This is a genomic window from Staphylococcus cornubiensis (assembly GCF_900183575.1).
In the GTDB taxonomy this organism is placed as follows: Bacteria; Bacillota; Bacilli; order Staphylococcales; family Staphylococcaceae; genus Staphylococcus; species Staphylococcus cornubiensis.
Genome location: NZ_FXUZ01000003.1, coordinates 57,672 through 173,014 on the forward strand (window position 1 = coordinate 57,672; position 115,343 = coordinate 173,014).

Annotated in this window: 113 protein-coding genes and 2 riboswitches (2 of these 115 cut by a window edge); of the genes, 34 read left to right on the forward strand and 79 right to left on the reverse strand. The window is 37.9% G+C overall.

Going from position 1 to position 115,343, the window contains the following annotated elements; all coding sequences use genetic code 11:
- Nucleotides 1-836 carry the 5' portion of an ABC-F family ATP-binding cassette domain-containing protein gene (locus CCE82_RS04835; RefSeq protein WP_086428291.1) on the reverse strand. The gene continues 1,042 nt to the left of window position 1, outside the view, so the window shows 836 of its 1,878 coding nt (coding positions 1-836); its start codon is at nucleotides 834-836; its stop codon lies off the left edge, out of view.
- A gap of 111 nt (nucleotides 837-947) precedes the next feature.
- Between CCE82_RS04835 and CCE82_RS04840 the strand changes: the two genes are divergently transcribed.
- A complete protein-coding gene (locus tag CCE82_RS04840) occupies nucleotides 948-1,763 on the forward strand; it encodes a ZIP family metal transporter (RefSeq protein ID WP_086428292.1) in 816 nt (271 codons plus the stop codon).
- 230 nt (nucleotides 1,764-1,993) lie between these two features.
- Here the strand turns inward: CCE82_RS04840 and ltaS are convergent, their stop codons facing one another.
- The 7 genes from ltaS to CCE82_RS04875 form a co-directional block, all read right to left on the reverse strand.
- Nucleotides 1,994-3,931, reverse strand: a complete 1,938-nt coding sequence (gene ltaS / locus CCE82_RS04845; RefSeq protein ID WP_086428293.1) for a polyglycerol-phosphate lipoteichoic acid synthase LtaS — start codon at nucleotides 3,929-3,931, stop codon at nucleotides 1,994-1,996.
- 341 nt (nucleotides 3,932-4,272) lie between these two features.
- Nucleotides 4,273-5,277: a 5-oxoprolinase subunit C family protein gene (locus tag CCE82_RS04850; protein ID WP_086428294.1), complete on the reverse strand. Its 1,005-nt coding sequence runs from the start codon at nucleotides 5,275-5,277 to the stop codon at nucleotides 4,273-4,275.
- Nucleotides 5,274-5,957, reverse strand: a complete 684-nt coding sequence (locus CCE82_RS04855; RefSeq protein WP_086428295.1) for a 5-oxoprolinase subunit B family protein — start codon at nucleotides 5,955-5,957, stop codon at nucleotides 5,274-5,276. Before CCE82_RS04855 ends, CCE82_RS04850 begins: the two co-directional genes overlap by 4 nt.
- Nucleotides 5,958-5,967: 10 nt before the next feature.
- Nucleotides 5,968-6,177, reverse strand: coding sequence for a hypothetical protein (locus CCE82_RS04860; protein WP_086428296.1), 210 nt, complete (start codon nucleotides 6,175-6,177; stop codon nucleotides 5,968-5,970).
- Between the two features lie 8 nt (nucleotides 6,178-6,185).
- On the reverse strand, nucleotides 6,186-6,800 hold the full coding sequence (locus CCE82_RS04865) for an aminotransferase class IV (protein ID WP_086428297.1): 615 nt from the start codon (nucleotides 6,798-6,800) through the stop codon (nucleotides 6,186-6,188).
- On the reverse strand, nucleotides 6,797-7,948 hold the full coding sequence (pabB, locus tag CCE82_RS04870; RefSeq protein ID WP_086428298.1) for an aminodeoxychorismate synthase component I: 1,152 nt from the start codon (nucleotides 7,946-7,948) through the stop codon (nucleotides 6,797-6,799). The genes CCE82_RS04865 and pabB overlap by 4 nt, the downstream gene beginning before the upstream one ends.
- Complete coding sequence (locus CCE82_RS04875) at nucleotides 7,932-8,525, reverse strand: anthranilate synthase component II (RefSeq protein WP_086428299.1); 594 nt, start codon at nucleotides 8,523-8,525, stop codon at nucleotides 7,932-7,934. Before CCE82_RS04875 ends, pabB begins: the two co-directional genes overlap by 17 nt.
- A gap of 134 nt (nucleotides 8,526-8,659) precedes the next feature.
- Nucleotides 8,660-8,707: riboswitch (PreQ1 riboswitch) on the forward strand.
- Nucleotides 8,708-8,785: 78 nt separating this feature from the next.
- Between CCE82_RS04875 and queC the strand changes: the two genes are divergently transcribed.
- The 5 genes from queC to CCE82_RS04900 all read left to right on the forward strand — a co-directional run bounded on the left by queC (nucleotide 8,786) and on the right by CCE82_RS04900 (nucleotide 11,693).
- A complete protein-coding gene (gene queC / locus CCE82_RS04880) occupies nucleotides 8,786-9,457 on the forward strand; it encodes a 7-cyano-7-deazaguanine synthase QueC (RefSeq protein WP_086428300.1) in 672 nt (223 codons plus the stop codon).
- Nucleotides 9,454-9,885 (forward strand): 6-carboxytetrahydropterin synthase QueD, encoded by a 432-nt coding sequence (gene queD / locus CCE82_RS04885; RefSeq protein WP_086428301.1) that lies wholly within the window; start codon nucleotides 9,454-9,456, stop codon nucleotides 9,883-9,885. The genes queC and queD overlap by 4 nt, the downstream gene beginning before the upstream one ends.
- Nucleotides 9,878-10,591, forward strand: coding sequence for a 7-carboxy-7-deazaguanine synthase QueE (gene queE / locus CCE82_RS04890; protein ID WP_086428302.1), 714 nt, complete (start codon nucleotides 9,878-9,880; stop codon nucleotides 10,589-10,591). Before queD ends, queE begins: the two co-directional genes overlap by 8 nt.
- A gap of 177 nt (nucleotides 10,592-10,768) precedes the next feature.
- Nucleotides 10,769-11,368: a hypothetical protein gene (locus tag CCE82_RS04895; RefSeq protein WP_086428303.1), complete on the forward strand. Its 600-nt coding sequence runs from the start codon at nucleotides 10,769-10,771 to the stop codon at nucleotides 11,366-11,368.
- A 70-nt stretch (nucleotides 11,369-11,438) separates the two neighbouring features.
- Complete coding sequence (locus CCE82_RS04900) at nucleotides 11,439-11,693, forward strand: GlsB/YeaQ/YmgE family stress response membrane protein (protein ID WP_086428304.1); 255 nt, start codon at nucleotides 11,439-11,441, stop codon at nucleotides 11,691-11,693.
- A gap of 391 nt (nucleotides 11,694-12,084) precedes the next feature.
- Here CCE82_RS04900 and CCE82_RS04910 read toward each other — a convergent pair whose 3' ends face one another.
- The 5 genes from CCE82_RS04910 to CCE82_RS04930 form a co-directional block, all read right to left on the reverse strand.
- The gene (locus tag CCE82_RS04910; RefSeq protein ID WP_086428306.1) at nucleotides 12,085-13,065 is read right to left on the reverse strand and encodes a glycosyltransferase family 2 protein; all 981 of its coding nucleotides are present in this window, start codon (nucleotides 13,063-13,065) and stop codon (nucleotides 12,085-12,087) included.
- Nucleotides 13,066-13,347: 282 nt separating this feature from the next.
- Nucleotides 13,348-14,703: a hemolysin family protein gene (locus CCE82_RS04915; RefSeq protein ID WP_086428307.1), complete on the reverse strand. Its 1,356-nt coding sequence runs from the start codon at nucleotides 14,701-14,703 to the stop codon at nucleotides 13,348-13,350.
- Nucleotides 14,704-15,022: 319 nt separating this feature from the next.
- Entirely contained in the window at nucleotides 15,023-16,921 is a 1,899-nt protein-coding gene (locus CCE82_RS04920) for a PTS fructose transporter subunit IIABC (RefSeq protein WP_086428308.1), read from the reverse strand.
- 1 nt (nucleotide 16,922) lies between these two features.
- On the reverse strand, nucleotides 16,923-17,846 hold the full coding sequence (pfkB, locus tag CCE82_RS04925; protein ID WP_086428309.1) for a 1-phosphofructokinase: 924 nt from the start codon (nucleotides 17,844-17,846) through the stop codon (nucleotides 16,923-16,925).
- Nucleotides 17,846-18,598: a DeoR/GlpR family DNA-binding transcription regulator gene (locus CCE82_RS04930; protein WP_086428310.1), complete on the reverse strand. Its 753-nt coding sequence runs from the start codon at nucleotides 18,596-18,598 to the stop codon at nucleotides 17,846-17,848. Before CCE82_RS04930 ends, pfkB begins: the two co-directional genes overlap by 1 nt.
- A gap of 267 nt (nucleotides 18,599-18,865) precedes the next feature.
- On the opposite strand from CCE82_RS04930, the gene CCE82_RS04935 reads away from it, so the two are divergent.
- Nucleotides 18,866-19,084 (forward strand): DUF6007 family protein, encoded by a 219-nt coding sequence (locus CCE82_RS04935; RefSeq protein ID WP_240507171.1) that lies wholly within the window; start codon nucleotides 18,866-18,868, stop codon nucleotides 19,082-19,084.
- 361 nt (nucleotides 19,085-19,445) lie between these two features.
- On the opposite strand, the gene CCE82_RS04940 is transcribed toward CCE82_RS04935, so the two are convergent.
- The 4 genes from CCE82_RS04940 to norA form a co-directional block, all read right to left on the reverse strand.
- Nucleotides 19,446-19,625 (reverse strand): VraH family peptide resistance protein, encoded by a 180-nt coding sequence (locus tag CCE82_RS04940; protein ID WP_026066852.1) that lies wholly within the window; start codon nucleotides 19,623-19,625, stop codon nucleotides 19,446-19,448.
- A gap of 135 nt (nucleotides 19,626-19,760) precedes the next feature.
- The gene (gene ybaK / locus CCE82_RS04945) at nucleotides 19,761-20,240 is read right to left on the reverse strand and encodes a Cys-tRNA(Pro) deacylase (RefSeq protein WP_086428312.1); all 480 of its coding nucleotides are present in this window, start codon (nucleotides 20,238-20,240) and stop codon (nucleotides 19,761-19,763) included.
- A 22-nt stretch (nucleotides 20,241-20,262) separates the two neighbouring features.
- On the reverse strand, nucleotides 20,263-22,587 hold the full coding sequence (locus CCE82_RS04950; RefSeq protein ID WP_086428313.1) for a CDP-glycerol glycerophosphotransferase family protein: 2,325 nt from the start codon (nucleotides 22,585-22,587) through the stop codon (nucleotides 20,263-20,265).
- A gap of 138 nt (nucleotides 22,588-22,725) precedes the next feature.
- Nucleotides 22,726-23,892, reverse strand: coding sequence for a multidrug efflux MFS transporter NorA (gene norA / locus CCE82_RS04955; protein WP_086428314.1), 1,167 nt, complete (start codon nucleotides 23,890-23,892; stop codon nucleotides 22,726-22,728).
- Nucleotides 23,893-24,195: 303 nt separating this feature from the next.
- Between norA and CCE82_RS04960 the strand changes: the two genes are divergently transcribed.
- Nucleotides 24,196-24,813 (forward strand): DUF1361 domain-containing protein, encoded by a 618-nt coding sequence (locus tag CCE82_RS04960; protein ID WP_086428315.1) that lies wholly within the window; start codon nucleotides 24,196-24,198, stop codon nucleotides 24,811-24,813.
- Nucleotides 24,814-25,122: 309 nt separating this feature from the next.
- Nucleotides 25,123-25,827 carry a CPBP family intramembrane glutamic endopeptidase gene (locus tag CCE82_RS04970; protein ID WP_240507165.1) on the forward strand — a complete coding sequence of 235 codons (705 nt, stop codon included), beginning with the start codon at nucleotides 25,123-25,125 and terminating at the stop codon, nucleotides 25,825-25,827.
- A gap of 122 nt (nucleotides 25,828-25,949) precedes the next feature.
- Here CCE82_RS04970 and mdh read toward each other — a convergent pair whose 3' ends face one another.
- From mdh to CCE82_RS04990, 4 genes are all read right to left on the reverse strand, one after another.
- Nucleotides 25,950-26,888 carry a malate dehydrogenase gene (gene mdh, locus CCE82_RS04975; protein WP_086428318.1) on the reverse strand — a complete coding sequence of 313 codons (939 nt, stop codon included), beginning with the start codon at nucleotides 26,886-26,888 and terminating at the stop codon, nucleotides 25,950-25,952.
- Nucleotides 26,889-27,131: 243 nt separating this feature from the next.
- Entirely contained in the window at nucleotides 27,132-27,413 is a 282-nt protein-coding gene (locus CCE82_RS04980) for a hypothetical protein (RefSeq protein WP_086428319.1), read from the reverse strand.
- A gap of 82 nt (nucleotides 27,414-27,495) precedes the next feature.
- Nucleotides 27,496-28,404 carry an aldo/keto reductase gene (locus tag CCE82_RS04985; RefSeq protein ID WP_086428320.1) on the reverse strand — a complete coding sequence of 303 codons (909 nt, stop codon included), beginning with the start codon at nucleotides 28,402-28,404 and terminating at the stop codon, nucleotides 27,496-27,498.
- A gap of 26 nt (nucleotides 28,405-28,430) precedes the next feature.
- Entirely contained in the window at nucleotides 28,431-29,360 is a 930-nt protein-coding gene (locus CCE82_RS04990) for a CobW family GTP-binding protein (RefSeq protein WP_086428321.1), read from the reverse strand.
- 226 nt (nucleotides 29,361-29,586) lie between these two features.
- Here CCE82_RS04990 and mgrA point away from each other — a divergent pair, with 226 nt between their 5' ends.
- A complete protein-coding gene (gene mgrA / locus CCE82_RS04995; RefSeq protein ID WP_086428322.1) occupies nucleotides 29,587-30,024 on the forward strand; it encodes a global transcriptional regulator MgrA in 438 nt (145 codons plus the stop codon).
- A gap of 390 nt (nucleotides 30,025-30,414) precedes the next feature.
- On the opposite strand, the gene CCE82_RS05000 is transcribed toward mgrA, so the two are convergent.
- Nucleotides 30,415-32,076 (reverse strand): amino acid ABC transporter ATP-binding/permease protein, encoded by a 1,662-nt coding sequence (locus tag CCE82_RS05000; RefSeq protein ID WP_086428323.1) that lies wholly within the window; start codon nucleotides 32,074-32,076, stop codon nucleotides 30,415-30,417.
- Nucleotides 32,077-33,714: an ABC transporter ATP-binding protein/permease gene (locus tag CCE82_RS05005; RefSeq protein WP_086428324.1), complete on the reverse strand. Its 1,638-nt coding sequence runs from the start codon at nucleotides 33,712-33,714 to the stop codon at nucleotides 32,077-32,079.
- A 274-nt stretch (nucleotides 33,715-33,988) separates the two neighbouring features.
- On the opposite strand from CCE82_RS05005, the gene CCE82_RS05010 reads away from it, so the two are divergent.
- The 4 genes from CCE82_RS05010 (at nucleotide 33,989) to CCE82_RS05025 (ending at nucleotide 37,318) form a co-directional block, all read left to right on the forward strand.
- A complete protein-coding gene (locus CCE82_RS05010; RefSeq protein WP_086428325.1) occupies nucleotides 33,989-34,843 on the forward strand; it encodes an undecaprenyl-diphosphate phosphatase in 855 nt (284 codons plus the stop codon).
- A 379-nt stretch (nucleotides 34,844-35,222) separates the two neighbouring features.
- Nucleotides 35,223-36,200 (forward strand): hypothetical protein, encoded by a 978-nt coding sequence (locus CCE82_RS05015; protein WP_086428326.1) that lies wholly within the window; start codon nucleotides 35,223-35,225, stop codon nucleotides 36,198-36,200.
- Nucleotides 36,201-36,647, forward strand: a complete 447-nt coding sequence (locus CCE82_RS05020) for a YaiI/YqxD family protein (RefSeq protein WP_086428327.1) — start codon at nucleotides 36,201-36,203, stop codon at nucleotides 36,645-36,647. It begins immediately after the preceding gene.
- Nucleotides 36,648-36,751: 104 nt separating this feature from the next.
- The gene (locus CCE82_RS05025; protein ID WP_086428515.1) at nucleotides 36,752-37,318 is read left to right on the forward strand and encodes an LOG family protein; all 567 of its coding nucleotides are present in this window, start codon (nucleotides 36,752-36,754) and stop codon (nucleotides 37,316-37,318) included.
- Nucleotides 37,319-37,694: 376 nt separating this feature from the next.
- On the opposite strand, the gene CCE82_RS05030 is transcribed toward CCE82_RS05025, so the two are convergent.
- The 4 genes from CCE82_RS05030 to CCE82_RS05045 form a co-directional block, all read right to left on the reverse strand.
- The gene (locus tag CCE82_RS05030; protein ID WP_086428328.1) at nucleotides 37,695-38,243 is read right to left on the reverse strand and encodes a GNAT family N-acetyltransferase; all 549 of its coding nucleotides are present in this window, start codon (nucleotides 38,241-38,243) and stop codon (nucleotides 37,695-37,697) included.
- Nucleotides 38,244-38,452: 209 nt separating this feature from the next.
- Nucleotides 38,453-38,752 (reverse strand): hypothetical protein, encoded by a 300-nt coding sequence (locus CCE82_RS05035; protein ID WP_086428329.1) that lies wholly within the window; start codon nucleotides 38,750-38,752, stop codon nucleotides 38,453-38,455.
- Nucleotides 38,753-38,885: 133 nt separating this feature from the next.
- Complete coding sequence (locus CCE82_RS05040) at nucleotides 38,886-39,209, reverse strand: SA0632 family lipoprotein (protein WP_086428330.1); 324 nt, start codon at nucleotides 39,207-39,209, stop codon at nucleotides 38,886-38,888.
- A 69-nt stretch (nucleotides 39,210-39,278) separates the two neighbouring features.
- On the reverse strand, nucleotides 39,279-39,734 hold the full coding sequence (locus CCE82_RS05045) for a GNAT family N-acetyltransferase (protein WP_086428331.1): 456 nt from the start codon (nucleotides 39,732-39,734) through the stop codon (nucleotides 39,279-39,281).
- 92 nt (nucleotides 39,735-39,826) lie between these two features.
- Here CCE82_RS05045 and CCE82_RS05050 point away from each other — a divergent pair, with 92 nt between their 5' ends.
- Nucleotides 39,827-40,510, forward strand: a complete 684-nt coding sequence (locus CCE82_RS05050; RefSeq protein WP_086428332.1) for a DUF1129 family protein — start codon at nucleotides 39,827-39,829, stop codon at nucleotides 40,508-40,510.
- 96 nt (nucleotides 40,511-40,606) lie between these two features.
- On the opposite strand, the gene CCE82_RS05055 is transcribed toward CCE82_RS05050, so the two are convergent.
- The 11 genes from CCE82_RS05055 to CCE82_RS05105 form a co-directional block, all read right to left on the reverse strand.
- A complete protein-coding gene (locus tag CCE82_RS05055) occupies nucleotides 40,607-41,104 on the reverse strand; it encodes a DUF456 domain-containing protein (protein WP_240507166.1) in 498 nt (165 codons plus the stop codon).
- Nucleotides 41,105-41,119: 15 nt separating this feature from the next.
- On the reverse strand, nucleotides 41,120-42,325 hold the full coding sequence (locus CCE82_RS05060; protein ID WP_086428333.1) for a sugar efflux transporter: 1,206 nt from the start codon (nucleotides 42,323-42,325) through the stop codon (nucleotides 41,120-41,122).
- An 85-nt stretch (nucleotides 42,326-42,410) separates the two neighbouring features.
- Nucleotides 42,411-43,280 carry a LysR family transcriptional regulator gene (locus CCE82_RS05065; RefSeq protein WP_086428334.1) on the reverse strand — a complete coding sequence of 290 codons (870 nt, stop codon included), beginning with the start codon at nucleotides 43,278-43,280 and terminating at the stop codon, nucleotides 42,411-42,413.
- An 88-nt stretch (nucleotides 43,281-43,368) separates the two neighbouring features.
- The gene (locus CCE82_RS05070; RefSeq protein ID WP_086428335.1) at nucleotides 43,369-43,965 is read right to left on the reverse strand and encodes a ribonuclease FAU-1 family protein; all 597 of its coding nucleotides are present in this window, start codon (nucleotides 43,963-43,965) and stop codon (nucleotides 43,369-43,371) included.
- Nucleotides 43,966-44,523: 558 nt separating this feature from the next.
- Complete coding sequence (locus CCE82_RS05075; protein WP_086428336.1) at nucleotides 44,524-45,006, reverse strand: cupin domain-containing protein; 483 nt, start codon at nucleotides 45,004-45,006, stop codon at nucleotides 44,524-44,526.
- Nucleotides 45,007-45,024: 18 nt separating this feature from the next.
- Entirely contained in the window at nucleotides 45,025-45,741 is a 717-nt protein-coding gene (locus CCE82_RS05080) for a YebC/PmpR family DNA-binding transcriptional regulator (RefSeq protein WP_086428337.1), read from the reverse strand.
- A 75-nt stretch (nucleotides 45,742-45,816) separates the two neighbouring features.
- Nucleotides 45,817-46,821: a ThiF family adenylyltransferase gene (locus CCE82_RS05085; RefSeq protein WP_086428338.1), complete on the reverse strand. Its 1,005-nt coding sequence runs from the start codon at nucleotides 46,819-46,821 to the stop codon at nucleotides 45,817-45,819.
- Nucleotides 46,821-47,588: a thiazole synthase gene (locus tag CCE82_RS05090; RefSeq protein ID WP_086428339.1), complete on the reverse strand. Its 768-nt coding sequence runs from the start codon at nucleotides 47,586-47,588 to the stop codon at nucleotides 46,821-46,823. The genes CCE82_RS05085 and CCE82_RS05090 overlap by 1 nt, the downstream gene beginning before the upstream one ends.
- A 3-nt stretch (nucleotides 47,589-47,591) precedes the next feature.
- Nucleotides 47,592-47,792, reverse strand: coding sequence for a sulfur carrier protein ThiS (thiS, locus tag CCE82_RS05095; RefSeq protein ID WP_086428340.1), 201 nt, complete (start codon nucleotides 47,790-47,792; stop codon nucleotides 47,592-47,594).
- Entirely contained in the window at nucleotides 47,793-48,383 is a 591-nt protein-coding gene (locus CCE82_RS05100) for a thiamine phosphate synthase (protein WP_086428341.1), read from the reverse strand. It abuts the gene before it with no gap.
- 75 nt (nucleotides 48,384-48,458) lie between these two features.
- Nucleotides 48,459-48,567, reverse strand: a riboswitch (TPP riboswitch).
- 18 nt (nucleotides 48,568-48,585) lie between these two features.
- Nucleotides 48,586-49,206: a Bax inhibitor-1/YccA family protein gene (locus CCE82_RS05105; protein ID WP_086428342.1), complete on the reverse strand. Its 621-nt coding sequence runs from the start codon at nucleotides 49,204-49,206 to the stop codon at nucleotides 48,586-48,588.
- A 340-nt stretch (nucleotides 49,207-49,546) separates the two neighbouring features.
- Here CCE82_RS05105 and CCE82_RS05110 point away from each other — a divergent pair, with 340 nt between their 5' ends.
- Complete coding sequence (locus tag CCE82_RS05110) at nucleotides 49,547-50,365, forward strand: LysM peptidoglycan-binding domain-containing protein (RefSeq protein ID WP_086428343.1); 819 nt, start codon at nucleotides 49,547-49,549, stop codon at nucleotides 50,363-50,365.
- 381 nt (nucleotides 50,366-50,746) lie between these two features.
- Here CCE82_RS05110 and CCE82_RS05115 read toward each other — a convergent pair whose 3' ends face one another.
- The 7 genes from CCE82_RS05115 to CCE82_RS05145 all read right to left on the reverse strand — a co-directional run bounded on the left by CCE82_RS05115 (nucleotide 50,747) and on the right by CCE82_RS05145 (nucleotide 58,626).
- Entirely contained in the window at nucleotides 50,747-51,748 is a 1,002-nt protein-coding gene (locus CCE82_RS05115) for an inorganic phosphate transporter (protein ID WP_086428344.1), read from the reverse strand.
- Between the two features lie 14 nt (nucleotides 51,749-51,762).
- On the reverse strand, nucleotides 51,763-52,380 hold the full coding sequence (locus CCE82_RS05120) for a DUF47 domain-containing protein (protein ID WP_014614598.1): 618 nt from the start codon (nucleotides 52,378-52,380) through the stop codon (nucleotides 51,763-51,765).
- Between the two features lie 875 nt (nucleotides 52,381-53,255).
- Nucleotides 53,256-55,154, reverse strand: a complete 1,899-nt coding sequence (locus CCE82_RS05125; RefSeq protein WP_086428345.1) for an FtsX-like permease family protein — start codon at nucleotides 55,152-55,154, stop codon at nucleotides 53,256-53,258.
- Nucleotides 55,144-55,905: an ABC transporter ATP-binding protein gene (locus CCE82_RS05130; RefSeq protein ID WP_086428346.1), complete on the reverse strand. Its 762-nt coding sequence runs from the start codon at nucleotides 55,903-55,905 to the stop codon at nucleotides 55,144-55,146. The genes CCE82_RS05125 and CCE82_RS05130 overlap by 11 nt, the downstream gene beginning before the upstream one ends.
- 105 nt (nucleotides 55,906-56,010) lie before the next feature.
- Complete coding sequence (locus CCE82_RS05135) at nucleotides 56,011-57,033, reverse strand: sensor histidine kinase (protein WP_086428347.1); 1,023 nt, start codon at nucleotides 57,031-57,033, stop codon at nucleotides 56,011-56,013.
- Complete coding sequence (locus CCE82_RS05140) at nucleotides 57,020-57,700, reverse strand: response regulator transcription factor (protein WP_086428517.1); 681 nt, start codon at nucleotides 57,698-57,700, stop codon at nucleotides 57,020-57,022. Before CCE82_RS05140 ends, CCE82_RS05135 begins: the two co-directional genes overlap by 14 nt.
- Before the next feature lie 5 nt (nucleotides 57,701-57,705).
- A complete protein-coding gene (locus CCE82_RS05145) occupies nucleotides 57,706-58,626 on the reverse strand; it encodes an NAD(P)H-binding protein (protein WP_086428348.1) in 921 nt (306 codons plus the stop codon).
- A 160-nt stretch (nucleotides 58,627-58,786) separates the two neighbouring features.
- Here CCE82_RS05145 and CCE82_RS05150 point away from each other — a divergent pair, with 160 nt between their 5' ends.
- Nucleotides 58,787-59,314 carry a GNAT family N-acetyltransferase gene (locus CCE82_RS05150; protein ID WP_086428349.1) on the forward strand — a complete coding sequence of 176 codons (528 nt, stop codon included), beginning with the start codon at nucleotides 58,787-58,789 and terminating at the stop codon, nucleotides 59,312-59,314.
- Between the two features lie 270 nt (nucleotides 59,315-59,584).
- Here the strand turns inward: CCE82_RS05150 and CCE82_RS05155 are convergent, their stop codons facing one another.
- The 9 genes from CCE82_RS05155 to CCE82_RS05195 form a co-directional block, all read right to left on the reverse strand.
- Nucleotides 59,585-60,610, reverse strand: coding sequence for an alpha/beta hydrolase (locus tag CCE82_RS05155; protein WP_086428350.1), 1,026 nt, complete (start codon nucleotides 60,608-60,610; stop codon nucleotides 59,585-59,587).
- Nucleotides 60,611-60,652: 42 nt separating this feature from the next.
- Nucleotides 60,653-61,720 carry a YkvI family membrane protein gene (locus CCE82_RS05160; protein WP_086428351.1) on the reverse strand — a complete coding sequence of 356 codons (1,068 nt, stop codon included), beginning with the start codon at nucleotides 61,718-61,720 and terminating at the stop codon, nucleotides 60,653-60,655.
- Nucleotides 61,721-62,212: 492 nt separating this feature from the next.
- The gene (locus CCE82_RS05165; RefSeq protein ID WP_086428352.1) at nucleotides 62,213-63,655 is read right to left on the reverse strand and encodes an MDR family MFS transporter; all 1,443 of its coding nucleotides are present in this window, start codon (nucleotides 63,653-63,655) and stop codon (nucleotides 62,213-62,215) included.
- A gap of 628 nt (nucleotides 63,656-64,283) precedes the next feature.
- Nucleotides 64,284-64,781 carry a hypothetical protein gene (locus CCE82_RS05170; RefSeq protein WP_086428353.1) on the reverse strand — a complete coding sequence of 166 codons (498 nt, stop codon included), beginning with the start codon at nucleotides 64,779-64,781 and terminating at the stop codon, nucleotides 64,284-64,286.
- Between the two features lie 166 nt (nucleotides 64,782-64,947).
- Complete coding sequence (locus CCE82_RS05175) at nucleotides 64,948-65,964, reverse strand: FecCD family ABC transporter permease (RefSeq protein WP_086428354.1); 1,017 nt, start codon at nucleotides 65,962-65,964, stop codon at nucleotides 64,948-64,950.
- Complete coding sequence (locus CCE82_RS05180) at nucleotides 65,961-66,965, reverse strand: FecCD family ABC transporter permease (protein ID WP_086428355.1); 1,005 nt, start codon at nucleotides 66,963-66,965, stop codon at nucleotides 65,961-65,963. The genes CCE82_RS05175 and CCE82_RS05180 overlap by 4 nt, the downstream gene beginning before the upstream one ends.
- 24 nt (nucleotides 66,966-66,989) lie before the next feature.
- Nucleotides 66,990-67,793, reverse strand: a complete 804-nt coding sequence (locus CCE82_RS05185; protein ID WP_086428356.1) for an ABC transporter ATP-binding protein — start codon at nucleotides 67,791-67,793, stop codon at nucleotides 66,990-66,992.
- A 411-nt stretch (nucleotides 67,794-68,204) separates the two neighbouring features.
- Complete coding sequence (locus tag CCE82_RS05190) at nucleotides 68,205-69,068, reverse strand: YitT family protein (RefSeq protein ID WP_420822106.1); 864 nt, start codon at nucleotides 69,066-69,068, stop codon at nucleotides 68,205-68,207.
- A gap of 445 nt (nucleotides 69,069-69,513) precedes the next feature.
- Nucleotides 69,514-70,740: a NupC/NupG family nucleoside CNT transporter gene (locus CCE82_RS05195; RefSeq protein WP_086428358.1), complete on the reverse strand. Its 1,227-nt coding sequence runs from the start codon at nucleotides 70,738-70,740 to the stop codon at nucleotides 69,514-69,516.
- A gap of 277 nt (nucleotides 70,741-71,017) precedes the next feature.
- Here CCE82_RS05195 and CCE82_RS05200 point away from each other — a divergent pair, with 277 nt between their 5' ends.
- The 3 genes from CCE82_RS05200 to CCE82_RS05210 are packed head-to-tail and all read left to right on the forward strand — an operon-like array spanning nucleotide 71,018 to nucleotide 73,412.
- Entirely contained in the window at nucleotides 71,018-71,254 is a 237-nt protein-coding gene (locus CCE82_RS05200) for a FeoA family protein (protein ID WP_086428359.1), read from the forward strand.
- A complete protein-coding gene (feoB, locus tag CCE82_RS05205) occupies nucleotides 71,247-73,241 on the forward strand; it encodes a ferrous iron transport protein B (RefSeq protein WP_086428360.1) in 1,995 nt (664 codons plus the stop codon). Before CCE82_RS05200 ends, feoB begins: the two co-directional genes overlap by 8 nt.
- A 12-nt stretch (nucleotides 73,242-73,253) precedes the next feature.
- Nucleotides 73,254-73,412 (forward strand): FeoB-associated Cys-rich membrane protein, encoded by a 159-nt coding sequence (locus CCE82_RS05210; RefSeq protein WP_086428361.1) that lies wholly within the window; start codon nucleotides 73,254-73,256, stop codon nucleotides 73,410-73,412.
- Nucleotides 73,413-73,999: 587 nt separating this feature from the next.
- Here CCE82_RS05210 and CCE82_RS05215 read toward each other — a convergent pair.
- A complete protein-coding gene (locus CCE82_RS05215; RefSeq protein WP_086428362.1) occupies nucleotides 74,000-75,757 on the reverse strand; it encodes an ABC transporter ATP-binding protein in 1,758 nt (585 codons plus the stop codon).
- A gap of 275 nt (nucleotides 75,758-76,032) precedes the next feature.
- Here CCE82_RS05215 and pbp4 point away from each other — a divergent pair, with 275 nt between their 5' ends.
- The gene (pbp4, locus tag CCE82_RS05220; RefSeq protein WP_086428363.1) at nucleotides 76,033-77,310 is read left to right on the forward strand and encodes a penicillin-binding protein PBP4; all 1,278 of its coding nucleotides are present in this window, start codon (nucleotides 76,033-76,035) and stop codon (nucleotides 77,308-77,310) included.
- 118 nt (nucleotides 77,311-77,428) lie between these two features.
- On the opposite strand, the gene tagD is transcribed toward pbp4, so the two are convergent.
- From tagD to CCE82_RS05235, 3 genes are all read right to left on the reverse strand, one after another.
- Nucleotides 77,429-77,827: a glycerol-3-phosphate cytidylyltransferase gene (gene tagD, locus CCE82_RS05225; RefSeq protein ID WP_086428364.1), complete on the reverse strand. Its 399-nt coding sequence runs from the start codon at nucleotides 77,825-77,827 to the stop codon at nucleotides 77,429-77,431.
- 93 nt (nucleotides 77,828-77,920) lie between these two features.
- The gene (tarB, locus tag CCE82_RS05230) at nucleotides 77,921-79,012 is read right to left on the reverse strand and encodes a teichoic acid glycerol-phosphate primase TarB (RefSeq protein WP_086428365.1); all 1,092 of its coding nucleotides are present in this window, start codon (nucleotides 79,010-79,012) and stop codon (nucleotides 77,921-77,923) included.
- Between the two features lie 75 nt (nucleotides 79,013-79,087).
- Complete coding sequence (locus CCE82_RS05235; protein WP_086428366.1) at nucleotides 79,088-79,891, reverse strand: ABC transporter permease; 804 nt, start codon at nucleotides 79,889-79,891, stop codon at nucleotides 79,088-79,090.
- 278 nt (nucleotides 79,892-80,169) lie between these two features.
- Between CCE82_RS05235 and tagH the strand changes: the two genes are divergently transcribed.
- Entirely contained in the window at nucleotides 80,170-80,964 is a 795-nt protein-coding gene (gene tagH / locus CCE82_RS05240; protein WP_086428367.1) for a teichoic acids export ABC transporter ATP-binding subunit TagH, read from the forward strand.
- A 295-nt stretch (nucleotides 80,965-81,259) separates the two neighbouring features.
- Here tagH and tarA read toward each other — a convergent pair whose 3' ends face one another.
- Nucleotides 81,260-82,081: an N-acetylglucosaminyldiphosphoundecaprenol N-acetyl-beta-D-mannosaminyltransferase TarA gene (gene tarA / locus CCE82_RS05245; protein ID WP_086428368.1), complete on the reverse strand. Its 822-nt coding sequence runs from the start codon at nucleotides 82,079-82,081 to the stop codon at nucleotides 81,260-81,262.
- A 231-nt stretch (nucleotides 82,082-82,312) separates the two neighbouring features.
- Here tarA and CCE82_RS05250 point away from each other — a divergent pair, with 231 nt between their 5' ends.
- The gene (locus CCE82_RS05250; protein ID WP_240507167.1) at nucleotides 82,313-82,876 is read left to right on the forward strand and encodes a sugar O-acetyltransferase; all 564 of its coding nucleotides are present in this window, start codon (nucleotides 82,313-82,315) and stop codon (nucleotides 82,874-82,876) included.
- 73 nt (nucleotides 82,877-82,949) lie between these two features.
- Nucleotides 82,950-83,693, forward strand: coding sequence for a M50 family metallopeptidase (locus tag CCE82_RS05255; RefSeq protein ID WP_086428369.1), 744 nt, complete (start codon nucleotides 82,950-82,952; stop codon nucleotides 83,691-83,693).
- A 575-nt stretch (nucleotides 83,694-84,268) separates the two neighbouring features.
- Here the strand turns inward: CCE82_RS05255 and sbnI are convergent.
- Genes sbnI through sbnA form a run of 9 tightly spaced genes read right to left on the reverse strand, consistent with a single transcriptional unit; the run spans nucleotide 84,269 to nucleotide 95,451 of the window.
- Nucleotides 84,269-85,033, reverse strand: coding sequence for a bifunctional transcriptional regulator/O-phospho-L-serine synthase SbnI (gene sbnI, locus CCE82_RS05260; RefSeq protein WP_086428370.1), 765 nt, complete (start codon nucleotides 85,031-85,033; stop codon nucleotides 84,269-84,271).
- Nucleotides 85,030-86,232 (reverse strand): type III PLP-dependent enzyme, encoded by a 1,203-nt coding sequence (locus CCE82_RS05265; protein WP_086428371.1) that lies wholly within the window; start codon nucleotides 86,230-86,232, stop codon nucleotides 85,030-85,032. The genes sbnI and CCE82_RS05265 overlap by 4 nt, the downstream gene beginning before the upstream one ends.
- Nucleotides 86,219-87,001, reverse strand: a complete 783-nt coding sequence (locus CCE82_RS05270; RefSeq protein WP_086428372.1) for an HpcH/HpaI aldolase family protein — start codon at nucleotides 86,999-87,001, stop codon at nucleotides 86,219-86,221. The genes CCE82_RS05265 and CCE82_RS05270 overlap by 14 nt, the downstream gene beginning before the upstream one ends.
- The gene (gene sbnF / locus CCE82_RS05275; protein ID WP_086428373.1) at nucleotides 86,998-88,752 is read right to left on the reverse strand and encodes a staphyloferrin B biosynthesis protein SbnF; all 1,755 of its coding nucleotides are present in this window, start codon (nucleotides 88,750-88,752) and stop codon (nucleotides 86,998-87,000) included. Before sbnF ends, CCE82_RS05270 begins: the two co-directional genes overlap by 4 nt.
- Nucleotides 88,736-90,454 carry an IucA/IucC family protein gene (locus tag CCE82_RS05280; RefSeq protein ID WP_086428374.1) on the reverse strand — a complete coding sequence of 573 codons (1,719 nt, stop codon included), beginning with the start codon at nucleotides 90,452-90,454 and terminating at the stop codon, nucleotides 88,736-88,738. Before CCE82_RS05280 ends, sbnF begins: the two co-directional genes overlap by 17 nt.
- Complete coding sequence (locus tag CCE82_RS05285) at nucleotides 90,441-91,703, reverse strand: MFS transporter (RefSeq protein ID WP_086428375.1); 1,263 nt, start codon at nucleotides 91,701-91,703, stop codon at nucleotides 90,441-90,443. Before CCE82_RS05285 ends, CCE82_RS05280 begins: the two co-directional genes overlap by 14 nt.
- The gene (gene sbnC / locus CCE82_RS05290) at nucleotides 91,675-93,450 is read right to left on the reverse strand and encodes a staphyloferrin B biosynthesis protein SbnC (protein WP_086428376.1); all 1,776 of its coding nucleotides are present in this window, start codon (nucleotides 93,448-93,450) and stop codon (nucleotides 91,675-91,677) included. The genes CCE82_RS05285 and sbnC overlap by 29 nt, the downstream gene beginning before the upstream one ends.
- Nucleotides 93,451-93,461: 11 nt before the next feature.
- The gene (gene sbnB / locus CCE82_RS05295) at nucleotides 93,462-94,472 is read right to left on the reverse strand and encodes a 2,3-diaminopropionate biosynthesis protein SbnB (RefSeq protein ID WP_086428377.1); all 1,011 of its coding nucleotides are present in this window, start codon (nucleotides 94,470-94,472) and stop codon (nucleotides 93,462-93,464) included.
- 1 nt (nucleotide 94,473) lies between these two features.
- Nucleotides 94,474-95,451 carry a 2,3-diaminopropionate biosynthesis protein SbnA gene (gene sbnA / locus CCE82_RS05300; RefSeq protein ID WP_086428378.1) on the reverse strand — a complete coding sequence of 326 codons (978 nt, stop codon included), beginning with the start codon at nucleotides 95,449-95,451 and terminating at the stop codon, nucleotides 94,474-94,476.
- Between the two features lie 235 nt (nucleotides 95,452-95,686).
- On the opposite strand from sbnA, the gene CCE82_RS05305 reads away from it, so the two are divergent.
- From CCE82_RS05305 to CCE82_RS05315, 3 genes are read left to right on the forward strand one after another with little or no spacing between them, the layout of a single operon-like run.
- Entirely contained in the window at nucleotides 95,687-96,670 is a 984-nt protein-coding gene (locus tag CCE82_RS05305) for an ABC transporter substrate-binding protein (RefSeq protein WP_086428379.1), read from the forward strand.
- A gap of 16 nt (nucleotides 96,671-96,686) precedes the next feature.
- The gene (locus CCE82_RS05310) at nucleotides 96,687-97,682 is read left to right on the forward strand and encodes a FecCD family ABC transporter permease (RefSeq protein ID WP_086428380.1); all 996 of its coding nucleotides are present in this window, start codon (nucleotides 96,687-96,689) and stop codon (nucleotides 97,680-97,682) included.
- Nucleotides 97,679-98,677 (forward strand): FecCD family ABC transporter permease, encoded by a 999-nt coding sequence (locus CCE82_RS05315; RefSeq protein WP_086428381.1) that lies wholly within the window; start codon nucleotides 97,679-97,681, stop codon nucleotides 98,675-98,677. The genes CCE82_RS05310 and CCE82_RS05315 overlap by 4 nt, the downstream gene beginning before the upstream one ends.
- Nucleotides 98,678-99,268: 591 nt before the next feature.
- On the opposite strand, the gene CCE82_RS05320 is transcribed toward CCE82_RS05315, so the two are convergent.
- On the reverse strand, nucleotides 99,269-99,916 hold the full coding sequence (locus CCE82_RS05320) for a metal-dependent transcriptional regulator (RefSeq protein ID WP_086428382.1): 648 nt from the start codon (nucleotides 99,914-99,916) through the stop codon (nucleotides 99,269-99,271).
- A gap of 121 nt (nucleotides 99,917-100,037) precedes the next feature.
- Between CCE82_RS05320 and CCE82_RS05325 the strand changes: the two genes are divergently transcribed.
- The 3 genes from CCE82_RS05325 to mntC are packed head-to-tail and all read left to right on the forward strand — an operon-like array spanning nucleotide 100,038 to nucleotide 102,545.
- Nucleotides 100,038-100,814, forward strand: a complete 777-nt coding sequence (locus CCE82_RS05325; protein ID WP_086428383.1) for a metal ABC transporter ATP-binding protein — start codon at nucleotides 100,038-100,040, stop codon at nucleotides 100,812-100,814.
- The gene (locus tag CCE82_RS05330; RefSeq protein WP_086428384.1) at nucleotides 100,789-101,628 is read left to right on the forward strand and encodes a metal ABC transporter permease; all 840 of its coding nucleotides are present in this window, start codon (nucleotides 100,789-100,791) and stop codon (nucleotides 101,626-101,628) included. Before CCE82_RS05325 ends, CCE82_RS05330 begins: the two co-directional genes overlap by 26 nt.
- On the forward strand, nucleotides 101,628-102,545 hold the full coding sequence (gene mntC, locus CCE82_RS05335; protein WP_086428519.1) for a manganese ABC transporter substrate-binding lipoprotein MntC: 918 nt from the start codon (nucleotides 101,628-101,630) through the stop codon (nucleotides 102,543-102,545). The genes CCE82_RS05330 and mntC overlap by 1 nt, the downstream gene beginning before the upstream one ends.
- Before the next feature lie 1,674 nt (nucleotides 102,546-104,219).
- Here mntC and CCE82_RS05340 read toward each other — a convergent pair.
- From CCE82_RS05340 to CCE82_RS05375, 8 genes are read right to left on the reverse strand one after another with little or no spacing between them, the layout of a single operon-like run.
- Complete coding sequence (locus CCE82_RS05340; protein ID WP_086428385.1) at nucleotides 104,220-104,666, reverse strand: Na+/H+ antiporter subunit G; 447 nt, start codon at nucleotides 104,664-104,666, stop codon at nucleotides 104,220-104,222.
- Complete coding sequence (locus CCE82_RS05345) at nucleotides 104,650-104,943, reverse strand: monovalent cation/H+ antiporter complex subunit F (RefSeq protein ID WP_086428386.1); 294 nt, start codon at nucleotides 104,941-104,943, stop codon at nucleotides 104,650-104,652. The genes CCE82_RS05340 and CCE82_RS05345 overlap by 17 nt, the downstream gene beginning before the upstream one ends.
- Nucleotides 104,940-105,422 (reverse strand): Na+/H+ antiporter subunit E, encoded by a 483-nt coding sequence (locus CCE82_RS05350; protein WP_086428387.1) that lies wholly within the window; start codon nucleotides 105,420-105,422, stop codon nucleotides 104,940-104,942. Before CCE82_RS05350 ends, CCE82_RS05345 begins: the two co-directional genes overlap by 4 nt.
- The gene (locus CCE82_RS05355; protein WP_086428388.1) at nucleotides 105,423-106,922 is read right to left on the reverse strand and encodes a Na+/H+ antiporter subunit D; all 1,500 of its coding nucleotides are present in this window, start codon (nucleotides 106,920-106,922) and stop codon (nucleotides 105,423-105,425) included.
- Complete coding sequence (gene mnhC2, locus CCE82_RS05360) at nucleotides 106,915-107,259, reverse strand: Na+/H+ antiporter Mnh2 subunit C (protein WP_086428389.1); 345 nt, start codon at nucleotides 107,257-107,259, stop codon at nucleotides 106,915-106,917. Before mnhC2 ends, CCE82_RS05355 begins: the two co-directional genes overlap by 8 nt.
- Complete coding sequence (locus CCE82_RS05365) at nucleotides 107,256-107,681, reverse strand: monovalent cation/H+ antiporter subunit B (protein ID WP_086428390.1); 426 nt, start codon at nucleotides 107,679-107,681, stop codon at nucleotides 107,256-107,258. Before CCE82_RS05365 ends, mnhC2 begins: the two co-directional genes overlap by 4 nt.
- Nucleotides 107,668-110,058: a DUF4040 family protein gene (locus tag CCE82_RS05370; RefSeq protein ID WP_086428391.1), complete on the reverse strand. Its 2,391-nt coding sequence runs from the start codon at nucleotides 110,056-110,058 to the stop codon at nucleotides 107,668-107,670. The genes CCE82_RS05365 and CCE82_RS05370 overlap by 14 nt, the downstream gene beginning before the upstream one ends.
- A gap of 21 nt (nucleotides 110,059-110,079) precedes the next feature.
- Nucleotides 110,080-110,631: a tyrosine-type recombinase/integrase gene (locus CCE82_RS05375; protein ID WP_086428392.1), complete on the reverse strand. Its 552-nt coding sequence runs from the start codon at nucleotides 110,629-110,631 to the stop codon at nucleotides 110,080-110,082.
- Between the two features lie 140 nt (nucleotides 110,632-110,771).
- On the opposite strand from CCE82_RS05375, the gene sroA reads away from it, so the two are divergent.
- Nucleotides 110,772-110,975, forward strand: a complete 204-nt coding sequence (gene sroA, locus CCE82_RS05380) for a sigS mRNA-stabilizing protein SroA (protein WP_086428393.1) — start codon at nucleotides 110,772-110,774, stop codon at nucleotides 110,973-110,975.
- A 15-nt stretch (nucleotides 110,976-110,990) separates the two neighbouring features.
- The gene (locus tag CCE82_RS05385; RefSeq protein ID WP_086428394.1) at nucleotides 110,991-111,206 is read left to right on the forward strand and encodes a DUF2922 domain-containing protein; all 216 of its coding nucleotides are present in this window, start codon (nucleotides 110,991-110,993) and stop codon (nucleotides 111,204-111,206) included.
- A 343-nt stretch (nucleotides 111,207-111,549) separates the two neighbouring features.
- On the opposite strand, the gene CCE82_RS05390 is transcribed toward CCE82_RS05385, so the two are convergent.
- Nucleotides 111,550-111,792 (reverse strand): hypothetical protein, encoded by a 243-nt coding sequence (locus CCE82_RS05390; protein ID WP_167370964.1) that lies wholly within the window; start codon nucleotides 111,790-111,792, stop codon nucleotides 111,550-111,552.
- A 242-nt stretch (nucleotides 111,793-112,034) separates the two neighbouring features.
- On the opposite strand from CCE82_RS05390, the gene CCE82_RS05395 reads away from it, so the two are divergent.
- Nucleotides 112,035-112,964, forward strand: coding sequence for a DMT family transporter (locus CCE82_RS05395; RefSeq protein WP_086428396.1), 930 nt, complete (start codon nucleotides 112,035-112,037; stop codon nucleotides 112,962-112,964).
- Between the two features lie 1,540 nt (nucleotides 112,965-114,504).
- Nucleotides 114,505-114,876, forward strand: coding sequence for a global transcriptional regulator SarA (gene sarA, locus CCE82_RS05400; protein WP_014614657.1), 372 nt, complete (start codon nucleotides 114,505-114,507; stop codon nucleotides 114,874-114,876).
- 167 nt (nucleotides 114,877-115,043) lie between these two features.
- On the opposite strand, the gene CCE82_RS05405 is transcribed toward sarA, so the two are convergent.
- On the reverse strand, nucleotides 115,044-115,343 hold the 3' end of the coding sequence (locus CCE82_RS05405) for an alpha/beta fold hydrolase (protein ID WP_086428397.1). Its footprint extends 510 nt past the window's final position; only the last 300 of its 810 coding nucleotides appear in the window; the start codon falls outside the window, past its right edge; the stop codon is at nucleotides 115,044-115,046.

Genomic DNA, 115,343 nt, shown 5'->3' on the forward strand with positions numbered 1-115,343 from the left:
GTTCGCGCTTTAACACCCGCACGCATCCATGCTAACTCTTGTTTAAAAAGTGCACGCTGCTTCGTTTGTTGGCGCGCTTCTATTTCTTCACGCTCTGCTCGCATTGCAATATAAGCTTCATAGTTGCCTGGATATGTATCTAACTTTCCGTTTCGTAACTCTACAATGCGTGTCGCTACTTCATTTAAAAAGTAACGATCGTGCGTAACAAAGACAACTGTCTTCGGATATGACTTTGCAAATTGAATTAACCAATGAATCGATTCGAAATCTAAATGGTTCGTCGGTTCATCTAATAATAATAAATCTGGTTTTTCAATTAAAGTACGTGCTAAAACTACACGCTTTTGTTGACCACCTGATAATTCACGCATTCGTCGTGTCGTATCATGAATACCTAGTTTAGATAAAATTGTTTTAATCTCAGCACTATAATCCCAAGCACTGTAAGCATCCATATCAGCTTGAGCTGCCATCATTACTTCAAAAGCTTGTTCCGTTTGCTTTTCTGCGTATTGTGCAGTGGCTTCTTCATAACGCTTAATGACTTGTAACTCTTTGGAATCCGCACTATAAACAGCTTCATAAACCGTTAACGCTGGGTCTATGTTATGGTTTTGTGCCGCATAACGAATACGGTATTGTTTCGGATGCGTTTGAACGGCATCAAAATCTTCGTCGATTCCTGCAATGACTTTGAGCAATGAACTTTTACCTGTTCCATTGATTCCTACCAACCCGATTCGCTCTTGATTTGAAATGGATAACTGTAAATCATCAAAAATGACTTTATCCGCATAAGATTTGTTGAGGTGCTCAATTTTATACGCTTCCACAACACATACACCCTTTTTCTTATAGATTTGCTCACATTTATCTGTTAACCTTAAATCAGTTCTATATATTATACACTTTTTTTGGAACAAATGATACAAGGAGCTATATCAATGTTGGATTATATTTCAAACACGCCCCCTTTTTTACAAGCACTATTTGCAGGTATCATCACATGGCTATTAACTGCATTAGGGGCTGCCATCGTATTTGTATTTAAAAGTGTCAACGAAAAAGTGTTAAATTCGATGCAAGGATTTGCTGCCGGTATTATGATTGCAGCAAGCTTTTGGTCATTGCTCCAACCTGCCATTGAAAGCAGTTCGGACAGTGCTGTACCATGGCTTCCAGCAGCAATCGGCTTTTTACTCGGCGGTGTGTTCATTCGCTCTTTGGACTATGTCATTCCACACATGCATCAAAATGCAACAGATGAATCACAGCATCAAGAAGGTGTAGAGACAAGTCTAAACAAAAACACACTTTTGTTACTTGCGATTACTTTGCATAACATTCCTGAAGGGCTCGCAATCGGGGTTGCTTTTGGTGGCATTGCGACAGGAAATGAACATGCAACGTTGTTAGGGGCACTCGGACTTGCGATTGGGATTGGGATTCAAAATATTCCTGAAGGGGCTGCATTATCATTACCGATTCATGCTTCAGGACAGTCAAAATGGAAAGCTTTCAACTATGGGCAAGCATCAGCACTGGTAGAACCTGTTTTTGCTACAGTGGGCGCAGCGGCTGTGCTTGTTGTGACACCGATACTCCCTTATGCACTCGCTTTTGCGGCAGGCGCGATGATATTCGTCGTCGTTGAAGAATTAATCCCCGATTCACAGTCCGGTAAAAATACAGATCTTGCAACACTCAGCTTGATGGTCGGCTTTACCATTATGATGATACTCGATGTTGCTTTAGGGTAATTAAAAAATCCGCTCAATGTGATTCAACACTGAGCGGATTTTTTGTTGCTGTATCACTATCAATCTTCATCATTGCATGTGAGATATTTTCTTTCACACTGTTTACACTTTATGTTTGCTCACTTTGCTTACGCTTCAATTCATACATTGCGTCATTAAGTCATCCCTTGACTGAAATACGAAAAAACAGGAAAATGCACTGATTTGTACACTTTCCTGCCATGATTCATTTATTTTTGATTTGCTTTTGGACCTGTAGGATATTTATAATCTGCTGGGTTCACCTTATCGAAATCAGGATTGTCATAGAATCGGAATAAGTCACCGTTTAAGACTTTATCGCTCATTTCTAAATCGTGTTGAACCTGCTTCTTATTCTTATCAAGGTCTGCTGGCATCTGTTCTAAAGGTTGATTATCTTTGTTACTATAAGCTTTACCGTTCACATATTTATAATTTCTTGTCACGAAATCACCATTACGGAATGGTACGAGTTCTTTATGGTCTTTCGACAACATGTCTGTACCAAACATGAGGTAGTTTTTCGTATCAATACCTAACAAGTGAAGTAACGTTGGCATCACGTCAACTTGTCCTGCGTATGTGTCATCCACTTTAGGTTCGACGCCTGGTGCTTTTAACCAGAAACCAGTCGCATTCAAGTCATTGAATTTCGCTGGTGTAATCTCTTCGCCTAATAGTTGTGACATCGCTTTGTTATGATTTTCTGAAATACCATAGTGGTCACCATAAATCATAATCACTGAGTCATCGTATAAACCACGTTCTTTCAAATCATTAATGAACTGTTCTAACGACTCATCTAAGTAACGCGCTGTTTGAATGTAACCATCAACCGTTGAGTTCCCTGTATCCCCTTTCGCAATTGTTGCGTCTTCATCACTTAAAGTAAATGGATAGTGGTTTGTCAACGTAATTAAATGCGAATAGAAAGGTTGTTTTTCTTTAGATAAGTAATTCGCCGCTTCTTTAAAGAACACCTTATCTTTTAAACCGAGGTTTTCTAAGTTTTCTGGTGACATGTCAAAGTATGTCGCATCGTAGAACTTATCTATACCGAAATGACGGTAAACTTGGTCACGGTTCCAGAACGTTTTGTAGTCACCATGCATGACATTCGTTGTATAACCTTGTTTTTGGTGCATAATTGCTGGTAGCGACTCATACGTATTATCACTTTTTAGTGAAAAGGCCGAACCTTGAGGTAATCCATATAAACTGTTGTCCATTGTGAACTCAGCATCTGAAGTTTTACCTTGTCCTGTTTGGTGATAGAAATGTGGGTAATATCTAAAATCTTCATTACCTGATGACAATTTATTTAAAAATGGCGTCACTTCTTCACCGTGAATCTTTTTATTGATTAGGAATGTTTGGAAACTTTCTAAATGGATTTTAATCACATTTTTGCCTTTAGCTTTCCCATAGTATTCCATATTCGGTTCTGTTCGTTTTTGTTTTGTATAATTCAATACTTCTGTTAAATCATCTTCAGAAGCGAGTGCTTTTTGTTGATTGTTTTGTACAGTTTTGACACCATCATAAACTGTAAAATTGTATGGTCCTAAGTATTTCACAAGATATTTATGGTCAAATGTACGTGTTAATAACTCAGGTCGGTCTGTTTCAGCAAACGCTAAGTTTAAGAAAAATAACGCAACTGCTGTAGCCATCACAACTGGTACAAACTTTTTCTGAAAAACATTGCGACTTAACCATTTACGTTTGAACACGAGTACAAATAAGTAAACGATAAGGTCACTGAAGTAGACAAAGTCATACCATTGGAATGAGGCACCCACTGCACCGCCCATAGAGTCTACATTGCTGACTTGGTTTAATGTACTAAATGTAATGAAATCCGAGAAAAAGCGGAAATACACGACATTGGCATACAGTAAAAAGGTTAACAAAAACCCGCCAATAAACATGAACCAATATGCCTTACGTCCTTTAAAGAACAAGAACACACTTAAAATAAGTGCAACTAAACTGTATGGGTTCATTAATAAAATTAAATTTTGTGTTAAACCTTTCACGCCAAGTGATAAGTCCACATAATAAGCAAAATACGTTTTTAACGCGATTGTTAAAACCATGAGTAGGAAAAACGTAAAAATGCCTATTTTCTTTTTTCCTTTATCCATAATTGTTCCCCCGTATTTAATTCTGATCATCAAAGTTGATTTATTTATCGTATACACTAAGATTGTAAAAGTTCTACTTAGCTTTTTGGCTTTTTGTAATCAATTTGTAATATTCAACAGTAATTTCAATATAACAATATATAGGAGTTAACATAAAATTTCAAGTGAAAACCGTTTGCATAGATGATATTCATCGCAACTTCACATTGCCTTTATAATCGCTTTATATTCCCTTCATCAAAGGATTTTAATTTAAATATCGAATGTACTTATTATAAAGTAATGCGCGCACATTGTACTCGGACTCAAGTAGTATCTGTTTATCTTTCTGTCAAATGTACTTATTTCAACATTTCTTTTTGCATTCTAAATTCGATACCTTGGAACAACTGCTTACGCCATTTATGATATTTCACTAAGTTTTGTTCAGCTTGTAACACATCAATAAACTGAAATTTAATTTTCGAACCTTGACGTTTTTGTGCAATTTTAGATAAATGATATGACGCAATCGTACCAATTTGCGGATAACTGCCTAATGTATAATGATCATTTAACAAAATAACAGGTGCGCCTTCTTTTTTCACCTGAATCGTGCCTCGTTTAACGGACTGGTGTGGCGGCATATCTTCATAATAGGCTTTAATCGGCATCCCTTCTAATACGACACCCATTCGATTCGCTTTACTTGTCACTTGATACTCGCCATTTGTGAATTGACGGAGCACTTCCGCTTCAAAATCTTCTGTTCCTTTATTCGGAATGACATGCACGACGTCTGACAAATAGTTGAACGACAACGCATAACCATCGACACCCCAATCGACTGTTTTACGCTGTGCTAAGTTTTTGAACAACTGACGGTGGCGCGCATTGTAGTCACGTTTAAGTTCAATGGCGTCACCCGCTTGTAAACGACGTCCTTGAAAACCACCCATCCCCGAAATCGTATCTGTTGAAGTGGAGCCGAGCCATTGATCAAGTTCAAAACCACCCGCAACAGCTAAATACAAACGAGAACCACGACGTAAATGATCAAAAGATAACACGTCACCTTTATTCATTAAATACAGTTTATTCATTTGCACGCGCATCTCATCTGTATGGGCTAATCCTTGCGCACCAGACAACGCGATGAGCGTCGGTTCTGTAAAGCGAATTCGAGCCATTTGATTGTTCATTTCGAGTGTCGCTTCATTCCGGTCATTACCTACTAATCGATTGGCAATTTCGTGAGCCAGTACATCTAGCGCACCACTCCGAATGACGCCCATATGTTCATAGCCTTCACGTCCAAAGTCTTGAAAACTTGAGAACAGCCCACTGTCTTCTATTATGATTGTCATGCGTCGTTACCTCCTGCTTGTACTTCAAAAAATTTCACGTGATCCCCCAATGAAATCAAAGCGAAATCCTCTTTTTTAGGATTGAATAATGGCAATGATGTATAGCCAATAACAAGCCAGTCACTATATGTTTCAGTCGTTGTGATTCCACATTTATTGTTTTCTAAAATGACCGATCCAGCTGGAATTAAACGTGGTTCAGTTGCGGTATGATTCACAATAATCTGTGGATCTAAACCTGCTAAATAAGGAAAGCCTGGCGAATATCCCATCATCGAAACGAAATAGTCTGCACCAGTATGTATATCAATAAACGTTTGACGGTCCATATTCAGTTCTTTTAAAATCATGTCTAAATGCGGGCCGTGCGCTCCACCATACACAATCGGCACTTTAACACAATGGATTTCTTTGTCTAACGTCATCTCGTGTGTATCAATATTTTCAATCACTGCTTTCATATGTAAAAATGGCGACGTAATATTCAAATGTTTCATCATCATTCGCGCATCATAAGAAATCAACATATCCGTTTCAGTCGGTACGATTTCAGTAATAAATGGATAGTTTTGTTTTAATAAACAGTGACGTATCAACAGTAACTTTTCAGTAGCGGCTGGCGTCACGTCCCCTTTTAATGATACGACAATCGCCTGATCCCCTTGACTATAAACCTTCATTTTTCCACCTCTAATTTTCATCATAAAATAAACTTAAAATTTCGCGTGTATATTGTGTGAGTTCACCGACAAAACCATAGATCAGCATGCATTGAATGACAAGTATTCCTAGCATCCACAAGTAAACCCATAAGCGATATTGACGGGAAACAAGCCGTTGTGAAACGATTTGACCGATCCACATCACGATAAGAAATCCTAAAATATAGAGCGCAATCATTCAATCACCTACTTTATATGTTCAAGCGTAATGGGCACCCACTCACGCAAACTATTGATCATCCATAGTTGACCGCCTTGTTGTAGTGCTTCTTTTACCATCGCCGTCGTCAAATGTTTTTCCGTTATTTGCTGGTCAGCTAACAAAGCACGGCGCATACACCCTTGTAAAAAGTCTTTTTCGTATACAGGTGTATAATGTGTGCCTTCTATTGTAAGGACGACATTGCCAATATCAAATTCAAGCACTTTATCCGTGCCCTCATCATAGAACAAAGCGAGTTGCGTCGTGTGCGCATGCGCTACATGATTGCGTTCAGATGTTTTATACACGCGTTGCCATTCTGGTATATCTCGCTTCATTGGAACAAATTGCGCCGTCATCGTTGTCGTTTCTTGCAATACACTTATTTCTGTATAGATTGCTCCAATCGGTTCAAGGATGACCTTCACACGATATTGACCGCTTGGGTATGCTTCACATAATTGTTGTATCGTTTGGCGCCATTGTGATAATACAAAGGGCATTCCGAGTTGTGTGCTTGCATGCTGTATTCGTTCAGTATGATATGCAAGTCTTGGTATCTCACCATTGTCCAGTCGCATCGTTTCAAATAAATTCATCGTAATCCCTCTAATATTTTCGTTTTCGCATGAAATTCTGCATATTCTTGCTTTGGATCAGAATCTATCGTAATCCCTGCACCAACGCCGTAATACAATGTGTCATTGATTTGTTCGACTGTCCGTATTGGCACATTAAAAATCGCGCGTCCATTCGGATGTAACAAACCGATAGCCCCACAATAAATATGACGTGGCGTTGTTTCAAGACGATGAATAATGCGCATCGTATTCACTTTTGGTGCACCTGTAATAGAACCACACGGGAAAAGTGCGCCTAGTAACGTTTGATACGTCGTCGTGTCCGAAACACGTCCAGTCACCATCGTCGTCATTTGAAAAACAGTTTGATAACGTTCAATCGCGAATGGATGGTACACTTTCACACTACCTCGTTCGGCCACTCGCGCAATATCATTACGTAATAAATCGACAATCATCACATTTTCAGCACGATCTTTTTGAGATTCTCGTAAGATTTTTGCATGACGTTCATCTTCTTCAACCGTCGCCCCTCGTGGCATCGTCCCTTTCATCGGTTTGCTGACCACTGTTCTACCATTTTCACCAAAGTCACCCACTTGAAAAAAGAGTTCTGGCGAAATCGATGCGACCTTCACTTCTGCTGTGTCGATGAGCACTGTGTAGTCGCCATTCGTTTGTTGTGTCAATCGTTCATACATCGCTGAAATCGACATCTGATCAAAGCTTTTAAGACGTGTCGTATAGTTCACTTGGTACGTCCAGCCTGCTGTAATTTCATCGTGTATCGTACGAATATGTTGCGTAATCGTCTTTTGACTATCCATAAATTGAAAATGGCCGCCAAGTCCTCTTTGTTGTTGCGGTTCAGTTGGTGCATTTTTTTCAGCGTCAACGGGTTGTTCAAAAACATAATACGCTGCGTAAATATGGTTTTCTGGTGTATAAGTTTGAAAATCTTCATGAAAATACGGTGCCGCTTCATATGGCAAATATAGTGCGACGTAATACCCTTGTTGTTGGTACTGTGCCGCCTCATCAACCACTTGGCCCACTTGCTTCAGCTCTCGTGCAACGCCTGTATGAAGCGGTTCTTCAAAATGATATTGATACGTCGTGGTCGTATCCGGATCGTTATAATATTTATAATTAAACTTCACAACCATGATGAACCCCCGATTTTCTCAAAAAGTTTCGTATTTGTTCGTGACCGTATTCAGATAAAATAGACTCAGGATGATATTGGACCCCATATATTGGTCGTGACTTATGACGTACTGCCATCACAATACCTTCTTCATTTTGTGCTGACACAACGAGAGGTGCCCCAATCGTCGTCGAATCTGCCATTAATGAATGGTAACGCATCACCTCAAACTCCTCAGGTAACCCATCAAATAACAACGATTGGTCATGACGGATACGCGTCGTATGACCATGAACAGGTCGCGGCGCATGAATGATTTTCCCACCATAATACGTCACTAATAATTGAAATCCTAAACACACGCCCAAAATCGGTGTCGTCGATTCAAAAGCCTTCACCACTTCAAAAAGAATCGGGTAATCTTCTGGCGCACCAGGTCCAGGAGAAATAATGAGTGCTGTCGGTTGCATCTCTTTTAATGTCGCAATAGAAACAGCCTCGACATCGATTGCCGTGACAGGTTGCTGACTCTCATATTCTACATAGTCAACAATATTATACGTAAAAGAATCTTTATTATCTATCATCACTATCATAGTTTTTGCCTCGTTCTTTCTTTAATACTTCTATTATCACAAATGTCGACCTAATTGACAAAATTGAAGTGATAATCAGCAGAGCACGACTTGATTTATCTTGCTAAATGTATTACAGTATGGAACAGAATTGAATTGCAGAGGTTCCTAGCTACCAACCCTCTATAAAAAACTAGACACACCTCACCGTCTATTTTTTATAGTGACGGCTTTTTTTATGCCTTATTTTAGGAGCTTCTCTACAAAAGGAGCGATCAATCATGTCAGAAGTGCTCAATAACGAAAAGGCACTTGTAGTATTTAGCGGCGGACAAGACAGTACGACATGTCTCTTCTATGCTAAAAAACATTTTAAAGAAGTTGAACTGGTTACATTTGAATACGGTCAGCGTCATGCGAAAGAAATCGAAGTCGCAAAAGAAATCGCACAAGATCAAGGACTCAAACATCACGTACTCGATATGGCATTGCTCTCCCAACTGACACCTAACGCGCTCACATCACATGATATGACCATCGACAACCATAATGATGTCCCTAACACTTTTGTCCCTGCCCGAAACTTACTTTTCTTATCTTTTGCCGGTGCATTAGCGTACCAAATCGGTGCAAAACATCTCATTACAGGTGTATGCGAAACGGATTTTTCCGGTTATCCAGATTGTCGCGACAGTTTCATTAAGTCGATGAACGTGACATTGAATTTAGCAATGGATCGTGATTTTGTCATACATACACCGCTCATGTGGCTCAATAAAAAAGAAACTTGGGCATTAAGTGACGATTTAGGTGTACTCGATTACGTGCGTGACCGTACATTAACGTGTTATAACGGCATTATCGCAGAAGGCTGTGGCGAATGTCCGGCATGCCAATTAAGACAGCGCGGTCTTGACCAATATCTTGCTGAGAAAGAGAGTGAAGTACGATGATGCAACAAATTTATCCACAAGTTGACCATGATTATATGTATGAACTGAATAAAGACTTTAACTTTTCCGCAGCACACTTTATTCCTGACGAACGTGCTGGAAAATGTACACGTGTCCACGGCCATACGTACTTTGTTAATTTAACTATCGGCGGAGATGAGCTGGACAGTATGGGGTTTTTAATTAATTTTAGTGAGTTAAAAAGCTTAATTCACGACCGATTCGATCATTATCTTCTGAACGACTTAGCACCATTTCAAGGGAAAAGTCCATCTACGGAAATTGTGGCACAAACGATTTATGACATTGTCAGTGCACGTTTAGAAGAATTGCCAAACGCACCAAAATGCTTGCAAGTGTTTTTACGTGAGACACCTACTAGTTATGTCGTATATCGCCCTAAAAATAAGGAGCAACGTCATGGCTAAAATACCTGTACTCGAAATTTTTGGTCCAACCATTCAAGGTGAAGGTAAAGTCATCGGTCGTAAAACGATGTTCGTCCGTACTGCAGGTTGTGACTTTCGCTGTAGTTGGTGCGATTCAAAATTCACTTGGGACGGCAGTATGAAAGATGAAATTGAAATGATGGCAGCAGAAGACATTTTAGCCCAACTGAGAAACATTGGTGGCGATCGTTTTAATCACGTGACGATATCTGGAGGGAACCCTGCTTTAATTAAAGGGTTACAATCATTTGTAGATTTGTGTGAAGCAAACGATATCCGTACTGCGCTTGAAACACAAGGATCGCAATTCCAACCTTGGATGCGCCAAATCAATGACTTGACCCTTTCACCTAAACCGCCAAGTTCAGGCATGCAACAAAATCTGTCGCGTTTAGATGCAGTCATTGAACAACTAGATACATCACGCATCAATTTAAAAGTCGTCGTATTTGACGATACAGATTATGACTTTGCGAAAATGATTCACCAACGTTATCCAAACATTCCATTTTATTTACAAGTGGGCAACCCTTATTTAGAGGAGCATGTTGAACAGCATACGGCAAAACTGCTCGAACGTTACGAACAGTTAATCGACCGAGTGACAGCGGATGCGGAAATGAATGAAGTGTTCGTCTTACCACAACTGCACACATTAATATGGAGTAATCAAAAAGGCGTTTAATTTTTGTGCATACGTAGGAAATGCTTATGCCGAGTCATTCATACGTTACTAACCCCAAAAATGGTTTTTCGTTAAAAGTGTTATGTAAAATCAATATTTTAAAAGTGTTATTAAATGCTTATCCACAGTGATATTGATATAATAGTGTAATGAATTGTGAAAAGTTAGGAGAACGCAATGGCCTTATTTGTCATCTTAAATATCGTTATCGTTGTTGGGGTATTTCTCATTGATATGTATCGACATCAGTACCAATACGTACGTTTAAGTGCTTTATTATTTGCAATTACTTTAAATAGTTTACTGAATCCTATTTTGTTGGACCAGCTGAATTTTATTACACTGAGTACCTTTTTAATGTATTTGACTTGGTTCATCTTGCAAATTTATTTAGACCGTACAGTTCGTATCTTTAAAATTCAAAACCAAAAATTTTTCACTGGTATTATCACTATGATCATCAGCATTTTATTTGTTGTTATGGCACAAACGGCAGACCAATCCATTTATATGTCTGTTCCATATTTAGCACCTGCAATCTTTTTATTCGGTGCCATTTTACAGTTTTCGAGCGTGCTACATTCGCCACGCTTTGAATCTTTGTATCGACATTTAAAAATTAAAAACCCATTATTAATCGGTGCTTGTTTCATTATATTATCTATGATGCTCATGATGTTATTGACACCTTTTTGGTACTTATATCTCATCATTTACGCGTGCCTCTTCCTCATCTTTTTGTTAGAAAAAATATTTATTTTAGAAAAAGATGATTAAAAAACAGTTAGGCGTGGTATGTATTAATTGAGCCTTATCATAGTTTAGAATATAAAAGGAGGCATTTACTATGGGTTTTATAGTGATGTTAATTGTCGGCGGTCTCATTGGTTGGGCTGCTGGTGCAATTTTAGGTAAAGATGTTCCAGGAGGTATCCTCGGAAATATTATCGCAGGTTTAATCGGTTCTGCGATTGGTAGTTGGTTATTAGGCCATTGGGGTCCAGAATTCGGTGGCGTATACATTTTACCAGCGTTAATTGGTGCAATTATTTTAATCGCATTAGCTTCATTAATTTTAGGCAAAATGCGTGGTAAAAAATAAGCTAGCATGTTGATTCATATGCGATTGAATGAATCATGTACTGTTATAGATACAGTATAAAGGTGTAGATGACGAAATCTTTGTTATTCAAAGTCTTCAAACATCTACACCTTTTTTGTATTCATTTTTTATAATAACAAAACGACAAGTGGGAGGGGACATAAAAATTTTTGATGTGATTAATGCAATATTTTTGTATGCCATTCACCCTCAATTTCCGACTACTTTAGAGTCATTAACGAATCATAAACCTTTGAATGGATTGAGGCTTAAAATTTTTTATGTCCTAACCCCGAAAACTTTTTTATTTAATTCGAAAACTTCTTCAAAAGTTGCCAAAATACCCAAAATTCCCGAGAAATCAGATGAACCGGAAAACCCAACACGCCCTCTATAATGACATGTCTTGTTTCGCTTCATCATGATGAGTTGGCATTTGAACATTCGATGCCTCCACAATATACTTCGGTCGTTGTTTTACTTCATAATAAATGCGTCCGATATATTCACCAATCACACCTATTGATACGAGCTGGATACCACCGATAAACAACACTGCTGCAATCATCGTAAAGTAACCTGGCACATCAATACCATGAATCAATGTATCAATAAAGAGGTAAATAATGTAAATCATACTCATGCCAAAAATGAGTAATCCTAAATAAATCATTGTACGTAGTGGCTTATAATTAAACGAAATTAAACCATCTATTGCATAATTAAGCAAACTACCAAATGACCATTTTGATTCGCCCGCTTCACGCTCTACATTTTCATAGTGAATGACCTTACTGTTATAGCCGATCCACGAAAAGAGCCCTTTTGAGAAACGATTGTACTCCCCTAAACGTACTAATGAACGCACGGCACGTTGACTTAACATTCTAAAATCACCCACGCCGTCTTCTAACTCAATATCTTCAATGAAATAGTTAATCATTTTATAATACAAACGCGTCATCCATTTGCGCGACGCATGTTCACCGGTACGATTACGTTTGGCAATAATTTGATCGTAGCCTTCGCGATACGCTTTGACCATCTCCGGTATCAGCTCAGGCGGATGTTGTAAATCAGCATCAATCATGACAACTGCATCACAATCTGTACTATGTTCAAACCCCGCAATCATTGCGGCTTCTTTTCCAAAATTTCGACTAAATGAAATGAACTTCACATGTGGCGACTGTGCAGCTGCTTGTTGAAGAAGCATTATCGTATCGTCTTGACTCCCATCATCAACAAACAACATGTCGTAATCATAAGATTGCTCGACGCTATCTCTTTCTAGTATTTCTGATAATTCTTGAATCGTTTGATGTAAGACGTCCGTTTCATTAAAACACGGTACAATCACACGTAATTTCATTTTGTGCACCTACTCCATTAACTTTTTCTATCTACTATCCCTTGTTTCTACCCCTTTGCTTTAAAAACATAACTATCACTTTCAAAATAAAAAAGCGGCATAGAATTCTAACGTTCACATTAGATTTCGTATGTCCGCTCTACATAGAAACAATTTCATACAATGTTGTTCAGTTACTTGTGCACATGTCTCCGATTGCTCTGACACACTTGCAAATACTCATTTGAGGAAATTGAAAACGAAAATTTTGATACTTTTCATTCTTTTTAAAAGCGCCCTCAATTAAGATTCGTCTTTTAAGAACTCATCTTCATCGTCTTCACTTTTCATACGCTCTTGGTTGTATTCGTAACGCAATAACACATGGATAATTTGATGGTTTTCAATTTCAGAAATAACCCATCTATCATGCACCGTATCGACAAAATCATCTTGTTCGAGATCGGTATTTTGCGCTTGAAGCCAACCTCCAATCGTATCAATGTCTTCTGAATCTTCAAAGACAATGCCAAACATTTCTTCTAAGTCACTGAGCAACACACGCCCATTAATTTGGTAAGTCTGTTCATCTAACTTCACAATATCATTGACTTCATCATCGTCAAACTCATCTCGAATTTCACCGACGATTTCCTCTAAAATATCTTCCATCGTTAAAATCCCAGCCGTTCCACCGTATTCGTCAATAATTAAACTGATGTGCACATGTTCACGTTGCATACGTACAAGTGCATCGCTAATACGTGTAGACTCTGAAATCATTGGCAATTCATGAATATAATTACTAATTTTAATCGGTACACCTGACGCATATTCCGTTAAAAATTCTTTTACGTTAATAAAACCTTTAATGTGGTCTTTATCACCGTCTTCCGTAATCGGGTAACGTGTAAATTGATGTTCTTTAATTGTCTCTAGTAACTCATCAACATTAAAAGGTTCGTTCAGCGTAATCATTTGCGTACGTGGCACCATAATATCTTTGGCGTGACGTTCGTCAAATGAAAAAATATTTTGCATATATGCGAGCTCAGTTTGGTTAATTTCGCCACCATGATAACTGTTGTTCATAATGATTTTCAGTTCTTCTTCTGACATGGCTTCATTACCCGCATTCGGATCTGCACCAAAAATTCGGATGATAAAACGTGCAGAACCATTCATCAACCAGATTAACGGTTTCATAATCAATCCAAAATAGTAAAGCGGTCTTGCATAAAGCAATGCGATACGATCTGTGTATTGAATCGCTAAACTTTTTGGCGCCAATTCACCAATCACGACATGAATGTATGTCACGACAGTAAAAGCGACGACTATCGATACTGTCATAACTAAAGCGTCCGGGATGTGTAACAGCTCAATCACTGGATGTAAAATGCGTTCGAATAATGGTTCACCTAACCACCCGAGTCCAAGTGATGTCACTGTAATCCCTAGTTGACATGCTGATAAATAATAGTCTAAATTTGAAATCATTTTTTTCACAACACGTGCATTCCCATTTCCCTCAGCAATGAGTTGTTCAACACGTGAAGCTCTCACCTTAACTAATGCAAACTCAGAACCTACAAAGACTGTAGTTAAAGCAATTAATGCAAAAAATATAAATAAGTATAATATGGTCGTACTATCCAATTAGTTCCCTAATAGATAGGGATTCACCTCCGTTAATTGACATCGCCCAAAAGAAAGCGATGTTGTATTGATTTGGCCATAGCGACAAGTCATCATAACGTTTACTAAATCCTTCCCATTGAGCGACCTCCAGACACAAAAATATTAATTTTATCATAACATAAGTTGATGTGAAATTATACTATGAACCTGTGCGACTTGAGTCCCATTTTATACAATAGACGGACAATTCCTTGTTTTTTTATGATGTATTTGATTCGTATATCAAAAAAGACACACCCATGATTTAAAACCATGCATGTGTCTCTTCAAAAAATGTTTATGCTTTATTGGGTGATTGTTTGATGATACCGTAAATCACTGCACCGACAACCGCACCAATTAAAATGGCAAGCAGTGTGAATAATGCGTGACCTGGGTCTGTACCGAAAATCACGACTAAACCACCATGTGGTGCGTTAATATTTGAACCGAATAATAACGCAAGTCCGCCGGCAACACCTGAACCGATCATCATTGACGGAATGACACGTAATGGGTCTGCCGCCGCGAATGGAATAGCCCCTTCAGTAATAAAACTTGCGCCCATTACAAAGTTAGGAATGATTGAACCACGTTGCTCTTTTGTAAATTTAGAACGGAAAATTATCATCGCTATCGCAAGTGCAATTGGAGGTACCATACCGCCAACCATCGCTGCTGTAATCGGTGCTGCATTGCCTGCTGTTAACGCTGCAGTACTGAACACGTATGCCGCTTTGTTGAATGGACCACCCATGTCAATCGCCATCATTGCACCGAGTACAATACCGAGAATAACCACATTGCTACCTGATAAGTTGTTTAATCCTGAAATTAAAGCATTGTTTAACCATGCCGCTGGTGTATTGAAAACATAGATCATCAATAGACCTGTGACAGTCACCGAAACAATTGGATAAATCAATGTTGGTTTGAGCCCTTCTAACATTTGTGGGAAGTTTTGTGTTGCTTTTTTAATACCTTGCGTTAAATAACCCGCTAAGAAACCAGCGATAATCCCACCTAAAAATCCTGAACCACCAGAAACTGCCAACATACCACCGACAAGACCTGCTGCGAAACCTGGTTTGTCAGCAATACTACGCGCGATATAACCCGCTAAAATTGGGATGATTAGAGCAAATGCACTCTTATTCCCAATATTCCATAATGTTTCGGCAAATGCGTTATAGTGTGAACTATTGGGATCCATTGCATCTGGATGAATCATAAACACAATCGCCATCAAAATACCACCCGCAATGACAAGCGGTAACATATTCGATACACCATTCATCAAGTGTTTATAAATCGCTTTACCGACACTTAATTTTTCAGTATCATCATTTGAACTTTGATGCTGGTCTGCTACGAATGGTTTACGTGTCGTATCTAATGCCTTATTAATCAATGATTCCGGGCGTTTAATCCCATCAGCCACAGGGACTTGAACCACGTTTTTACCATTAAAACGATTCGTTTCTACATGAACGTCTGCCGCAACGATAACCCCTGTCGCACGGTCAATATCTTCTTGTGTTAATCTATTTTTAATTCCACTTGCACCGTTTGTTTCGACTTTAATGTTAATGCCCATTTCTTCAGCTTGTTTTTTCAAAGCATCACGTGCCATATACGTATGTGCAATTCCTGTTGTACAAGCTGTTACTGCGAGGACATAAGGCTCGTCATCATTCATCGGTGCGGGATCTTCTGTGATTTCTGATTCTTCGTCTGTTGCTTCGTCGTCCGCTTTATTAATAATTGCAAGTACTTCCTCAGGTGAGTTCGCTTCTAATAATGCTTGACGCACACTTTCATCCATTAAAACACTCGATAATTTGGCTAAAGCATCCAAATGTGTTTGTGCGCCTGTCGCTGGTGCTGCAATCATAAAGAATAAATGCGCGGGTTGCATGTCTAAGCTGTCATAGTCAACCCCTGCTTTAGATTTACCAAATGCGATAGCTGGTGTTTTTACCGCTTCTACTTTCGCGTGTGGAATGGCAATCCCTTCACCGATACCTGTTGAACTTTGTTGTTCGCGTTTGTGAATTGCTGCGATATAGTCATCCAGGTGATTTAATTTCCCTGCTTGGTTTAATTGTTGTGCAAGTTCGTCAATGGCACCATCTTTCGTAGTCGCTGAAAGATCCATTGCGATTGTTTCTTTTGTGAGTAACTCAGTAATTCTCATGTTACCCCTCCTCATTAAGTGGTTGAATCGTCACATGTGCTTGGAGTTCCTGAATTGTGTCATAGTGTGCTAAATCATCGTTAAATGCTGTCGCAGAACCTGATGCAATCGCCAAAGTTAAAGCATCTGGTAACGTGAAATTTTGAGAAAGCCCTGCAATCATCCCCGCTACTGTACTGTCACCGGCACCAACTGTATTCACGACTTGACCTTGTGGCGCTTGAATTTTGTATGCCACATCTTTGTCCGCATAAAGTGCACCATCGCCACCAAGTGATACGATGACGGATTGTGCCCCTTTATCAACTAGACGGCGTGCGTATGTCAACACATCTTGATCTGTCTCTATTTTCGTGTCAAACATCGCTTCAAGTTCGTGCTGATTCGGTTTAATAAACAAAGGATGATATGGTAAAATCCCTTCAATTAAAGACTTTTCAGCATCAACAACGAGTTTCGCACCTGTTTGTTGTGTGATTTTTGCAATATCGATATAAATCGTGTCCGGCAAACTTGAAGGCACACTTCCGGCTACAACGACAATATCCTCTGAAGTTGTCGCTTGAAGCTGTTCGAATAACGTCGCAACCTGTGCCTCAGTAATATGTGGGCCTGCTGCGTTAATTTCTGTCTCAGCTTGACTCTTTAACTTCACATTGATACGCGTATCTTCATCAACGTGTGTAAATGCGGTATGAATTCCTTCTGCTTTAAGCGTGTTTTCGATAAATTGACCTGGAAAACCACCGATAAATCCTAAAGCCGTTGAAGGAACGTGTAATGTTTGTAAAACGCGAGAAACGTTGATCCCTTTACCACCCGCAAATTTAGCAGTGGCTGTTGTACGATTCAAATCTCCCGCAGCAAAATCATCTACAAACATGACATAATCAATAGATGGATTGAATGTCACTGTATAAATCATCATTTGCCTCCTAATATTTCAAAATGGTTGTCATAAACATTAAAATTATGCATATGTCGTGCTTTTTCCGAAGTAATCAAAATCGGTTGCTCTGTCGTGTGAATCGCCGCTAAATATTGTTGATTGAACTTTGATGCATCCGCCAATATATACGTTTGTTGTGCGTGCTTCATCGCTGTTTCTTTTACAATCGCCTCACGTTCATCCGGTGTGGTAAGCCCCGCTTCACAATCGATACCATTCACACCTAGAAAAACTTTATTAAAGCGATAATGTTGTAGAAACGAGACCGCACGACTTCCGACTACCGCGAGCGTGTTGGCTTTGACATCGCCACCAATAATTTTAGTCGCAATCCCTTTTTTCAATAGCTCTTCAACGTGTGATAAACCATTCGTGATGACCGTAATCTCTTTCGCCGTTAAAAAAGGAATCATTTCTAAAGTTGTAGAACCGGCATCCAAATACAAACAATCTCCATCATTGACAAGTTGTGCTGCTCTTTTCGCAATTTCAACCTTTTCTTCAATGTGTTGGGTTCTTTTCTCATGAAGTTCAGGTTCCTTCTGTTCGCCAATTAACTTTGCACCCCCATGCACGCGCGTCAACTTACCTTCATCTTGTAACTTCGATAAGTCGCGTCGAATCGTTGAGGCACTCGAGCCCGTATATTCAATCAGATGTTGCAATGATAAGAATTGATGTTGTTCCAATGCAGTCAATATGAGTTCATGCCTTTTTTCCGTTAACAACTTTATCACCTCAATTTAATTACATTATAGTGTATCCGTTTTCACAAATCAATCATTTTCGTTCATTAAAATTCAAATTCAGTCATAAAATAGTAAAAAAAGACAAATTTCAGTCACATTCAACCACAAGTATCTCAATACATTTTAATTTTATGCTGGATTTACCAAATTCAACCAACAAGAACCGATTATTAATTAGTGTAAGAACATGCTATGATAAAGGCGCGTCGATACACGTTGTCATACGTGAAATATACAAAAAGGGGCGTGCTCGATTTGAAAAAGGATCACCTTGATGAATCATTAACAGGTATTGGCATTTTAGATTTGATTTTTGTCGTACCTTTCTCTGTACTCTTTTCTTATCTCCCGTTAGAACATTGGTGGCAATGGATAATCAACATCATCATTGTGGTATTCTGTGCACTGGGCGCATCATATCTTTTCATTACGATTAAGGCGCAATTCAAAAGCAAACGTCATTGAAAAATTAAGATGGCGAGCGATGTAAACATGTTCTCGTTATACAATCGAAATAGCTTCAACCTTTTGTTAAAATAATAGTAGATCAATGGTAGGTTGAAGGAGGACGTGGTGATGCTAAAAAGTTAAAAAACACGGCTGACCTCGTTAGTCATTTCTCTAGTGATTTCTATAGGTTTTGTCGTATTGGACATTGTAAATATTATGACGAAAGAGTCCAATATTGCACTCATATTAAGTGTTGTCAGTTTACTCATTTTCTGAACGTTTATTATCATTGACATTTACATCATATACAAACTCAAAAAAGAAGCGTGACCGACCTTTTTCGTCGCATCACGCTTCTTTTTTATATTTTATGATATTAATAACGTTCGTACGCGTAAGAGCCTATGACAGCACCAGCTGGAATACCGATAAATGGCGTAAAAATCATACTTAACAACACCATTGATACAATCATAATCACAAAACTTTTAGAACCGACCTTCATATCTAACAAATTCTCTTTAATACGGTCAAAATAATCTCTGACTCTCATCATAAACAACTCCATATTCGTCATTTTTAACTTCGCTACATTCCTATTCTATCATGTATGCATTGCTGAACACCTGGGTCCAGAGGCTTATATGATTGTAAAACATTGGTTGTATATGACAGATATGCCATATTCAAATTACTGAATAACATCCTTTACTTCTGCACGACTCATCTCAATTAAATCATCTGGTGCTAAGCCCATTTGTACACCACGTTGCCCCGCACTCACAAAGACCCGGTCGAGCAACTCGATCGTACCATTAATAACTGTTGGAAAATGCGTCTTCATCCCGATAGGTGAACAACCACCACGGACGTACCCTGTCACTTTCTTCAAGTCATCAAGTGGCATCAAGTGCAATTTCTTTTCGTTTACTGCTGCCGCTGCTGCTTTCATATCTAAATGCGCTGTCACTGGAATGACAAAGACAAAGTGTTCATGATCTGCATTTTCAAGAACGAGCGTTTTGTACACTTCTGCACTATCCGCATTGATCAGCGCCGCCACTTCATGACCTTCAAGATGACTATCCCCTACTTGAAAGGTACGAATATCATAATCCACTTTCGCTCTATCCAATTGACGCATCGCATTCGTTTTCTTTTGTTTCGCCATGATTACACCTTCTTTCTAACTTTTATCGCGCAAATATCGACTGCACGACGCGTTCATCTGAATTAAGTTCATCATACGTCATTAATTGCGCAATGACCGCTTGATGATTAACTGTTGACGTCGACTCAATGTACTGTTGTATTTTTTCAACATCCGGCGTCACTTTTTGAATACTTGGAAATTCATGCATATCAAAATAAAAACCGACATCTTGTTGATAATCTACCGTATCTTCATCAAGAATTAAAATAGGACGATTGAGATGCGCATAATCAAAAATCGCTGACGAGTAGTCTGAAATGAGGACATCTGAGATTAAATATAACTCTTGAATATCCACCATTTCATTAAAAAAGCAATGGACACGTGGATGCAAGTTTTGATAACGTTCACGTAAATGCCCTTCATTCGGATGCAACTTCACAATCATTTCATAGGATGAAGGAAGTCGTTCCAACAATGCGACAATGTCTAGTTCGGACACAGATTGACGCGCATTTTTACGCCAAGTCGGACAAAATAAAATGTACTTTTTAGACGCATCTCGTTGGAATAAATATTTTTCTTGAATGTCGAGCCATTTCGCTTCATCATTTTGATAGCGTATTAACAAACTATTTCGAGGTGCCCCTTCACGTAAAATCGTCAAATTCGGATGCGTATCAAGTCGGAAAGCTGAGCGAATATATGTTTCGTAGCGTTCCGAAGATGATAACAAGACATCCCACTTTTGCATCCGTGGCGCAAATTGTTGGGCTTGCTTTTGACGTTCGACAGCGTCTACCAAGTCGTTCACCATTCGTTTAAGCGGGAAACCATGCCATGTTTGAATGACTTGTTGCTCAGGATGTTTGACCAGTCTGTCCCACAAATTACCATTAATCACAACGTAACGACATTGTTCGAAAGCGCGGATGTAAGCACGTGTTCCAAATCGCACAGGTATCATGTCATAACTACGGATTTCCATTTCTACTAACGGATCTGCGGCACTCACATAGACGGTTAATTCAGGGTACATACGCTTCATCGCACATGCAATCGCTTTTGGATCTCCTGAAAAGTTTTTACCGTGGAATGATTCAATAAACACAGCTTTGTCAGACACGTGACGACGTTGATTTTGAAACTTTTTCACTTGCGCTTCAACGTTAAAGAGTCCTTTGCGTGTCAATTGATACAATCGTGACCCTTTTCGAAACGGACTTTTCGGTGCTTGTTCTGCAGTTTCTTTCATTTTAACAGCCACACGTTTTGCCGTATTTTGTACATATTGATAACGTGCTTTCATTTTCGGTTTAGCGATTTGTGACACAACAATTGTATGCTGTGCTGCTATCGCTTTAGTTTGACGGATTAACGCCTCTGTATCATGATTTTGCCCAAGTCGGGCATTAAAAGTCGCAACATCCGCTTCACGTTCAGCATCTGTGTACGTGCCATTGATCATTTCTACAATTTTCGCTGCGTCACTTTCTAATGATTTCGTAATCCAAGTCACCGCATGAAATGACGCATAAATATCATGTAAAACCGCATCTTCACCTGCATAAACACAGACACGATTCCCCTGTGCCATCGCTTCTAAAATGGAATAGCCGAATGTTTCATATGGCGACGTCGACACGTAAATATAATCTGTCGGCTCTGTTCCGTTGATATGGACATAATCTTCTAAACGATAAGCCACCACGAGATTTTCGTATAGTTCTAATGATGGGCCATACCCTTGTAAATGGAGATGAATGTTTGTTTCACCTTGTGTATACACGAGATAACGCATCAACTTTAACACATATGAAATGTCTTTGATCTCATCTTCAAAACGGGCTTTCATTAATAAATTGCGTGTTTGATGCATCGGTTGCTGTTGAAATTGCACATGTTGATGATTCACATACATCGGAAAAACATAAGGGTAGTCATATCGCTGTTGAAACGCTTCTGCAATTTTTGGCGTACTTACACGCACCGCATCGATTGCTTCTAATGCGAGATCCATTTGCGGGTTGATATACGCTAAAGGACTGTGAACTTCACCTAAAATAAGCATGTGTGGCGTACGATGTTTCACTTCTCGAGCAAATTTGAAAAAGTCCTCACGCGTTAAAATGAGCAAATCTGCTTGATCTAACGTCTCTGCCCCACGAAATGCGATAAACTGTGCGTCTTCAATTGCCGGCCCTTCTTCAACTTTCAATTGAGCCACTTGACGTTTCTGAAAATGCATGTAGTTAATATATGTCACTTGATGACCTGCACGCAAAAAACTTTGCATTAAATTGAGATTGCTGCGTGTCGTGCCACCTTTTTGGAAAATGTTATAGCCTAATATTTTAATGTGCATCACGTATTCGCTCCTACTTCTTCAGTTCAATTTCCAACATTATAACATGAAAAACAGTAGATTATCGCATGACACCCTTGTCGTGATGACGTGCCAAATGAGATATCTACTGTTTCATTTTACTGATGATTTCATTGTTTAAGATTGCTTCAAATCTTGATGACGGCGTAACTGTTTTTCAATTAAAATGACGATACAGCCGAGTAACATAAATATAATCGACATGTATAACGGATATTCAATGTTCACATCGTATAAACCACCGGCAATGAGTGGACCAATGAAATTCCCCATACTCGTAAATGTTGAGTTCAGGCCACCTGCAAAACCTTGACGATTCCCTGCAATATTGGAGAAATAATTCGTTAAAGCAGGTCGAATTAAGTCAAAACCGATAAACACGATGAAACAGATCAGCATCACGTGCCAATAACTATTCGCAAAAATCAGTAGCACTAAAACAAACGCAGAATAAATTAAAGCGTAAATAATAAATACTAGTTCGCTCATGCGACGTATCATTTTATCAAATAAGAACACTTGGAAAATCGCGCCAAAAATACCGCCACCTGTAATCGCAATCGAAATATCCCCCGGTTGGAAATCCATTTTATCTGTCGTATAAAGTGGAAATAACGTCTCAAATGCAGATAACCCAAACGCTAAAATTAACGTTAAAATGGCCGGTGTAATAAAGGCTTTATAATTAATCTTGCCAAGCTCTGTACTATCAAAGTGCGCAAAGCCTTGTGTCGTCGCTCGTTTCGGTGAGTGGACGAAAATTAAAGTACAAATAAATGCTAAAACACCGAGCACACCCGCAAAAACAAATGGTAAACGATGCGAAATCTCAGCTAAGAAACCACCGAGCCCTGGTCCTAAAATAAAACCAGCTGAAATAATCGCTGACATATAACCAAAATTTCGCGCTTTATCTTTCGCTGGAGATAAATCCGCAATCAAGCCTGTGACCCCTGGCATGACCATCCCGGCACTAAAGCCACCGAGTACACGCGACACGATGAGTAACGAAAAAGTGTGGCTTCCTGCAAATAAAAACTCAGAAATACTAAATAAAACTAAACCTATACAGATAATGAGTTTTTTGCCTAATCGGTCTGCCAAAGTACCGCCAAAAGGTGAAATCAACATTTGAGCTAGCGCAAAAACAGCAACCAAAACACCAAGATCTGAGCCGGATAGCCCTAAGTCTTTTAAATATACGGGTAAGACAGGAATAATTAATCCTATGCCTAAAAAGACTAAGAAAATATTCAAATATAAGATAATAAATTGCTTTTTCAAATGCGCCACTCCCTTCGCTTCATTCAAAAGATTACAACATTATATAACATTTATTTTACAAAAGAAAGTTTTGAAACGCTAAAAATATTGGGTCTCGAAATATTTGATGTGATAAAGAACTTGATTTGATGCGTCCGCTCTCTTTGACAGTGCCTCAATTCACGCGTATATAGATGATTGACAACGTACCTTCCAAATTGCTTTCTACAACTTAAGACCGATTCATAATTAAATGACCGTCAAAAATTTGAAACCAACGTCATTAACGGTTATGCTAAATATCTCACAGAAGGAGGTGCTATCATGAATGCCCGATACATTGCGCGTATCACCTATGTGGTATTAATTCTCATTTCAATTATTATTCCCAATTACTTAAAATTTTTAACACTCAATGTATCTTTAGCTTATATTCCATTAGAACTGGCCTATCTTATCAAATTATTTATACCAAAGCGTGCATTTGAATGGCCGCTTTTTATCATATATTTAATCATATTTATATTAATGTTACCGAACACCTTTTACATGGTCACAGATTTAATCCATCTGAATCAATTTACATTTAACTTTTTAGCCGGACTTGATTTGTCTGAGTGGTTTCATTTCACACTTCTTATCTCATCAGTCATTTTCGCACTTTATTGTTACGTGTTAATTGTATTAGAAATTTACCATCTTATTCAAACGCGACTTGTTCGTATTTTGGTGCTATTCGGTATGATGGGATTGAATGGACTCGGCATTTATGTCGGACGTTTTTTACGTTTTCACAGCGTCCATATTATTAATCATCCCTTTTCCGTTATCGTCAGAACATTAAAATCATTGGATTTAGAAGCACTTATTTTTATTTCATTCATGACACTGATACAAGCTTTAATATTCTTATTTGTGAAAGGAGTTCGTAGCCGTTCATGATTACAACAACCTTACTCATCAGCGCCATAATGGTCTTTCAACTTCTTATCACCATATTTTACTTTCAAATAGGATGGAGAAAATTTTGGCCTCTCGTCATGCTATTACTACCAATGGGCATTGCAGTATTTGGGATTCAAATGTTGTATTATGAACGACATTATCCAAACTGGCAACTTCCCTTTAAGACAAAATTATTGCTAAAATACAGTTATATCCTTACATTTTTTCAATTTGTAAGCTTATATTTATTGCTTTTTGTCATTTAATTGTTGTAGAAGCAAAGGACCTAGGAGGAAAATGATGCGTATGTCTTCAAAGCAAGTAGCCTGGCGTGACTTATGGGCGTTTGTCATTTATTTTTTAGCACAAATTATACTCGGAAATGTGTTCAGTCTATTTTTAATTCCATCAACACATATTCCTGGAGCAATATTACTACTATTCGTCAGTATTATAACATCCATCCTTGTCATCATTTATGTGGCATGGTCGCATCGTCACGGCCTAAAAAGTAAGATTGTAGAAATATTTAAACAGAGTAAAAAGCATATCAAACTCATGGTGAGTGCGTATGTGATATATATGATGGCTAACATGATATTCACTTTTTTATTACAATTTTTACCCGAACAATGGCAATTTAAAGAAACAGGAAACCAAGAAGCACTGATGGCCTTTTTCCAACAATCGGCTTGGTTACCCCTCGTATTTTTAAGCTTAGCTATTTTAACGCCTATTACTGAAGAGTTACTTTTCCGCCATGTCATTATTGGCGAACTCGGTAAAAAATTAGGCGTGATATTTACAGGCCTCATCTCTATCGTTATTTTTGCAAGTTTACATATGGGCGCCGCACATCATCCACTAGAAGCTGTACCTTATATCTTTCTAGCAACGATGTTCGTCATCGCATACATTAAAAGTGGATGTAATATTGCTGTGTCTATCTTCTTGCATATACTGAATAACACCATTGCTTTTATCGGCGTCCTTTTCCAAATCTTTTCATAAATATTAAACCCCCATGTTCCATAACGAGAGACGCGGGGGTTCTTTTTATAAGATTATTTCAATGGCATGTGTATTGAAATGTGCGAATGAGAATGTGCCGCACGGTTTTGCAATCCATTCTCCTACACACTTTTCAATGTAGCCTTCACATTTTCAACCGCTTCAGCTGAACGCTTCAACTGCACTTTTTCTTCATCTGTTAATTCTAATTCAATGATACGTTCCACACCATTGGCACCTAATACAGTTGGCACGCCGATGTAAATATCATTTAATTGATACTCTCCTTGACAATAAGCAATCGTTGGCAGTACACGCTTTTGATCTTCTAAAATCGCAATCAACATTTCATACACTGCAGCTGCTGGCGCATAATAAGCCGAACCCGTGCCTAAAAGTTGTACAATTTCTGCACCACCTTTACGTGTTCTTTCAACAATTTCTTCCATTTTTTCAGGTGGTAACAATTCATTGAGAGGCACCCCGTTCACTTGGCTATGACGGACTAACGGCACCATCGTATCACCGTGTCCACCAAGTACGAGCCCTGTGACATCATTGACCGCAACATTTAAAGCTTCCGCAACAAATGTATTAAATCTCGCAGTATCTAAAACACCTGATTGCCCAATCACGCGTTCACTCGGAAAGCCTGACGTACGGTAAACAGTGTATGTCATTGCATCAACTGGATTAGTTAACACAATAATCGTACAGTTTGGTGAATATTGAACTACTTTCTTCGTCACTTCGACCATGACTTGTTCATTTGTTTGTACTAAATCATCACGACTCATGCCAGGTTGACGTGGGACACCTGCAGTAATCACGACGACATCTGAGTCTTTCGTATCTGCATAATCTACCGTTGAATTCACATGCACATTAAAGCCTAAAATAGACCCACTTTGTTGCATGTCCAACGTTTTCCCTTTCATCACTGATTCGTTTTTTTCACGGTCAACAATCAGTACATCTGCATTACCTCGAGATGCGATAATAAATGCAAGTGTCGCACCTGTATGACCTGACCCAATAATTGAAACTTTTTTACGTCTCATATTCCAAAAACCCCCTTGTCTATCATCACTTTTATTATATCATTGCACTTTTATTAATGTGCAACACAATTCACATTTTTACTTGTAATCTTTGTGACAAAAGCTAAAGAAATAAAAATAAGATGATGACACTTAATTTTTAGAGTAAAGAATTACGATTTGAAATAAAAAATAGTTTCTGAATGACATACAAAAAACACGCCCTACAAAGAAAAATCCCTGTAAATGCGTGCTAATCGTCACCTAATGATATTTAAATAACATGTATAGATAGAGCGCAAATGCACCTGCCATCAATATTGTCATCATCAATAAGTATAATGCGGTGCGCCCATATTTGAACAAAAAGGCAATAAACATCGCGATAACATTATAAACCATAAAGACACCGAAAATCGTTACGAGCCAAACAATATCTGGTGAAAAGACAAACAGTAATGCAACGATAAGCCCAAAGATAATATAAGGTATGGCAACAACGTTACGTTTGAAACGACTGCGCTTAATTTTTTCCTCTTCTGTCATATTTTTACCTCTCAATTCCTAATAATCCTGTTCCATTGTACTAAAGTTTGCTGTGCTGTGACTTCCTAGATATGTGACAAATTTATGGAATGTCGTAGCCTTGTGCAGCAGTATAAATATCAAACCATTCTTGGTCATGCAATTCAAGTTGGAGACCATTAATCACTTCATCAACACGTTCAAGTCGCTCAGTCCCTACAATCGGCATAATGTCAGCGGGATGTTTCTTAAACCATGCAGACACTACGGCAGCAACTGAAGTATCATGTACTGTTGCAATACGTGTTAATACCGGGAGTACGCGAGACGCTACTGGATCGTTTTCATCAAACAATCGACCGCCCGCAAAAGGTCCCCAAGCCATTAACTTTACACCTTCACGGTACATATCATCAATCGTACCATCATGAAACGCTTCTAAATGGTACGGAGAGACTTCGATTTGATTCACTGCTATATGGAATTTATCGTCTTTTAAACAACGATTTAATAGCTCATATTGCGATCGATGAAAATTAGATACGCCGAATGACAACAATTTGCCTTCTTTGACTAAATCTTTTAATGCATCTGTAATTTCACAAGGTTTCATCAGTGGTGATGGGCGATGAATCAGTAAACTATCCAAATAATCAACTTGAAATGATTTTAAAGAGCGTTCTACAGCACGTTTAATATGCTGTTTGCTCAAATCATAGCGATGATCCGTTTGCTCAGGATAAATTTCATTTGGAAGCACGATACCACATTTCGTCACGATTTGGATTTTATCACGCAATTCAGGAGATAACGCTAATGCATCCCCAAACATTTTCTCAACTGTATAATGACCATAAATATCAGCATGATCCATTGTTGTCACACCACGTTCAACAAGTTCATGGATAAAACGGTTCATTTCTTGTGTTGATTTCTGCCATTTGTGTGCTCGAAAAAAACCGTGTATGATTCTAGAATACTTCACATGCTGATTAATAGTGATTTGATCCATTGAAACACCCCTTAAATAATCCATTATTAAGTAAATTGTAACATATCCAATTGATTTCTTAACATAGCCTTATCTAACTGTTCACCGATGATTACGATAGATGTTGGGAGTTTCAAGTTGCCCACACTTTCAATAGACGGCAAGCCTTCTGAATATTGAATCAAGAAAGTTTCATCAGGTTGTTCACGCAAACGAATGTAACCTTTTAGACGTAATACGTTGTCAGGTAGCCTCAAAATAAATTGAACGAGTGCCTCTTCTGCAACGGGGCTGTCAAAATTGTATTGTAAACTCGTATAGTGCGCATGTGTATGACTATGAAACGCTGTAATATCAATATTTTGTGCACTTGCACCGTTTTCAATTATTTTCAATGTTTCACCATATTGTGTAAGTACGATACGACTTTTAGGAGACAATGTTTCAATTTCTTCAATAATTGCTTGAAGTTGAGCTTTATCTTCTATTAAATCTACTTTATTAATAAGTATCGTTTGACTTGCACGGATTTGATCTTCCATTAAAGCTTTAGTTTGTGCAGTATTATCATGTCTTTTCATAAATCTGACACTATCCACTAACCCTATTGTTTCAATTGATGAAAATGCATCCGCTAATAAAGGGTCTTGACAGGCAACTAAAATATCGATTGGATTGGCGACACCCGTAGCTTCTACAATGATGTAATCCACCTCAGCATCACGTGTTAATTGGTACAAATGTGCAATTAAATCTTGTTGAATGTCACAACAAATACACCCTTGTAATGCCGACTGTTGAACGTCATATCGACCCAAAATGTGACTATCTACATCAAAATCACCAAATTCATTTACAATGAGTGCAACTTTCTCATCTTTTTTTAATATTTGCGTCATATAATGATTTAAGAATGTGGTTTTGCCACTTCCTAGAAATCCATGTATCAATATGAGTGATGTTTGTTTTTTAAACATAAATTTAACCCTTTCTCTCAAAAAATCTACAAATCTGTTATAATATATGTATATGTCTGACTTTTAACTTGATAAAGTACGCTTTATCTTCTAAAATTACTGCATGCTATATTTTAAGGATAGCATAGATTTAAGTGAGAACGGCTTAAATCACTCGATTATGGACGGATTCCCATTCGTGATAGAAAAAGAGAAAACGGATAGAATGTCTGGAGGAGAACTAATTATGTCTGACCATTTAAACTTAAAAGAGCAAGTATGTTTTAGTTTATATAACGCACAAAGACAAGTTAACCGCTATTATTCAAACAAGATTTTCAAAAAATATAAGCTCACGTATCCGCAATTTTTAGTTTTAGAAATTTTATGGGACCAGTCCCCTGTTAATGTGAAAAAAGTTGTAACAGACTTAGCCCTTGATACAGGAACCGTATCACCTTTATTAAAGCGTATGGAACAAATCGATTTGATTAAAAGAGAGCGTTCTGAAATCGACCAACGTGAAGTATTTGTTCATTTAACTGAGAAAAGTAAAGAAATGGAACCTGAATTAGCTAATGCATCTCAACAAGTTGCAGAAGCTTCATCTTTAACACCTGACGAAGTAAAAGAACTGACTCGACTATTAGAAAAAGTGATTACAGCTTTTGATGAAAGTAAGTAAGCGACTGAAATGAGTCGTTACTTATTAGTCATGAGTATCGTTTTCGTATTGATATAGATAGACTTGTTTTAGGGGACAAAATCAATTTTCACACGATGAAATTTTTGGGGGATTCGTGATATTGATATTTAAATCATAGCGTTAGTTGTGTCATGACACTTGATTTAGAGCACATCATTTTCTATTTGACTGAGACAACCTTAGTTTATCTATACATACATAATCATAGTTCGGAAGCGCTAGAATGCCCTCTATTGACATTCTGAGCGCTTTTTTATCTTGCTCTTTTAAAATAGAAGGCATACCCGTTAACTTCTTTTTAATTCCGGAAAACAACTTTTATTATTTTACAATAGTTATCTATTCCCTTTTGCCATTACATTGACTCACTTATTTCTGAACTTTATCGGCTAAAAACTGAGCCGGTGTCATATCTCCTACTATCATTCCTTCTTGCATCATAATGACTCGATCAAATTTCGATAAATATTGTATATCATGCGTCGCAACTACGAGTGTTTCAGCCTGTTGATGAATTTGATGCATCACATCTTTAGTATTTTCAATATCTAAAGCTGTCGTTGGTTCATCAAGTAACCAGATCGGACGAGGTCGTAACATTAGCCGTGCAAGTGCTAAACGTTGGAATTCCCCACCTGATAGCGTATTTTGATTTAATGTCAACGGCCGATCTAATGTAACATGTTGAAGACGTAATTGATCAAGTACAGTCCGGCATTGGGACGTTGAAGCACCAGTCAATAAATTTTCATACACTGTGCCATCATAAAAATGAGGCTGTTGTAACAACGTATTTAAGTGATTGTAGTAGTCAGTGATATCTAAATTTTGTAAAGTCGCCTTGCCTATTGAAACTTGACCTTCACTCGGTGTATAAAGCCCCATTAAAAGTTGTAATAGCGTCGATTTTCCCGAACCAGATGCGCCAACTATTGCGACATGCTCACCTCGTCGAATGTGTAAGTTTAGCTGATGCACACTCGGGCGCTGTTGATGTTGATAATACAACGTTACATCTGTTAATGATAACAGTGGCTCACCAGGCAAAACTTGATTGATGTCTACCTTTTGTTCACCTATCGATTTGTCATTATACTGCATGACCTCTGATAAACTTTGCTGTGCTAAATCCGTTTCACTTTTATAATCAGCAACTTGACTCATTGGTACGGCTTGCTCTAATAAAGTCAAAATCATCAAAATAATGCTTGTTACGTAGACAATTTCCACTTGCTGTTGTGCGACCATGACGACAACAAGCACGATACTACCAAGTAATGCCGCCATGCTGATTAAATGCCGCATATAATCATAAACTAAGTGACTGCGTTCTGACAGATGCTCTGCTTCGCTGAATGACATTTCAGAATGCATTAATTGCGCATGATATTGTTCGTCACTATTAAAACGTTTCAACTCATCGTAACCTAACATGTAGTCATAGTACTCATGCATCCAGCGCTGCCCAGTTTGATTCACCTGAAGTCTGATACGCGTAGCTTGTTTCACACGTAAAGCTGGCAATATTAATAATGAAATCACAAGGGTCACCATTAAAATAACGGCATGTACCCATGAAAAATAAATTAAAGTTACGGCTGAAATGATTATCGTTAAACCGATAACAATGGGTGGATAATACACACGTAAATAAATATTTTGCAACGCTTCAACTTGTGTAACCATTCTACCGAGTAAGTCGCTTGATCGAAATTTTCGAAAGACATCGGGCACAATTGGAATGAGTGCGCGATATAACTGAACACGTACATCTCTCAACATTGTAAAGGTCGCACGGTGAGAGCGAAGTCGTTCATAGTATTTCGTTATGGCGCGTATAAAACCAAATAGTTTCACTGTCACAATTAAACCCATTAAAGCATATAGCGGCGCTCCTAATGCACTTTGTGTAATCATATATCCACTTAAAAAGAACATACCTAGTGCCACAAGACTTCCAAATACACCGATGCAAATGGCCATAACGATATCTTTGTCCCATTTAATGTTGATGACTTGTTGGAGTTTCATTTACTGTTCACCTCCATGATACGCATGCGTTAGCGAAAGTTGAATTTTATCATCATCAGACTGAATCCGACCATCTGCTAAATAAATACGTCGTGTCGCATGTTGAATCGTTGACTGGCGATGTGCAATCGTTAAGCGTGTCGTATGTTGAAAATGACGGTCTAACGTTTGTTGAATGACTTGTTCAGTCGCACTGTCCAATCCCGCTACAGGTTCATCTAGAACGACAAAATCTGGATCTAGCAATAACAATCTTGCTAATTCTATTCTTCTCATTTCACCGCCGGACAACATTTCTCCACCTTCGCCAATTAATGTATCAATACCTTGCTGAAATCGCTCGACAACAGGCATTAACTGTACTGCTTCCAATGCGGCGATGATTTTATCAGTAGGCACGTCATTGAATACAGCTACATTTTCTGCAATTGTCGCATTAAAAATATACGGGTTTTGAGATAGGTAGCCTATTTTCAAACCTTGACGTTGGTACGTGACACGTCCTTCTTGAGGTAAATGTTCACCGATTAATAACTGTACTAATGTTGACTTTCCAGCACCACTTGGCCCGACTAAAGCAATGCGATCCCCTTCAAAAATGTCTAGATGAATATCTGTTAACACATTGGACGTCATATTGGGATAACGATAATGAAGGTCCCTCACTTGAATGAGTGGCGTTTGCGTTACATCAACACCGACTTCATGACCTATAACAGGGGGATGCGCTTCTAATGCTGCGTGAATGACGTCACTAGCGCCTTCACTTTCTTTCCCTGTATGAAAAGCTTGCCCCAAATCTTTAATCGCATTATAAAATTCAGGCGCCATAATCATCGCTATCGCAGCTGTACCAAAATGAATCGAATGAAATACAATCAAGCTCAAGCCGACCTCTAAAGCAACTAAACCAATCCCTAACATACTAATAAATTCCAACATTAAGCCAGATAAGAAAGCACTTCTTAAAATGGTCATCGTCTTATCCCGAAATTGCGTGCTTTCCTCACTAATCGTTTCTACAGCTTGTTCGGAACGGTTAAACAGTTTTAAAGTCACCAATCCTTTCGTTAAGCTTAAGAAACGTTGCCCAAATTGATTTAAAAATGTCATTTGTTCTTTCGCATCATCACGTGTTTTAAGACCAAAAACAATATAAAAAATAGGAATAAACGGTGCCGTAACGAGCATAATTAAAGCAGTTGGAAAATGCACAAAACACATCGTTACAATGATAGCAAGAGGGATAAAAGTCGATTTAAATACTTGAGGCAAATAATTGCGATAAAACGGCAACATTTCGGACAATGTTTCTGTCGCCATAGTAAGCCGCTCACCTACAGCTTGTCGTGATACTTGATGTAATAAACGATGTCGTATCGTCTGTCGAACATGATGTGCCAGTCTTTCTCCTAGCCATCCGTTCACATAATCAAAAGTAGCACGTAATATGAAAATCAATGCTAAAAACCCTATCACTTTAAACCATGATGTAGGTTCATGCATGAGTATACGTTCTAATATTTTTCCAATTGTCACGTTTTGTGCAACAACTGAAAGTGCTAGACCAATACAAACGATAGCCATGAATACAGGCAACATGTAAAATTGCTTTGCCCATTGATGTAGTTGTTTCATCTCTTATTGCCGCCTCCATTTGTATGTGTCATTATTCCATTTTACATGCTCGTCCGATCCCTTTCACGTGAAAAAATTCGACTATTTTTTGTCTAAAATTTTAAATCAACATCTCATTTACACAATATCACTTGAACGTTAGACCTTCTTTCTACTGCTTAAGACGTATATTTCAAAAAATTTATGTTTGAAAAAGACATCTTAAATGCGAATATGCTATCATATGCTATGTTATATTTAAAATTACACAAAAATAATTAAAGAGGGTACTTGTATGTTATTTTTCGAATTAATTAAAGCCATTATTCTTGGTATCGTTGAAGGATTGACTGAGTTCGCTCCCGTCTCTTCAACAGGACATATGATTTTAGTCGATGATATGTGGTTGAAATCGACAGAGTTTTTAGGATCACAATCTGCTTTTACCTTTAAAATCGTCATACAACTCGGTTCAATTTTCGCTGCGGCTTGGATTTTTCGTCACAAGTATTTCGAAATGTTACATATCGGTAAATACGCACCAGAACAACAGCCTGGTCGTCGTTCGAAACCACGTCGTTTAAATCTCTTACACATTTTTATAGGGATGATTCCAGCAGGTGTATTAGGTTTATTATTTGATGATTTGATTGAAAAATATTTATTTAGCGTGCCAACTGTACTTATCGGTTTATTCCTCGGGGCGATTTACATGATTATTGCCGATAAATTTAGTCTTAACGTTAAAAATCCGAAGACTTTGAATGAAATTACTTATTTTCAAGCATTTGTCATTGGACTTTCTCAAGCTGTTGCCATGTGGCCAGGATTTTCACGTTCTGGATCTACCATTTCGACAGGGGTTTTAATGAAGTTAGATCACAAATCTGCTTCTGACTTCACGTTTATTATGGCAGTACCTGTCATGTTAGCTGCAAGTGGTTTATCTATTATTAAACATTTAGACTATATCGAATTAGCGCATATTCCTTTTTACATTTTAGGTTTCTTAGCTGCTTTCACATTCGGTTTTATCTCAATCAAACTCTTCTTGAAATTAATTCAAAATGTAAAATTATTGCCATTTGCAATTTACCGTATCGTACTCGTAGTCATCATTGCTGTCGTTTATTTCGGTATCATTAAATAATTTTAAAACATCTCTATAAAACGTTTACGAAGGGGTTGTGACCATTGCGTGTCCGGCCCCACTTTTTTATCTTTCAATATTGATATTATGCCAAGCGATGTATACAAATTAACACTTCAGTCATTTGCATGATGACACATCTCGAAAAAATTTCATCTTTCCACGGTCATCTCAATTTGATGGACCTGTCGCCTTTTTTAAAAATTCCGGAAAATCCGAGTTCACTTTTTAATTATCCATCAAAAAATTGTACAATAATATTAATATACGTATTGAGATAAACTTAATGACTCCCCCTATCCACTCGAAGCGTCACGTTTATTGACACTGCTGAAGGGGTAAAAAGTCATAAGTATACTCATAATTGGAGGCAACGTTCATGAATAAAACAATCAAAATGATTATTAATGTTTTACCTGTATTTTTAGTACCACTCATATTAGAACGCAAAAAGTTTAAAGAACATCCGGATGTCCAAAAAGTAACGCAAACAACAGTGAACACATCTAAAACGGTGGCACATAAAACGGGCCATGTTGCGAGCGCTGTGAAAGATTCTGTTGTTTCAGGCTCAAGTCATTTAAAAAAGACGATTCAAACGAAAAAACGTCGTCATGATTACAATAAAGTAATGAAAAAAGAAGCTGAAATTCAACGTTATAACCGTCCTGAAAATGTGCGTGCACGCGGGAAAGCAATCGCTAAAGAAAACCGCAAAGAAATTGATAAGTTAGCGAAAAACTTAGAAAAACACATTGCAGAACGCCACAAAGAAGAAGATAAAGCATTTGATAAGCGTCAAAAACAAATGATTAAAACGATGAAAAAAATGCAAAAGTATGAGGAAAAAGTTGGGCACACACCCGGGCAACTCGATGCTAAAGTAGAAAAACGTGCTGAAAAAATTGAAAAGCACAATAAAAAAGAAATCGACAAAATGAACAAAAATTTAAAAAAACACCTTGAGCAACGTCATAAAAAAGAAGAAAAAGCGGCAAAAGAACGTGAAAAAGCATTAAAGAAAAATATGAAAGCGATGCAAAAACACGAAGACAAAGCAGGACATACGACTGATGCCACTTCAGTAGCGGAAAGTGAAGCAGTTCAATCAAACAGCCAACAAGAAAAACAACGTATTACGACATTATCAGAACTCCAAACCACTCAAAGTCGAACAGCTGAAGGTAAAACAACACCGAGCGCGCCAGGTCAAGTCGAAACAACTTCAGACAATGCGCCTTTATACGAACAACATTATCAAAATATGGAGCGTCAAGTACATGACAGCGATACATTAAGACAAAACCAACAGTTAAATGACACATCCCAAAACTCAATGAAGAAACAAGGACGATAAATGCGCATTTTAATAGATGGCGATGCTTGTCCAGTCGTCGATTCCATCGTTCGAATCACGGCTGAGACAGGCATTTTTGTATACTTATTTCGCACATATAGTCATTTTACTGTTCAAGATTATCCCTCACATGTAGAAGTCAAATACATTGATGGCGGACGTGACGCTGTTGATTTTATGTTACTTCAACATGCAAAACCTAATGATATTGTTGTCACACAAGACTATGGACTGGCAAGTTTAGTTTTAGAAAAAGTCAAACATGTCCTGCATCATAATGGCCACATCTACACAGCAGCGAATATTGATCGTTTGCTCGCTCAGCGCTACTATCACCAACAAGAGCGACGAAAATCAAAACGTCATCAAAAAGGGCCACGTGCATTTGACCAAAAACAACGTTTAAATTTTGAAGAAACTTTCCGCCGCTGTATCCAATCTCAATAACTGTGCATGTGTCTTAACATTTCTTGTTTTGCTACACATGCATTTCTTTTTGTTTTAAACTATGGGTAACGATTGATTTAAACAAAGGAGCGATACAAAAAATGATTCAACGTATAGCAGTTTATTGTGGTGCAAGTAAAGGTTTTAATGCGTCATACGTAAAAGAAGCCTATGCTTTAGGACAATATTTTGCAGAACAAGATATTGAACTCGTCTTCGGTGCCGGATCTGTTGGTATTATGGGCGCGATACAAGATGGCGTATTAGATCATGGAGGCCATGCAATAGGTGTCATGCCTCGTTTATTAGATGAGCGTGAAATTACAAGTCAAAAAGTATCTGAACTGATTTTAGTCGATTCGATGCATGAACGTAAGCAAAAAATGGCAGATCTCGCGGATGCTTTTGTGATTGCTCCAGGGGGTGCTGGTTCTCTCGAAGAATTCTTTGAAGTTTATAGTTGGGCACAAATTGGATTACATCAAAAGCCGATTGGTATTTTTAATATTAATCAATTTTTTAAACCTTTAGAGGCATTGATTACACATATGATTAATGAGGGCTTTATTGATAAAAAATATGAAAAACTTGCAGGTGTGTATGAAACACCAAAAGCATTGTTAGAAGGCCTTCAACATGCCAAGCCAATTTCGACACGTACATATGATTAAATCATATCGTTTCTAAGTTTCAGTAGCGTTGTTGAAATGGATATCGGACGTGTCGCCATCCGTTTTAACAACGCTATTTTTTCATTCTGTTGATCATTCAAGTCACCCTCTATTTTATTTGTCACCTATATACACGGCGCACACCGAACTTTTACTTCTAAATCTTTGAAATATTTTTAAACAAAAAAGAGGCATCTTAGCCTCACAACATGTTGTATCACATTTATTGACAAAAAATGAGTTTCAAAAACCTCCATTAGCTTCCGATCAGTTATGTCTTTTTCTCGAGATTGCAAGAATCGTACAAGGCGACAAAGAACGCGCTGCACGATTCGGCGGTCAAAACATGATTACAATGTTTCGTTTAAAACCAAACTTATGCTTGTTTCAACTGTTTGACATAACGGACTTGTGGCCTCAGTACATGATGTTCACTCAATCCCGGCTTTTCAAAATCATCGTAATGCGTCATGCCAATCTTTTCCATCACACGAATCGACGCATGGTTGACTTTGGCCGCCATCGCATAAACTTCGCTCACACCGCGTTCAGCCACATAATCCAGCACCGCTTCAGCCCCTTCTGTTGCGATGCCATTATCCCAAACTTCAGGAGATAAGCGCCAACCAATTTCATAAAATGGGAGCTCATCAAAAGGATAGTCTACGGTTTGAGGGATATAATTGACCCCAATAAAACCAATCCACTCTTTCGTTGCCTTTAATTCAACTGCAAATAGCCCCATCCCGTGCGTTTTTAAATAGGATTTCATCGCTTGAAAATCCAGTTCTGTTTTTTGGTAACTTAATAAACTCGGAAAATACTGACGGACTTGGCGATTTGCATTTAATTTTTGAAATGGCTCTAAGTCCTCATCTAACCAGTCTCTCAATTTTAATCGATTTGTCTCTATATACACTGTCATCATGCATCCCCCATTCAACCATGTATCCAAAGAAAGAAGCGGGTCAGAAATCTCAAGTGTTGCATGTGATTTCATCTTCCCGCCTCAGTTATGCATTTGATTTCTGAAAGCTTTACTGGGCGCATCTTCAGTCAACATCTGCTATCTTTTCAAATCTTCTCGGTCAGATGTATCCCGCGCCTTTAGTTATTGATACGATATTCACTTCATTACGCTTTAGAAATATAGCTAATGAGTTGAATCGTCACAGGTACCTCTTTCAACCGTTCTGGATTTTGACCTTTTTGTGTGGTAAATACTGCATCGACAAAATCCTTTTTATGATTCAAACGATATGTAGCTGTATACGTTTCCCAGTCATGATTAAAGTTAGGCTTCAATGCGATAGAACGTTGTAACTCACCTGTCGAATCAACAATGGTATAACCTGTAATGTTTTCAAGTTCACGGCCAAGTTCAACAAGTGACATGTCGCGGCCTTCTAACAATCTAAATTCTTTTTCGTACATACGATAACCCTCTTTTCTCTCCGTAATATATGTGTTTTTAATACCCTATCCCTCTCAACATCAAACGCGCTTCCTTGCGGGTCATGTCAATAGCTTAAGATATCAAAATGACGTTAAACAACGATAGCTTAAATTAGTTTTTTTCTTTAGTATCAGACTTTTCTTTTGATTGTTCTGTCGATTTAGCATCTTTTTTAGATTCCGTTGCTTTCTTTTTGTCTTTGCTGCTCTTTTTCTTATCATCTGATGATTTTGCTTTATCAATAGAATTTTCAAGGTCTTTAATTTGATTATCTAATTTTTCGCTCTGTTCTTTTAACTTTTTATTTTCTTCTTGTAATTCTTTTTGTTCGTTTTCCAACGATTTAATTTCATTTTGCAGTTTTTCCTTTTCACTATTGCCACACCCTGATAACAAAAATACTGTACCAACCAGTGCGATAAGCTGTTTCTTCATTATTATTTCTCTCCAATTAGAATGACTTACACTTTATTTTATCATGGTTTAAATAGATACGCATAATGCTTATGACTCTTCTAATGATTTTGACATAATATATTTTTCAACACGATAGCCTAACGCTTCATTCAGTTGAACCATCGCTTGATTAGATTGTTGTACGGTACCCATTAGTTGGCGTGCACCTTGCATTTTTGCCCATGTCTCAATCTGTTGTTTGAGTTCAGTAGCATAGCCCTGTTGTCGATATTCAGGCGCCACATATAAAGACTCAATTGTCACTTGAGCACTTGCTGGTTCGTAGTGCGCCCATGCATAAGCAATCATACCGTTTTTCACATCTGTGACGACGCCAATCCAATCTCCCGCATGACGTAATCGGTGCGCAATCATTTCTTCATAAAGTGCAATTTCCATTTGCGTCCCTTGTGTTTTTGTTAAAGTATCTGATTGCAACAGTTGAACGTGATGTTCTGCCACGCTATGAATATATTCTCTATCTTCGGGCGTGAGTAAAAACATAACAATCTCCTTTCTTTTAGGATTGATTTATCGAATGAATATCGTCATAATAAGTACAGTTCACTATGATGATATGAGGAGGTGCTTGACCAATGAAAACGACGAACGAACTCATGAAAGAAAATAATGTTAAATCGTTACGTCTCAATAATACGGATCGTCAAATCTTTGAAAGTTATATGACATACGTTCGTGCTGATATGCGGGTCAATGCACACGACTCCGAAAAAGTGCTACAACGTATTTTAGGTCATTTGCTCAAAGCTGAAAATAAAGGTCTTCATGCGATGGAATTTTTTGGTCATAATCCTAAAAAACATGCCATTCAAACAATTAAAGAGATGCCTAACCATACTTTTATGAATATTTGTCATTATATTTTACAACATATTGTCTTTTTATTAGGTGTATTCTGCTTCTTAAAAGGGTTCTTAGGATTTTTCATTAATGATACGCGTGTCTTTTTATATACCTTTCCGCTCACTTTTATTGCAGGTATTTTTGTCACTTTTTTATTCATTTGGTCTTGTTTCAAAATGATTCAACTTCAAGCTTTTGACTATTCACGTCTCGCTTGGTTGCTTGGATATGTCGTACTTATGGCACTCATTGTATTGATTTTTATTATTTTCTTTTTTCCACAAAACTTTTTAGAATTTGGCCCTTATATACATATTAGTAATTGGGCATTTATTATCGCTTCATTTGTCGTTGTGCCTATTGGTATGCTGAAATATAAAAATGATGACAATGCTAAAAGTGCTTCTTGGCGTTAATCCATCAATTTTAATATACAATTAAAAAAGTCGGGTCGATGAAAGTAACTGCTTACCTTTCATTTACCCGACTTATTTTATTTTATCAAGGTCCCTCTAATTGATGAGCAAAGCATCAATGAAAAACCAAATGATCATGACAAACATGAGTACCGCTTGCATGACTGCGCTAGAGAAAAACGCGACAAGCGAACCAAAACTGGCCTTGACTGCTTGTGTGACATTTTTTGACTGCATCATTTCAACAATAATGACAGCGATAAACGGCACAACAATGACACCAAAAGGCGGGAGTACAAAGGCACCTACAAGCACACCAATTAAAGCTGCCCACTCCCCTTTTTTCGTACCGCCGAATCGATTCACAAAATAGCGATTGAGCCATAAATCTGATACAAAAATAAAAATCGTTAGCACAATCATCGCTGTCCAAAAAATCCATGATAACGTCGATCCATTAATGCCGAACTGATAAATTAAAAATCCAACCCATAATACAGGAATAGCTGGAATCACGGGCTTGATTAAACCTATAAATGCCAATACGAATGCTGCTAAAATGAGCAACCATAAAATAACATCTAAAATCACCATTTGCCTTCTCCTTATTTACACAGTTTGTACTTTTTTTCTACTTTTCTTAGTAAATAAAATTAACACAAATCCACATGCCAGTGATAGCGCAGAAATGTAAAATACATTACCTAAACCAACCCAATGACTCATTGCGCCACCTAATAAATTCCCTAATAATTGACCGATAACCATAGCATTAGCGAACAACGTCGACGCATAACCTGGATATTGCGGTAGAACATCTTGGAAATAACTAATCCCTATACCGAGTAATACAGCTAAAAAGGCTGCTAGTAACACCTGTCCGACAAGCATCATGTGGACGCTTTCAAATATTCCGATACTACCAAAAAATAAACTACCACAAACTGCTGCAATAGCTAATAACGTACGTGTCTCTACTTTGCTTGCAACCATGCCTAGAATAATCATAAACGGCACTTCCAAACCAGCACACAAACTCGCAAGATGACCGACATACTTTTCTTCTTCATGCAAATATTGTGTCACAAAAAGCGGCATATTGAGGGTATACATCCACTGACCGATATGTAATAACACAAAAGCAACGAATGGGATAATTAAATAGCGATGTTTCAACATAGAAGGTGCATCTTGTTCAGTTGTCGCACTATCACGTACAGGCTTTTTCGCTTTCACATCTTTAAAAAAGAAAACTTGAAGAAGTAGTGTCGTCAAAATAATTGCGACAGTCCCACCAAACAAACCACTATAGCCCCAAGATTGGTTTAAAATATTCCCCACTAACGGGCCAAATAGGAAACCAAATGAAAACATGGAACGTAATACAGAATTGGCAAATACCGCTCGACTACTTGACGTGGATTGATTAATAGATTCCCTTGCAGAAGCATAAAGTTGAGGCATAGCCGGAGCGAATAACCCTTGAAAAATAGCATACAAAATAATGAATAACACGACCGAATGAACAAAAAAAGGTAACGTAAAACTGATAGCTCCCATAAATAAACCTGCAATAATAATCACTTTTCGATTAATGGCGTGAGTATCCGAAAAACGCGCGACAATACTGTTCATTGTAAATTGACTAATGGCTGCCAATGCCAATAACAACCCAAACTGATTGGTCGTCATCCCTAGCTGATTGGTCGCAAACAAGACAAAAAATGGGACTGTAATCGCAATGCCCATCCCAATCAGCATCATATTCACAATAAATAACTTATAATTTTTAATCGTTAATAATTCACGAAACATGTGTGTTCTCCCTTTTTAAATACTTCAAAATGTTGATATTGAATAGCATGATGCTGCTCTCTCTTTTTCTATACATCACATGTCTTTATTCGATATCTTCAATGTGCAAATAAGTCTTAAACACATTGATAAATGAACTGACTTGAGGTAACTGTACCATACTCATGTCATAACTTAAATATGTAGAACGCACTAAAGATTGTTCTTCTACATCAACTTTTAACATTGCAAATTGAGATGTATCTAAGTCTTTCACCATAATCTCCGGCAAAATCGTCACCCCTACACCGCTCAACAACAGCGCTTTACACGTCGCAACTTGGTCTACTTTAATACGCGCATGATAGTCTTGTGACATATGCTGTTGATACCACGTCTTAATTTGATTAATATAAACGGGATCCGCTTGAAATTCAATAAAGGGCAACTTATGTAATTCAGCTTCTTTATTTTTAGGGTAAATAAAATAATGTTGGTCATCCATCAAATGATCGTTGTGCATATTTAATAATTGATTACCTCTCACAATCATAATATGGTAATCGTTATGATTTGCTTTAATATGTTCACTTGAGCCAACTTGTAATTGAATTTCAACATTCGGAAACTCTGCAGTGTAACGACTGAGCACTTCTGGTAACACGGTTTGGCCGACTAATGATGAACAACCAATCGACAGCGTTCCATTAATCGCGCCAACATGAGCCTTAATTTTGTCTTGGAATAGGCGTTCTTGTTTCAACATCGACTTCGCGTGCGCAATAACCATCGCACCTTCTGTCGTTGTAATCAACTGTTTTTTCGTACGTATAAAAATGTCTACACCAAAATGACGTTCAATCGATTTCAAACGTTGTGTGACAGCAGGTTGTGAAATATAAAGACGTTCAGCCGCTTTTCTCAGTGTGCGTGTTTCATCTAAAGTAATTAATAACCGATAATCATCAATTTTCATCGTACAGCCTCCTCAAAAATAAAAGAAACACTAGACAAGATATTTGTCCAGTGTGCAGAAACCCTTTCACAGCACACGGTGGCGGTTGTTACGGTGTGTGAAAACCATCTCTTTTTGATTCCTCAAACTGTTTGTACTTTTCTCGCTTATGGTATTTGCGATTAATTTTGTGATAACAATACATTGCTTTCTTTTCAATACTTTCAAAATCTTCGTCAATTTGTATCATCAATTGATGTGCAATGACATAAGCTTCATGATATTGCTTTCGCGTAATTTGGTTCGATTTCAATGCACGCTCTAAGTCTTCTTGGTCTACAAGTTCATATTGGCCATCTGGTAAAGCAAGCACATCTAAACATAAATCAATCGTACGTGCCTTGCCTTTTTGCGTAATATTTTTTAAATTTATATCAAAATAGTATTGTAAAGGTTGTCCTTTGTCATTGAACATTACTGTCATGCTGTAACGCTTTTTCTCTGGCAGGATTTGTAGCCATTGATAGCCATCGTCAGCTACTACCATTCGTTGATTTACAACAGTCACCTCTAAAGGATCTCTCACCTTTTTGATTGAAATTAAACCTATTATGCCTTTAAATTTATTATTATTGACTTTAACTTCGATATAATCATGGTCTAAGAGGCGACGCCAGTGACGTTTATCAATATATTTCACTTTCACAGCCACCAACTCCCTTTTTTTCATTATATATAAATCGAAGTAGGATGTCACTTGTTGCATCTATACTATCATATAAAATACTGTTCATTCAGAGACATACATAAGCCAAAACATGATGTCATCGCACTCGAACACTGCTTTTTCACTCAAACCATTCGTTATATTTCAATACATTTATGACTATTGAATGGACATGTCAATCAAGCCAAATTGAGTTGAGGCAAGTCCCCTGGGAACGCGTAGCCCGAATCTCTCTCATTTAATAGACATCATACTTTTTGCTTTCGCATTTTCATGTTTTATGAGTCAGTGGTGTTTTAGAATTGCTTGAACCATCCGAGACTCTTGAGGGATGAGCTGATTCGGAAAATCCACCAACGCTTCTACTATGTTACTTTAAAATCTAGCGTTGGTTAGTTGAAGAATCAGCCCCTAAGAAAGCGAGTGATGGTTCAGCAATCTCTCAATGGCAAAACTTATGACACATCCCCCACTATAAATTGTGAAAACAAAAAAGACCGATAAGATACCAACATCTCATCAGCCTTTCAAATCAACCTATTCATCCACCGAAACCTTCGCATACTTCCGAATAATTGCTTCATGCTCAGGATACCATGACAACAGCTCTTCTTGTGTAAACAACTCAAAATGCTCAAACTGAAACGCAGGTTGCACCATACAACCGACAACCGCGAATGCATTTTCACGTTCGATAGATGATGCAAATATCGTTCCTTTTGGCACAACATATTGCAACACATCGCCATCTGCTACATTAGGGCCTAATTGCACTGCACGATACGTATGATCCGGATAAATCATATGAATTGTCAGCGTCTCACCGGCATGATAATACCAAATCTCATCTGCATCAATACGATGAAAATGTGAAATATTATTATCCTCCAGTAGAAAATAAATGCTAGAATAATGCGGTCTTTCATTCGTCGTATCCGGACTTAAAATGGTTTGGCGATAATAGCCCCCTTCTGGATGAGGGGTTAAATCTAAATGGCGCACCCATTCTTGTGCTTCCATGACATTGACCTCCAATGATTATGCAAGTTCTACATTATGATAAACGTGTTGAACGTCTTCTAATTCTTCTAATACATCGATTAATTTTTCGAACGTTTCTTGATCTTCTGCTGAAAGTTGGACTTCTGTTTGTGGTAACATTTCAAGTTCGGCTACTTCAAATGATGTCACACCTAATTGTGCTAACGCTTTTTGTACAGTCGCAAACTGATCAGGTTCAGCGTACACAATTGTTAAACCGCCCTCTTCTGTCACGTCACGAACGTCAATATCATTTTCCATTAAAGCTTCGAGTACTGTATCAGCATCAAAACCTTCGAATGCAAATGTAGCGGTATGGTCAAACATATAAGCAACTGAGCCAGACACGCCCATATTTCCTCCGTTTTTACCAAAAGCTGCTCTTACGTCAGAAGCTGTACGATTGACGTTGTTCGTTAAGGCATCCACAATCACCATAGAACCACTTGGACCGAAACCTTCGTAACGGAGTGAATCGAAGTCTTCTTCGCCGCCACCTTTCGCTTTTTCAATCGCTCTATCAATAATATGGTTGGGTACAGAATAAGTTTTTGCGCGTTCAAGGACAAATTTTAATTGTTGGTTTGATTCAGGGTCTGGTTCACCCGATTTCGCTGCTACATAAATCTCTTTACCAAATTTAGCGTAAATTCGACTTGTGTTTTTATCTTTTTGCGCTTTCTTTTCTTTAATATTATTCCATTTACGTCCCATGACTTCCATCTCGCTTTCAAATACTTTTTTGAGTACCCTTTATTATACATGTAAAATTTAGGCGATGGCAACATTCTAAATATGAATCAGTTGTTCGAACACTTGTCGAACGATGGATTGTGCAGTTTCAATATCTGACGCGCCATAAACTAATACACGTCCATCTTGATACAGCGTTAATTCATACGTTTGAAACTGAAGTCTTTTAACAAAAGCATTATCGATTAAAACCGTTACCTCTTTACGTATTGACGCTTCGAATTGTTCTCGGGATAACCTGAACTGATACACACCGCCACATAGTAATTGCGTAGACTTGAGCTGTTTATTTTGTAGACGCCTGTATTGTTGCTGAGCACAGACCGGACAATTCTCTTCCTTAAGACTTTGAATCGATAGTTTTTTCACTTTACCTTGATAAATATCCGTTGTCGTCATCTGGTACGAAAAATCGCCGTGCATCAGATAATAAAAAACTTCTGCCACGACAAAACTACTCGCTAGATGCACAGCGGGTGGCAAGACGCCGTTAAGATCACAACTTTCCATCGTTTCTGGTACATCTGGCATGACGCAATGTAAACACGGACCATCATGACTAATCGGAAAGACGCTCAATTGACTACCTACAACAGCACCATAAATGTACGGAATGTTCAATTTACGCGTCGCTTCATTGACTAAATAACGTGTTTCAAAACGATCGAGTCCATCGAGTACCATGTCAGGTTGTAATTCTTCAAGGATGCCTTCAATGTTTCGTGCTGTCACTTCTTCGTACAACGGTTCAATGGTCACTTCATGATTCATCATGGCAAGGCGTTCTTTAAGCGCAAAAACTTTTGGCTTCATCACTTCAGCATCTGCTTCAATATAGCCACTTTGCCGGTGTAAATTGGACAAATGAACGACATCTTTATCAACAATGGTCAATTTGCCGACACCACTTCTCACCAGTTGTTCTGCAATACCACTTCCCAAAGCGCCAACACCTATGATCAATACATGTAATTGCTGTAATTGATGTTGGCCAGATGTCCCAAAATGTTGGAAGCGCATTTGTCTATGATAACGTTCCATTATAAAAAGCCTAGCCCCTCTGATGGACTTGATTGAACTGCATTATAACGAATCGGAATACGCCCTGCTTCATAGCTCAGACGCCCCGCTTCAATGCCTTTTTTCATCGCTTCAGCCATTTTAACTGGGTCTTGTGCACGTGAAACTGCTGAGTTGAGCAATATCGCATCTGCACCAAGTTCCATCGCTTCCGCACAGTCTTTTGCCGAACCAATGCCTGCATCAACAATAACGGGTACCTCACACTTTTCAATTATATAACGGAGGTTCAATGGATTTGTAATGCCACGTCCTGTACCAATAGGAGAAGCAAGTGGCATCACAGCATGCACGCCTAAACTTTCTAGTCGCTTAGCTAACACGACATCATCTGAAATGTATGGGCAAACAATATAACCCTTTTCTAATAAAATTTCACACGCTTTGTACGTTTCAAGTGGGTCTGGAAGTAATGTATCATCATCACCAATCACTTCGACCTTAATCATGTCACATACGCCAGCTTCACGCGCTAATTCAGCAATACGCACAGCTTCTTCTGCTGTTTTTGCTCCTGCTGTATTAGGAAATGTCGTAAACTTTGATAAATCGACATTCGCTAGGGGATTCGGTAAATTTCTGTCATATAAACTCATACGTCGCACCGCAAATGTGAGTACTTCCGTTTCTGATGCTTCAATAGCTTTAGATTGAATGGCTTCGTTTTCAAATTTGCCTGTCCCTAAAAATAATCTCGAATTGAATGTTAAATTCCCAATTTTAAACATCTGTTAACCGCCTCCTACAAATTCTAACAATTCTAATTGATCTGCTTGTCGTACTTCCGTTGTCGACCACTTCGAACGTTTAACAACTTCTGCGTTGCGTTCGACAGCCATCCGTTTCGCTTCAATACCGAAATGGTCTAAAATGTCTTGCACAGTCGTTCCTTCTTCAAATTGTTGTTTTTCTCCATTTACAAAAACTTCCATTCATTTCACCTTCTTTAATGACCAATCATGAACCATCCTTTTAAATGTTTGAAGTTCATGTGTAAATGCACTGCTAATACATGCAATTCCTGTAAAATGAGACGATACGTGTTGCACCGTGTCAGCTGTAATACCTCCCAATGCCACTATCGGAAAATCAATGGCTAACGCTTCAGCAATTTCAGTTTCTGTCCGTGGTGGCAAATCAGGTTTGGAAGGGGTTTGGAAAAGATGACCAAATAGCACAAAATCTAACTGCTCTATTTTTGCATGACGAATCCTTGCTGCTGAATGTGTCGACATACTCACTTGGTAGTGTGGATTTTCTTTCTTCAATATTGCTGCACGTGGATCTCCCTCTTTAAAATGCACATTTGAAATGCCGAGTTTTATTGCTAATGCCAAATCGGTATGTATGATGACTTTTGATTTAGGAAAACCATTGGCCAATAACTTTAATGTCCATCGCTCAAGATGTGGTGTCTGCATAGGTGTCCGTAAAATGACACCCGCTATCTGTCCCTCGATATTACATAGACGCTCGATATGACGGTTGTTCAACTCAACATACGGTGTTATGACTATAATCATCGCCTTCCCCCCTCTCCTTTCACAATAAAAAAACTACTTTCCTCGTAAATTACACCAGAAAAGTAGCCTCATTTGACACAAATACAGCCACTTTCCTACGCCAGTACGAACTGGATCAGGTTCAGGAATTTTGAAATCACTATTTCAATCTCAGCCATTAACAACGGCACTTCCAGTGGATTGTTTCAAATATTCAATTGTTTTATCGTTTCACTATACGAGCTAATTCTAACACATAACGAATAATGTGGAAAAGGTTTAAGAATAAATTAAACCCCATTTCTCGCGGTGAAAAGTGTCCTAACTTCATACGATTAAAGTCATACAATGTATACAATAAGAAAAGCAATAACCCTACAACCGCAATGATTGTGTAAAGGACTGGACTATGAATCCACCAACCAACAAGACTTGCTAAAATCAATGCGATTAATGTCACAAATAAATATTTCCCTAGACTCGACGCATCTTTAATCCAAAAATAGCCGAGAATACCAAAGATAACGAATCCAGAAACAGCTAAAATGACCATAGTGAAAAATAATTGAGCACCTAAATCTTGCAATGTATACATAAATGTCGCATAGGATAACAATCCGACGACAATCGTATAAATATGAGAAATAATCGGACCACTAAAGCGCACTCGTTGAAGTACCATAGACGCTAAGATTAAAATAAGTAGTCCTATAGATAAGGGTTGACGCCAAGCTGTCGGTAAAAACTGTCCGAAATAAGTTGAAATCCCAAAAATCAACCAATAATACGTAAAAAACAACCATACTTTGCTATAAGCAGAACGGGATTGGTATTGTGTTGCCATCTCATTTTGCCTCCTTTCATCCTATTTTACGATAAGTTATCACAGAATCAAACGCAGATGTGATACAAATATTCCATTGATAAACGATACATTTATATTACAAAAACTTTAATTATCTCAAAAGATTTGTAAATCAAAATTTCTATAAATTGGACAGTGACAACATTCAAGAACAACACTATAGCAAAATTATATTTTTCGCAATATTACAGATTCGTAACATCCCCCCTCTCACTCAAAATATTTGTTATCATAATGATTGAATTAATAATCAATTTACACATTTCGTTATTCATTGCTCAACACATCTTATCATTCGTGTAAATAAGGAGGCAATACATTGAAAAAACTCGCATTTGCATGTACGTTGACTTCAGGTGCGGCAGCCGTCGCTATGCTCAATCATCAAGATGCCGACGCGTCAACGCAATATACAGTCCAATCCGGAGATTCACTTTGGTCCATCGCGCAAAAATATGGAACAACAGTTGATGCACTTAAGCAATCGAACCAATTATCAAACAACATGGTTTTTCCAGGTCAAGTCTTAGCTATAGGTGGCGGTAGCGGTGCACAATCTTCTGCTACTGTACCACAACAAACTGGAGGCACATACACTGTTCAAGCTGGCGAATCTTTAAATGTCATTGCTACAAAATACGGTGTGTCTGTTCAAGAATTAATGCGTGCCAATGGATTAACAAGCTATTTAATCCATCCAAATCAACAACTTCAAATTCCTGGCGGTAACGCAGCACCAAAAACAGGTGGCGCCGGCGGAACGGGTAGTATTTCAACAAGTGGCCAATACAATACACCTACTTTTAATCATCAAAACTTATACGACTGGGGTCAATGTACGTATTATGTGTTTGATCGTCGTGCACAAATTGGTCAACCGATTAGTACGTATTGGTGGAATGCAGATCATTGGGCAGCGAATGCCGCAGCTGATGGTTATACTGTAGATCATAATCCAACAACAGGTTCAATTATGCAAAACTTTGAAGGTCCAGTCGGCCACGTTGCTTTTGTTGAACGTGTGAATGATGATGGTAGCATTTTAATTTCAGAAATGAACTATAATACACCACCAGGACAACAAGATTACCGTACAATTCCAGCATCAATTGCATCATCATACAATTATATTCATTAATTATAATCAACAGAAAAAGATTAACTTTGGTGTTTTCGGACATCAATCGTTAATCTTTTTTATTGCCTTTTTTAAACAGTAACTCCCCCATTTTTCTTCCTACGATGCGGGCAAATGAGAGAGGGCGGGACATTGAAAATTTTAAACTTCAATCCATTCAGAGATTTATGATTCATTAATGACTTTAAAGCAGTCGGAAAATGAAGGGAAATGGCATACAAAAATATTGCATCAATAGCATCAAAAATTTTTATGTCCCATCCCCAGGTTAATGGACTTTTAAAATTGTTATGCCTTTGTCCCATCTCAAAACTGCACTGATCTAAAAAAGAAAAGAAGCCAAGACATTCATCTTAGCTCCTTAGTGTATAGTATTCATCATTATAAGAATAAATTTAAAATGAAGTAAAAAATACCAGCAATCAATGCAGAAATAGGTAATGTAATCACCCATGTCACAATCATTCGTTTAGCTGTATTCCAATGCACACCTTTAATTCGGTTAGATGAGCCCACACCTAAAATTGAAGATGAAACGACGTGCGTTGTTGATAATGGAAAATGTAACGATGATGCGACAAAGATTGTTAACGCTGATGCTAAGTCTGCTGACGCCCCATTAGCAGGACGGATTTTCATGATATTACCACCGACAGTTTTAATGATTTTCCAACCACCGACTGCTGTCCCTAATCCCATTGCCGCAGCACAGGAAATTTTCACCCATAATGCAGGCTCAACACTCGTTTGCATATTCGCAACGATTAACGCCATTGTAATGATACCCATTGATTTTTGCGCATCATTCGTCCCATGAGAGAACGATTGTAATGATGCAGTGAAAATTTGGAAAAAGCGGAAGTTACGATTCGCACGTGTTAAGTTCGCATTTTTAAATACTTTCTTAACAATCGTATACATCACGAAACCTACTGCAAATGCAATCACAGGTGACAAAATTAAGACAAGTACGATTTTTGTAAAACCTTGATAGTGTAAGACATCAAACGAACCTGCAGAAGCAATCGCTGCACCTGCAATCGCACCAATTAACGCGTGTGAAGATGAACTTGGTATGCCATAAAACCAAGTCACTAAATTCCACACAATTGCAGCTAATATAGCAGATAATACAACGATCAAACCATTATCTAATGTAAAAGGATCCACAATCTCTTTTGTAATTGTTGAAGCCACACCTGTAAACGTCAAAGCACCAATAAAGTTCATAATGGCCGCTAAGAAAATGGCTTGTCTTGGCGTTAAAGCACGTGTAGATACTGCTGTAGCTACTGCATTCGCTGTATCGTGAAATCCATTAATAAAATCAAATAATAACGAAAAGATAATGATAGCTACTGTAATAAGCAACAAAAACTCCATAAATGAGGACTCCCTTAGCTATTTTTCATTATGATTGTTTCAAAATTATTCGCAACAGCTTGGCAGCGGTCAGCAATATTTTCTAAACTTTCATAAATGTCTTTGATCTTAATTAAAGTGACAGGGTCTGTTTCACTATTGAAGATATGTTTAATCGATTGACGTAAAATACCGTCACAATTTGTTTCGTATTCTTTAATATTAATCGAATGTACGCGCATATGTGAAAGCTTTTTCTCTGTCATTAAGCCAATTGCTAGCTTCATTTCTCCGATTGCTTTTTGAATATTGTCTACAAACTCTAACATGTATTCATCTGTATATTCTATTGAGTACATTTCAAACATAGCAGATGTTTCTTCCATCGCATCTAAGACGTCATCAATCGCATTACACAATGACATAATGTCTTCACGTTCAATAGGTGTAATAAATGTTTGATTGAGGTCTGTAATCACTTGGTGCATTAATTCGTCACCATGAGATTCATACGTCTTCACGTTGTCGGCATAAGCTCGCAAATCTAAATGTGTATTGAAATCCATTTTACCGAATTCGATTGCAGCTCGGTCTAAATTGAAAATCATATCCTCTAGACGCTCCATGAACTTATCCTTTTTCTTCCTAATCATGTCAAAATCCTCCATTCAGCGATTACCTAAATCACTATTGTAAAAGTTATGTTACTTTAATTATAAAATATTGTTAATCCTTTGTTAACTCAAAACATAACGTGCAGGCAACATCACCTTTTTAACTTTCATTTTTGTTGGTGCCCAATGTTTTCACATTTTTTCATAATCCTATTCGAAAATAGCACATATTTAAAGAAGCTACAATTAAATTTACAAAACCTTAACATTTTATTTTGTGAAGATGTCTTCGAGGTGCTTCAACATTATTTTCGGGTCGTGTATGCTTTCTATTTTTGACACATTTCATTACTTTTTTAATGTAAATCCCTTCAAATATGTCCCTTTTGTAAAATATTTAAAATTTATGAAAATCGTTTAAAGGACATTTTCCAATGATTTTGATACACTAACGCGCTTAAACGTGATAATAAAAACTTATCATTTGTGTTAAATTCACACAAATGATACAGAAACGCATTCACTTACATTTCAATTATATCAACAAGCGTATGAATTTTAGGTTGTTCAAAGCTTGGAAATTTATACGTTTCATGCATTAGTGATATAACAAATTATTTCCTATTGCATATAACATTCATAGTATGACCGTAAAAAATAACCCCCGTTATCCGCAAAAATAACGAGGGTACCTAAGTCATAGGTTGTAATAGTAAAACATATGTCGCTATGTTTTTAACTCCTAATCTCTCTCAGGAAAGGGGATTAAGCGTTTTTAATGCCTTTATCATGGCACAAGTTTAAAAGACATACAATCATCACACGATCACATGATAAATCATAGGGAGATGGGATAAGAAGATGCATCTGGCTCTACCTGAATATAATCTACCTATCCCCTTTCCTACTATTTGTTAAATCGAAAATTTGATCGCACGTCTCGAATGATAATAAGCAAGTACTGCAAATATCAAATAAATTAATGCATATATTGCCATTGCAATTAACGCAGGTGTAAAGTTCACACCATTCATCAATGTATTAAAGGCACGCGCTGCGAAATAGGCATGACCTAATCCAATTATCAAGGGCAATCCAAAGTTAAAGGCAATTTTCAATGCTAAACCTTTAAACATGTCTTGATGTGTATACCCCATTTTACGCAAAATTTGATAGTTTGACATTTCATCTTCATTTTCATCCATCTGCTTAATGTAAATGATACAGCCTGCCGCGATTAAAAAGGCAATACCTAAGAAACCAGTCACAAACAAGAACATGCCTGAAAATGCCAGTTGTTCTTTTTCTAATGTTGTACGAGAATCATATATTGCTTTGTTGAATTGCTTATTCACGCTTTCAACTGCAGCAACATCTTTCGCATTTTTTAAATCAAATCCAATTTGTGTAATCGGTTGATCTTTATCATTATTAACTTGAGTTTCTTTCAGCATATCAAATGTTTGATTATCTACAACTGCTACCGCTTGTCCGAGAGCAGCAACATATGACAATGCGTTATACGGAGAAGCTTCTGTAACTTCTAATGGTGCGTGTTTTGTTTTATTTCCTAAGTCTAATGTTACACCTTCATCTAATCCCGTAAAGGCCTCTGACACTTTAACATAATTCACTAATGTGATTTCACCTGGTTTCACATCGATATTAGCGACTTCCGCATCACTGAGTACAGGGACAAGATCATAGTCCTTATTCACTTGCTGACTAGCATGTACAACAGGGACTTGAATCACATGTTGTGCCACTTTGTCATATGGGATATGTTTCGCTTTTAAATACGCTTCAAACTTTTGTGCATCACCTTCATCGATATACGTAAATTCATGAGGAGCTAGACCGTTCAAATTATTTTCAATGTTTGCCTTACTAATGGCCGCAAAAGATAATAACGTAATCGTAATCGCCGAAATAATCCCAATAACTGTTAATGAGAAGGCGTTCTTTTTCATTCTATGCATAATCGACGCGGTAAATACGACGTCCGTCACATTGACATAGCCCCGTTTACTTCTTTTTAATGATTTAAATATCAATGACACAGAACTTCTGAAAAATAAATATGCCCCCACAACTGTTAAGAAGAGTATCGACAGCGCAGAATAACCGATGAGTTCAATATGTTTTAACATAATCGTTGATAAATAATAGCCGAGACCAATCATGATAATACCGAGTAAACCAAAAATAACATCTGCTTTTGTAATATTCGGTTGCGTGGCTTCACTTTGTTGCACATCATACATCAATTGAATAATCGAACGACGCTTAATGAACACAAAACTTTGTACCATAATTAAGATGAACGAAATGACAACCAGTATCATCGTAATCATCATCGCTGCAGGTTCGAAAATAATTTTAATATCAATCGGAATTTGTGTTGTTTTTTTAACAATTAATAGTAATAATCGCGAACCAAATAAACCTAGAACCAATCCGATGACTGTTGTTCCAATAAAGATGACCGCTTGTTCTAGCATCATCATGCGCATCAAATCTTTACGCGATAAACCAATGAGTTGAAATAGCGCAAAACTTTTCGTCCGTCGTTTAATAAACAAGCGATTCGCATACATTAAAAATATGATAATAATCACAAACAAAAACTTTTCACCAATACCTGCACTTGTAGTTAATAACGATGCGCCTTCCGAATTAGTAATGTCATCGGTATATTTTAAAGTTACAAAACTAAAATAAAGTGCGATACTGAGCATTAAAGAAAACAGGTAAATGCTATAATGTCTTAAGTTTTGTTTAAAGTTTTTGAGGACAATCGCACTAAAACGCATGTTTCACACCACCCAATACGCTCTGGTTGTGAATGATTTCTTGATAAAATTGTGAGGCTGGTTGATCGCCTTGGAATAACTCCGTGTGAATTTGGCCGTCTTTTAGCATAATGACACGATTCGCATAACTCGCGGCAACAGGATCATGCGTCACCATGACAATCGTTGTTTCCATGTGTTGATTAATCGCCTCTAAACGTTTCAACAAGTCTTGCGCGCTTTTCGAGTCTAGGGCGCCAGTTGGTTCATCAGCAAAAACAATTGCCGGTTTACTAATGAGTGCACGCGCGGCTGCAGTACGTTGTTTTTGGCCTCCTGAAATCTCGTCTGGATATTTACTACCGAGTTCAGTAATACCCAATGCCTCTGTCACTTCTTGATAACGGGCTTCTGCTTCTTGACGATTCAGTTTTGTAATGGAAAGCGGCAACATAATATTTTCTCGAACAGTTAATGTATGCAACACATTGTAGTCTTGGAAAATAAATCCTACATCTTTTTTTCTGAAATAGGATAATTGTTTATTGGACATTCTCGTAATATCTTGACCGTTGATTTCAATTGTCCCTCTTGTCACATTATCGATAGAACTAATCACATTTAACAAAGTCGTTTTACCAGAACCTGAAGGCCCCATAATCGCCACAAATTCCCCTTTATCGACTGTAAAATGCACATCTTTTAATGCTTCAAACGATTGCTTTTTATTGCCATATATTTTACTTACGTGACTCACTTTTAAAATAGACACGTTGAACACTCCTTTACGATAAATTGATACTTTTATTTTAACGAGCATCAGCACTAAAATCGTGCGAATCACGTGACAAAACGCATGCCTCATGTGACAGTTTTGTCACTTTGACATGCGTGCGAGATAATCATTTTGTTTTGAAAAGTGTATCGAGACAGTTGTCCCTTCACCAACTTGAGACGTAACATCGATATGAATACCAAGTGCTTCACGTACCGCTTCCACTAAATAAAGTCCCATGCCCGATGACGTTTGTATCGCAGGTCCATTTTGAGCAGCAAAACCTCGTTGAAAAATTCGCGGCATATCATGTTTCGCAATACCTACCCCATAATCACGAATATGCAAACTTACATGATTGTCTTCAAACGTTTGAAACACATCGATATCCGCTTGCTCAGAATACTTAATCGCATTTGAAATAATTTGACGAATGACCATCCGCATCCATCGCTTATCCGTATAAACCATTGTCGTTTTAGTAATATCAACATTAAAGCCCATCCCTTTATGCATCGCTATATGGCGTGTCTGCCGTATTTCATCAATGACGAGTTCACGCAATGTGACTTTTTCAAAATACATGTCATGCGCTTGATGATGAAGACGTGCTAAAAATAGATGCTGATCTAACATATAATCGATGCGCGTCCATTCATACATCAGTTGTTGTTTTCTCATGTGACTGTCTTCTTTTTCAATCAAAAGTTTGAGCGCAGTCACGGGTGTTTTAATATCATGAATAAATTCTGTCATACTTTGTTCATTGAGATCGATTCTGTGCTGTTGCTCTCCTATTGATTGTTGTAATTGCGCCATCTTTGTCTCTAAATACGTCAGTGTCACTTTTTCAAAAGGCGTTTCCGCGAGTTGATTTTGTTGGAAAGCTTCAATTTCTTCAAAAGTTTCTAAATGCATATAAAAACGCGTCTCTTTCATAGATGCACGTATCAAAAAGAACAGACTGACAATCCATTTAACACCGATAATATACCATAAGTTATTATACGGAATATCATCATCTAAAAATCCAAAACACAACAAAATGGCATCAAAAACGACAAACATTAAAATCCAGGCGATACGTTCTCTCATGAAATATAAAAACCATTTAGACGTTATCATGCGCAATATATCCCTTTCCAACTTTAGTTTCGATGACTGACGGCATGCCCATTGCCGCAAGTTTTTTACGCAAGCGATTCACATTGACCGTCAACGTATTATCACTGACAAACGCTTCGTCATCCCAGAGTGCTGTCATCAAATCTTCTCGCGCAACAATTTCATTTTTATGTTGGAGCAGCACTTCTAAAATCAACATTTCTGTTTTGGATAAATACGTCACATCATCTTGCTTGGTTACTGTGCCTTTAGACCAATCGACGACCGCCTCTTGCCAAATCATCGTGCGGCGTTCTTGTTGATTGTATTGATACACACGTCGAAAAATGGCTTGAAGTTTCGCAATGAGTACGGGCATATGAAACGGCTTTTGCACATAATCATCAGCGCCAATTTCCATACTCATCACTTGATCCATCGGGCTATCACGAGACGAAATGAATATAATAGGCACACTGGAATGTTGACGAATCTGTCGCGTCCAATAAAAGCCATCAAATTTAGGCAATGTAATATCCATTAATATCATATGCGGTTGATGATCCAGATATGTTTGTAAGACCGCATCAAAATCGTGCACTTTAATCACATTGAAATCCCAACTCGCTAATGCTTCGGTAATTTGTTGACATAAAGTTTGATCATCTTCTACAAGGAGTATATCCATTTTCATCAGTCCTTTGTGTAACGTAAGTCCTCTCCGTTTTGTTTACGATATTGAAAATGATGAATGCGACATTTCGTATCAAAACCACGCAACATCATTTGAATAAAGGGTACTTGAACAAAATATGCAACTGGCCATAGCGCGCTCGGAATAAAATCAAAGACATGGGCAATCACAAAATCGCATTGACGAATGTATCGAAATTCAATTTGTGCACGCTTGCCTTGATTTAATCGTGCCAAACGCCCTTGTGTCATTACGAGTCGATACAAATCATCATCTATTTTTTCCAACTCTAACTGCATTAACAACTGCGCACTATTTTTGCGATACACTTTAAATTGCTGGCCATCTTGTTCAACAGTAACTCTCGTGCCTGGTGTGATTGACAACCAAATACGTAATTGTTGTATCCATTGCGCTAAATTCCAAGGTTGAGGTCTTGGGATATGATGTGCAATACGAATATCATTGTACTTTGACGTTTGAAATTCAACGGAAATATGAGGACGTTTAACCGCGTGTGCTGTTGTTCTAACTGGCACACCGTAAGCGCCAAGTTGTTTGACGGTCTCATCATCAAATTGGCTGCCGCTCACGTATATAATCTCTTTAACTTGTTGTTCAGCAGCAGCACGTCCAAAATTATCTGCTGCGATTAAATTTAAATCTTTCGCTAATGCGCGTGTCAATTTGGCGGAATGCTTTGTCGGATCCAAAAAGTAAATCGCGATATCCATGCCTTCCATTGCACGTAACACATCAGCATAATGATAAATATCACCTTTAATGACCGTGACGTCCGGATGAAACTGTTTTTTAGGATATTGTGACATCGTATGTAACGTCGTCGTATCGTGTAAATCTTTAATTAAACTTTGGCCGATATACCCTGTACCTCCAGCTAATAACACATGCGGTTTCATAAAAAACTCCTTTCTCAATTCATTATAAAAATATAATCCATTTTTCAAAACTCAATTAATCATGTTAGAAATTTCCTATATTTATTAAATTAGGCTACAATAAGCTTAAGGATTTTCCAACAATGTGTCCTTTCAATATGTACTGAATGGAGGTGTAGGCATGACGATTACAATCAGAGAAGTCAGTATCAATGATGTGGAAGCATTGACTACACTGATGCAACAAGTTTTTGAAGAATCAGAATACATGCTTTATGAGCCAGGTGAATATATGCCTTCATTAGAAAACGCTATTTCGCGTATTGAAGCTGTCATCACTTCGCCTCATCTCACAATCCTCGTCGCAGAAAATGAACATCAATTAGTCGGTTATTTGACGGTGACCACTCAAAAACTTCGTCGTATTGAACACCAAGCAAAAATTTCCATGGCGGTGCTACGTCAATTCCAAGGCTTAGGTATTGGCTTTGATTTAATTCAACATTGCAAAAAATGGTGTCAAGAACGCGGGATCACTCGAATTGCGTTAACTGTTGTCACTGAAAATAAAACAGCTATTCATCTATATGAACGTGCCGGATTTAAAGTTGAAGGTGAAATGCGCCACACTTTAAAAATTCAAGGGCAATATTTTAACGAACTGATTATGGCTTATTTATTAAGTGAACCGACAGATGAATCACATTGATACATTTAGTGTACCATTTCCAATACAGAATCACTAAAATCATTTCTAATAAATTTTAAAGTATCTATAAACTTTTTTAATATCGACTGAAGAAATGGACAAGTATCAAAATTTTCGTCCTATATATGTTTCACTATTACAACTTACATTTATTATAGGAGAGGCTTGGAAAACTTAATTGTGGTCCAACCTCTTTATCTTTTTACATATTTAAATAGCAAAAGACTGATAAGACAGTCACAATGCCTCATCAGTCTTTCATTAACTGCGCTACATATCATACGGATTTAAATTAATTTCTGTATGAATGTCATCTTTCACTTCTGTATTCACTTGTGTGTTAGACGTATTTCGACTTAAAAAGCCCAATACTTTTTGAATATTTTCTTTGGATTCTGGTTTCTGCAAATGAAATTGATATTGATGTCTCAAATGATGTGAACCATCAAAGAAAAAGCGCTCTACTACAATGCCTTCTCGCTCTAACGCATCCGCAAAAGAAACGTTTTGGCTCATAAACGGATCCGCATCGCCAACTGATAAATAGGTTGCTGGAAAATCAGGTGTAATTTGATTCTTCGTCGACATCTCAGCAATATTTTTAAAACGCGTCTCCCAATGTTTCACACCCGTGTAGCTTCTCATAAACAAATCAATTCTTGGAAATTCAGTCGCACGTACTGTTTTCATATCATAAAACCCACCAAAGAAAATAGCCGCTTTCAGTTGTTGTGGCGTAAATTGCTGCTCAAAACCCATTTCGTCACGTAATTGCGCATTGGTTTGAATTGCTGTAAACTGGCTATTAATTTGTGCACCAGCAGAGTCCCCACCGATAATCACTTCGTCTAAATTAATCGGTAAATTTTGCTCATGTTGCTTAATAAAACGAACTGCATGATCCATTTGAATTAAAGGCGTCGGATATTGATATTCCGGAGCCAATGCATAATTGACATTCACAACAACATAACCATGCTCTACAATATTCGCCAATAAAGGATTTTTATATTGCTTGTCCCCTGCAATAAATCCACCACCGTGCGCCCAAAAAATAACTGGGAGTTTTTCATCGGCATTGACGTGTTTCGGCATTAAAATATCCAATTGACTGTTTGGAAGTCCTTCCATATATGTAATATTTTCAAAAGCTGAAACATTTTTATTTTGAATCGAAACTTTATTCTCTGCTTCTTTTGACTCATGAGAACCAAAAAAATAGCCGGCTATAAGACCGGCTATAACAATAAGAATAATGACGGTAATCAAAATCCATCTTTTTCTACGATTTGTCATTCCAATCTTTCCTTTCGGAAAAATTGTAACATATCCTATTAATTAAGCAATGAATTTCTTATCTTGAGATTTTCTATAGAAGTATTTAACAACAACTGCAACAACGATAAATAGACCGATAACCCCCATCATTGGGTAAACGACAGCGATTAAGCCTTCAAAGCCTACGAAGCTAAGTGCATATGCAAGTGGGACTAAAATAGAAATCATAATATAATAACGTTTAGAATACGGTGATGTGAAACGCGCTGCAAATGAATAAGACAGGCCTAAAATCGTATTATACATTACTGCTAACATTACGATAGAAAGCACGAATGTTAAAATAGGTGATATTTTTCCAGCTAAAACTAATGTAGGAATTGCTGCATCTTTAATCTCAGTATATTCAGAGTGAAGTGCAAAGTTGATTAAACCTAAAAGTACGAGATAAACAACGCCACCAATTAAGCCACCTAAACCTGAAACTAATCGTTTAGACGCATCGCCACCAATGGCTACAAGCGTACTAAAACCAACTGCGAAAGCTAAACCACCATAGTTAAAACCATTCCAAATTGCGATACCTAAATTTGGTTTTTCCACTACACTATTGATTTTCGAAAATGGAATAGAACCTTGGAATAATGATGCTGCAGCAATCAGTACAACTAACACGATTAACACAGGTGTCACAATACCTAATGCACGCACAATTTTGTTGAAATCCATTAATAACGTAATATAAACGATAATACACATAATCAATGCGCCAAGCCATGTTGGCACGCCGAAACTTTCATAAAACGTTGAACCTGCACCTGCAATCATCGTAATCGTTACAGCATACAATGACAAAATTAAAACATAATCAATCACAAGTCCAAGTTTTTTACCAAATAGATATTCGAGTGTTGATTCATGGTTTTCTGCGTCAAACGCTGTACCAATTTTAGCAACTTGACGTCCAATAAATGTCAAGATTAACCCTGAAATCACCACACCTATATAGGAATAAATACCGAACTGACTAAAAAATTGCAGTACTTCTTGACCTGTAGAGAAGCCGGCACCGACCACTACCCCTACATAGGCAAAAGCTATCTTTATAGCTTCACTATATTTTTTCATACTGTTTTGACCTCCTCGTTAGCAAAACACGTTAAACATTAAAACATATTCATCCATTAATTTCAAATTTCACCGAGATTAAAAAACGCGTGTAAGCCTTGATACAACAGTGTTTATGACGTTATCAAATCCATTTTTGATATGTTTTTTATACTCTTTACCGAATAAACACACGCTATAAACTGTTATTTTTGTATTTTTATTCATAATTAAAGAAAAATCAAGGACTATTTCTTATAAGAATGCAAAAAAACATGAAAAAATTGCATTATTTTTCATCATAGTACTTAATGCGATGATATTTTTAACGTCCATTTTATCGGAAATTCAATTTAATTGTAACATTATACATAACTAAACAAAAATATTAATTTTTCAAACTGTAGAAAAATCTATTTCAAAACAGAATTTTCCTACCGTTTTTTTTAGTGTAAAAATCATGAGAAAAGGAGCTAAGAGAAACGAATCCCCTAGCCCCTAAAAATTAAATGATTATTCATGTTGTGATGCTGCCTCTTGTAATTTCTTTTCTTTAGAAGCATTCGTAAGTCTAAATGCAAAGAAGATACCTATCACGATCAACACAATTGCGAAAATATAAGCACTGTGCATCCCCATAGTCATTGCTTTGTCAAGAATTGCTTGTGTCACATGTTCGTGCTTAGAAATTTCGTTGTTTTGTACACCTGAAACAATCCCTACAAACACTGCAATACCCGTCGCCCCAGCAATCGGTTGTAGGACGTTAAAAATCGCTGTACCGTGAGGATATTTATCTTGTGGCAATGCATTTAAACCATTTGTACTTGCTGGCATCATAATTGAAGCAATGCCGACCATAAGTACCATATAAGCAATGACAAATACATAAACCGGAATACCTGGATGAATTGTCGTGTAGAATATCGCTACAGCTAGTAGTAAAAATAAGCCCGGAATGACCATTTTACGTGGTCCAAATTTGTCGAACAGACCACCCATAAATGGTGAAAGGAAGCCGTTTAACAGTGCACCTGGCAATAAAATAAGCCCTGCAACTTTAGCCGAGAATCCCATAGGTCCTTGTAAATACATTGGCATAACAATTTCAGACGCAAACATACTCATCATCACTATGACAAAAATAATCATCCCTTTACGGAAATTGTGATAATGTAATACGCGAAAATCTAAAATCGGTTCCTCTAAAATGAATTGTCGACGTATAAAAGCCACTGTACTGATGAGCCCAATAATCAGTGGCACAGCAATTTCCCAATTCAATACGCCTCCATCAACAGAACTTACTTTAGAAACACTGAAAACGATCCCCGTAATCCCAACTGTTGATAAAATGATTGATAACACATCGATTTTGGGACGTGTCACTTCTCCTACATTTTTTAAGAAAATAAATCCGAACACAAATGTGAATAACATAAATGGAATAACGATAAAAAATAACCAGCGCCATCCTAAATAATCCACAATAACACCTGATAAAGTTGGTCCTATTGCTGGTGCAAACATAATGATCAGACCAAACGTCCCCATGACGCGCCCTCTCACTGACTCATCAAATAACAGCAACATTGCATTCATAATGAGCGGAATCATCAATCCAGTGCCCACTGCTTGAATCATTCGCCCAGTCAATAACATCGGAAAGTTCACTGCAAAGCCTGCAACAAATGAACCTACCATAAAAATCACGAGTAGCCCTAAAAATAATCGTCTTGTCGTAAACCATTGAATAATCAATGCTGACAGTGGTGAAACGATGCCCATGACCATCATAAAACCACTCGCCATCCATTGCACGGTCGTTCTCGAAATATCAAAATAATGCATCAGCTCTTGCAGTGCAATATTCAATAATGTTTCATTTAAAATCATGAAAAATGCCCCGATGAGAAATACCGTCATAATGATTTTTGAATAACTTTTGTTCTCCATAATTCAACTCCCTCTTTTTTTCGAACTTGTTTATTATACACAAATTGACATTAAATAGATACTTATACAATTTTCTTTCAAATCACTCACTTCAACTTAATTAAAAATTTCGCATCCTATTTCAAATTACACCTTTCACTTTCCCGACTTTACCCTTTCTCAAAACCATTCAACCCAGGTACTCATCATTTGTGAGCCAAACCGTAGAAAGGGAGAAACAGTTCGCGCAATCAATCACTATCCATGTCATTCAAACAGTCTTACCAAAATAACCAGCCATTTTTCTTTCACTTTCGAAGTTAGGTATAAAAACGAATCATCGTGATGTTTCAAGTATCGATGTAATGATTGAAATATTTATGCTCGTTTTGAGCCCCTGGTCTAAGATTGCAAGAACCTTTCGACACTCCCGAGGGATAGAGCCGAAGCGAAAAATCCACCAACGCTTTCAACTCTGTATCACTTAATCCAAGCGTTGGTTAGTTGCAGCGAGGCCCTGGGAAGGGAGAAACGGGTTCGTGCAATCTATGAACAAACTTCTCACCCAAAACGCAAACATTAAAATGCTCCAACAACGAAAAAAACCATTCAATGCTTGAATCACATCGAATGGTTCATATTCAAAAACTTATGCATCCTTATATTGACTTAACTGGTCAAAGTCAACAACGACTTGATCCATACGTTTCGCAGTGTCTTTCAACACATTACGCGCAACTTTATTACTTGGATCGAGTTTTAAAATTTGTTTCGAAACTTCAAAAGCTTTTTTATCAGAAATCACAGGTTCCGGAAGTGCGTGTAACAATAACATTTGCAACAAGCTCTTCACCTCTTTACCCTCTGTCAAATCAATAGAAGATTCAGCGTGATAATACGCAGCTTCGATTGCACCTGGCACGTCACTTAAAGGGTATACGAGTAATAGAAAAGCTAAGTCATGGATTTCAGATGTTTCCTCTTCCTTAATCATATACAAAAGGCAAGTGTAATACATGACACTTTCTTCTTCATATGCACTTGAAATATAGGCTTCTTCAAATTCTAAAAAATCAGTGGCAGACATTAAATTTTTCACTGCATCAAATTCGCCGTTTAAGACATGTCTCTTTATTAAATCTTGCATGGCTCGTCCTCCTGAATGTGCCATTGTCCAATCACTTTCATCTTAACATACTTGCTAAAAGAATTCAGATTGGCGAATCACATTAAGTCCAATTTTATCAAATTTTTTAATACAATGAACATTTTAACATATTTTTTATAAATAAACTTCAATCTTGCGGCTGAAATTATACAGAACGTGTTCGATACATTAAATATAAGAAATACGGTGCACCAATGACGGCTACGATTAACCCTGCAGGTACGCCACTCGGTTGTAAGAGAATTTTACCAAGTGTATCTGAAACAACAAGTAATAATGCGCCTATAAAAATAGCTATCGGTAAGAAAAATTGATGTCTTGGACCGACGATGGACTTCGCAATATGAGGGCCCATTAAACCGATGAACCCTATTGCACCAGCGACTGCAACTGCAACACTTGAAAGCGTTACGGCGACTAAAATCAAAATGAAGCGTTCTTTATTTAAACGAATACCCAATGCTTTAGAGACTGTATCGTTTGTATTTAAAATATTGAGTGTTTCAGCCTTAATGAATAACAATGGAACTAAAACGATGAGCCACGGTAAAAAGGCAAATACAAACGGCCACGTATCTCCCCATATATTTCCTGCTAGCCACGTCGCAATAAATTCGGATTGTTCTTTATTGAAAGTAGACATAATCGTTAACGCTGCGCCAGATAACGCAGTCGCCATTCCGACACCTATCAATACCATACTGGCTGGTGAAAGGCCTTTGTCACCTTGGTAACTCAATATAAAGATGGCAAATGCTGTCCCTAATCCTCCTATCATGCTCACGATAGGTAAAACATAGATAAATTGATCGGCATGAATTTGACCAAGAGAAATGAATAAAGCAATCGCAAAACCGCTTCCCGCATTAATCCCTAATATTCCCGGTTCTGCGAGAGGGTTTTTAGTGACACTTTGTAATATCGCACCGCTCATACTTAATGCAATACCTGCAAGTAACGTGATGACAACTCGCGGTAAACGAAAATCAATTAAGATGAGTTGATCTGCAGCATCGCCCTGTCCCAAGAAAGTTTGAATGATTTGGCTGAATGACATTGCGTATTCACCTGTCGTCAAATTCCATGCGATAGCAAGAATTAAAAGAATGACTGCAATGAGCAATGTAAATCGCTGCTTTCGTTTTAAACGAGGATGAATCATAGTGTACGCCCTCCTTTACGAATCAAATAGAAAAAGTAAGGGACACCTATAAAGGAGATAATGGCACTCATTGGCGCTTCACCTAATAGTCTGGCAACAAGGTCCGCTACTAACACAAGCGTGCCACCTATCACTGCGGTCATCGGAAGCACTTTGATGTAATCTGTACCAACCCAAAAACGTACAATATGTGGAACAATGAGGCCGACAAATGCAATCTGACCGACCATCGCAACAGAAACCCCTGCAAGTAACATCGATAAAATCAACGCCATCGCACGAACCATTTTAATGTTTTGGCCTAAACCTACAGCGAGTGCATCACCCAAACTTAAAATCGTCAACTGGCGACTCATCAACATCATTACGACTAATACGACGATAATGATGGGTACACTGATTTGAACTTGTTGCCAATTTGTACCTGAAACACCACCTGCGCTCCAAAAGTTGATTGACTGATTTAAATGAAACATTAACGCAACACCTTGGCTGAGTGCGGTTAACAATGCACTGACAGCAGCCCCAGCTAAAATCAGACGCATCGGATTAAAACCATCGCGTCTAGATGCACCTATCGTCATTACAATCGCACCACCTAACATCGCTCCTGCAAACCCAGCGAAAATATGCGCAATAAATGATGCCCCGGGAAATAGTGCAAAAGTGAGCGCTAAAGCAAAAGCAGCCCCAGCATTTAAACCAATAAGACTGGGGTCTGCAAGTCCATTTTTAGAAACACCTTGAATGACTGCACCGGCTGTGGCAAGGGCCATACCGACGAGCACAGCACCGATATTTCGAGGTATTCGAATTTCAGAAATCACATTATGCGCTTGTATTTTAGGGTCATATTGAAAAATCGCTTCAAAAATAGTGCCCAAATTGACATGCGCTTCACCTAATAAAGTCGCAACGATAAACACCACACATAATATGATGACAGCACTAATGAACTGTACCGAATAATTCCATTTGATATTTCCTATTTTTTTCAACATGTTCTATACTCCGCTATTCAACTTTTACGCTTTTTCGTAATGTTTACACAAGAGATTGTATGTCACGAGCATCGGTTTACCTGTGCGTGGATCCGTACTCAACTCTGCATCAATATTAAACACACGCTCTAAAATTTCATTTGTCAGTACTTCATGCGTGTCACCTTGTTTAATAATATCGCCATCTTTCATCGCGATAAGGTGATCCGAGAAACGAATCGCTTGGTTAATATCATGTAAAACCATGATAATTGTCGTTCCGTGCTCAGCATTCAATTCTTGTACGAGCTCTAAAATTTCAAGTTGATGCGAAATATCTAAATATGTTGTCGGTTCATCAAGAAAAATAATGTCTGTTTTTTGAGCGAGCGCCATCGCAATCCATACACGTTGACGTTGCCCACCACTTAAGTCATTAACCGCTCGATGCTTAAAGTCTATCGTCCCTGTCACACGCATCGCCCAGTCAATCGCTTTTTTGTCTTCTTCATTCAAACGACCAAAGCCTTTTTGATGTGGGAAACGTCCATAAGAAACAAGTTCTCCAGCTGTCAAACCATCCGCCACATCTGGAGATTGAGGTAATATCGCTATTTTTTTAGCAATTTCTTTCGTTGATTGGACGTGGATATTTTTACCGTCCAAACAAATTTCACCACTTTTAGTATTTAATAATCGAGAAAGCGCTTTTAGCAATGTTGATTTACCACACCCATTCGGACCAATAATTGAAGTAATGGCACCGTCTGGAATTGCGACATCTAAATTATCAACAATGACACGGTCACCATACCCAATTGTGACCTCTTTACCTGTTAATCTACTCATCGTCATCCTTCTTTCTTAAACCGATTACGCCGTTGCACACGCTAAATTATGCATGTTAAGGCGTTACTGCTTCACTCACTAACGAACTTGTGAGCTTTTCATTCCCTATGTTATGAAATCTATATTTATTTCATGCAATTGATAATCATTATCATGTTTATGCCAAGTATATCATCATTTATCAAAAATTTCTAACTGAAAATCATTTAGTTTGGACTTCATATACTTGCGAGATCGTATTCAATTCTTTGAAAATTTCTTACTCTCATAAATTAAAAAATCATTCATTCCCAATCGTTTATACAAATTGATTCATCATGTCATTCTTATTGATGCGCATAAAACCATTAAGAAAAGGCTAGGAGTTCTCCCAGCCTCTACACTTTCATGTCTACTATTTCAATTTTCACTTTAATCTTCTACTAAAAAGCCGTTACCATAAACATCACGCACGTCATGCACAACAACGAAAGCACTATGATCAATTTGACGAATCAAGCGCTTTGTACGTGACAATTGCGTCTTACTAATCACGGCATAAAGCACGTCCGTTTCTTGTTTTGAGAAATAACCGCGCCCATTTAAAATAGTGACACCTCTACCAATATCCTCATCAATCATTTTAGCGATACGGTCAGGCTCCTTTGAAATAATCGTCACGGCTTTTTTAGGATTTAAACCTTCGATGACGAAATCCATCACTTTTGTACCGACATATAAACTAATCACGGTTAAAAGTGCACGATCTAACGGAATCACTGTCAATGAAATTAACACGACAATTAAGTCAAAAAAGAGTAATGCATAAGGTGTACTCACGTCTAAATACTTATTCGCAATACGTGCTAAAATCGTCGTCCCAGCTGTCGTACCACCTGCTAAAACGATAATCCCAATGCCTAAGCCGACTGAAAATCCGCCGAACACCGCATTAATAATGACATCATCTGATTTAACTTGCCAAGTCTGAGTTAAACTCAAAAATACAGAAATTAAAATGGTCGCCACTATAGTTAAATACATACTTCTTTTACTTAAAAATTTGTAACCAATCGCAATCAATACCGCATTAACGACAAAGTTAATCATCGCTGGCGACCAATGAAATGCATAATATAGCACGATGGCCAAACCTGTCACGCCACCTTCACCGAGGTCACCGGCAATAACAAACGCATTGACACCCGCTGAAAAAATAAACGCCCCGATGATAACTAATAACAAATCTCTAATTGTTCTGCTCACCCAATGATTCCTCCCATTCTTTTGTATCATTTCTTACTCGTCATAAGCCATACTATCACAACTTTGTGACAAAGCGAACCCCTTGTGTGACAACTCTTTGCATAGGCGACAAAATAAAATTTTAAATTTCTGAATATTTCGTTTACTTTTGGTAGCAAACTGTGTATAATAAAAACTACCTTATTTGTTGCTAGTCATCTAGTCAACAAGAGGCCATCTCCTTTGTGTTTTTTTATAGTAAAAGAGATTTTTTGCTCGAGATTGATATCATGCTCGAATATCAATCAAAATTATTCATTTCCCGTCTAGGCAGTTCAGCATATGCTGGGCTGCTCTATTTTTATGCTTTTAAAACCCACTTTTCAGAAAAAAACATTGTAGCCATATCAAAAAAGAGGCTCAGACGTTTTGTTTTCATTGTCCAAGCCTCTAAAAAGGTTATCCTATTTTGCACTTTATTCGTTTGTGGCTTAACTTACCACGCGAATAAACCTACAAAACCAGCCGTTAATAATGATACTAAAATACCTGCTAATAACATCATTGGTACATATTTGGATACAAAGTCAGAAGTTTTTTCATTTACAATACCTTTTAACGTACCGATAATCATACCGATTGTTGAGAAGTTAGCAAATGAAATTAAGAATGTTGAAATAACTGCACGACGGTGAGGTGCGTAATCATTAACCTCTCCTGCGATTTGACCCATTACAACAAATTCATTCGTTACAATTTTCTTCGCCATATTTTGTGCAACTAACCATGCCTCATCAAAAGGAAGTCCAAGTAATAATGCAAATGGATACATGAACACACCCAAGATTTGGTCAAGACCGAAGCTGCCATTCGCGTTGAACAAGTGACCAATACCACCCGTAATAAGGTGAATTAAACGGTCTGCTAATTCCGCTAAAGCAACGAAACTGATAACGAATGCGATAATAATCAATACTAACTTACCTGCATTCAGTACTGAGTCACCCAGGAATGAGAAGAATGGTTGACGCGCTTCATTTGCACGTAAATCGTAAATGACATCTTCATCTACTTCAACTTTCACAGGGTTTAAAATAGAAGCAACAATCATCGCGTTGACGATATTTAAAGGAATCGCCGTCAATACAAGTTCACCAGGAATCATCGTCACATAAGCACCGACAATTGCACCAGATACAGAACTCATTGACATCATCGCCAATGTAAGGACACGTGTCTCTTTCATACGTTTTAACTGTTCACTTGAAACCGCAAGTGCTTCAGTGTTTCCTAAAAACATCATTTCAATACCGAAGAATGCTTCAAATTTAGGTTGGCGTGTAATTTTTGCAAGTACCCAACCAATACCACGCATAATCCATGGCAAAATACGTAAATACATCAAGATATCAAAAAGTGGCACAACTAATAAAATTGGGAATAATGCCGCTACTGCCATGTCCAACTGTTTTGGTGCTGTGAAACTATGGAACGCAAAGCCAATCCCTGCAAACGATGCATCAATGACCCAAGAAATCCCTTCAGCTGCCTTTTTAACGGCGATCGTACCTACTGGGAAATAAACAAAGAACCATGCCAAAATTAAGTTAAGGACAACAAGTGTCGCAACAGAAGCCCATTGAATGTTTTTACGGTCGCGTGAGAATAAAAATGCAACGCCTAAAAACACCAACAACCCAATAATGTTAATAATCAAATACATAAGGAGATACCTCTTACCTTTCAACTGTTTTTTAACACCATTAGTATACCACGACGTTTACTGACTGAGAATATATTTTTTTCACTATCATTTAAGTATAAAATATCTAAACACGATGCGATTTTATTCCATTTTTATTTTGCTACTATAAAATGTTTCGATTTAAATTCGATATTTTTTCACATTTGGTGCTAAAAAGTTATTGCCTCCAAATGAAAACCGTCTTATTCTATAGTTAAGTGAAAATGATTATCATTAACGATGAGTAGGTGTGCATATGTTACATATTGGAAATGCTGAGATTGGCAAACAATATCGTGTAAAAGCATTAGATACAAACAATATACATTTGAAGCATCGTTTGCGTGCCTTAGGATGTGTAGAAGGATGTCAAATTTCTGTACATCAAAAAGGATTATTCAAAGGCCCATGTACATTAAAGGTGAACGGCCAACATATTTGTATTCGTAATTGTGATGCTTGTGAAATTAGATTGGAGCATGTTTATGAGTAATGCGTATTGTATTTTAGGTAATCCCAATGTAGGGAAAACATCTCTCTTTAATGCATTAACAGGTTCATATGAATATGTGGGCAACTGGAGCGGTGTTACGGTAGATAAAAAGGTGGGTCAACTTAAGAAAAAATCAGGTCATCTCATCGACTTACCCGGTATTTATGACTTAGTCCCGATTTCACGCGACGAAACTGTGGTGACAGATTATTTACTCAATGAAAAATTCGACGGTATGATCAATATTATTGATGCTGCCCAAATTAAACGCAATTTTAATCTCACTGTACAATTATTAGAATATGGCGCGCCGTTGCTCATCGGTTTGAACATGATTGATGTCGCAAATAAACGTGGTATCCGTATTGACCATCAACGTTTAATGCGTCAATTACACATTCCAATTATTCCTGTTATCGCACGTACGGGTAAAGGAAGCGATGAAGTGCTCAATGCGCTTGCCGACCATCACGTATCAACACGACGTCCTTTAAAGATTCATTATGGTGACGCGATTGAAAGCTTATTGACGCAACTCATCAAAGCATTGCCAACGACACTTTCAGTAGCACATCAGCATTATCGCTTTTTAGCTATTCAATATTTACTCAACAATCCAGCTGTGTTGACCTATTTAGATGAAGAAACGATTCAACAATTCGAGGCACTAACAACACAGTTTAAACATTTGAATACTATCGACATTGAACAGCATATTTTGAAATGTCGTCAACATTATATCGATTCCATTCTCGCTGAAGTGGTGGCTTATCCAGATTCAGAACGTCAACATATGACCGAACGTATCGATACATTACTCACACATAAAGTACTGGGTATCCCTATATTTTTAGGGATTATGTGGCTTATCTTTCAAATTACATTTACTTGGATAGGCACGCCCCTTTCAGATCAATTGGACGCATTTTTCGGGGGGCCTTTAACAGATCAAACGATTAATATTATGGATAAAATCGGACTCTATCCTGCATTACAAGACTTAGTAACAGATGGCATTATTGCGGGTGTCGGTGGTGTACTCGTCTTCATTCCACAAATTTTAGTCCTTTTCTTCTTCATTTCATTATTGGAAGATTCAGGCTACATGGCGCGTATTGCAGTCATTATGGATCGTATTATGGAAAAATTTGGTCTGAACGGTAAGTCCTTTATTCCGATGATTATTGGTTTCGGTTGTAACGTTCCCGGTATTATGGCTGCGCGTAGTATCGAAGAAGAAAAAGAACGACTCACAACGATTTTAATTGCACCATTCATGTCTTGTTCTGCTCGACTTCCGGTATACGGTTTATTCGTAGCTATTTTCTTTGCACAACATCAAGCGCTTGTCGTGTTAAGCCTTTACGTATTAGGCATTGTCGTCGCATTACTTGTCAGTTGGTTATTGTCTAAAACAGTACTCAAAAAAGACACGTCCATTTTCGTGATTGAATTACCGCCATATCGTTTACCTTCTATTAAAACATTGTGGCGCAGTACTTGGGAAAAAGGAAAAGGCTTCGTTAAAAAAGCAGGAACATTTATTTTTGCAGGATCTGTTGTTATTTGGTTACTCAATTACACAGGTCCATCTGGTATTGATGTCCCTATCGATCAAAGTTTCTTACACATGATTGGTGCGTTCATTGCGCCTCTCATTACACCGCTTGGGTTCAGTTCATGGCAAACCGCTGCCACACTGATTCCTGGATTTTTAGCAAAAGAAGTCATCATTAGTTCTATGGCCATTATTTTTGCAGTCAGTGAGGATGGTCTTGTCTCTACGGTAGCGACACATTTCACAGCACTATCTGCGTACTCATTCATGGTTTTTATTTTATTGTATACCCCATGCCTTGCGACAGTGGCTGCGATTCGTAAAGAGACTCCTTCATGGAAATGGACAATGCTTGCTGTGACATACCCGATTGTTATCGCATACGTCTTGTCATTCCTTGTTTATCAAATCGGTTCGTATTTTTTATAGGAGGCGTTGAAAATGACGTTATTGATTAATTTATTATTCGTCGTGTTGATTTTAAGCTATGTCGCATTCGTCATCGTACGTTTTTTCAAAAAGTCCAAGCAAGGGAAATGTAGTGCGTGTGAATGTAGTAAAAGTTGTCCGACTGAAAGTTTACCGAAACATTTGCAGTAATGGGGTTGAGTTAGAGCACATATGTTAGTATGCAAGTTTGAGCAACTCTTGAGGGATCAGCTGGTCCGGAAAATCCACTAACACTTCAACAAATGTAACAGTTTAATCAAGCGTTAGTGAGTTGAAGGGCCAGATCAAGCCCTAAGAAATCAGCTAGGTGTAGTTCAGTGATGCCAAAATACTAAAAAACACTTGCAAAACAGTAAGAACGCGAAGCCATGAGGGCAATCAAAAATACAATTCAAAGCGGAAGGGCAAGTTAAACAATATATTGCATCAATATCATCAAAATTTTTTATGTCCCACCCCCAAACAGCTACTGCGTTAAACAGTAACCACGATTAAACAACAGAAATCTCATTAAGCCATTATTTTATCCCTCAGGAGTGTCGAATGGTTCTTGTAATCTTAGTCTGGTGCCTCTAACTGCTTATATGGGCTATATGTGATGAACACTACTTTCATTTGTTACGTTATTCTCCTTTTTGAGTGAAAATAGATAAGCAAAAATATGCATGATTGATAAAAAAAGACTGGGATGAAAACGCACTTAAGAAAAGTGGTTTCAAAGGCCCAGTCTTTTTTCATTATCGTTCTGTTTCAGTTTGCTCTGTCATTTCACGTTGTTTTGTTAAATTTTGAGTTTCTACAAATTGTTGATATTTTTCGTGAGTTTCCATTAAAGTTTCATGTCGTCCTCTGCCTGTGACTTCACCATGATCTAAGAAAATAATCTGTCCAGCCTTCTTAATAGTAGAAAGACGGTGCGCAATGACAATTGTCGTACGGTTCTCCATTAAAATATCAAGTGCTTCTTGAATTTTACGTTCACTTTCACTATCCAAGTTAGCAGTGGCTTCATCCAACAATAGAATATCCGGGTTTTTCACAAAGCTTCGCGCAATATCGATACGCTGACGCTGACCGCCTGATAGCTTCAATCCACGTTCCCCAACAATGGTGTCATAACCTTGCTCAAATTCCATAATAAATTCATGGCAATTCGCAAGTTTGGCATAATGAATCAATTCGTCTTCAGATACTTTTCGATCCACACCATATAAAATATTATCGCGAATCGTTCCATTCATCATCGCATTACTTTGCATCACGTAACCGATTTTTCTACGCCAATCCGTTAACGAAAGGTCATATATTGAGGTGCCATCATAGTAGATACCCCCTTGATCAATGTCATACATCCGTTCAATCAAACTGAACAATGTACTTTTCCCTGAACCAGAAGGCCCCACAAATGCAGTCACTTCACCACGCAACACATTAAATGAAACATCTTTAAGCACTGGCGTATCGTCGTAACCAAAATGGACATGATCAAACTTCAAGTCGCCAGTAGGAATCTCATTTTGTAAATTCGGCGCTTCGATCACTTCAAGTGGTTCATGCAAGATTTCATAAATACGTTGGCTCGTCCCTACTGCTTTTTTATAATCTGTGACTAATGTAGATAAGTTAATTAAAGGCATGGATAAATTCAATACGTAAAAAATCATTGCCACAAGTGTCCCCGCTGAAATCGCGCCTGAAGCAATCCGCATACCTCCAAAACCTAAAATAATCCCGATCGTAATCAGCATGATAATCCCTGAAATCGGTTGAACGACCGCGGCAATTTTTGCTTGTTTCAGTCCTAAATCATAAATCTTTTTAAGGTTACTATGCGCTTTGTCTAATTCTAACTGCTCAGTATTTGCCACTTTAACTAAGCGCATTTCTGTCAATACGCGACCCAGTAACCCACTAAAATTCGCGATTTCTGTTTGTGTATTCGTCGATATTTTTTGCATAATTTTACCGAGTGGTACGATGATTAATATAAAAATGGGAATAGTAATAAAAGTGAGCAACGTCATTTGCCAATCTAAGACGAAAAGCATAATTAACGATCCAATCAATGTAATCACCGCTGGGAAAAATCCCGGTAGCTTTTGCGATATAAAATCATTAATCACTTTCGTATCGTCCGTTAAACGACTCATCAATTGGCCACTTTCATTTTTGTCAAAAAACGGCATTTTCAAATGAATGATATGGTCCCATAATACTGAACGAATGGCATAAATGATTTTTTCGCCAATTTTATTCAGTAAATAGTAACCGAAACCGCTCAGCACTGCATTAACTAAAAATACCGCTACTAATGCACCGATAAATACAGGGTTAATCGATTCAAAAGTGAATTTATCGACCACTTGGCCTGTAAACAATGGCACTAATAGTCCGGTTAAACTACCTAATGAAGCAATCGTCACGGCCACGACAATCAGCCCCACTGGCCATGAAATTCTCTTTAATAAAAATACAAGTGGGTTACGTTCTTTCATAACTTCATACCTCTTTTATTTTCGTTATAGTTATACTAGTAGACCCCCTTCAGTCTCCATTCACTCTGAAGTCAGTCTTACCAGCATGTACGATTACCTCTACTTTTACACTTCAACAGATTGTTCTCAAAGTTACCACAATGTCATGACTCAGTTTCATATCTCCTCTCAAGCCCATCACATCAGTCTGCATTAAAATTTATAAACGATAAACTTTGTGGTAGAATGAATCATGTTGTTTATCATTTATAGTTTTTTAGATTGAGGGAATACATATGAAAAAAATAATATTATCCATTGTGGTTGTATTCTTCGCTTCCACTATTATAACACCTTTTGCACGTGCATATACACCCACACCGGTTGAGCTTGCACAACAAAGTGGTTATCCTGTCACATGGGCTTACCAACCTGAAGGCATGATTAATATTAGTCAAACAGGACAAATTTTGTACGACTATCAAAGTGAACAACAATGGTATCCTGCTTCTATGACAAAACTGATGACAATGTACTTAACGTTACAAGCTGTCAAAGAAAAGAAATTATCTTTAAATGACACTGTCCAAATGACTGATCAACATTACCGGATGTCCACCTTACCAGAGTTGAGTAATACGAAACTTTATCCTGGTGAAACATACACCATTGCAGAATTGCTTCAAATCACAGTCTCCGCTTCAAGTAATGCAGCTGCACTGATTTTAGCCAATCAAGTTTCAGATAACACTTCAGATTTTGTCGATAAAATGAATGACACTGCCAAATCTCTAGGTATGACGCACACCCACTATGTGAATCCTACTGGTGCAGAAAACCGTTTATTATTGGAATTCGCGCCAAAGAAATACCAACATGAATCATCTTCAACATCTTCAGCACGTGACTACGCGATTCTTGCCCAACATGTCGTTAAAGATACACCTAAAATATTATATTTCACTAAGCAGATTGCGCCAACACAACATGGCGTCACTTATTACACTTTTAACGATCTCTTAGAAGGAGGCAATATGAGCTTGCCGGGCACAGATGGGTTAAAAACAGGTTCGAGTGACATTGCAGACTACAACAACTCATTAACGACAAAACGTGGAAAATTCCGTATTTTTCATATTATTATGGGGGCTGGAGATTACAAACATCTCGGTGGAGAGAAACAGCGCAACATGATGAGTGCGAGCGCGATTAACTATACGTTTTCGCAATATGACTATAAAAAAATATTGTCTAAAGGCAAACATAAAATAGATGGAAAATCATATTATGTCACAGAAGATTTATACGATGTCGTACCGAAAGAGATGACTGAACCGTATCACCTTGTCGTTAAAGATAGTCAAGTGCATCTCGATTATCCACGGAAATTCATTACGAAAAATGATGGACCGCCTACAGTAAAAGTTGAAAATCCGTTCATCTATGAATCTAAATCTGTCGTCGTCTCAAGTTGGCATGCATTTCCGGTATTAACTACACTTGCATTTCTCGTCATTGTACTCATCCTTGCGTTCATTTTACGTCGATTGTTGAAATTGCTATTTAGAAAATAAAAATCGCGATAGACATACGATATCCACCATCACACGCAAAATTTTACCGTTATAGGTCAACATACATTAAAAAAACAGGGACTGAAATATCACTCAGTCCCTGTCATTTATATTCATATTATTTTACATCTTTACCGTATAATTCTTGTTTGATTTGTGTCGTAGAAATACCTTCCGTACGCTTCAAGTAAATCACTTCACATTTATCTTTTAAGAAATCGAATTCGCCTTCCCAGTCATGACCCATAACAAAAGTATCAATTTCATACTTTTCAACGTCCGTTTCTTTTTGTCCCCAATCTTTCTCAGGAATCACAAGGTCAACGTAACGAATCGATTCAAGCATCATTTTACGTTGTTCATAATTGTAATATGATTTTTTGTTTTTAATACGATTGAATTCATCACTTGAGAGTGCTACGACGAGATAGTCGCCCATTTCTCTTGCACGTCGCAGTAACTCGATATGTCCATAGTGTAAAAGATCATACGTTCCATATGTAATGACACGTTTCATCTTTACACCTCCTTAACATTTTTAATATTTTCTTCATTTTGTAAAATTATAGCATAAACATTTATCAATTCCTAAAAATATCCAGTGTTTATGCTAAATTCTCACGAGTTTTTCTACATAGTTGACCACTTGATTTAAACTTTCACTTGTATTATATTGATGCCACTTTTGGAACAAGGGTTGTAACTCTCCTTCATTGATACGTTCGTACAATGTGCGCTCATCGTAAACTTTATATTCTTGAGGTACGTCATAATAATATTTGTTGAGCCCTCGTACCATCTCATATTCCGCCTCATCATACACGTAAAATAATGTCGGCGTATTCACGATACTTGCTTCTATCGCTAACGAACTATAATCCGTAATAATCAAATCCGCTAATAAGACGAGATCGAGTGTACACATTTTAATATTGTCTGCTGATTCAGTCACAGCAGGATGATATTTACACAATAATGTATAACCCGGCACCGCAGTCTCAAATGTCTCTTTATCAATCAGTCGGTTCGGTTGACCCTCTTCACGATAAGTCGGTAAATAGACAGCGACCTTATTTTTGATACCTAATTGATCTTTAAGTTTTTGTTGATGTGCTTCTCGATCTAAACGTCGATAAGTCGTCAACCTCGGACTTCCAAAATTAAGCAGCTGTTCATAGCGTGCCTCGAATGCTTGTTCAAAACAATGCGCCATCTGTTGACCACCTACTAAATATTTATCAGTGGCTTGATACACTGCACGATACTGTGCGACATGGTCTTTTTGATTTAAATCGACCGAGTGATCCTCTAAACCAAACTTCTTCAATGCACCTGCCGCATGCCACGTTTGAATGACTGTCTGACCTTCCTTTTTGCGCCATCCTGCCATCATTAAATAATAGGTATCAATAAAAACAACCTTTGCAGTAGCTAATGCGGCTAACTGCTTTAAAAGTGAAGAAAATTTAAGGGGATAATACGTAATGTGTTCTCTATTTTCTAAATAGTGAAAATCTTTTGGCTTTGCAAAAACGGTAATTTTAAAACCGCGCTCACTTAATTGATATATAATTGGTAACTGATCTTCTTTAAAAGTCATTAAAAATACAATGTGTTTTCTATTGATACGTAATGAACTGTACAGTCGGCTTAAACAAGCCACCATACAAATATACAATGCTTTGATATAATAGCGTATCATTTCTTCACCACCCTAAAATGTTATTTAAAACAAAACCCTCAACACAAACCCAATGTATTGAGGGACTTGTTCTCATTACATAAAATCTGCGAAGTGATCTCTGTAGCGCATATGTAACATCGAACCAATAATAAATAACATCGCTGTAACGCACACATTATACAGTGCAAGTTCCCAATGCGTAATAAAATACCATTCATGAAATAGTATAGCTGCACGGTAACTCTCCGCTACAAAATAAATAGGGTTAAACATTAAAATCTTTTCTGCTAACGATCCTGCTGGAGGTGTCCAAAGAATCGGTGAAGCATAGAAAAGAACCCTTAATAAAGCTTGCATTGCCATTTGCGTATCACGAACAAGCACCCCTAATGTTGATGTTAAGAGTGTCACTGATGCCGTCAAACAAAACGCAAACGGAATGTAGATGAACAGTTGCAAAATATAAATCGTTGGTGTAATACCACTCACTGTACATAAAATGACAATCGCAAGTACAAGCATGATATGCCCATACAATTTGCTTGTGACAATATATGTTGGAATGATAGAAAGTGGGAAATTCATTTTCGCCACCTGTCCATATTTCATAGTTATCGATTTTGTTCCCTCTAGAATACCTTGATTAATGAAGAACCACATACTAATACCAACGAGCAACCAATAAATAAATGGGATGCCATCAATTGGGTGGTTACTTCTAATCCCAAAACCGAAGACAAACCAGTAAACCATAATTTGTATCACCGGATTAATAATCTCCCAAGCAAATCCGAGATAGTTATTATGATTTGAAATCTTAAGCTGGAATTGTGCTAACCGTTGAATCAGATAAAAACTTTTAAAATGTTCTTTCATTACGGTAATAACAGAATTCATAATTTACCACGCTTTCACATGCTGGATAATCCATCTAGTGCCAATCACCAAAGTGCTATTGTACATTAATATTTGACCTAGTATGTCTCATCGCCTATTCTTTAATTGAAAAGCTAAGTTGTTTTAAGTAGAATTAAATACATTGTATCCATAATACTTTACAATAGCTTCACAAATTTAACAACCACTTAGTAATATATTATAATGTATAGACATAAGATGATGGAAGTAAAAACCAAATTTCATTTCAATATTATCAATGTAAGGACTGTTTACAGATGAATCCAACTGTCAGTATTAACGAAGTGACTAAAGAATATCGTATTTATCGTAATAATAAAGAACGTATTAAAGACGCGCTATGGCCAAAACATAAAAACAAAACATTTTATGCACTCAAGGACGTCACATTCCAAGCCTACGCGGGTGATGTTATCGGTTTAGTCGGGATTAATGGTTCCGGTAAGTCGACATTGAGTAATATGATTGGTGGTTCACTTACACCTACACACGGACATATTGATAAAACTGGCGATGTAAGTGTCATCGCAATCAACGCAGGGCTCAATGGCAACTTAACTGGAATGGAAAATATCGAATTTAAAATGTTATGCATGGGCTTTAAGAAAAATGAAATTAAAGCACTCACACCTGAAATTGTCGAATTTAGTGAACTGGGTGAGTTTATTTATCAACCCGTTAAAAAATACTCTAGTGGGATGCGCTCAAAACTCGGCTTTTCCATTAGCGCTACCATCAATCCAGAAATTTTAGTCATTGACGAAGCCTTATCTGTTGGTGATCAAACATTTACCCAAAAGAGTTTGAAAAAGATTTATGAATTTAAAGAAGATGAAAAAACGATCTTCTTCGTCAGCCATAACTTACGCCAGGTGAAAGAGTTTTGTACGAAAATTGCTTGGATTGAAGCAGGACAACTGAAAGATTTTGGTTCTGTGGAAGACGTCCTTCCTAAATACGAAGCCTTTCTAAAAGATTTTAAGAAAAAGTCGACTGCAGAACAAAAAGCATTTCGTCAAGCTTTGGATGAAAACCGCTTCGTTGTGAAATAACCCTTTTCTTATACGTTCATGACTTCAAGAATCCCACACTGCATCCATCACGATGAACATATTTGTATCGCGGTGGATGCAGTGAACTTTTACCCACTTTAATTTAAATTATTCCTAATTTTATTTGTATTTATTGTGAACGTGTGGTGCTCTCCATTTTACATCTGAATCAAACACTTATCGCTCGTGATATTATCCAAAATTCATCTCTATTGTTACACATCATGAAAAAGAGCGATTCATCCCATCTCAAACGACAATTGAAATGGTCTTCCTCGCTCTGTATCCATCTATACTATTTGCTTAAATATTTTTGTTTATATACACCAATGACAAATTTAGGAATTCTTTTCAAACGGTGAATACGCTTAATATCAGTAAGTGCACGGTATGCCCATTCTAAGTTTAATGCTCTCCACACATACGGTGCTCTCTTCACTTCACCACTATATACATCAATGGAACCGCCAACACCCATCATCAAGGCATGGTCAAAATGATGACGGTTATGTTGAATCCATTGTTCTTGCTTTGGATACCCCATACCTACAAAAATGAAGTCTGGATTAAAGTCACGTACTTGTTCGATTACTTTTTGGTCAGTAATATCGATGAATCCATGATGTGTTTGAATGTCGATATGTGGGTACTGACGCTGAATACGTCGTGCAGCCTTTTCAACAACAGGTGATGTGGCACCAAGTAAAAACACTTTTTTGTGCTCTAAATCAGCAATATTTAAACATGTTTCCATCACTTCAATACCTGGCACACGTTCTTGAAGGGGCTGACCTAATATCCGAGCTGCTTTGACAATTCCAGTACCATCTGGAACTATAAAATCTGCTTGTTTCAACATTTGTGCATATAGTGGATTTTCTGATGCATAATGTACGATTTCTGGATTAGCAGTCACAATAAACAAATTATGTTTCGTTTCAGTATGCATATATTTCAAAATATTTTGATGCATGTCCATCAATGTGACGTTATCAAACATCACATCCATCACTTGAACTTGCGCTTTTTTCTCTTTAAACGCATCAATTTCTTCTACTGTAGTGTCACGACTAGGAAAAGTGCCCTCATGATGACTACTAGGCAATGCTTTAGCCATAGTCTCACCTTCTATCTTTCATTTAATTTCAATTCATTTTACATGATATTTACAATATATTGATGTTACTTTAACACATTTTACACCAAAATCAAGCTAAATCATATATTTTCACTAAAGTTCATTCCAAAGTCTGAGATTGTGATACACTGGGCTTAATCTTACAAAACAAGTGAACTATAAGTTTGTCTTAACCCTATTCAATAATCAAAAAAAGGAGCGAAAGTCAGCATGTCTATGACCGAAAAGGAAAAAATGATACGCGAACTACCTTATTTTCCGAGCGATGCAACACTTGTAAACGACCGCCAGCTCGCTTTGTCATCACGCAACACTTACAATGCAATGACGGATATTAAACAACGTGAACCGTATTTGACACATATGTTAGGGCACGTTCAAAATCATTGCTACATTGAGCCACCATTTTATTTTGACTATGGCTACAATATTCATTTAGGTGAAAATGTTTATGTGAATACACACAATACTTGGCTCGATATTGCCCCAATTATGATCGGTAATCATGTCAAAATCGGACCGAACGTACAACTCATTACCGTCAACCATCCCCTTGATCCGGCAGAACGTCGTACAGGGGTCGAACAAGGACAAAAGATTACCATTGAAGATGATGTCTGGATCGGTGCTGGCGCGCTTATCCTACCTGGTGTCACTGTTCATCAAGGTGCAACCGTTGCAGCAGGAAGCATTGTTACACGCGATGTCCCTCCCTTTACTGTTGTCGCTGGAAATCCTGCAAAAGTCATCCGTCAACTGAATGATTCACTTTAAGACTTAAGTCCATAGTTTAGCCATAATAAACCCGTTATAATGGAAAGTAAGTTTTGTGAAAGGATTGACATCTATGCACGGATACTCGTGGATTACTTCACCTATCCCTATTTCGTTTATTTTACTTATATGTGTTACTGGACTCTATCTTTTGAGTCGCCGTTATGTAAATCGTCCTATTTTTTCATTAGTAGATATTGCGCTAAATTATATTCCAGTGTTAACACATGAATTTGGACACGTGTTATTCAATCGTTTATCAGGTGGACGTGTGAGAGATTTTGTCGTTGTCGCAACAAGACGTGAACGCAATGCGACTGGTCAACAAGGCTACGCTGTCACAGCAAGTAGAAGCCGTTCAGGCCATATCATCACAACATTGGGCGGCTATCTCATGTCACCCATTATGTTTATTTTAGGCTTGTATATTCAAAGTAAAGGCCAAGGTGCATTATTTATTGTGCTGTATATCCTTATTTTCATTTACTTTACATTGAAAACATCGCGAAAAGCCGTACCACTTATGATTATTGCCTTTTTAATACTCATTGGCTATTTAGGTATACAGTCTGAAAACTTGACCAATTACTCATTGATTTATATGCTCGTTTACCATTTAATACTAGGGACACTGTTAGGCGAAATCATTCAATCTACTATAACGATTGTACAACTGACATTCGCACGCCCCCAACCTGAGTGGGATGGCACAGCACTAAAAATGTTAACAAAACTGCCTACCGTTTTCTTTTCAAGTCTATGGATTATCGTAAATTTTTTAGCTATCTATTACTTCATCCAACACACACTTCTATAAAAAAGAAAAGAAGCGCGACATAAAAAGTTTTGATGCTATTAGATGTAGTATTTTATTTAACTTACCCTATTTCTAAGTTTTATGTTTTTTGATTGCCCTCATGGCTTCGCTTTCTAGGGCTGGCCCTTCAACTCAATTCGGCTTGATTAAAATGGACACTTGTAGGAGGCCGAATTGGATTTTGGGAGCAGTACAGAAATCTCATGTGCAACAAAGATTTCGTAGTACTGCCCCCGCAAGGCTGACTAGACTTCTCAAAAGCATAAGCATTGAGGAGTCAGACAGCTACTGCGTTAAACAGTAGCCATTATCAAAGTTAAAGATCGACATTTTGTTCTCAACTTTATCCCTCAGGAGTCTCAGCCTTCTGGGCAATCTTACATCAAATGCAGTCACTTAGGACAAGTTTAAGAAATGAAAAAAATCAATAGCGTCTATTTTTATGTCCAATTCATCCTTATTCTTCAAATGTTTTATCTTTATAAATGCACAATAAACCCATTAGAAAGAAAAAGCTGGGAAAACTTAATTGTCCTCCAGCCTTTTCCCACTTCAAATGAACGGCAACGATGATGTTATTCCGCTTCTATTAAGTAAATCTTTTCAGTATAGCAACGCATGCTTTCAATTTTCTTCTGTAAAAACATGTGCCACTTCTCTTGACTCGCTTGATTAATATTTTTCAATAAATGGAGCGGAACTTGTAAATTTAAACAACGCCCCGCAATGTTAAAACGTGTGACGCCAGCGGGTACTGTTTGTCCTCTTTGCACGACGGCTTCAATTTCACCAATTTGTAGGGGTTGATATTTCATTAATATATCATTGGTATCGAGGCACAAACATGCACTATGTGGGACGCGTTCCACTTTGCAACTTGCGCTATAGCTGTTGACGACCTTCTTCCAAATATCAAGCTTATCTGCAGTTAAATCAGCACTATATAAATAATGTTCCGTTTGTTGATCGCACATCGTAATAAAAGGTGCTTCATCACGAACCTCTGTCGTCCAAGGTAACATGGGCTCATCAGCTAAGCCATCACACCACGCACCACTAGGGATTTTATGATGCCAACTGCCAATGGAATATTGCGTACGTTGAATCACCTGTACAGGGATGACTTCACAACCTAACGCTTTCAAGCTCATAAAACGGTGTACACCATCGATGACCATGTAACGACCAAATAATGTTTTAACGACGAGTACAGGGTGTCGTAAATGCTGCTCTTTTTCAATACTCTCTTTCGTTTTTTCTAATCGACTCGGTTCAAATGCTTCGTGGAGGTCAATCTTGTCGACTGGAATGAGTTGCAATGTGTCGTATATTTGTTTCATGATTCTCCCTCCTTCTCACTTGACCAGTAAATGAATTGTGGATGCGGATGGCTTAAAAAGTCATGATGTGAAATCGACCAACCATACGCGCCGGCATACGTGAAAATGACAGCATCGCCTGTAGACAACTTCTGAATATCCACGCCTTTGGCAAAAACATCTTTAGGTGTACACAGTTGGCCTACAAGTGTCACAGCTTGTTGTTCAATCGTCCTTGGCGTGATTTCATGGGTTAGTTCAGACATAGGTAATATTTCAAACGGGTGATTGTGTTGCCATGAAACAGGAAGCCTAAAGTGTTGTGTGCCCCCTTTTAAAATGGCAAACCATGCACCATGTACACGTTTAATGTCCAATACTTCAGTCACGTAATAGCCGATATGTGCGACCATGTAGCGACCACATTCAAAGTTTAAGGTGATATGTTGTAACTGCTCTTGTTCAATCAAATCGGCCAGTGCTGTCGTGAAATACGTCCAATCAAATTGTTCATTTAAATCCTGATAATTGACACCGATGCCACCACCGACATTGAGGTGTTGCAATGTAAAGTCATGTTGCGCTGCCCATGCTTTGGCCTTTTGAAAATATAAGGCCATCACTTGTAAATGTAATGCTGCGTCTAAGTTATTGGAAATCGAATGGAAATGAAAGCCTTCCAACTGAACACGTGGCATATTTTTCGCTGCTTCAATCACAGTATCGACTTCTGTTTCATCAATACCAAATTGTGTCGGTTGACCTGCCATATGTAACGTCGCGGCTGGAAATGGCCCTGCTAAATTCACTCTGAGCAAGATGGACATCGTTGCATTCTCACGTTCAAGTAAATCATTTAAGCGCTCTAATTCATACAAACTTTCGACATGAATGCGTCGAATCCCTTGTTGAATCGCATATCGCAAAGATTCATCGGTCTTTCCGGGCCCTCCAAAAATGACATGTTCAGCTGTTGTATGCGCTAAAGCTTTTTCTATTTCGCCTTCTGAAGCGACTTCGAATCCAGCGACATGGGGTTGAATGGCTGCTAAAATAGCGGACTCACTGTTCGCTTTCATCGCATAATACATCTCACAATTGTCAGGCAACTGTGATGTTACACGCTCAAGATGCTGCTCTAGTGCGTCCATATCATAAATAAAATGGCAGAGCGGACCTTGTTGTTTCAGTTGATTGACTATTGCGCTAATTGTCGCCATGTTCTGTCACCTCTTTCAACTGTGCTAAATTGTGCTTTAAATGACGATACAGCTTCCCGCGGTCATCACCCATCAGAAAACATTGGACGCCTTGCTGTTGCCATTGTTGAACTTGTTGGTCATCTCGAGGTAAAGCACAAAATTGTTTACCTGCTGTTTTCGTTGTCGTAAACACATGCTGAATCGCTTGTTGCACTTGGTCGTGACGTGTTTCCCAAGGGATGCCGAGTGATTGTGATAAATCGGCTGCACCTTCAATGACCATATCCAAGCCTTCTACCTGTACAATTTCATCAATCGCACGGACGCCTTTCATATTTTCAATCATTGCGATCACACATATAGACGCATTCGCTTCAGCCATCGCTTCTTTCAAAGGAACCTCACCAAACCGCGCCATCCGTCCGCCATTCAAACTGCGCAACCCTTCTGGATAATAACGACTCAACTTCACAATACGTTCTGCTGTTTCGCGGTCATTGACATGTGGAACAACAATGCCTCTTGCCCCCATATCTAACACTTTAATAATGTCTCGATCAATTGCAGCAGTCACGCGTACAATCGGAATAATATTGGCCGCCTCAGCTGCACGAATCATATGGGCTAACGTTTCATCGTTTATCGCGACATGTTCTGTATCAATGACGACAAAATCATAACCACTTGCAGCGATGATCTCGATGACGAGTGGATCTGGAATCGAATTCATCAAACCATACTGCACGTGTCCTTCTGCTAAATTGCGTTTAAGTGAAAGTTGTCTCATTGTTCAGACCTCCTCAACGGATTACGTACTTCATGAAGTCGTAACGCTACATCTTCTCGTAAACGTCGTGTCGTTAATTTTTCCACTTGAATAGTAGGGACAAATAAATCAAAATGACGATAATTCGGAAGATCTGGGAATGTTTGCTGATACTGTTCTATCACAGCGCGTACCTTTTCCCACTGCTTGGATGCTTTTATATCATATTGACGTGCAACAAAGTCAATGATTTCTGCAATATTAATAAAGAAAAAGGCATCATGTAGAAAATCACGTACGAGTTCCACATCTTCTGTTTCAATAAATGAGTTTTGGTTCACTTTTCGATGGGCTTCGGGTGTCTCACGTAATTGTGGATTCTGGGCGATTTCACTTAACAAACTCGGTTTAAAGCGAATGCCATCATGAAAATCTTTCAATGCAATACGTGTCGGCCAGCCCTCTTCATGAATCAGCATCATATTTTGTGCATGTGATTCAAAAGCAATACCATGGTAATACAACATATGAATCATTGGCGTTACTGCGACAGTTAAAAATTGTTCCATCCATTGTTCAGCACCATATTTTGACATCCATGCATCAATCAGTGGTCGACTGTCAGCATCCATTGAATATAAGGCGTTAAATGGGATAGCCGACTCGTTCGCTGCTAAATAATGATGAAGGTTTTCTCGCCAAATCACACCTAATGCACCGTAAATACGCTGTTGCTTTGCCGGAGATAAGGTCGTGTTTTGATAAGCATGCCCTAACACTTCTCCTAAAAATACTGTCTTTAAATCGTCTTGGAGATACGTATCTTCAGACTGAATATGTTTCAACCAATCCGTAATTTGTGCTGCGTTTTCAATCGTATGTGGCGCTAGAACACGTTTGGTCGATGTATTCGTAATGCTGATTGGTGTTTTCAAATAGTATTTGTCATGATCGGTAGGTGTAAGTGTGCGAATCGACTGTTGTGGCACATACATTTCATCACATGTTCCAAGCCATAACATCTCTCCAAGCATCCACGCTTCTGCAAATTCGACTTGAATGATATGTTCAAATTGCCACGGATGTACCGGTATCAATACCATCGTTTCAAGTGAATGCCCATGTTGTCGGAGTGTTTCTTCAAATGCTGCCAGCGTTTCTGAACCGAGCTGACGCTTGAGCAACGCAACCGTGTCGACACTATGAGATACAGTCGTTTCTACATAATCTGGTGCAATCGCAATCCATTGCAATTGAAATGACGGTCGAAAATCCGGACCATATCGTTCATTATCCGTCAATGTAAAACCGAGACGTGACTTGTAGCTCGGGTGATACATATGTCCTTCCATTGCGTAAGATTCGTAATCATCAAATGTCGTTAATGCGATGTCCGACTGTTGTGCACGATAGCGTCGCGCTTGTGTGTCTTTTAATTCGGTTTGCAACAATTCGACGATAAAGTCTTCTAATTTTTGTTCATCTTTTTCAAAAGTAAAGTGAACATCTCTTAAAAGTTGAACATAATTGAGGGTTTCGACTTCATCTTCACCAACGATACGCCAAACTGGAGAGATCAACGTCAATCGTTCAAAACTCTCGGATTGATGTATCTGTACACGATAAGTCGCCACTTCACCTTCAATATCGTACGTATAGCAACTGTCATCATCTAGCGACTTTCGATCATAACGCACCACGTCTTCATATATCAGTGACGTCACCAGCTGTTGCATGATACGTCGCCTCACTTGTTCAATCAGATGTTTCATAAATGCTGTCCTCCTCCTGACTAATCGGGTTAGGAATTTTAATATAAATTGGGTCTTCACCACGTTCTTGTAATTTACTCATCAAATTCGCTTTCGCTGCAAATGTCGGATTGAAGCGTAAATCTTCTAAACATTGCATTAAAATTTCATGACCTTGTGCACGCGCTTGCCACATTTCAAATGTACGATTCACTGTTTGCCAAAGCTGATCTTCATGACCTGCTGCTTTACCTAATGTAGAAACAAGATGGCCCAAATGATTCACAATGACATAATATTTAAAACGGTGCCACGCTTCATGATGCGTGTACACAACAGGACTGTCTGCGCTAATTTGATGCGGAATCATGCCTTGCTCAGTTGCGATGCGTTCAGACACACAAATGCCTTCTAAATCACGTACATAGCAAACTGTTGGGCGGCCTTCTTCTAGGGCAATGAGTGTATTTTGGACGTGCGCTTCGAGACTAATCCCTGTATGCGCAAATAATTCCAACATCGGCCAAATGACTTGATTTAAGTACAGTGTCAGCCAGTCTTCACTAGACAATCCACTGCGCAACCAAGCTTGTCCTAATTTTGAAGTTGGATCATCCGGCATCGTTTCAAACAAACTCGCCAAGACATGTATTTCTTCGAGGGATTCATATTGCTCTATCCCTTCACGCACAATCATCGCACTATTCGCTAAAATATCTATGGACGCTTGATTGTCTGGTTGTAGCGCCCGATAACCTTGTTCGAACATCAATTTAAATGTCTCTGTTTCATAATCTGGCTTGATAGCTGCAACGATTTCCGCCGCATCCAATGTTCTTTCGATTTGTTCAAAGTCATTCGTTCTGACAAAGTTCGTAATTTTAACTTGAATCGGCAATTTCAAATAAATATTCAGTGCTTTCACAAAGACTGTTCGCACAGAGGACGTCGGGTAAACAAAATGACCACGTTGCCCTAAGTCTTGAATGGTACCATTGGCGATATGTTGCTGAATTGTCGGTTGTTGCTTCAACACTTCAATTTGATACGGATGAACTGGAAGTATGTGATACGTTGCGGTATATTCCCCATCTTCCACTTGTGCCAGTTGACGCACAGTTTCATCAACGCGTGCTTCATAATTCGGCACATAGCGTTCGACTAATAACGCAGGGTCTACCGCTAAGTAATGGAGTTGGAACGCAACATGACATTCTGGTGCATACTGTTCGATATCTTCATCAGTAAAACCGGTTGCACTCTTCGGCGTCGGATGAAATGGATGTCCAAGATACAGTGATTGTTCTGAAGCGATATAATGATTCGGATGAGGCGGTGCATGACGTCTCGCTTGATCGAGATAACGTGTTGTTCGTGAAATACTGTTACATATATCTTGATAGACCGCTTCTACAATGGTTGTCTCAGTTGGTGAAGTCTCATCATACGCAATCGCTTCAAGCAAATATTGGATAGCCTGAAGGGGTGTCAGTTGTGAGACGTGCCCTATTCCTTCTAAGTAAATGACTGAATCATACATGTGATGTCCCATCGGCGAAATATAGCGCAACTTTCCATGGAGTGTCAGGTCATCTTTTAATGTGACGCGCCACTGAGACGTCCCTTCTTTCATCGGTTTACAGCCTTTTTCTCTAAAATAAATATTTAAAAGTCGTTCTAACGCAGCATGTTCAGCGCGTTTATTCATCTTAAAATTTTGCACGTTGCTCTTTAACCTCCCAGAAACCCGTCAATATAGGGCTGATTTTTTGATTTTTAATATGTGAAGCCCATAATAGCGTGCTACTGAATGCAAAAATAACGCCCATCAGTATAAAGGTTGTCGCGGGTTCGGTATAACTCGTTACCATCGCACCACTCAAACTGCCGACAATTTGACCGACAACTAAAAAGCTATTCGTCGAGCCTACAAATGTTCCTTTAAGTTGTTGATGACTCGCATTCACGACGACAAACATGACACTTTGAATGAGTGCACTATAAGTTAAACCTTGTAACACACGTGCAATTCCAAGCATCCAAAGATCCGTCGCCATGCCTTGCCATAAGACACTGATGCCACATAAAACACTTGCGACAATGTAGACATTCTTGACGTAAGCTTTATCATTAAAGTAACCCCAAAAAGGTGCACTGATCATTGAAGCCGTCCAAAACGCTGACTGTAAAATACCGACTGCCGCACGATCATCAATTTGGAGTTGATTGACTGTGCTGACTAACGGTGCCAAAGCTGTCATCATGCCATACATCGCAAAGTTAGCTAATACACCGACGATAATAAAGCGACAAGTGAGTTGTGTACACAACAAACATTTCATAGATTGTCGAACACTTTTTTTAACTTGAGGTTGCTCTGAATTGATAGGTGTCTGCGTCGTTTCAATTAAGAAAAAGATGCCGAGAATACTCATGAACAAGGTGACAAGGCCAATCAATAACAAGAGCGCTTGAAAGCCGAGCATCGTCGCAAGTACACCGCCTATGAGTGGTCCCACGAGAGAGCCCGCACTCACAGCACTTTGTAATTTACCTAGTACAGCACCGCGCTCAGATTCAGGCGCTTCACCACTTGCAAAGGCACTTGAAGCTTCCACTACACCTCCGAATAATCCTTGTAACAACCGTACAAGTACAAATTGAAACGGTGTCGTACAAAAAGACATGAGTAAAAGGCATAATCCTAAACCAAATAGTGCACGCAACACCATCCATTTTCGACTCAATCGATCACCGAGCTTTCCCCATAACGGAGAAGCTAACATTGTCGTGACAGCCGGAGCCGCAATAGCGACCCCACTCCACAACTGAATTTCAATGACGTTCAAATTTTTCAAAGATGCCATATAGATTGGAAGTAATGGAACTAAAACTGTCAGACCCGCTATGGCAATAAATTGGCCGAGCCATAGCGTTCTAAAATTACGTTGCCAAGTCTGTTGAATGGTGATCTGCCCATTTCATTGGATTTGGAACACGACCGATACTCGACGGCATACTGCCACCCCCGTCACCACGTTGATGTAATAATGGAAGTAATATGCGTTTAAATGGCCATGTTTCGTGATTGAAAATGATGTGTTCCACTTCCTCAGACGTATCAGTCAACCAATCTATTGTGCGGATATGACGTTGCATCGTTTGTCTCAACTGTGTCATCAGTTCAGCTTCAGATACTTTAAATACATCCACTAAAGCATCTACAATGGCATATAAATTCACACTGACTGCTAACGTTTGGAAATAAGCAAAAAATGTCTCGATATCTTCATTTAATAATGTGTTCGGTGTATCTTTTCTCACAGCATAGTTCGGCAGTTCAAACCCTTGTGCTGTTAACCATTGAGGGAAAATACGAACGGTATCGTGATCACGCAAGATAAATTCCGACACTTGCCCCTCTCGAAAAGCAATGAGTACATTTTGACCGTGCAATTCAGGCAACACACCGTATTTCATCAGTGACAATGTCATCTTTAAAAATGCATCACTTACTTGTTCAAACAACGCGGCGATTTGTTCAGTTGTTGGCTCTGTTGTGTCTAATATTTGTTGATACAGCGTCGGTTCATGTGCAGCAAGGGCAGCCATCGAAACAACCCAATCTGCCTCCTCTGCTGATTGAGGATAATGTCGCAACTGCATCGTCAAGTGTCCTGACTGATCTTGAAAAATATCTTGTGCTTCATTCATATATGACCACCACACCGTTTCATCGCATAATGCAACGCGACCGTGAAGTGACGCATCTTGAGCGATAATGTGACGCAATAAGGCTTCTCCTGCTTCGCCATTTTTCATGTAACGTGTCGGTGTGAGTCTCAATGCGCCAAGTGATTGCATTGAAAACGGCACTTTCAAATGTGTGAACGGTTGATCTAACGGAATCAGTGTCCGCATTGACGAAGATGAGAGGTATTGCCCCATCGTTACATCAAGCATGACGACAATGCCTTGTTGAATTTCCGAACTAAACTGAGTCGGTAAAACGTGTTCGTATTGCCAGGGATGAACGGGAAAAATAATATAGTCCGCTGCGTCATAGCCTTTCTCAATGAGGGCTTGCTGGCATCGCACCAATGTGTCACCCCAAAATGATGTGTAACGTTCGTCTGTCACCCCTTCTCCTTGTAACAAGTGTGACTTTTTAATTGCTACTGTCTTCACAGCTAACGGTTGATGATATTCTGCCTGATACAATGTATAATCTTCTGCCGTCAATCCTCTTTTTTCTTTTGCTACCGGATGAAAAGGTCTGTCTTTCAAACTGGCGAGCTGTTCTGAAAAGATAAACGGATGTTCAGAAGCTTTAAAGCCATTGAATTGTGCCGTTAACTGTGCAACTGCTGTTTCCAACCCTTCTGCAAAGCGCTCATGTGCCCACTCTGTTGCTAAATCTGCGTTCATTGTCACAAACAATTCCCACAATTCTCTCACAGTCAGAGGCATACACGTTTTACTTTCAATGCGGAAAACCGCCTCTCCATTAAAGCGATACACATTCAAGCTACTGAAATAGACAGGAATGAGTAACACAATCCCCTTTTTCTCATAACGCAAATATTGCTGTTGCTGTATCGATAAACGGTGACTCGTCGATGCAATGCCACCTAAATCTTCCAATAATAACGCATCCACAAGGTCTTGTAATATGTATTGTTGTGCGCGCGTTACATTGTGTTCGTGTTCGCTTACCATATATGCCACTCCTAATAAAGACTTAATGTTGTGCCTATATTTTCAGCTTGCGCACGTTGATAAATGAAGTACGCACTTGCAATATCTTCAATTGCCATACCCATTGGATTCAATAAGATAATCTCATCGTCATGTTCACGGCCGACCTTCTCACCTGTCACAAGTTGCCCGAGTTCAGCGTGCAACTGTTCATGGCTAAATAGACCGTCTTGTACAAGTTGATTGATTGTTTTCTTTTCTCGATTACTTTGTGACCAATCATCCACCACAACTTTATCTGCTTTAATGAAAACTTCTTTATGCACATCCATAATCGAAATGTTGCTCACAAAAGCACCTTTACGTAACCAGTCGTATTCAATGTACGGTTGATCCGTTACAGTACATGGAATCACGACGTCACCATTTTCTACCGCTTCACGTGCTGATTGGGCTTGAACCCATGTAATATCTGGTCTTACTGCGCGCCATTTTTCAATCATCTTTTGTGATGCAGCTTCAAATTGATCGTACAAATAAACATTTTGAATATGATCGAACTGCTCGAGCATCGTTTGTAGCTGCTTATCACCAATCAAGCCGCAACCGATAATCGTTAAGTTTTCAAAGCCTGGTCTCGCTAAGTGACGTGCAGCAATGGCTGAAACCGCTGCTGTACGCATACTACTAATCAAACTCGCTTCCATTACAGCAATCGGATAGTTCGTTTCAGGATCATTTAAAATAATGACTGCACTTGCGCGTTCGATTTGACGTTTTGAAGGGTTGTCGTGTTTACTTCCAATCCACTTAATTCCTGATACTGAATGTTCACCACCGATATGACTTGGCATCGCAATAATACGGTCGGCGATGTGACCATTTTCAGCATCTTGACGTAAATAAGGCTTTAAAGGTTGTACAAAATCTTGATTGGCATGCGCTGTCAATGCTTCTGTTAACGCATCTACATAAATTTGAGACTGTGCTCCTCCTGCTTGCTCGATATCCGTACGATTTAAATACAATAATGGATGTTTCATATTAATAAGTCTCACTTTCTTGTTTATTTTTTAATTGCTCAAACCATGTTTCTGAATACACTAAATCTAAATAGCGATCGCCTCTATCCGGCAAAATCGTCACAATCGTCGCACCCGGTTCAACTTTTTGTGTTAATTGTTGAATCGCACTCATAATCGCGCCTGTCGAACCACCTGCAAAAATGCCTTCTTGATCAACCAATTGTCGACATCCTAATGCAGACTGATAATCATCAATATGTATCACGTCATCAATTTCAGCTGCATTCAAAATCTCTGGAACACGACTTGCGCCAATACCAGGAAGTTCGCGGTCACGTGGCGTATCTCCGAAAATAATTGATCCTTTAGCATCGACAGCTATAATTTGTGCGTTCGGATGACTTTCTTTAATCTTACGGCTCATCCCCATAATGCTACCTGTCGTGCTTACGGGCGCAATGAAATAATCAATAGGTTCATCTACCGCTTCGACAATTTCTGTGCCCGCACCGTGATAATGGGCTTGCCAATTTAAATCATTGGCATATTGATTAATCCAATACGCATTGTCTGTTTCTTCTAATAACGTTTGTACACGTTGGATCCGTGTCATCAAGTAGCCACCATGCTCATCTGGTTCATTCACCATTTCAATATTGGCACCGTAACTTTCAATCATTTTCAAGTTAGTCGGTGAAATTTTAGGATCCACCACACATGTCAGCTTCAAGCCTTTAATTTTAGCAATCATCGCCAGTGCAATGCCGAGATTACCTGATGTACTTTCTATCAAATGGGTCGACGCATTAATTTCTCCAGTCGCTAACCCACGCTCTATAATAAATTTGGCTGGACGATCCTTCATACTGCCGCCTGGATTCATATATTCCAATTTCGCTAAAACGCGATGTTCAGGAAATAAACGTTGCAGTTGTACGATGGGGGTCTGGCCAATACAAGATAGTAATGAATCATATGTTGCCTCATTTTTAACCAAAAACGACTACCTCCTTGAATCGAATTGAGATTAAATTTTATAACTGAGAATGATTATCATTATCGGTTATGGTGGCATTATATTGATATTCAATTTATAAGTCAAACATTTATAATTTTTACTAAAAAGATAAAAATATTATTGACTTATGCTTCAGAATTAGACATACTTTAATTGATAATGATTCTCATTATTTTCGAAAATACCGATGATACATAGGAGGAAAGTTAGTCTTATGAATAAACTTTTACAGCTACTTGTTTTACCTTTAGTCTTATTACTCGTCTTATCTGCATGTGGCAATTCAGGTAAAAAAGAAGAGTCAGAAAAGAAAGCAGATACAACAACAATTAAACACACAATGGGAACGACTGAAATCAAAGGCGAACCTAAACGTGTGGTTACTTTATATCAAGGTGCAACTGATGTCGCAGTCTCATTAGGCGTTAAACCCGTGGGTGCAGTAGAATCTTGGACACAAGCCCCTCAATTTGAATACCTTAGAGATGATTTAAAAGACACGAAAAATGTCGGTCAAGAACCTGCGCCGAACTTGGAAGAAATTTCAAAATTAAAACCAGATTTAATCGTTGCTTCTAAAGTGAGAAACGAAAAAGTGTATGATCAATTGTCAAAAATCGCACCAACGATTACGACAGATACAGTTTATAAATTTAAAGATACAACTGAATTAATGGGGAAAGCTTTAGGGAAAGAAAAAGAAGCACAATCTTTACTTAAAAAATATGACGATAAAGTCAAAGCATTCCAAAAAGATGCTAAAGCAAAATATGGCGATGCATGGCCGATTTCTGCTTCTGTTGTAAACTTCCGCGCTGACCAAACACGTATTTACGCTGGAGGTTATGCTGGAGATATTTTACAAGATTTAGGATTCAAACGTCCTGAAGCACAACAAAAAGAAGTGGATAAAGGAAAAGATATCATTCAACTCACTTCAAAAGAAAGTATTCCGTTGATGGATGCGGACCAAATTTTCATCTTCAAATCTGATCCTAACGCAAAAGATGCCGAACTTGTACAAAAAACTGAACAAGAATGGACATCAAGCACAGAATGGAAAAACTTAGACGCTGTGAAAAAAGGACATGTCGTTGATGGTGTAGATGAAATCACTTGGAACTTAGCAGGTGGCTACCAATCTTCACTTAAATTGATTGATGATTTGTACGAAAAACTAGAAATTAAAAAGCAATAACTTAAGGAGTTACATTATGTCGCTTAAACCGATACATCATTTATTTATCGTAGGTTTATGCCTTGTCATTGTATCGTTTTTAAGCTTAATGATTGGAAACACGCTTGTATCACTACCTCAGTTGATACAGGCGTTCTTCCACTTTGACAGCCAAAACGATATACATACACTTGTGACAGGTTCACGTGCTTCTCGAACAATCATCGCCCTTCTCACAGGTGCGTCACTCGCAGTTTCAGGCCTTTTAATGCAAGTGCTCACGCGTAATGCGGTTGCTTCACCTGGACTGTTTGGTATTAATGCAGGCGCAGTCTTTTTTATCGTTATGGGGGTCACATTGATTCGTGTACACTCATTTGAAGCACTTGTTGTTATGGCTTTCGTAGGTGCCATTCTCGTCACGATACTCGTTGTAGCATTGGGAATGTTTAAACAAGCACGCTTTTCACCGCAACGTGTCATCCTGGCTGGTGCTTCGATTTCAATGCTTTTCACCGCCTTTACACAAGGCATTTTAATTATGAATGAAACAAATCTGCAAGGCTTGTTATTTTGGCTGAGCGGTTCCGTATCATTGCGTAATATTTGGGACATACCGTGGATGATGATCATCATGCTACTGTTTCTCGTTGCAACATTTTTTATCGCACCACATCTCAACATTTTAATGACGAGTGATGAGATTGCGACAGGCTTAGGACAGAATGTAAAGTTAATCAAATGGGTGATTGTATTCTTGATTAGTGTGCTGGCAGGAAGTTCCGTTGCACTTGCAGGTTCTATCTTATTTGTCGGACTCATCGTTCCAAATATCGCAAAACTCGTGCTCCCACCCCGCTATCAGTTATTGATACCGTACACTGCATTGCTCGGATCTTGTTTAATGATCAGTGCTGACATTCTTGCGAGATGGATGATTCGTCCTCTAGAGCTACCCGTGGGCATTATTACAGGCATTTTGGGTGCTTTAGTCTTGATTTATCTTATGAAAAAGGGGATTTACCGTGTATGAAAAATGAGCGCTATACCAAAGACAACATACATCTGTGCATCGGCCTCGTGAGTATCGTCATCGTAAGCTTTTTAAGCATGATGTTCGGATCAGACGTCATTCGTTTTACAGACGTCATCGCATACTTCATTGACCCGAGTGCAAGTGCTTATCAATTTACGTTAGAAGTTTTACGCCTTCCCCGTATTACACTGGCCATCCTTGCTGGTACCGCCCTTGGTATCAGTGGACTATTATTACAAAACGTCTTGAAAAACCCTATCGCTTCTCCTGATATTATTGGTGTCACAGGGGGTGCAAGTTTAAGTGCTGTACTATTCATCACATGGTTCAGTCATTTAAGTATTCAACTTCTCCCCTTATTCGCCATTACTGGAGGAACCGTTGCGATGTTGATTCTGATGTCATTTCAAATGAACCAACAAATTCGCCCCTCAACATTAATCATTATTGGGATTGCATTACAAACCGTGCTCATGGGCGTCACACAAGGCCTGTTACTTACAACAAAACAGCTCTCTGCGTCTAAAGCATATACGTGGCTCGTTGGAAGTCTGTACGGCGCTTCATTTCAAGACAGTCTGATTTTATGTGGCACGCTACTGTTGATGACACCGCTCTTATGGGTCATCATACCGCGCATGAAAATTGCCGCCTTACATGAATATGTTGGGGCTGGACTCGGTCTACATATTCAACAAACACGGATTTTGCAAATTATCGTAGCAACATTACTCGTATCCGTCGCAATCAGTTTTGTCGGTAATATTGGTTTTATTGGATTGATCGCACCGCATATCGCCAAAACACTCATTCGTACAAGCACATTCAAGCAATTCGTCATGACCGCTTGTATCGGTGCCATTTCTTTAATGGTGGCAGATTTAATAGGGCGCACACTCTTTTTACCGAAAGAAGTCCCTGCCGGCGTCTTCATCGCTGCATTTGGTGCCCCATTCTTTATCTATTTATTACTCACCGTCAAAAAATTGTAGATATCACTAAAAAACACAACATAAAAACGGTTGTAGGTCAGAAATCTCACTTTCTGCTACAACCGTTTTTTATAAAATTTGCTATGTTATCCATTATCACTTTCGGCTTCGATATCGCTTGATATAACCAAATAGAAACACAATAATGATCATCAAAAATGCGATATTCAAATATGTCGACAATATTTCATTATGAATTAGCCTGTTTTCCAGAAGATTAAACAATAGGACAAACATTAAAAATGTGATAAAAACTTTTGAAATAATTTCTTTCATTTTTTCTAACCCACTTTCTATCCTCATCTCCACAAAAGAAAGTGTTGAGTGATTGGAGCAAAAATGCAAATGAACATCAGCCAATTTCCGTTTCCGCACTCTTAAAAATTAGAATCACCACACCTCAGATTGCAAGAACCGGGCAAGACTCCCGAGGGATCAGCTGATTCAGAAAATCCACCAACGCTTCCAACAATGTAACAGTTCAATCAAAGCGTTGGTTAGTTGAAGAATCTGCCCCTGGGAAAGCACAGCCCGGTTCAGCAATCTGCAAAGATTCGCTACCTTCATCATGTAACCGAAATGCTAATAAAACTAAGCTTTTTCACCAAAAATCACTTCTGCATTCTGATAACTCAACACAATCTTCTCGCCCTTATTCTCCAACTCCAACAAGCGATTAATATCATCTTTCCCAATCACTTTAACTGTATCACCAATCGATAACGCCTTACTAGATAGGAACACAAGCAATTCTGAACGATCTCTAACACGTCGAATCGTCACCACATCGCCTTCTTCAAAAGAGAGGAGCGGTGTTTTGTATATTTCTTCAAAATGGTTATCACGCGGTATCACACCACCATGAGGACAAGTTTGAGGATATTTAAGGAGTTCGTCTAATCGATCAACAAACAGTTTAGACACACGATGCTCTAACACTTCCGCTTCAACATGCACTTCTTCCCATGTATAGTTCAAAACTTCAATGAGAAATAGTTCAATGAGGCGATGGCGTTTAATCACATCTAACGTATATGTCAATCCGAGCTCTGACAATTTAACACCTTTGTACGGCTTAGTAATCACATAGCCTTCCTTTTCCAATCGACCTACCATTTCACTGACGGATGGTGGCTTAATGTTTAAAAAGCGAGACAATGTTTTGTTTGAAACATACGTATCTATACCATCATGACTTAAAATCGCTTTGAGATAGTCTTCTTTTTCCTCAGTTAACATATGTTCACCTCTCTCATATATTCACTTTATTGTACCATGAAATGAATTCATATTGACAATTTTCAATTTATCGTATAATTTTATTAGGGTAACCTAATATTTAGTGAAGGTGGTGTTAATCATGCTGTCTATAGAAAACTTAAACTTACACTTAGGCCAAAAGCACGTCCTGAAAAACATATCTTTAGATTTGCCTTTTAACGGTGAAATGGTGGGGATTATGGGACCGAACGGGAGCGGAAAATCATCGCTCATCAAATCAATCATTGGGGAATTACCTGCTAAAGGAAAAGTCACACTGAATCAACAGCCAGCACAACAACAATTGACAAATATTACATATATTCCACAAAAATCTGTACTTGATCTTGATTTTCCAATTAATGTACAAGATTTGGTTTTGACAGGTTGTTATCAAGAAATTGGTTGGTTTCGACGTGTTCCTAAAGCGATTCGAGAGAAAAGGGATGCACTTTTAAAAGAACTCGAACTTTATGAATTACGTAAACGACAACTCCATGCGTTAAGTGGCGGACAATTGCAACGTGTCTTTATCGCACGTGCACTCATGTCTGACAGTCTTGTGTATCTTTTAGACGAACCGTTTGTCGGCATTGATTTTAAAAGTGAGCGGATTATTTTTGAGAAGTTACAACAACTTAAGCAGCAAGGGAAATTGATTTTAATTGTACACCATGACCTTTCAACAGCCGCACATTATTTTGATCGCATCTTACTTTTAAATCAATCTGTCGCATTTTTGGGAGACAGTTCTGAAGCATTACAGCCTGAAAATATCGAATCTGTATTTTTAAGTCGATACCATCAAGCTAAAGAAGACGCATCTACGCACAGAAAGGAGTCGGCTCAACATGTCGTTCGTTCAACACCTCTTTGAGTATCAATTCTTGTCACGTGCGATGTTAACGGCCATCTTAGTCGGTGTCGTTTGTGGTGTGGTCGGTTGTCTCATTATTTTAAGAGGATTATCGCTTATGGGAGATGCGATGAGTCATGCGGTTCTACCTGGTGTGGCACTCTCATTTTTAATGAATATTCCGATGTTTATAGGCGCAATGATTACGGGGATGTTAAGCAGTATCATGATTGGATATATTTCTGAAGCTTCAAAAACGAAAAAAGATGCTGCTATTGGGATTACTTTCACTACTTTCTTAGCACTAGGAATTGTGCTTATTAGTGTTATCCATTCAGCCACTGATTTATATCATATTCTTTTTGGTAACATTCTCGCTATTACCCAATCTGCGTTCCATACTACACTCGCTGTCAGCACGGTCGTTCTAGCCTTAATTTTAATCTTATATCGACCTCTCAAAATGTCGACTTTTGATCCAATATTTAGTCGTATGAGTGGTTTAAACACGACAGTGATTCATTATTTTGTCATGTTATTACTCGCGCTCGTGATTGTCGCAAGTGTACAAACGGTTGGTGTTATTTTAGTGGTCGCATTATTAATCACACCTGCTTCAACAGCGTTTTTGTTCACTAAAAAATTGTCCACAATGATGATCATTTCTAGCATCTTTAGTGTGATCAGTTCAACAACGGGCATTTATATGAGTTTTAAAATGAATTTGCCAAGTGGTGCAGTCATCGTACTCATTTCAGCTGTGTTATACGGCCTAACATTTGGCATCATTAAACTTAAAAATCTATTACAAAAAGGAGCTTTTCAAACATCATGATGAAACGACTTTTCGCCTTAATGATTCTCTCTGTTTTACTCGCTGCATGTGGCGTTAACAAAGGAAACGAATCAGATCATAAATTAAAAATCGTTACAACTAACTCTATTCTTTACGATATGACTAAAAACATTACAGGGGATGACGCTGAAATTTATTCGATTGTTCCAGTTGGTCAAGACCCTCACGAATACGAAATTAAACCTAAAGACGTCCAAGCTTTAACTGATGCTGATGTAATTGTGTACAACGGTTTCAACCTTGAAAGTGGGAATGGTTGGTTTGAGAAAGCATTGAAACAAGCAAACAAATCGATTAAAGATGATACAGTCATTCAAGCTTCTAAAAATGTAGAACCCATTTACTTAAAACAAGGTGAAAAAACAGAACACAATATCGATCCACACGCTTGGCTCAGCTTAGGCAATGGTATTGAGTATGTTAAAACGATTAAAACAGCCCTTGAAAAAGTAGACAAAGCACATGCTAAAGACTACGACAAACAAGGTTCTGAATACTTAACAAAACTTGAGAAATTAAATAAAGAAAGTAAAGATAAATTCAATGACATTCCGAAAGAGAAACGTGTCATGATTACAAGTGAAGGTGCTTTTAAATATTTCGCAAAACAATTTGATGTGAAACCAGGTTATATTTGGGAAATTAATACTGAAAATCAAGGTACGCCAGAGCAAATGAAACAAGCTGTTGATTTTGTGAAGGAAAACAATATTAAAAACTTATTGCTTGAAACAAGTGTGAGTGATAAGAGTATGAAGAGTCTTGGTGAGGAAACTGGAGCTAAGATTTACGGTACAGTTTATACGGATTCGATTGGTAAAGAAGGTAGCGATGGGGATTCGTATTATAAAATGATGCAATCGAATATTAAGACGATTCATGAAAGCATGCAGTAATACGTTTTCGAAATCAGATCTCTTTACTTTTTGAGATGTGCTTATCTTCCAGATTGACGAACGATGCTCTGTTGATTAGAAACCTTGACTTCTTGGATTGCGCTCTTAGGCTCGCGTTCCTAGGGGACTTGCCTCAACTAAATTCGGCTTGATTGGAGTGAACACTGAATGAAGCCGAATTGGATTTTCGGCTGCGTCTAATCCCTCAGGAGTCTCGCCCTGGCTGCAATCTCATCAGTCAAGCCCATGTATTAAATAAAGCATCGTTCGACAATCTTTTGAAAGTGATGCTTATCGAAATGAGTAAGATACTGTTTGAAAACCATTTATCTTTAATACTCATCCATATCTAATCCCCTTTCTTTTTTAGAGAAGGGGGATTTTTGTGTGTTCATACGCTACTATGATTCAGGAGTCTCGCCCAGATTTGTAATCTTTACGATGACAGCTATACTAAGTGCAAGGGCTGATTCTTGCTATTTCATACAAGTCCCCTATCTCAACTGAAGTGAATTCTTAAAAACCCTCTCTATGATACTGAAGTTATTTACTTCTTCTCCATAGAGGGGATTTTTGCGTTATATTCCCATGTTCTCAGAAGTCTCGCCCTGGCTGCAATCTCATCAGTCAAGCCCATGTATTAAATAAAGCATCGTTCGACAATCTTTTGAAAGTGATGCTTATCGAAATGAGTAAGGTACTGTTTGAAAACAATTTATCTTTAATACTCATCCATATCTAATCCCCTTTCTTTTTTAGTAGAAGGGGGATTTTTGTGTGTTCATACGCTACTATGATTCAGAAGTCTCGCCCAGATTTGTAATCTTTACGATGACATCTATACTAAGTGCAAGGGCTGATTCTTGCTATTTCATACAAGTCCCCTATCTCAACTGAAGTGAATTCTTAAAAAACCCTCTCTATGATACTGAAGTTTTTTACTTCTTCTCCATAGAGGGGGATTTTTGCGTTATATTCCCATGTTCTCAGAAGTCTCGCCCTGGCTGCAATCTCATCAGTCAAGCCCATGTATTAAATAAAGCATCGTTCGACAATCTTTTAAAAGTCGTGTAGATCATGGTAAGTGAATGACCGATTGAAAACAATTAAATTTGACTTTCTCGCCTCAATCTAAGGGACTGGAACATCAAGTTTTCCTAGTATGTTTATTTTTATGGACTTACATAGATCTATGATGGTAAAACATCCGAAAATGAGGATGAACTGGACGTAATCATTAAAGACTATGGATTGTCTACATATCAGAAACTTGCCCTCTGTTCCAATATTTGGAATATGATTGCCAGAAGGCTGAGACTCTTGAGGGATCAGCTGGTCCGGAAAATCCACTAACGCTTCAACAAATGTAACAGCTTAATTAAGCGTTAGTTAGTTGAAGGACCAGCCCCTAAGAACGCGAAGCCATGAAGGCAATCACAAGAGCAATTCATAGTGAAAGGGCAAGTTAAACAAAATTCTGTATCCATAGCATAAAAAACTATTATGTCCTACCTCCTTTTGTATATTCCGACTATACTGAGTGCAAGGGCTGATTCTTGCTATTTACAATGTGTCTCCATATCAAACAAAGTGAAATACTATGAAAAATCCCCTTCTCTATGATATAAAGTTTCGATTTCAAATTCATAGAGAGGGGGATTGTGTATATCTTACCTATGAATCATCTTTATCTAAGCGTGAATAGATGCGTTTACGACGTTTGGCACGTTTTTCGATACGAATTTGACGTTTGGCTTCTTCATCAAGATGTTCTTTATTCAAATCAGTATTTTGTTGAGAAGCATTTTTTTGATACATATACGCACCTGTACGATAAGCTGCTCTAGAGATGAGGTGACCGCCAACGGGTGCAGTAATGTTAATAAATACTAAGGCTAACAATGTCCGTACACTGTAATAACCTTGTGCAAAGATAAAGTAAATAAATACGCCAACGAGGGTTAACAGTACGGATGCTGTCGAAGCTTTGGTCGCAGCATGAATCCGTAAAAACACGTCTCTAAATCGCACTAAACCAATCGCACTTACTAATGCAATAATGCTTCCCGCGAAAACAAGAAGGGCTGCTAAAAGTTCAATGATATCAGTTGTCATCGCCATGAAAAACATTCCCTCCTTCGATAAAACGGGAAATCGTGACCGAGCTTAAAAATGAAATGATTGCAATAAGCAGTACTGAATCTAAAAATGAAAAGGTTTCAAATAATAGACTGAGCACCCCTACTGTCGACATTAAAATTGCACTGATTGCATCAAACGCGACAACACGATCTGCTGTGGTTGGTCCTTTGATGAGACGAAATAATACAACGACTAACGAAATTGCAAAAATCACTAATGCACTTGATAAAAAGAATTGCGTTAATTGTTCAATCATTTCGTCACCTCCACAATTAATTCCTCGTATTGTTTAATACTTTTTAATAAGCTCTTTTTTTCTTTTTCTGTCGTATCAATCGCATGAATTAAGAAAATGCTTGGTTCACGATTGACACGGATGACTGTTGACCCCGGTGTGATAATAATGAGAATCGTTAAAAACGTAATTTCCCAATCTTTGTCTAATTGTGTTTCATACGTTACTAATCCTGGATCCATTTGATTTGTTTTAAAAAGGACATAATTCGTAATCGAGATCGTCGCAGTCAATAATTGATATAAGTAGACTGCCAAAAACTTAATAGACACCCACACTTTTTTCGGATAAAATTCTTGGTCGAAAAATTTATGCACGATATAAATGACCACTATACCGATAATATAACCTGTCACAAAGGTAGGCAGTCGAAAAGCATCTTCATCTTGAAAAAGGACCCACAAAAACGCAATCATCATATTCAAACCAATTTGTCTCATTTAACTGCCACCTCGCAGTTCTGGATTGACCATTTTTTCATATCGATGGATATCCATTGATAAATCTGTTGCTTCGTCAGTCACTTTATAAATGAATGGCGCAAACAGTCCCATTGCTAAAGTGACGCCTGTCATAAACATGACGATATACTTACGATTCGCTCTTATCGGTTTATAATTCATTTCCGAACCTTTGGCATCATTACCCGCATACATATAAAAGAAGACGCGGAATAAACTGAACATCCCGATTAAACTTGTTAAAATCATCAACGTTAAACCGATATAATGCTGATGTTGAATGGCTCCCATAAAAATCAATAATTTCCCGGGAAAACCACTTAAAGGCGGTACCCCACCAATCGCCAATGTAACGACGATAAAAGCCACACCAAGCCATGGTTCTTTTTTAGCAAGACCTTTTAAATGACGATATTGGCGATACCCTGTTGTATACACGATAATGCCGATGATGAAAAATAATAACGCTTTAACAATGATGTCATTCACTAAATAAAATATCGCACCATTGACACCATAAAATGTATGCGTTCCGAGACCAAATATGACAAAACCAATGGATAAAACGACTTGGTACGCAGCAATTTTTTTAATATCTTTATACGCCACAGTCCCAATTGCCCCGATGAGCATCGTCAGACAAGCCATAACAATGAGTAAAGGTTCAACAATCTCGCCACTTTGGTTGAAAATGAGTGTAAAGAAACGAATTAATGCGTACGCCCCTACTTTTGTCATTAAAGAAGCGAATAAAGCTGCAAGTTCTGTGTTCAACACCGCATATGCTTTAGGAAGCCACATAAAGAGGACTAACGCAGCTTTCGAACCAAATGCGACGATAAATGACATGGCGACCAAATGAATGGCAGTAGGATCATTTAACTCTTGAATTCTCATCGCAATATGTGTGTAATTCAACGTACCGACTTGACGATAAAGTAAGCCAATTCCAACAAGGAAAAACCAAGATCCAATTACATTTAAAACGACATAAATGATACTCGCACGTAGTTGTTCTACAGATTGTCCCAGTGTGACGAGGACAAATGAAGCAAGTAACATAATTTCAAACATGACATATAAATTGAATAAGTCAGCTGTTAAAAATGAACCAACGACACCTGTTGTTAAAAACAATATAAAAGACAATAAATAGTAACGGCTGGCACGTTTTTCACCGCGGCCGAAACCGAAAGCAACAATCATGAAAACAACTAAAAATGTCGTTGTGACTAAAATAAGACTTAATGGATCGCCCACGTATTGAATGCCAAACGGGGCTTGCCAATTACCGAAATCGAGTGTAATCGGACCGTGTTTCATGACATCGATCAACATCATTAACGAGACAACAAATGAGATGAATAGTGCCCCCAGTGCAATGCGTCGCGATAACCGTACTTGTCTATGCAAAATCACTAAAAACAAGGCACAGATGAGAGGTAAAAGAATCGGAACAGCTAATAGATTATCATTCATCTTCTTCACCTCCTGTTAAAACATCAATTTCATCTTCTTTTGTCACTTTATACGTACGGTAAACTAAAACGAGTAAAAAGGCGGTAATCGCAAAACCAATCACAATCGCTGTTAAAACAATCGCTTGTAACAGTGGATCGACAAAGTTGTGGTTACTGCCGACGATTAATGGTTCCGTCTTTTGTGCCGTATATTCGCCCATACTCATAATAATTAAATTCCCGGCATGTGTGTAAATCGCAATACCGATAACGATTCGTATTAAGTTTTTAGATAACACCATATAAGTGCCGATAAAAACTAAAAATCCGATGACAATCAGTAAAATAATATTCATGATTTCCCTCCACTCAACGATAGAATGGTTGTTACGACGACACCTACAACACTTAAGGTAATACCAGCTTCAAAAAACATAATGGTAGAAATATGCACTTCACCAAAATATGGGAAGTTGACATACCAATCTGCCTGATACAGTATGTTTTTGCCGAAAAATACCGGAACGATTGCAGTCGTTAAAGAAACTAAGGCACCGATAATCATTAGCTTTCGAAAATCGATAGGTAAGGCATCTAACACTTTAGCAACATCAAAAGCTAAAAACATAAGGATGAATGCAGAACTTAAAATCAATCCTGCAATAAAGCCGCCTCCTGGATTGTCATGACCCGCCAAGAAGAGATAGAAACCGAATGTCAAAATAATAAATATAACAATGCGCGTGACTGTTTTAAGGACTAAATCATTCTCTCTCATCTTGACCTCTCCTATCTTTATAGTTAAGTAACGTGTAAATACCTAAGCCTGCAATAATCAACACTAAACCTTCTGCTAGCGTGTCGAGTGCTCTGAAGTCTCCTAAAATCGCATTCACGATATTTTTACCGCCTGACTTTTCATAAGCATCATGGTAAAACACTGAAATCGTTTCTAACGCGCTCGCTTGTTGAATCATAAATACTAAGCCAACGACTGTAATTGCTGTAATGAGTGATACCGCGATTTTAACCGCTTCTTTTTTAAAGTTAAATTGACCGCGTGGCACGTTCGGGAGTCTTGAAAAGCTGACAATAAATAACACCGTCGTAATCGTTTCAGTCACTAATTGCGTCAATGCTAGGTCTGGTGCACGCATTAAAATGAAAAACAATGTGACTATATAACCAATTCCACCCGTCAAAATGACCATTGTTAAACGTTGACGAATAAAAATGAGTGCAAAACCGATCAACATAATGGTAACGAGTAAAAGAACATGGAAAATATGGTAATCTGTCACTTCGATATCGTAAAGTTCCGGTACACCCGCACGAATTAAGCCATATACATTAATTGCAAAATAAATGAGTATCGTTACGATAATGTATGAATTCAATCGATTGTTCATTAAATGACGTAAACCATAGCCTGAAGCACTTTCCATAGACTGGTATGACGTACGGAAGATGTTTTCCACTGATAATGCACTTTCTTTAGACGATAAAAAGCGCGTGCGTATACGATCAACTAAGAACACGCCGACGATACCTAAAACAATGACCGTCACACTCATCAATAGCGGCAAGTTAAAGCCGTGCCATTGTGCAAGATGAGGTGCAGTTTGAACGATAGCTTCTGAGTGTACCACCCCTCTAAAAGCTGGCTCAATGACATGTGTGCCTACCCACTGTGGCACGATAAAGATAAGTGGCAAACAGCATGCCATTACTATCGCCGGTAAAATCATCACACGCGGTTCATGCACATGACGTTTCACGCGTAACTCACCGAAAAAGGTCGTTTTTATTAAATACAGTGCGTAAATGAACGTGAAAATACTCGCGAGCCAACCGACAAATGCAATGACAACCATGAGTGGGATATTAAACGCACTGAAATGGTGTGCTTCTATTAAACTTTCGAAAAACATTTCCTTACTGATAAATCCGTTAAACAATGGTACCCCTGCCATCGCTAAAGAAGCCGCAAACATAACCACCATTGTTACAGGTAAGGCACGTCTCAAACCACCGAGTTCACGAATGTCACGTGTTCCTGTTTCATGATCGATTAAGCCGACACCCATGAATAACGTCCCTTTAAACAATGCATGATTAAACAAATGAAAAATCGCTGCAAAAAGCACATACGCATACAGTTCAATCATATGTCCTTCTGTTGCTTGTGCAATCCCACCGCCGAGTCCGACCATCGACATGATCATACCGAGTTGACTAATAGTGGAATAAGCGAGAATCCCTTTTAAATCATATTGTTTAATCGCAGTTATCGATCCGAAAATCATCGTAAGTAAACCGACACCTGTGACTAAATAACTATACGTATCGCTCAATCCTAACAACATCGTAAAGCGAAGTAACAAATAGATACCCGCTTTCACCATCGTCGCAGAATGTAAATAAGCACTCACTGGCGTTGGAGCTGCCATCGCTTTCGGCAACCAGAAATGAAAAGGCCACTGTGCTGATTTTGTAAAGGCACCTAACAACAGCATAATGATAATCGGGATAAATAATGGATGTGCTGCGATATCATGACGTTGACGTAGCTGTTCACTAATCACATTCGTTCCCGTCACGAAATACAACATGATAAATCCAACGAGCATTGCCAGCCCACCAAAGACCGTCACCATAAAGGACGTCACTGCCCCTTTTTGACTTTCTGAAGTATCGTACCAATAACTAATGAGTAAAAATGATGATACACTCGTCAATTCCCAAAAAATATAAAGAATGATGGTATTATCGGAAAGCACAATTCCCAACATACTGAACATAAATAAGACAAGATACAGGTAAAAACGAGGTAAATGATCATGTTGATGTGATAAATACTGTGTTGCATAGAAAAATACAGCCACACCAATCAATGAAATCAGTAGTGCAAAAAATAGACCAAGCCCGTCTAAACGCAAGATGAGGTTAATATCTAGTGCAGGGAACCATTGAATTTTTTCAACGATTTGCTGATGATTTAAAATTTGAGGAGCATAAAAAATAAAAACAATTGATGAGATCACCGGTGCAAGCATCGCAATCCAATGGGGTAATCGCTTTGTCTGCCATTTCATTGAGATGACAAGCATCCCCATTATCGCAATCAAAATAAGTAACAAACCACTGAGCATCATCACGCCTCCTTTTCTCTATTTTTATAAGTTTAAAGCGATGGTCGTATCCACTTCCTTTTTAGAAACACCGATAAATTTCATCGTTTCATATGAGGTTTGGTGACCGAGATACTTTTGAATCATTGAGATAGAAATGCCCGATTGATAAGCATGATAAGCGAATGTTTTTCTCAAAGTCGTTAAGCCGATATGTTCGATACCTAACTGCTGTGCTGCTGCGTTAATAATACGATATGCCTGTTGACGACTGAGCCCCTTTTGTGTACGTCTAGAGCGAAATAATAAATCTGTTTTTAATAACGCCTCGGCTTCAATATACGCTTTCAACTCTTCTCTTAACCTTTCCGGGATACGCACACCAATCTCATGATTACGAGATACAGCCCACTTTTCAATGACAGTGCCGTCATCATTCATGACTTGATGAACGCTTAAATTGAGGAGTTCCACTAACTTTACGCCCGTGTGAATAGCAAACTTAAAAAACAAATAATCACGCATCGAATGTGATTGTAAAAAATCGTACATCCTATGAATATCCCTTTTGTCACGAATTGGATCCACGTAATTCAAGCATTTCCCCTCCCTTATGTTTCTCATATAATTATAAACTATATTTAAGTAACATTAAACAACTTTCGCAAATTTTTTCGATCGAGGGTGTGATTTTGAGTCATTGATTTCGATATATATAGTGAAAGGAGGTCAGAAACATGAACATCAATCATTTAACACTTATTCTGACGCAAACAACAACATCAGCCGAGGGGAAACCAAAGAAAGCATCACGCCGATTTACACAGTTAAAGACAGATGCCTCACATGAAGATTTGAAAGCATTCAGTCAAATCATTGAAAAGTTGACTGGCGAACAGTATGACGGCATTGAATTAATGACATCAGAAAATATTCAATAAAAAGGAGTTACTACGATGAATGTTAAAACTTTAGAAATCACTTTTTTAGACGCATTGCAAAAGAGCTTCAAATTAAGTTTGCCTAACATTAAGACAACAATCACAAAAGAATTAGTCCAAGAGGAAGCAGAAAAGTTAGTCGCATTAAACATATTGAAGACAAGTCATGGGCCTGTCGTTAAAGTCGCTGGCGCACAAGTCATTGATAAATCTGTCATTGTATTATTTTAATACGTAGCATTGTCATCATTGCGTCATGAGGCATCAAAAGTTTAGTGACTGATGAAGTCCATGTTATTGACGATGACGACACCACTCAAATATATCAATATTAAGGAAAAGGCTGGGAAACACAAACACCCAGTCTTTTTTGCGTCCGCTTGACAACAGATGCATCACAATTTATGGACAAACGAATGCCTGTAGAACGGCAGCATCTATGTCAAACTACAACCATCGTTGTGAATATAACGAAATACTCTTTATACTTATAAATGTCTTCTCAATACAAATCAAGCGGCAAATCGAAGCATGACCTCAACTTGCCGCTTTGTAAAACTCTATATTCACATGGTTACATATTGGGTTGGTAGTTCGGACGAATTCTCACTTCATCACCATAAAAAATCTTATGTTTTCCAAGTTTTTGACATATCGCATATTTTTCGTATACTTCATCAATACGTGCTAACGTTTTATAAGATTTAAAAGGATTGAGCACCTCAACATACTGACCCTCTTGAACTTCTGATGACGCATTGACATTTATAAAAAAGAGATGCTCATCAATGACACGTACGATTTCATGTTCCTTCAAAATATCACAACTTTCCTTTATGTTCGTTCTTAATTATGGTGTTGATTCCATCGACTACCATACAATTTTTTATGAGTGATTTACTGCGATTATTTATCACTTTATAATGATAGAGAGGTTTCAAACGACATCCATTCATCACGCGCATGTCTTCCTATGAAATTGCTTACAATCAAATCTAACACTATCACATAGACATTGTGCTATAATAATAACACAATTAAACAAAAGGATGGTTTATTATGCTTTCACTGTTACTTATTCTAGGGTTAGTGGCTGGCGGCGTCATTCCTGTTCAAACATCAATCAATTCCAGGTTAAGCCGATACACACACTCTTCTTTATACGCTTCTGCCATATCATTTACAGTCGGGACATTGTTACTCGTTATACTCAATTTCATTCTCAATCCCCACCTTTTCACCACTGAAGTTTTCCAACATTATCATTTTAATTATTACTGGTATGTCGGCGGCTTGATGGGTGTCATTTATTTAACGGGAAACATGATTTTGTTACCACGAATCGGTGCCTCATTAACAGTTGTTACAACGATTACGGGCCAAATTTTTATGAGTGTGTTGATTGATACATTCGGTTGGTTCAATGTAGATATTCAACCGCTACACTTGTTGAAAGTACTCGGCATTGTATTGCTCCTTATCGGAATAATTTTGATGAATCTTCAAAGAGGCGCTAAGAAAATGGCACAAACCGGTCATAATGGCCCATGGATGATCATTGGTATGCTCATCGGCTTTGCCCCACCTATTCAAACAGCAACCAACAGTCATTTAGGTCAAGCACTCCATTCACCATTCTTTGCCTCATTCGTTTCATTTACGGTCGGTGCAACTGCGCTGATCATTTTAACCCTGATCATACACAGACGCGTTAAAATTCACGCAACATCTGAGCAACACGGTTCATTGAAATGGTGGCATTTTATTGGTGGTGCACTGGGCGTCATTTTCGTGACAACGAACATCATTTTAACACCTGTGATTGGCGTTACTTTCACATTGATTACAATAATGGTTGGACAAATTATTATGGGCTTACTCATTGATCACTTCGGGCTATTCGGTGTGCCCGCACGTCATATTACGACACAACGGCTATTAGGTTTCGTGCTTATTATCATTGCCATTATTATGATTCAGTTCAACTAAAACCAATTATTTTTATAGATGCTTTCTTAAAATTGTCTTCTTCAAAGTGTGTTATGCATTTTTTAGAAGACGATTCTTTGTGTTTCACATTATTTTTATGTAATTTCATTAACAATATATGTTAAATTTTTCAATAAATGTATCACATAATCATTTTACAGTAGAATAAAATGCATATTAATACAAAAACAATATGTATAGTTCTTTAATTTTTAAATAAACATATCAAATTATGTTTTAACTTAAAAAAGAAACTTACACCCATATAATATACATACCAATGCATTGAGCTGTGACAATGTCAAGGAATTTTCTAATTTTTTTATTTTACTTTATTTTTACTACTGCATTTATTTATGGTATATACTTATTTTGTATATTTTTAATGTACATCTCTGTAAACAATGTGATCACTGATAAAACCTCACTGTCAGCCATGCTAGAAAGGCGATACAACTGGATTCACACGATAGGATATATTTTGTAGCTGACGTGTCGTTTATTCATTCATGAAGGCAAAAACGTCAAATTTTAGCCCTCCCTATTTGTTTACTATCCGTCTCAAATCGCATGCTAGATAGCTTGAGTCAATCATCTGCAACAAAACTTAACAGTAAAATCATTAAATAATACTTAAAAAAGGGTTGAATCACAGCACAACTAAGACTACAGAGATAAATATCATTCTATTTATTGTGCATTTGCATAAAATTTTTACTAATACCAATTTAAGAAAGCGCATCGAAATTTATTCAAAAGAACAATGTATCACATTTCAAACTCTAGAGATTTGATATCATCTTTTTAATGAAAAACAAATGATTAATATCAAAACTCTCTCATTTTTAAAACCTAGTCAAAGTATTACAGTATCTATATTTAAACCTCTTTTATCCACAATATAATAATAATGATTCCACATATCATTTCATTCATAAGACACACAATTATTTTTCGCTTTGAAAATATTCGTATTCTAAAATCAATTCATCTGACATCATATGACCAGCATTCGCTTTGTTCAATCAGCCTTTTGTTGTTATATGTAAAAAAGGTAAATTCATCAAACGCATAATAAATTATGATAAAATAAACGAGCAACTTTTAATTAATAAAGCTGTTTTTATTGACGAAAAAGTTGTTAAGAATCCCAATGCAAATATTTTATAACCAAGTTAAACACAACATTAAAATCTTTTTTTGCTTTTTTGAGTTATTTTAGTTATTTAATAGCAAATTATGGGTAAATGACCATATATAACAACTTATATTGAAAACTTTGAATATATATCATGATCATTAAAATGTTGTAAAACGTTGAAGTGTATTATTTTACAAATCCATGCCCATTAGATATGATATATTAAATAATTCCATTCGAATTAAATATAATATAATTTATACTAGTGCTTTTTTGTGGTGTTATATACACTTCTTTTGCTATAATATAAGGTGTTAACGGGATTTTATTGGAATGTAATATTTTGTGTATTATGTTTCCAAATACGTTTAAGGGTAATATACATGGGAGGTTATGAGAATGGCTGTTACAAGAGTCAAGGATTGTTTTGAGTTATTATCTATGGTGACTTACGCTGATAGATTGAAAAGTGTGATTAAAAAAGAATTTAAAATTAGTTTTGAAGAATTCGCTGTTTTAACACACTTGAGTTATAGAATAGAAGAGGAATATTATTTAAAAGATATTATTAACAACTTAAACTACAAACAACCACAAGTCGTAAAAGCTGTTAAAAATTTATCTCAAGAAGGATATTTCGATAAACGCCGTAATGAAAATGATGAACGTACGGTACTTATTTTAATTAACGATCAGCAACGTGAGAAAATCAATGCATTATTAGATCGCGTCAATGAAACAATCAAATCTACAGATATTCGACCACAGTAATTTTAGGACACAACATGAATTATGAAGCGTGTGAGGGCTTGTTTATCATACGCATGAGGGTAAAGTAAAACCACGCGTTGTCATTTGTACGACTGCAACGCGTGGTTTTACTTTTATTTCTTTTTTATGTTTATTCATCATTGGATTCACACCACTCCTTAATTTCTTCATAAACCTGCTTTCATTTGCGTAAATCCATTTTTTTGTAAGAAATTAATATAGACATGTTTAAAGTAACGCTCGTTTTCGATATGTGGAGCGTGACCAACATTGAGAAATACTAAATATTCCATTTTAGGACGTGTCATGATGTCATCATCCGAATTCTCTACTTGAACTAATGGGTCATTAGCCCCTTTAATCATCAATGCTGGAATATCTTTCACATGTGATGCACTCCCTTTTTGTAAATCATCTAACAATGCACGCATGGCGACTGCATTTTCATCGGGGGTTTGAATACTGTA

Coding starts and splice junctions, on each gene's coding strand:
- CCE82_RS04840 (WP_086428292.1), top strand. CDS start 948: ATGTTGGATTATATTTCAAACACGCCCCCTTTTTTACAAGCACTATTT.
- ltaS (WP_086428293.1), bottom strand. CDS start 3,931: ATGGATAAAGGAAAAAAGAAAATAGGCATTTTTACGTTTTTCCTACTC.
- CCE82_RS04850 (WP_086428294.1), bottom strand. CDS start 5,277: ATGACAATCATAATAGAAGACAGTGGGCTGTTCTCAAGTTTTCAAGAC.
- CCE82_RS04855 (WP_086428295.1), bottom strand. CDS start 5,957: ATGAAGGTTTATAGTCAAGGGGATCAGGCGATTGTCGTATCATTAAAA.
- CCE82_RS04860 (WP_086428296.1), bottom strand. CDS start 6,177: ATGATTGCGCTCTATATTTTAGGATTTCTTATCGTGATGTGGATCGGT.
- CCE82_RS04865 (WP_086428297.1), bottom strand. CDS start 6,800: ATGAATTTATTTGAAACGATGCGACTGGACAATGGTGAGATACCAAGA.
- pabB (WP_086428298.1), bottom strand. CDS start 7,948: ATGGTTGTGAAGTTTAATTATAAATATTATAACGATCCGGATACGACC.
- CCE82_RS04875 (WP_086428299.1), bottom strand. CDS start 8,525: ATGATAGTGATGATAGATAATAAAGATTCTTTTACGTATAATATTGTT.
- queC (WP_086428300.1), top strand. CDS start 8,786: ATGTCAGAAGTGCTCAATAACGAAAAGGCACTTGTAGTATTTAGCGGC.
- queD (WP_086428301.1), top strand. CDS start 9,454: ATGATGCAACAAATTTATCCACAAGTTGACCATGATTATATGTATGAA.
- queE (WP_086428302.1), top strand. CDS start 9,878: ATGGCTAAAATACCTGTACTCGAAATTTTTGGTCCAACCATTCAAGGT.
- CCE82_RS04895 (WP_086428303.1), top strand. CDS start 10,769: ATGGCCTTATTTGTCATCTTAAATATCGTTATCGTTGTTGGGGTATTT.
- CCE82_RS04900 (WP_086428304.1), top strand. CDS start 11,439: ATGGGTTTTATAGTGATGTTAATTGTCGGCGGTCTCATTGGTTGGGCT.
- CCE82_RS04910 (WP_086428306.1), bottom strand. CDS start 13,065: ATGAAATTACGTGTGATTGTACCGTGTTTTAATGAAACGGACGTCTTA.
- CCE82_RS04920 (WP_086428308.1), bottom strand. CDS start 16,921: ATGAGAATTACTGAGTTACTCACAAAAGAAACAATCGCAATGGATCTT.
- pfkB (WP_086428309.1), bottom strand. CDS start 17,846: ATGATTTATACAGTGACATTCAATCCATCTATTGATTATGTCATGTTT.
- CCE82_RS04940 (WP_026066852.1), bottom strand. CDS start 19,625: ATGATGAGAGTCAGAGATTATTTTGACCGTATTAAAGAGAATTTGTTA.
- ybaK (WP_086428312.1), bottom strand. CDS start 20,240: ATGGCGAAACAAAAGAAAACGAATGCGATGCGTCAATTGGATAGAGCG.
- CCE82_RS04950 (WP_086428313.1), bottom strand. CDS start 22,587: ATGCACATTAAAATATTAGGCTATAACATTTTCCAAAAAGGTGGCACG.
- CCE82_RS04960 (WP_086428315.1), top strand. CDS start 24,196: ATGAATGCCCGATACATTGCGCGTATCACCTATGTGGTATTAATTCTC.
- CCE82_RS04970 (WP_240507165.1), top strand. CDS start 25,123: ATGTCTTCAAAGCAAGTAGCCTGGCGTGACTTATGGGCGTTTGTCATT.
- mdh (WP_086428318.1), bottom strand. CDS start 26,888: ATGAGACGTAAAAAAGTTTCAATTATTGGGTCAGGTCATACAGGTGCG.
- CCE82_RS04980 (WP_086428319.1), bottom strand. CDS start 27,413: ATGACAGAAGAGGAAAAAATTAAGCGCAGTCGTTTCAAACGTAACGTT.
- CCE82_RS04985 (WP_086428320.1), bottom strand. CDS start 28,404: ATGGATCAAATCACTATTAATCAGCATGTGAAGTATTCTAGAATCATA.
- CCE82_RS04990 (WP_086428321.1), bottom strand. CDS start 29,360: ATGTTTAAAAAACAAACATCACTCATATTGATACATGGATTTCTAGGA.
- mgrA (WP_086428322.1), top strand. CDS start 29,587: ATGTCTGACCATTTAAACTTAAAAGAGCAAGTATGTTTTAGTTTATAT.
- CCE82_RS05000 (WP_086428323.1), bottom strand. CDS start 32,076: ATGAAACTCCAACAAGTCATCAACATTAAATGGGACAAAGATATCGTT.
- CCE82_RS05005 (WP_086428324.1), bottom strand. CDS start 33,714: ATGAAACAACTACATCAATGGGCAAAGCAATTTTACATGTTGCCTGTA.
- CCE82_RS05010 (WP_086428325.1), top strand. CDS start 33,989: ATGTTATTTTTCGAATTAATTAAAGCCATTATTCTTGGTATCGTTGAA.
- CCE82_RS05015 (WP_086428326.1), top strand. CDS start 35,223: ATGAATAAAACAATCAAAATGATTATTAATGTTTTACCTGTATTTTTA.
- CCE82_RS05020 (WP_086428327.1), top strand. CDS start 36,201: ATGCGCATTTTAATAGATGGCGATGCTTGTCCAGTCGTCGATTCCATC.
- CCE82_RS05030 (WP_086428328.1), bottom strand. CDS start 38,243: ATGACAGTGTATATAGAGACAAATCGATTAAAATTGAGAGACTGGTTA.
- CCE82_RS05035 (WP_086428329.1), bottom strand. CDS start 38,752: ATGTACGAAAAAGAATTTAGATTGTTAGAAGGCCGCGACATGTCACTT.
- CCE82_RS05040 (WP_086428330.1), bottom strand. CDS start 39,209: ATGAAGAAACAGCTTATCGCACTGGTTGGTACAGTATTTTTGTTATCA.
- CCE82_RS05045 (WP_086428331.1), bottom strand. CDS start 39,734: ATGTTTTTACTCACGCCCGAAGATAGAGAATATATTCATAGCGTGGCA.
- CCE82_RS05050 (WP_086428332.1), top strand. CDS start 39,827: ATGAAAACGACGAACGAACTCATGAAAGAAAATAATGTTAAATCGTTA.
- CCE82_RS05055 (WP_240507166.1), bottom strand. CDS start 41,104: ATGGTGATTTTAGATGTTATTTTATGGTTGCTCATTTTAGCAGCATTC.
- CCE82_RS05060 (WP_086428333.1), bottom strand. CDS start 42,325: ATGTTTCGTGAATTATTAACGATTAAAAATTATAAGTTATTTATTGTG.
- CCE82_RS05065 (WP_086428334.1), bottom strand. CDS start 43,280: ATGAAAATTGATGATTATCGGTTATTAATTACTTTAGATGAAACACGC.
- CCE82_RS05075 (WP_086428336.1), bottom strand. CDS start 45,006: ATGGAAGCACAAGAATGGGTGCGCCATTTAGATTTAACCCCTCATCCA.
- CCE82_RS05080 (WP_086428337.1), bottom strand. CDS start 45,741: ATGGGACGTAAATGGAATAATATTAAAGAAAAGAAAGCGCAAAAAGAT.
- CCE82_RS05085 (WP_086428338.1), bottom strand. CDS start 46,821: ATGGAACGTTATCATAGACAAATGCGCTTCCAACATTTTGGGACATCT.
- CCE82_RS05090 (WP_086428339.1), bottom strand. CDS start 47,588: ATGTTTAAAATTGGGAATTTAACATTCAATTCGAGATTATTTTTAGGG.
- thiS (WP_086428340.1), bottom strand. CDS start 47,792: ATGGAAGTTTTTGTAAATGGAGAAAAACAACAATTTGAAGAAGGAACG.
- CCE82_RS05100 (WP_086428341.1), bottom strand. CDS start 48,383: ATGATTATAGTCATAACACCGTATGTTGAGTTGAACAACCGTCATATC.
- CCE82_RS05105 (WP_086428342.1), bottom strand. CDS start 49,206: ATGGCAACACAATACCAATCCCGTTCTGCTTATAGCAAAGTATGGTTG.
- CCE82_RS05115 (WP_086428344.1), bottom strand. CDS start 51,748: ATGGAGTTTTTGTTGCTTATTACAGTAGCTATCATTATCTTTTCGTTA.
- CCE82_RS05120 (WP_014614598.1), bottom strand. CDS start 52,380: ATGATTAGGAAGAAAAAGGATAAGTTCATGGAGCGTCTAGAGGATATG.
- CCE82_RS05125 (WP_086428345.1), bottom strand. CDS start 55,154: ATGCGTTTTAGTGCGATTGTCCTCAAAAACTTTAAACAAAACTTAAGA.
- CCE82_RS05135 (WP_086428347.1), bottom strand. CDS start 57,033: ATGATAACGTCTAAATGGTTTTTATATTTCATGAGAGAACGTATCGCC.
- CCE82_RS05140 (WP_086428517.1), bottom strand. CDS start 57,700: ATGGATATACTCCTTGTAGAAGATGATCAAACTTTATGTCAACAAATT.
- CCE82_RS05145 (WP_086428348.1), bottom strand. CDS start 58,626: ATGAAACCGCATGTGTTATTAGCTGGAGGTACAGGGTATATCGGCCAA.
- CCE82_RS05150 (WP_086428349.1), top strand. CDS start 58,787: ATGACGATTACAATCAGAGAAGTCAGTATCAATGATGTGGAAGCATTG.
- CCE82_RS05155 (WP_086428350.1), bottom strand. CDS start 60,610: ATGACAAATCGTAGAAAAAGATGGATTTTGATTACCGTCATTATTCTT.
- CCE82_RS05160 (WP_086428351.1), bottom strand. CDS start 61,720: ATGAAAAAATATAGTGAAGCTATAAAGATAGCTTTTGCCTATGTAGGG.
- CCE82_RS05165 (WP_086428352.1), bottom strand. CDS start 63,655: ATGGAGAACAAAAGTTATTCAAAAATCATTATGACGGTATTTCTCATC.
- CCE82_RS05170 (WP_086428353.1), bottom strand. CDS start 64,781: ATGCAAGATTTAATAAAGAGACATGTCTTAAACGGCGAATTTGATGCA.
- CCE82_RS05175 (WP_086428354.1), bottom strand. CDS start 65,964: ATGATTCATCCTCGTTTAAAACGAAAGCAGCGATTTACATTGCTCATT.
- CCE82_RS05180 (WP_086428355.1), bottom strand. CDS start 66,965: ATGTTGAAAAAAATAGGAAATATCAAATGGAATTATTCGGTACAGTTC.
- CCE82_RS05185 (WP_086428356.1), bottom strand. CDS start 67,793: ATGAGTAGATTAACAGGTAAAGAGGTCACAATTGGGTATGGTGACCGT.
- CCE82_RS05190 (WP_420822106.1), bottom strand. CDS start 69,068: ATGATACAAAAGAATGGGAGGAATCATTGGGTGAGCAGAACAATTAGA.
- CCE82_RS05195 (WP_086428358.1), bottom strand. CDS start 70,740: ATGTATTTGATTATTAACATTATTGGGTTGTTGGTGTTTTTAGGCGTT.
- CCE82_RS05200 (WP_086428359.1), top strand. CDS start 71,018: ATGTTACATATTGGAAATGCTGAGATTGGCAAACAATATCGTGTAAAA.
- feoB (WP_086428360.1), top strand. CDS start 71,247: ATGAGTAATGCGTATTGTATTTTAGGTAATCCCAATGTAGGGAAAACA.
- CCE82_RS05210 (WP_086428361.1), top strand. CDS start 73,254: ATGACGTTATTGATTAATTTATTATTCGTCGTGTTGATTTTAAGCTAT.
- CCE82_RS05215 (WP_086428362.1), bottom strand. CDS start 75,757: ATGAAAGAACGTAACCCACTTGTATTTTTATTAAAGAGAATTTCATGG.
- pbp4 (WP_086428363.1), top strand. CDS start 76,033: ATGAAAAAAATAATATTATCCATTGTGGTTGTATTCTTCGCTTCCACT.
- tagD (WP_086428364.1), bottom strand. CDS start 77,827: ATGAAACGTGTCATTACATATGGAACGTATGATCTTTTACACTATGGA.
- tarB (WP_086428365.1), bottom strand. CDS start 79,012: ATGATACGCTATTATATCAAAGCATTGTATATTTGTATGGTGGCTTGT.
- CCE82_RS05235 (WP_086428366.1), bottom strand. CDS start 79,891: ATGAATTCTGTTATTACCGTAATGAAAGAACATTTTAAAAGTTTTTAT.
- tagH (WP_086428367.1), top strand. CDS start 80,170: ATGAATCCAACTGTCAGTATTAACGAAGTGACTAAAGAATATCGTATT.
- tarA (WP_086428368.1), bottom strand. CDS start 82,081: ATGGCTAAAGCATTGCCTAGTAGTCATCATGAGGGCACTTTTCCTAGT.
- CCE82_RS05250 (WP_240507167.1), top strand. CDS start 82,313: ATGTCTATGACCGAAAAGGAAAAAATGATACGCGAACTACCTTATTTT.
- CCE82_RS05255 (WP_086428369.1), top strand. CDS start 82,950: ATGCACGGATACTCGTGGATTACTTCACCTATCCCTATTTCGTTTATT.
- sbnI (WP_086428370.1), bottom strand. CDS start 85,033: ATGAAACAAATATACGACACATTGCAACTCATTCCAGTCGACAAGATT.
- CCE82_RS05265 (WP_086428371.1), bottom strand. CDS start 86,232: ATGGCGACAATTAGCGCAATAGTCAATCAACTGAAACAACAAGGTCCG.
- CCE82_RS05270 (WP_086428372.1), bottom strand. CDS start 87,001: ATGAGACAACTTTCACTTAAACGCAATTTAGCAGAAGGACACGTGCAG.
- sbnF (WP_086428373.1), bottom strand. CDS start 88,752: ATGAAACATCTGATTGAACAAGTGAGGCGACGTATCATGCAACAGCTG.
- sbnC (WP_086428376.1), bottom strand. CDS start 93,450: ATGGTAAGCGAACACGAACACAATGTAACGCGCGCACAACAATACATA.
- sbnB (WP_086428377.1), bottom strand. CDS start 94,472: ATGAAACATCCATTATTGTATTTAAATCGTACGGATATCGAGCAAGCA.
- CCE82_RS05305 (WP_086428379.1), top strand. CDS start 95,687: ATGAATAAACTTTTACAGCTACTTGTTTTACCTTTAGTCTTATTACTC.
- CCE82_RS05310 (WP_086428380.1), top strand. CDS start 96,687: ATGTCGCTTAAACCGATACATCATTTATTTATCGTAGGTTTATGCCTT.
- CCE82_RS05315 (WP_086428381.1), top strand. CDS start 97,679: ATGAAAAATGAGCGCTATACCAAAGACAACATACATCTGTGCATCGGC.
- CCE82_RS05320 (WP_086428382.1), bottom strand. CDS start 99,916: ATGTTAACTGAGGAAAAAGAAGACTATCTCAAAGCGATTTTAAGTCAT.
- CCE82_RS05325 (WP_086428383.1), top strand. CDS start 100,038: ATGCTGTCTATAGAAAACTTAAACTTACACTTAGGCCAAAAGCACGTC.
- CCE82_RS05330 (WP_086428384.1), top strand. CDS start 100,789: ATGTCGTTCGTTCAACACCTCTTTGAGTATCAATTCTTGTCACGTGCG.
- mntC (WP_086428519.1), top strand. CDS start 101,628: ATGAAACGACTTTTCGCCTTAATGATTCTCTCTGTTTTACTCGCTGCA.
- CCE82_RS05340 (WP_086428385.1), bottom strand. CDS start 104,666: ATGGCGATGACAACTGATATCATTGAACTTTTAGCAGCCCTTCTTGTT.
- CCE82_RS05345 (WP_086428386.1), bottom strand. CDS start 104,943: ATGATTGAACAATTAACGCAATTCTTTTTATCAAGTGCATTAGTGATT.
- CCE82_RS05350 (WP_086428387.1), bottom strand. CDS start 105,422: ATGAGACAAATTGGTTTGAATATGATGATTGCGTTTTTGTGGGTCCTT.
- CCE82_RS05355 (WP_086428388.1), bottom strand. CDS start 106,922: ATGAATGATAATCTATTAGCTGTTCCGATTCTTTTACCTCTCATCTGT.
- mnhC2 (WP_086428389.1), bottom strand. CDS start 107,259: ATGAATATTATTTTACTGATTGTCATCGGATTTTTAGTTTTTATCGGC.
- CCE82_RS05365 (WP_086428390.1), bottom strand. CDS start 107,681: ATGAGAGAGAATGATTTAGTCCTTAAAACAGTCACGCGCATTGTTATA.
- CCE82_RS05370 (WP_086428391.1), bottom strand. CDS start 110,058: ATGATGCTCAGTGGTTTGTTACTTATTTTGATTGCGATAATGGGGATG.
- sroA (WP_086428393.1), top strand. CDS start 110,772: ATGAACATCAATCATTTAACACTTATTCTGACGCAAACAACAACATCA.
- CCE82_RS05385 (WP_086428394.1), top strand. CDS start 110,991: ATGAATGTTAAAACTTTAGAAATCACTTTTTTAGACGCATTGCAAAAG.
- CCE82_RS05395 (WP_086428396.1), top strand. CDS start 112,035: ATGCTTTCACTGTTACTTATTCTAGGGTTAGTGGCTGGCGGCGTCATT.
- sarA (WP_014614657.1), top strand. CDS start 114,505: ATGGCTGTTACAAGAGTCAAGGATTGTTTTGAGTTATTATCTATGGTG.